Source organism: Pontibacter sp. HSC-36F09 (assembly GCF_024171605.1).
GTDB lineage: Bacteria > Bacteroidota > Bacteroidia > Cytophagales > Hymenobacteraceae > Pontibacter.
On record NZ_JALKAA010000002.1, the window covers coordinates 1 to 115343 of the forward strand.

Sequence of the window (115343 nt, forward strand, 5' to 3'; positions counted from 1 at the left end):
AGCACCTCTTCCCATCCCGAACAGAGAAGTTAAGCCCGGCTGCGCCGATGGTACTGGGGTCACACCCGGGAGAGTAGGTGGCCGCCAACCCCAACAACAGACAGCCCCTGCCTCTGCAAAGAGGCAGGGGCTGTCGCCGTTTACACCAATACAGCACGAGGGGACAAGGAGCAAAGACCAGTAGGCGCTAGGGCAACAAAAGCAGCAGGCCGGCATAGTCAACCACGTAGCGATGGGAGCAGAAGGAAGACCCAGCCGTGGCGTGCGGCGTTATTTCCCATGGGTATATATCAATTTTCCTTTTCAGGTGTCTGTACAAGTTCTACTGTTCACACCGTGGAGAAGCTTCGGAATATGGATTTATAAGCCTTTGTACTTCTTATATAGCCGAAGTACTAGATCAGCGAAGGGTATCTCTCGCCCACCCAAACTCTTAATCTAAGAAGTCAATCCTAGTATGCTGTAATTATTATTATAAGTTGTAATGCTACTGTCACAGACTCATCTCTTACTTAAGGATATCCTCATGACCAAAACAAGAGCAGTATCTTCTATGCTGATGTGGATTCGAAATTAAAGCACGTTTATTATATAACGACTTCTGTCAATATACCTGAACAAAGAAGGCTGCCTAAAATGGGCAGCCTTCTTTGTTTGGATAGCATACATTGAAAATGATTAGGTCAGCATCAGTCTGGCCTTTTACCCGCAATGGCAGTCTTTAAGCTCTCCAGCCCTAGGTACTGCTTTGCGAGATCCCGTAGTTCTTCAGCCGTAACACCCCGAATGGTACTGATGTAATTGTTATAGTGTTCATAAGGTAGTTTATGTAACACAATGCGTTTATACCTGTCACCCTGTTCGAAGATAGTTGCTATGTCATTTAGAAATTTGCCCAGCATGTAACTCTTTACAGTTTGCAATTCTTCTTCCGGGACCAACTCTTCCTGTAACTGCTTTATCTCTTTCTGGATCTCTGCGATCGTTTTATCAGTCACTTGGTAGTTTACATCCGTACCGATGAAAAAAAGACTATCCTGCTCTTTCGGCGATATGGCCGAATAGATGCCATAGGTATAGCCTTTGTCCTCCCGGATATTGCGCATTAGCCTGGAACCAAAGTATCCGCCCAGTAGCTCATTTAACACGACCAGTTTATGGTAGTCCTCGTGTCCAATCAATGGGAACTGCCGGCCCAGCCGTATGGAGGATTGCAGGCTTTCTGGCATCAGCACAAAATCTTCTTGTCTGGCGATATTGCCACTCGGAACTGAAGGCTCACTTGGCGCTCCTGTTAATTGTAGCGTCGCAATTTCTTTTTCCAGAAATTTTTCCAATTCTTCGTCAATGGCGCCACAAGCAAAAACCTCCAGCTGGTCTGTGCTATACCTGCTCTTGTAGAAGTTTGCCAGTTCATCCTTTGCTATAGTATCCAGCGCATTCTCATCGAGACCGAATACATAAGGATGGGTTTCGCCATAAACAAGTTTTGTGAAGCTGTGTGTGGCCAGGTAATTATTCTTTTGGCGCTGTACCTTCAGGTTTTGCTTATTGCGTTTGCGTAGAAGCTCAAATTCCTCTGCCGGGAAAACCGGGTTCTGCAATACATCAAGCACCAAAGGTAATAGCTCTGGTACGTATTTGCTGAGGCAGTAGAGTGTAAACTCCGAGCGATCATAGCCATGGTTGTTCTCAAAGGAAGCCCCGTAGTATGCTACTTTTTCAGCGATTTGCTTAGCTGTGTAATTCTTGCTGCCTTCAAATAGCATCTTACCGGTCAGGTCAGCCAGGCCGGCACGGTCTTCATACCACTTGCCCGCCTTAAAAACAAAATCCAGCCTGATCACAGGCTGGGTTTCGCTTTTTATAAAATGCAGTCTGGCTCCGTTGCTTAAGTGACTTACTTCAGCTATTTGTAGCGTGACTGCTTCTATTTCATGTATTTCTGGTGCTTTTGTTCTATCAAGCATTCTGTAATTAGTTTTTAATCTAAGTTTAGCGACAAACTGAAACGGATGGTTTCAGCCAGGGGGTTACCCCTTTCGCTCGGAATCAGGTAGGCCGCGTCTATTCCAAATTTCTGGTAGCGCAATCCTACACCTGTTGAGATATACTTTCTGTTTCCTTTCTCCGGATTTTCATAAAAATAACCAAGGCGCGCAGCGAACAGGTTGTTGTACCAGTACTCTATACCTCCGGAGAAATTGATCTCCTGCATCTCTTCACTAAAGCCGCCCGGTGCATCACCGAAGGAGGTAAAGATACCACTGATAACTGTCTGTGAGCTGTCAGCACCTGGCGATGGTACCAGCAGTTTGTTAGCATCCAGCACCAGGGTAAGGGAGTTGTACTGATCAAGGTTATACGTAATCGCTGTACCTAATTTCAGGTTAGTAGGCAGAAAATCTTTCTGGTCACCATTGGTATAGGCAATCTTGCCACCGATGTTAGAGATGTTCGCACCCAAACCCAAGTTCAGCGTCTGGGTAATATCGCGGTTGTAGTACACACCCACGTCCACAGCAGCTGTGTTGCCTGGCTTCGATTCGAAAGGAGAGGCACCGCCACCTATGGTCACGTTACCGGCCAGGTTGGAGCGGATAAAGCGGGCGCCTATACCTAAGCTGAAATACTCGCTCAAGGCTTGTCCGTAGGCAACCGACAGGGCATACTCCTTAGGAGAAAACTCCGTGATGTCATTGCCATTGGCGTCGATGAATTGTATATCACCAAGGTCAAAGTATAGTAGCGAAGCGGAAATAGCTGACGTCTCAGAAAGCTTTTTGTATCCTGAGAGGTAGCTGAGCGACATATCGTCTACAATGTTGCGCAACCAGGGAGAATAAGAAAAACTTACGCTCATGTCATTCTGCACAAAGCCTAATTTGGCTGGGTTCCAGTGTGGTGCGTTCGCATCCGGGCTAAGGGCAACACCTGCATCACCCAAACCGGCAGACCGTGCATCAGGCGCTACTGTCAGGATCGGAACGGCAGTGGTTACAGTGCGTGAATCCTGTCCAATGGTAGATGTTTGTGCTGATGCAAAGTGCACTGAGAAGAATGCAGCCACAAATGCAGTGGCTTTTACAAGTAAATTTTTCTTATACATATAGAGGGTGTTGATGCAAAATCAAATATAGAAATATTATAGGATTTTACTAATTCAAGAGCACAAGTTTCTCAAAACTTGTAGCCGTTGCTCCATCATACTGAGAACGTACAATGATTCGGTAAACGTATACGCCGCGGGCTAATGTACTGTTAAATTCGTCTTTTCCGTTCCAGGTTATCTCAGACAAGTGCGACTTACTGGTATTGCTTGTGCCTTGCAGCGTCTTCACCAATTGTCCTGATACGGTAAATATCTGTATATGGATATCTAAGTTTTCGCCTGCTCTGTTATGGTCGAAATGAAACGTCGTGTTTGTTGAAAAGGGGTTCGGGTAATTCAGCAGCTGCGTGATGGTCAGCTTTTCGTTGTTGGACACGATAAACTCCAGCCGCTCTTCAGCTGAATTGTTGTGCGTGTCCCAAGCCTTGAGCGACAAAGTATGCCGACCTTCCGGTAGATCTTTAAACGGATAACGAATAGTGCCGGACTGGTAACTGTCGCGGTCTGAGGTATAGTAATCGTTCAGCACTATGGCGTGTTCAGTGCCTTTATCCAGTATAGTGAGCATCTCGTGGCCTGATCCTATACCTGCTGTGTTCAGCCCGCTTACGTCGAATAGCCTGGCCAGCAATAACGGATTCTGGCTTGTGGTACTACCAGATACAAATGACTCGTCATCCATGAACAGCTTGACCACAGGAGGCATGTTGTCCATGGCTATACCTGTGGCAGTGCCTCCTAGCACAATGGTTGTGTCGGCTCCCATGGCGTCGTGTGCCGCACTGCTGGCGTACAGGCTGATCTTGCCAGCCCCGTAGCGATGATCGATGTCTTTGGGAACAACAAAGCTTAGCTCAAAAGCGCCGGATTTTACGGAGGCTTGCCCATTATACACCATGTTCTCGCGCAGCTGGACAGGTATAGGTTGCTTGCCGCCGGGTATAGCCGGCTCGCCTGTGCGCTCTGGGGTATTGTCGCCGAGGGTACGGCGGGTAGCTGGTTTCTCGAAAATGGTGATGTGCAAAGTGCCTTCAAAATCTGTGGCAGTGCTTCCGTCTGCATTGGTTACCACACCCTTCATATTTACCCTGCCCAGCGCTCCGAGGGTATCGGAGGAAGCTTGTCGGCCATTAATTTGGGTGATGCGGGTTTGTAAATGCGGATAGGCCAGTTGCTGTGAGGGATCAGCCAGGAGCGTAAAATTCCGGTTATTCACACCTCTTGAGCCACCTGTCTCTGTCAGGCTACTGTTTTTGGTGAGTCGCACGACATCTCCCAGTCGGGGCATCCGACCGTTAATCGGGTGGAGGGCTGCTTTGAAGAAATTGCGGTTGAGCACCCGGTTATCGTTTGAGAAAGCGGGACGTGTAGTGGTTAGCAGGCCTATGGCCCCGGCCTGCGGATTCAACAGCGCGAGTTCAGCGCCAGAAGCACGTCTTGGGTCGTCGTAGCGGCCAAATTCGCAAGTAGCGGTCAGCAGAAAGGTCAACCGGTCTTTGTTACGCCAATTGTTTATCTGAGGTGCTGTCAGAATCTGTTCCCAGGCCCAACTGACTTCGTTGCCATGCCCGGTGTAGTTGACGATCAGTGATCCCTGCTCCACCGCTTTGTCAACTGCAGCGACGGCTGCAGGAGCCTGTTGCCTGTTGCCAACGGTTTGTTGCGGGTGTAGGTCCAGGTATACCTTGTTGGGGTTGTAGTTGATGTGCTCACGCTCCAGGTAGCTGCTCAGGAACTCGGCGTCGTTCAGGTGCTCGTTATAGTCACCGTCGTCGGCCACAAAAGTCACCTGGCTGCGCCACTTCCCGAAGTGCCCCGGGCTATCGTAAGCGATGATCTTGTCGACCATGGTAGCGGCTTCTGCTGGTGTCTTGACAGGCAACCGGCCTATGCCAATGTCGAGCAGGTGGTCGCCTGTGCTGTTCTCGGCCCATTCGCCTTCCTCCGCATCCAGAAAGCCGTAGTAGTCTTCAGAAGAATAGCTGCTGATGGGGTGCAGCGATTGCCGGGACTGGTACACGGACACAAAATTCGTGTTGCTAGGCAGTCGGTTTTTGTAATCATAAGACGCATCGCCAAAGAGCAATAGGTAGATCACATCGTCGCCCTGCTTGCTGCTGCGGTTGTAGACCATGCGCATGTAGTCACGTATGGCCGTCACATCCTGAGCGCCTGAAGAAAACTCGTTGTATACCTGCGTGGTGGTGACGACTGCTACCTGCAGGTGGCTGTGCTGCTGACGGTGCGCTGCCAGTCGGGCGGCCTCCTGCAGAAAACGGGGATGGGTCAGGATAACCAGGTCGAGGCGGCCGTCGAGGTTGTGGCTGTGCAGATCCTGGTTGGCTACCTTGCCAAAGGCTTTGGGTTTGAGGCCGGTGTTGTTCTTAAAAGCCACAAACTCCCGTAGCACTTCAGTTGGAGCACTAAAAAGCAGATCTGCGCCTGAGGTGGTGGTTTGCTGCACAATAGGTCGCAGCGGGTCCGTCACGTCCCATACCTGTGTGGTGGCAGCCGTGCCTGCTAAACGAAAAGTACTCACCGGATTGGCCATACTGGCGATAGACCGAAAGCTTGTCTGGTCGCCGTAGAGCCTGAGCTGACGTTCGTAGTTGACTGTCAGGTAATTCAGGAAACCAAGGGCTGTGGCGTTGCTGCCTGTGCTGAAGCTGATGCCTACCTTTAATTCTTTCGGTTGCCCAAGTTGCTGCTGGTTTAAGGTATAGGTGCTGATGCTGTTGATTCCTTCCGGATGATAAGGAAAAGTGCCACGCCCGCTAATCGTTTGTGTGCCCAGTGTTTGGTCATTGAGGCGCAAGGTATAGGAACTCTCCGCCGAGGAGTTGGCCATCAGGAAAGCCGTGAGTTGAACTTCTGAGCCCGGCACCAGGTCCGATACAGGCAGGCTAATTTCGCGGGAGGTCGTAAAAGCGCTGAAATCTTCGCCATACCATTCCCGGCCGGAGTACACCATGTTCTTCAGGTCACGCTCATGGTAGAGCCGCTCATTGTAGCTGTTGATAGTTTGGCCTGAACCGCTTGCCTGGCCGCTATCGCTTACCCGCAGGCCTTTGCCTGCCCCGACGCGAATAAAGTAATAAGCGGTATCCGAGTAGATGTTGTGGCTGTGCCGAAAAGCTGGGTTATCTCCCGTGTGCTGCCAGGTATGAGGCCCCTGCGCATAAAACAACGCATAATCTGCCTCGTCGAAGCGCCCGTCGGTTTCACCTGCCACCAAGATGGCATTTTCCGCGAGATCTTCAGGGCGAGGTACATTGTTTGGTTGCGGGAGCATGCCACCTCCGTTCCCGAACAGCTGTAGCGTGCGCGGATCAAGCTGTTGGGTATTGATGCCTAGCGACTGCAGTAGCGCCTTGTCGATGCGGTGTATACCTGACCCGGTTACACCGATCTTATACCAGTTGCCTGTGCTGAGCACCGACGAAGTGGCAAATTTGCTTTGAGTATTTTCTGTGCTCTGGGTAGAGTGAGATGCTTGCGCTGCACTTTGCCTTTGCTGTGTGGCTGTTATACCTCCCTGTGCCCTTGCATGAGGGGCTAGCAGGTTGCAGCCAATTAGCAGATAGGTATACAGCAGAGGAAAAATCCGCATGGCAGGCGCAGGTAAATGAAAGGATAACACGCTTTCTAAATTTACAGAAGATTATCCTTTCAGCTAAATAATTCGGCGATAATTGCAGTTACGGAGCGGGCGGGGATTTGGCTGTCAGTTGTTGCAAGGCGTATACCTTAGCCCTGCTATACCTGCTTTTGCTTTAAGTTAATCCTGCAGTATACCCTCTACTCCAGCGGAGAATTTGAAGGGACAGGCGTTTTTTTGAAGATCGACAAGACAACGTAAAGCACGATGATCAGCGGTATGGCGGCGAATTTTGCGAGCGCTAACAAAATAACGGAGATACCCAGGAAAATGAAGCGGATAGAGTTGTCTTTCCAGGTCAGGTTCTTGAATTTGAGCGCAAACAAGGGCAGTTCCGCCACCAGCAGGTATGAGAAAATGACCGTTACCGCCAGCAGAAAATAAGGGTTCAGGATGATGTTGTCGTACAGATTGCCGGAGGTGGCCAGTATAAGCGGCAGCGAACCGATGAACATGGAGCAGGCCGGCGTCGGCACACCGATAAAGGACTCAGCTTGGCGCGTATCAATGTTGAATTTGGCCAGGCGCAGTGCCGAGAAGATCGTGATCAGGAAACCAAAGAAAGGTAAAATATCAGCTGGTATACCTAGCACAGAAGCTTCGGCCTGCGATAACAGCCCAAACATAATAGCGCCCGGTGCGGCTCCAAACGAAACCATGTCTGCCAGCGAGTCGAGTTGCTTTCCAATCTCGGAGTAAGCATTCAGCACACGGGCTATCATACCGTCCATAAAATCGAAAATAGCTGCTATACCTATAAGGTAGGCGGCATATTCAAGCCGGAAGTTAAAGGCAAAATATAGCGCCAGGCAACCGCAAAACAAATTGATGCACGTGATGGCGTTAGGTATGTGTTTTTTCATCCGGAGGGCTAGCGCAGAAATGGGTTATACTTTTTTTCGTACGCAATGGTGGTTTCAGGTCCGTGACCCGGGTATACCACGGTGTCATCCGGCAGCGTAAATAATTTGGTTCTGATGCTGTTGATCAGAGTGTCGAAGTCGCCGCCAGGCAAGTCGGTGCGGCCAATGCTGCCCTTAAAGAGCACATCGCCTCCGATGCATACCTTGTCAGCCGCGCTGTAGAACACCACATGGCCGGGTGCGTGTCCGGGGGCAAATAGAATCTGAAGCTCGGAGTTGCCAAACGTAATGGTGTCGCCTTCCTTCAGGTAATTGGTAGAGGCTTCTATCCCGCTGTACATTTGAAAGCCATAATTCGGGGCGTATACCGGTACTGAGCGCAGCGTCTGCAGTTCATCTTCGTGTATCTCCAGCTCCACCTTGTAGGTATCAGCCACAAACCTGTTGCCCAGCACATGGTCGATGTGGCAATGGGTGTTGAGCAGGCGTACTACTTTCAGATCGTTTGCTTCGATGTAGCGCTTTAGTTCTTGCTGTTCGGTTAGCTCATAGCAACCAGGGTCTACCACCACGCACTCCTTGGTGTCGTCGTGCAGCAGGTATGTGTTTTCCTGGAAGGGGTTAAATGTAAGGCAGGTAACGTTCATGTTCTTCTCGTTCACAGGGCGCGGGCCCACAAATTCGGCTTCTAAGTTACGAACTTCAGGCGTAAGTCGTAAATTGCCTGTATGAATTATGACTTCGTAGTCGTGGGGCATGGCATTGCCGGCGCCACACTGGCCTATACCTTACGCAAACAGGGCCAGCAGGTGCTGGTGATCGACGAACCCAAAGCCAACTCCGCCTCCCGTGTAGCGGCCGGACTCGTAAACCCGGTGGCGGGCAAGCGTTTCGCCAAGTCCTGGCTCGTGGATACGCTGCTTCCTTATGCCGACAGCTTTTACGACGAACTGGAGGCTCGATTCGAACAGCAGCTTTTCATACATAAACCGATCTACAAAGTATTCTCTACCATAGAGGAGCAGAACAACTGGATGGCCAAAAGCGCCGAAGGCAACTGGAGCGAGTACATCGGCGCCACCTATACCCAAAGCACCGGACAGGATGCTTCTATACAGGACCCATTCGGCGGCATCATGATCAGGAAAGGCGGTTACCTGCGCATTGCCGATACACTGGACCTGTTGCTGCAAGCCTTGGAACAGGATAATGCGCTGCTACCGGAGCGTTTTGAGATAGAACAATTGCAACTGACGGAGCAAGGTATAGCTTACAAAAACATAACAGCAAGGCATCTGGTTTTCTGTGAAGGCTGGCAGGCTGTCAACAATCCGTACTTTAGCTGGTTGCCGCTGCAGCCTACCAAAGGCGAGGTGCTGAAAGTGCAAACACAGGATTTTAACCCGGAGTGCATCTATAATAAAGCCGTTTACGTTGTTCCGGTAGGAGAGGGCCGCTTTAAGATTGGGGCCACCTACAACTGGCGCCAACCCGACGAGCTTCCAACCTCCGAAGGCAAGGATGAGTTAAGCGAGCGCTTTGAGCAGATTACCACACAAACTTACCAGGTGAGCAAGCACTGGGCCGGTATAAGGCCTGCCGTGCGCGACCGCCGTCCGCTTGTTGGGCGGCATCCGGAGTATACACAACTGAGCGTGTTCAACGGGATGGGGTCTAAAGGCGTGCTGATGGCGCCATACCTGGCTGATGTGTTTGCCAAAGCATTGATTGGAGGGGGAGAAATACTGCCGGACGTACACATTTCGAGATATTATTCGTTATATTACGACTACATAAAACACCATAACCCTGAACTCTAAGCGCATGCGTTTTCCTATAAGGTTATTGTTACTGTTCCTGTGCTGCGCTGCGGTAGGCGAAGTGGCTATGGCCCAGCCTAATGTGCAGACTTTTGGCAGGAGCCGAATTCAGTATAAGAACTTCGATTGGAAGCTTTACAGCACCCAGAACTTTAACATATACTTCTACGAAGGCGGTGACCAGTCAGCCCGTAACGCAGCCGAGCATGCCGAGCGCGAACTCAAGCGCATCACCAGTTTTATTGGCTATTATCCTTACTCCAAGATCACGCTCATCGTCTACAACTCGATGACGGACCTGAAGCAAAGCAACATCGGTATGCAGCGCGATCAGTTCCAGACCGGTGGCGAAACGCTCTTCCTCAAAAACAAGCTGGAACTGGCCTACGACGGTACCCAAACCGACTTCAAGCGTGACCTGAGCTATCAGCTTACCGAGCTTCTGTTGAACGATATGATGTATGGCGGCAGCCTGAAAGAAGCTCTGCAGAGCAGCTACCTGCTGCGCCTGCCCGATTGGTTTATCAGCGGCGTGGCAGCCTATACCGCCGAGGGCTGGAGCCTGCGCATGGACAATTATGTGCGCGATATGCTGATGGTGAACAGCAAGGCCCGCATGGAAGACGTGCTGGCCCGTGACCAGCAACTGGGCGGTCAGGCCATCTGGAACTATATTGCGGAGCGCTACGGCTATACCTCCATCCAGAACATCCTGAACCTGACCCGCATCACCCGCGATACGGAGGTGGGCATCACGAGTAGCCTCAACATTCCCTACAAGCGTTTTCTGCAGGATTGCCACAACTACTACATGCAGATCAACACCCGCGGCGAGAATCCGCTGGTAAGTCTGCCTGCCGAGAACAAAGTTTTCAAGAAGAACAAAAAAGACATCCATTATACCCAGCCTGTGCTGAACCCGGCCGGTACGCTGATGGCCTATGCCGAGAACGAAAACGGGAGCTACCAGATCATCGTGAAAGAAGTAGGCAGCAACCGCAGCCGCGTGGTATGGAAGAGCGGCTATAGAACTGTAGACCAGCGCATCGACTACAAACTGCCGGTTCTGGCATGGCGTACCAATACCCAGCTTGGTTTTGTGGAGGCAAGACGTGGCCAGATGGTGCTGCGGCAAATCAACTCGACACGTCGCCGTTCCCGCTTTCCAATTTTTGACGACATCCGCACGACGGCTGTTACCCTCAGCCAGTTCTCGCAGGTACGCGATATCAGTTATTCTGAAGACGGCAATACCCTGCTGATAAGCGCCGTGCGCGATGGGCAGACGGACCTATACCTGCTCTCCAGCGGAGGTCGTATGCAACAGCAACTCACCAATGATATTTACGACGACATTCAACCGGTTTTCCTGAAAGGAGGCAGTAACAACATCGCTTTCAGTTCCAACCGCTTTGTCGACACGACAGGCCAAACGGCTACCGGCACTTTCTCGGGTGTGGTGAACAACTACGACATCTTCCTGATGCCACGTGACGGTGGCAGTGCCCGCCAGATCACTTTTTCGATTGCTAGCGAGTTACGCCCGCGTGCCACAGCAGACGGCAACCTGGTATACCTGAGCGAAGAGACCGGGGTGCGCAGTCTGTACCAGTACAACATCGCCACAGGCTCCCGCCGTCCCTTAACCAACTTCCTGCAGGACATCGAAAGCTACGACCTTGGGGGCGATGCAAATGCCCTGGTGCTGACGGCCACTGACGATGCCCGCAGCTTTGTGTACGCTTTCCCGACATTCAGCCCAACCACCCAGGAGGCACTGCCAAAAACATCCCGCCAGATTATACTGGAAACCCGTGCCCGGACCTCTGCCTCCACCGCCGCCACCACTCGTAAGATCGTGGAAGGGGCCACACCAAGGAAAGCTCAGCGACAGGGAGAGGTGGACATTGAGAATTATAAGTTTGAGAGTGACGCCAAAGAACAGGAGCAAGCCGAAACACAGGCCAAAACCCAAGCCGCAGCGCCACAGCGTGCCCGCACAACCGATGGCGGTGTGCCCATTGCTGGCCCTGTCGACTATGACTTGCGCTTCAGTGTGCAGGAGGTGATCACGTCGGTATACGCTGATCCGCAATTGGGCTTCGGTATAGTGGGTGGTGTCAACATGAGCGATCTGTTCGAGAATCACCATATCCGGGGGAACGCCTTTGTGCGCACCGACCTGGAAACCAGCCGCATGTTCGCTGAGTACATGAACCTGAAAAACCGCTTCGATATCGGATTGCAGTACCGACGCGATGTGATCGTGGGCCAGGCACCGGAGTTTCCGGGCTCTGTGGTGCGCTTCGGTAAACACGAGTTCTCCCCAACACTGGTATACCCGCTTAGCTACAGTACCAGCATCCGCATGCAGCCCCGGTTCGTGAACACACGCTTCACCTATATCAATAGCTTCGTTACACCAGACAGGGTTGATTACTTCGGTGGCGGCAGTGTGGAATTGGTGTACGACAACTCCGTGGTGCGCGGCGTCAACATGCTGGAAGGCACCCGCATGAAAGCAGGCATCATGAGCCTGAAAAACTTTGAGCACAGCTCGGAGAACTTCAGCAAGTTTTACTTGGATGTACGCCGCTACCAGAAAATACACCGCCAGATCATATTGGCGGGCCGCATCAACTATGGCGCCTTCTTCGGCAACGCACCCAAAAACTTCCTGATCGGAGGTATGGACAACTGGCTTTTTGCATCGGAGGACGACGGTACAGCGACCCGTGAGGATGTGGTGGTAAGCACACCTGCCGACCTCTTTTACCTCGATTACACCACCCCGCTGCGCGGCTTCAATTTCAACGCACGTCGTGGGTCTAAGGTGCTGCTGGCCAATCTGGAGCTGCGTGTGCCTATTGTGCAGTACCTCTACGATGGGCCAATCCCGTCGGGCTTTTTCCGCAACCTGCAGTTTACAGCCTTCGGTGACGCCGGATCGGCCTACAACGGTACCAACCCCTTCACAGGTAACAACTCCATCAACACCCGCGTGATCGGCGGCCGCATTGACCAGACAAACACCAGTCCGTTCGAGATCACGGTGATCAACTACCGCAACCCATTCCTGTTGGGCTATGGTGTGGGAGCCCGCACCACTTTGTTCGGCGTTTATGGCAAGGTCGACATGGCCTGGAGTGAGGAAGATGATTCGCGGCGAGGGCCTAAATTTTACATCACCTTAGGATACGACTTCTAGGTAGGGGCATGAACCGGAAAACCAAACGATTTGGTATTGGCTTTATTCTGGTGCTCGGGCTGGCGGCCGCCTGGCTGCACATGGCTGACAAAAACTATGTGTACAAGGCGCTATACCATAACTTCGCTGATATTGACGACAACCTGATTTTTCATCAGCGTAAGATAGAGGCAGCCGAAACGCCACAGCCCTGGCCGCTTGCCACCAACTATAATCAGCTTTCCCCTCCAAAAGAGCTACAGCAGCTCCACGAACAATTGGAGTCTGTCGCCTTCGTGGTCGTGCAACGCGACTCGCTGCTGTATGAGCAGTACTGGGATGGCTATTCGGAAGAGTCGCTGAGCAATTCCTTCTCGGTGGCGAAGAGCATTGTGAGCATCCTGGTAGGTATAGCTCTGCAGGAAGGGGCGATCCAAAGTATAGACCAGCCGGTAGGGTACTTTTTGCCCGAGTTCAAAGAAGGAGCCAAGGCAAAAGTCACAATCCGGCACTTGCTCTGGATGAGCTCCGGCTTGAACTGGGATGAATCGTATGCTAACCCGCTTTCCGTTACCACAGAAGCCTACTATGGATCTGACCTGAAGAAAGTAGTCCGAAGGCTGGAAGCGGTGGAGGAGCCGGGGCGGAAGTTCTCTTATAAAAGCGGGGATACCCAGGTACTGGGATTCGTGCTGGAAGCAGCCACCGGGCAGAACCTGGCGGACTATGCCGAGGAAAAACTGTGGCGTCCGCTGGGAGCCGAGCAAAAAGCCGAGTGGAGCATCGACCACCCGCTTGGCAACGAGAAAGCCTACTGCTGCTTCTTCTCCAATGCCCGCGATTTCGCCCGTATCGGCCAGCTATACCTGCAAAATGGCGTCTGGCAGGGCGATACCCTGGTTTCGCCGGAGTACGTGCAAGCCTCCATTACCCCAAGCGGCCTGACCGATGCCAACACCGGAAAACCGACTACGCACTATGGCTACCAGTGGTGGCTGTTGCCGGATTACAAAGGTCAATTTGTATTTTACGCGCGCGGCATATTGGGCCAGTATATTATTGTCATACCTGAGAAAGAACTCGTGATCGTGCGGCTCGGCAAAAAGCGGGGTGAGCGCCAGGACAGCCATCCTTCGGAGGTCATGGCCATGATTGATGCTGTAAACCAGATGGTGCCCTAGCTAAAATGACTTGCTCTAAGCAAGGTCCTTCAACTAATATTTTCCCTACAGTAGTGGAGGCGCCATTACGTTGCCAGTTTTAAGCTTTTGGCTTTCCGGCTGCGTATAAGTGAGGAATTATACCTAATTTGCCGGAACATCATACTTAAAAGTGCTTATGTTGCAGTCCATGACAGGCTATGGCAGTGCCCGCCTCGATACTGACCAGTATTCCCTCCACGTCGAAATCAGATCGCTCAATTCTAAGAGTATGGACCTGACCGTGCGTCTGCCACGCTTCCTCTCGGAGCATGAGTACGAGATACGCACCATGCTAACAAAAGCGCTTGTGCGCGGCAAAGTGAGCATCTGTGTTGACTATACCAAAAACAAAGCGCAGCGAGCCAAGAGCAATATCAACAAAGACCTGCTGAAGGCTTATTACGAAGAGCTGAATACTGCCGCTGACATGGTGGGAGGCTCTAAAAACGATCTTTTCCGGTTGGCCCTGCACATGCCGGATGTGCTGCAGCAGGACCAGGGCGAAGATGAGGATGGCGAAGCTGATTGGGATACCGTACAGCCACTGGTAGAGCAGGCGATCGAGAGCATCAACGTATTTCGGGCGGACGAAGGGAAGGCCCTTACCACTGAGATCATGTCCTACATCGATCGCATCCGGATACTGCTGTCTGAGGTGGAGAAGCAGGACCCGGTGCGCATGGAGCATATCCGCAACCGCATCAAAAATCACATCATTGAAGTGTCAACCTCCGAGCATTACGATCAGAACCGTTATGAGCAGGAGATGATCTACTATATGGAGAAGCTCGACATTGCGGAGGAAAAGGTTCGCCTGATCAATCACTTGCACTACTTCACCGAAACGGTATACCTGCCAGAGCCAACGGGCAAGAAGCTGGGATTCATTTCGCAGGAAATTGGCCGAGAAATAAACACGATCGGCTCTAAAGCCAACGATTCGGCCATACAGCATCATGTGGTGGAAATGAAAGAGGAACTGGAGAAGATAAAAGAACAGGTCAACAACATTCTGTAGCAACACCAGCTACAGCGCTTACCTAAAGCAGCTACCCACAGGTAGCTGCTTTTTTTTGTGACCATACGTTGGAATGTAGCCTTTTGGGATCGATGTTTTAACACATATGGAAGAAGAGAAAAGTGCATGAATTTTTTTTAATTTTTTTAATTTTTTTTCAGCTGCGGGTGCTCGATGTTATTGCAACCCAGTTTCATAAGCATACTTAAATTCTTATATAAATTATATTTAATGTTTGTTATGTTCGAAACCTTTTTTCGAGCTCATAAACACTGTTAAAACGCTGGTTTTCAGTAATTTCTGGGTGTTGTTTAGTGGGTTTCTTTCTTATATATTTCGTCCATGTTTAACTATAAAAATATATTTTAATGAAAACAACACGTTTACTTTCGCTCCTGGCCCTCGCGGTCATGTTTGGTTTCTCCTCTTGCCAGAAAGAAGAAGCCGATGTAACAGCCAACGAGATTTCACCCCTTGCTATGGCTAAAATTTCAGAGATGGGTTTCAACACAGACAATGTGCAGCGCACTGAAGGTGGCTACATTGTGGAAGGTGACATCTTCTTCTCTGAGAGCGACCTGCAAACCTCTCCTGAAACCACTGCCCTGCGCGTGGGTGAGGAGGAGCAGTACCGCACCAACAACCTGGTAAGCGTGGGCACCAGCCGCACCATCAACGTGGCCATCACCACCAGCCTGCCTTCTTCCTATGTAACGGCGCTGGACGAGGCCATCCGCCGCTTCAACGCCGAGAACCTGCGTCTCAAGTTCCGCCGCGTGTCATCAGGGTACAACATCCTGGTTTCGAAGGCACCGACTGGCTCTTCTTACCTGGCCTCTGCCGGCTTCCCGTCTGGTGGTAACCCGTACAACTCTGTGAAGGTAAACTCAGCCTATCTTGGCACGAATCCGGGCACGAACTACCTGGCCACCATTCTGGCGCACGAAATCGGTCACACCATCGGCTTCCGCCATACCGACTACATGAACAGAGCCTACAGCTGCGGTGGTTCGTACTACAACGAGGGTGCCTCTAGTGTAGGTGCTGTGCACATCCCGGGCACGCCAACAGGTGCTGATCCTAACTCCTGGATGCTGGCCTGCATCGGCACGGGCGTGAACCGCTACTTTAACTCAAACGACAGAACAGCCTTAAGATACCTGTACCAGTAGTCGGGTTCTAAATGCTAACAGAAAGGCATAGTCCCTCGAGAGGGGCTGTGCCTTTTTTTGTGCTCCTGATTGAGCAGGTATAGGTATATCTGCTACGCCTGCTATAGTGGCAGATAGGTATAGGTATAGGTATAGGTATAGGTATAGGTATGCGGCTCGGGAAGAAGAGACAGGTGGTCCTATACTTGACATAGAATGGGTAGATGTGGCTTTACTGCACCAGCATTTTACTCGACAGGACCGTGCCTTTTTCAGTAGTCAACCGGAGGATATAAAGCCCGGGCTGGAGCCTTGTGGTCTGCAGTTCCTTGAGCATGCCTGTTTCCTGCGATTCCCGCACAAGCCGGCCTAGGTGGTCTATTACCTGCACTTGTACAGTCTCGCTTTCTACAGCTACAAATACAGTTTCGCCAGCCGCTACCGGGTTAGGGTATACCTGCACAAAATTTTGCGGGGTATGAATTACGATCTCTTCCTGGCTGTAGATCGTTTTACCATCCACAGTGGTCGCGCTCGCACGGTATACATTTCGACCAGGTGTGGGTTTTTCGTCCAGAAGTTTGTATTGCAAGTTGGTCGAAGGAATGCTGGTTTGCACTGCCTTAAAGTTACCTTTCTCCAGGCGCTCAAGTCGGATGTTTGCCAACAAGTACGTGGTGCTGAGGCCCAGAGAAAATTGGGCTTTGTCAGGGGTAACCAACTGGTGCGCCTGGAAGCTGCTTATGTAGCAGGGGGATGATTCAGAAGCTGTAGCGATGCTTCGACTGTAGGCTGCCTGGGTGCCCTGAATGAAAGGAGCCACTGCCAGGTAACTGCCTTGCAGCATGCTTCTATTGATAATGGCAAGTGTATCAGATGTCTTCAAAAGTGGCTCCAAGTGAGTCGCACCTAGCTGGAATAATTGGTACTCCTGCGCATTGGGCTGTCTGGACCAGTGCACCATCACCTGCTCCCCGCAGTTGAAACCGATTCGCAGATCCAAAGGTCGGGCCAGGATAAAGTCTTCTGTTTGCAAAGCTATACCTTCACGAAGCAGGCGCAGTTGCGCCCGAGCCGCCGTATCAGGCGTTTGCCAAGTATAGCTGCCCTGACTCATGTCTATACCTTCAGCGATGGAATACCAGGTATCGGATCCGTGCAGGCGGTACTGCAGGTCGGCAGCTCCAGCAACTGTGGCAGGTTGCCAAGCAAGCCGGTTGGGCTGGCCAGCTATGAGTGTAGAGGCAGCGACAGGGTATAGCCACTCTGTGCCCTGCTCCAGTTCATACACCAGACTAAAATCTTGTACCCCCTGCGGTACATGGAAACCGGATATCTGCAAGGTATAGGTGCCGGCTGCCGGCGCTTTAACTGTGATCTGTTCTACGTTGTTCAGGCGGTCCACGCTGCGGCGGGCGGGCTGTTGCAGGGAATCGGGGTGTGGGTATGTGCTCAGCACCCAAGGCTGCCAACTCTTATCGGAAGTTGTATGGTGTAATACCAAATCCAGGTCGTTAACAAGCGCTTTTTCTGTGTTGGGTTCCGCTTCCGGGTCATGCCACACTAGCGTCGCCTTCAGACGCCGTACTCCTTTGGGCACAGTCAGTTGAAAAGTGCGCGTTTGGCCTACTGCCACCGCATCCAGTTTGAAACGCTGCGTTTGTATGCTTTGAAGTGCCCCGAGGGCATCGGCGTTGCCAAAGCCTGAGGCGAAATCAGGACCAGGGTTCCCCGCATCCTCTGCACTGTTGATCAAGGCGGCTTTTACCAGCGAAGCCGGCGGCAGACTGCCATGCTGTGCTTTGTAAAGCTGCTGTACCAGCAAGGCTATACCTGAAACCACTGCCGCTGACTCCGAAGTGCCTGCTGCGCCATGCGCTACCAATTCGGGCTTGATACGGCCGTCATAAGCGGGGCCTCTCGAGCTGCGTATACCTACCTGCCCATCCGGATCCAGTGCCCCAACGGTCAGTGTGTTCTTGGAAGTCTTGAATTGGCCTGTCAGGTTGGCTATACCTGGCAGGTTGGCATAAGTACCGCTTGTCTCGGCTTGGTCGCCACTGTTGCCAGACGAAAACACATGAAGCAGTTCCGGATGCTGGTAGCTTTGCTGGTCGTAGGCCTGTGCTTCCAGCCCGTAATAGTTCTCCACACCCACGCCATACGAGTGGTTCTGCACGCTTATACCCTGGCTCAAAAGGGTTTCGCTGTCGTCAGGGAACAGTTCTTCAAAGCTGGAATGAGCGATATGGGAATGCTGCGTCACACCTTTGCCGTTTGGGCCCGTATTGCCAGCGCCTGCTATCAGGGTGGCCATGGTGGTAGCGTGCGAACTGTGGTTTCCCGCCATGGACTGCGGATCCACAACGCGGCCCTGCAGGTCGATATCGGTTGGGTCAAAGGCAGCTTCTTTCACTGACACCGCCATACCTTGTCCGGCTATATCCCGAAAGGCCCCATGTGCCGCATAAATATTGTTCACCACGAAATCAGTGTCTTTCAGCTCCAGTTCCTCCACGGCACGGCGGTTAGGCTTGTCCACATAAAGCACTTCAGGCGAAGCGGCCAGTTGTAACAGTTGCGCTGGTTTAATGCCGGTTATCAGCAGGGTATTGCCTTGTGCGCCGGACTCTTTTACAGTGGCATGTAGTTGCTGCTGTTGCAGCCAAGTATAGAACGCTTTTTTGCTGGATACCTGTATTCGGTACGAGGCAGCAGGAGCGGCCTGATGGAGTTGCTGCAGGTGAGGTGCGAGCTTGTGGGCTATTTGCCTCGGAAGCAGGGCTTGTTGTGCCTGCAACTGGAGCGGGAGCAGCGCCAGCAGGTAAAGTACAGGTATGCAAAGTGTTTGTTTCAGTTGGTAGCGTGGTGGCATAGAGCGGACGTAAGTGTAAAGCTCAGTTTCTAACTTAATAGAATAGCACTAAAGCTACTCAATCGCTACCATATAGGCAATAGCTAATAAAGCCTGATCTGCTGAAAATCAAGCCTATACCTGTGTTTGAACAAGAAGATTTATTGGAGAGATAGCCTGCTTGCGCTACAATTGGTAGATCCACTTAAAGAGCAGGATGCCAATTATACAGCCGATCGTGTTGCTTAGCACATCTACAATATCGCCCTGGCGGCCAGGTACAAAAAAGTGCTGCAACAGTTCGATCGCGATGCCAAACATAGAGCTCACGAAAAAAGCCGTGCGTATAGCAAAGAGTTGCACACGCATGTAGGTATACTGCTTTTTGAGGCCCACCACCATCAGGTACGTAAGCACGGCAAACATAAAAGCGTGGGCAAACGAATCAAAAGAGAAAATCTCCCAGATGGAGAGGGAGGGCATAGAAGAGGAGGGCAGCAGCGTCAAAACCATGATCACTGCTGCCCAAATGATGGTAAAGAAATTATACCGAAGGATCAAACCTGCTTCTATACTTGCAAAATTACTGACCTATTACTTCGCGGTAGCCTTCAGCCGTCAACAGGCCTTCGATTTCGCTTTTGTCGCCGATAGACATTTTGATGATCCAGCCGTCTCCGTAAGGATCAGAGTTTACCAGTTCTGGGCTGCCGTCCAACTTCTCGTTGAACTCCTGCACGGTGCCGCTCAGTGGGCTGAACAGGTCAGACACAGTCTTCACTGCCTCTACCGTACCAAACACATCGTTCTGGCTGATTTCTTTGTCCACCGTGTCGATGTCAACATACACGATGTCACCCAGCTCGCTCTGAGCGAAGTCGGTGATGCCAATGTAGGCTACGTCGCCTTCTACGCGAACCCACTCGTGGTCTTTGGTATACTTTAGGTTGTCAGGTAAATTCATATCTATTGCTTTGGGTTAAATGATGTCCAAAAATACGCTCTTTTTCGCAATGCTAAAAATTATTGCAGACTAACTCGTAGCTGTACTCCACCTTCCGACACACTGTTACGGAACGAAGTGGATATTTTAGGGTCGGATACGGTGCGCAGCAGGTAGAACTGTATGTTCACGCGCTGGCTCAGCACATAGTCCACGGTTGGGCGCAGCTGCAACTGGCGGGTACCGTTGGTGATCTGGTTCTGGCTAATCTCGTTCCCCTGCTCGTCCTGCGTAATGGCCCGCTGCACGGTCTGGTTGTCACGCACCGACATGTCCATCCGCACGGTCAGCTCGTTCTCCAGCGTGCGCCGCTCCCCGCCTATCTTGAAAGGTATACGGAAGTTGGTAGTGGCATATCCGAAGCCGAAGGTATAATCCTTCACGTTGGTTTCAGTTACCTGAGCATTGGTCAGGTTGAGCGACAGGTTACGTTCTATTCTATACCCTATGCGGCCGGTCAGGTTGGTATTCGTCCGGAAGTTCACACCCAGCAGTTCGAGTCGCTCCTGTACCGTGAGTTGGTTCAGGATGTAGTATGGAATCAGCTGCCCAAACTCGTTGGTGCGCGTCGGGTAGTCGCCCGGGTTATTCTCATAGGCCAGCGAGGTCGTGAAGCTCGTCACGTTGTAGGTCGAGTTATAGGAGTGCGTGAGGTTTACCTGGCTGAACCAGCGTTTAAAGAATTCGAGCTGCGACAGGCCATTGTAGTCGATGCGCCAGTTAGGTATAGGCATCCGCTTGACCGGGTTACCGCCCTTGGCCTTGAAGCCACTGGCATCGCGCCCTTGGTAGGCGTACAGGAACGACTGCAGGAGCACGTCCTGCGAGTTCAAGGTATAGCCTGAGTCGCTGGCTGCCGCATTGGCGTTGGTGAGGCGGTCACGTATCTCGTAACGGTTGCGGATAAAGTTATCGAACGCGGCAGAGGTTCCGTCTGCTGTAGGCTCGAAAATAGTGCCCAGCGCAAAGAAGGACGTGCTGAACGAACCGGTGTTGATCGGGTTCTGTCGCTCATTAACGGTGCCGATATTTCCGAAGTCATCAAACTGCTTGCGGTAGAATACCTCTTCGATCTCCGACATGTTGCGGCGCGCATCAAGCTGCAGGTTGAAATTACGGAACGGCTCCATGTTAGCTCTGGCCGTGAAAGTCTCGGTATTGATACCACTAAATGGCGTGTTCAGGTACTGGCTGCTGTCGGTATACCAACCGTTGGTGAAGGCGCGGTTATAGAGCTCGTCCAGGTCGTACTGGCGGCCCAGTACAAACGGAAGTCCCGGGGCATCGAAGCCATCATCGAAGCCAAACATGTGGGTGCGCGGCAGGTAGCCCGGCATCATGGTGCCCTGGTTCTGGAGGTATGTGAAGTTCACAGAGCGGGTCATCATCAGGAAGCGGGCCAATCCCTTGGCAAGTTTCATCTCAGAACGCTTCTGTACCACGCTATCGCTTGGCGCTGGCACCGGTGGCCCTGCTTGCGGCTGCGTCGGGCTGTTCACCTCTTTCAGGAACTTCACCTTGTTGTAAAGCTTCACCATGTCAAAGCGGCCATTCACGCTAAACTCGGTGTTGTTCTCAGCGGTGTTACCCAATTGGAAAGCCGCATCCTGGTTCAGGGCAGTAGAACCCGCCGTCCAGATGTAGGTAACAGCATAGCGTGTTTCGGCGCCTAGCCAGTCGGTGAGCGGGAATTTATCAAACGGCACCTTGTAATTGGCGGCTACCAGCTGATTGAAGTGCGTGTTACGCCCCAGATTGCGCAGGTTGTTCCAGATCACTTTGTTCTTATACCTGAGAGAGTCCACGTCGCGGTTGATGCGGTAATCCGGTTCGTCCACCACGGCGCGGTTGGTGGCCGTGTAGTCCAGCGAGAGGCTTTTGCTGATGTCCCACTTGAGGTCGTAGATGCGGTTGAAGAAGAAGTACTTCTGGAACGTAGGTTCTATACCTCGGGAAGTGATCAGACCGGAACCCGGATCACGGCGCTGCAGGAAAGTTTCGTTATACCTGCGGTCGAGGTCGGCGCGGAAAGCAAAACGGCTTGGCAGCGGCGTAAAGTTCAGGTCTTTGATCAGGCGCATGTACGGCGACTTGAATTTTTCGCTTTTGGCAAAGAACTCGTAGTTGCGCGGCGTGTTTGTATAGGTATAGGCCACTGCCCCGGTATAGGTGCGGGTAAAGTCGCGGTCGGTTTCGATGTTGGTGAACAGGCGCTCGGCATAGGAGTACGAAAACGACAGGTTTTCCACGTCGTACGGGCGCACCTTGGCCTCCGGATTGGTCCTTTCTTTTCGCACGTTCAGCAGGCTCACACTCTTTCGGGTCTCGCGGGTACTCACTTCCTGCCTGTACTCCCGTTGCGCTTCGTTGGTCTCATACCTTGTCAGCGACTGCTCTAGGGGCACGTCCTTGTCGAGTGGGTCAAACTGCGGGGCGCTGTTCATGGTGCCGTACTGCACCGATACCGGCACTTTTATACCTAGCTTTTCGGGTAGGAACTTATCGGCTACAATGTTGGCGCTTACATCAAATATGGCTGTGTTTTCGCGGGCACGCTGGGCGATCTTCTGCTGCAGGGCACCGAAACCGATGGTGGTGTAGCTGCCTGTTGCCGTGATGTTGGCAAAGTCGGCCAGTTTGGTGTTGAGGCGGGCATTGGCGGCCCAGCCGGAGTTGTTTCTGAAGTCTGTCACGCGCAGTTCGTTCACCCAAACGCAAACCGATTGCGGACGGGCATCTTCGCCGGGCACGGTAGGGTTGCGCAAACCGATCATTACACTTTGAACCTCACTGAAATCCGGGTTACCCACCACGCGGATCATCTTGCCACCCTCGAGCATTACTTCCCACGGACGGCGGTTGTCCCAGCCTCCTGCGGTTCGGTTTCGCTCCACTTTGGCGTTCACAAAATCCTCCAGGGCAACGTCCACTTCATTCTCGGCCAGCCAGATACCTTCGCGGCTAGTCGTTCCGGCAGGTGTCAGTTTAAGCGGCACCACGTATTCGTAGTAGTTTTGGGTATAGTCCGTACCAATACGCACAAAGGCCTGCACATCATTATCGCGGGTGTTCGGGTCGCGGGTCTGGGCATGCAGAAACAGCTTAAGGCGCTTGTAGATCAGCATGTCGATGGACAGGTTCTTATAAACTGCCTTGGAGAAAGAATCTTTCAGATCCTCGACACACAACTGCATCGCCTGCTCGTTCTGGCGGCGGTTGTTGGTGGCAGCGTAGTCGCGCAGGCGCTCTATACCTGGAGGCATTACGTAAGGGATGATCGTTTCGTCCTGTACTGTTTCGCTGTTCTCTTCTATGTTCACGGTGGAAACGGTAAACGAGCGGGCATCATCGGTACAGTTCAGGCAAGGGTTGCCATCCGTGATTGGCTGCAGGAAAGTACGCCACTGGTTGGCCACAAACTGGAACTGCACAAAACGGAGCACCACCGGATCGGCAAACTCAGTCATGTACATACGCATGAATCGGATCGACTTGAAGCCGCTTATGCCGCCCACATTGCCCGTTGGCTGGCGCACCGGCACCCGGAACTGGTACCAGGTAACGTTTTCGCCGGTTTTGGTATCCACGATCTTGTCTACGATGTAGTTCTCGCCTACGCTCATACCGCCCGGCTGCAGTTTGATCTTGTACTCGTAGTACTGCTCCAGATCGCTGATCACGTTGTCGCGGTTCAGGTCTTCTTTGTCAGGGAAGGCGTAGTTAGAAAAGCGACTCTGCTCCGGCGAGTTGCCTTCCATACCGTTGAAGCGCTTGTAGCGCTCCAGGATGCCGGCATTCTGCTGGTCATAGGCCTCATCGAGGTGGTGCAGAAAGTTGTCAGCCGAAGGGTCGGAGAGGACGGTCTGAGGTGCTCCGCCAGGTATACGGCTCAGGAAATCGCGCTGGAAAAACTCACGCTCAGCGTTGTCGCCTAAACCATCCAGACCGATGTCCTGAAAACCGCGGGCGCCCGGTACGGCCGAGAAGGCATCGGTCAGGAACTGCTGCGTGGTCACGCGGCCCCATTCGGTGGTTTGCATGTTTTGGTTATCGGTAGCGGAGGTCGGCAAGCCGTTTTCAAAAGAGTAGCGGTTGTCTTTCAGGATATCCTCCGACACGTTACCCAGGTTGATCACCAGTTCACCACCATCGTTGCTCGCTATCGGGTTGCCGTTCGCGTCTTTGCGTCCATTTGGTCCGGTCAGGAAAGGGTCCATCAGCCAGAACTCCACATACTCAACGTTGGCATTGTCAAAGTCCGTGTCGAAAGTAATCTCCCGGCTGATACCGCCCCAGTTCTTGCGCGGATCGTTCTGTAGTCTGCCCTGTCCATCCAACTCTGGGTTGTAGTTGTACTGTCCGCGCTCCTGTGGGTAGTAGGCCACATCGAAGGTATACTCGTAGGCGTTGGCTATCTCACGATCGCGGCCCGGGAACACCTCATACCGTTGCACAGGGCGTACATAGTGGTTCTTGAGTTCCTCGTCGCCGATGTTGCTAGGGCGCAGGCCTTCACTGTCGCGGTAGAAGATCTGGTCGATGGTATACCAGGCTACGCGGGCGCGGTTGTAGGCATACCCCAGGCCTTGTCCCTGCGCCAGTGGGGCAGGAGTGGCCGCCAACCGCCAGGTGGTGTTGTTAAAACCACCCAGACTGAATGGCGTTTCGGCACCTTCAAAGTCATCCAGGTATGAGGTACCGTCCTCGTTTACCGGTGACTCAGTGGCAGATGGCACCAGATGTGCAAACTCACCGCTGAACGTTACGCTCGACGGTACTTTGGTCTGAATGAACGGAATCATGTCCGTCATCTTCGTCAGGAAGCGCGACTCCCGGTTGAAGTTCACGTCCAGACCGTATACTGTGTTGTTGGTCGGTTCGTCACCTATGCTCACGCGGTTAATGTAAGGCCTTTCGTTGAGGTGCAATACTGTGCCGCCCAGGTTCAGGTCGTTGTTCACACGGTAGTCGAAGCGGGCGCCCAGCAGGGTGCGGGGCTGAATGTTGAGCAATTCGGCCTTTTCGTAGGTAACGCGCAGGTCGCTGGCTGAAGCGATATAACTCGGGTTCAGAATCTTGATGCGGCCCAAGTCATAGAATACCTGGTAGTCGGTGCCTTCCTCAAGGCGTGTGCCACCGGAGTATACCGCCACAGAGCCCTCGGCGATGCGGAAGCCCGGGAGCATGATCTCGTCCGTGGAGCTGGCCTGGAAGCGTCCTTTAAGGTAGAACTTCGCCTTTAGTGTGTTCTGCTGCGCGTCCGTCTGGGTTTGTTCGTAGAGTTCCTGGAACACATAGCGCTCAACCAAGTCCTGCCGTCCTTCAAACTTGCTTGCCAGGTATGAGCCGAACGGTTCTACTACCGGGAAGAAGATGCGCCCTGTTTCAGGATCAATCGTTATACCTTCCAGAAAGTCGAAGTTGCCGTCGCGGGGTTTGTCGTTGTTCGTGTTGACATTGTCGAGGTTGAGCACCTCAATCAGGGGGATGTTCTGGATCGGGCTCGGCTCTTTTAAGCTGGTGATATCTACGCCCGTTTCGTCGTCTTTGTAAACGATCTGCAGCTGGAAGTTCTGACGGTTTACCTGCGTCGCGTCCAGGCTGTAGACGTTCTTCATCATCAGGTCCCAGGTCGGGTACTCCAGCGCCGGGTTCGTCGCCTTCAACAGCTTCATGTGGATCACCTGGTCGTCGCGCAGGTTCTGGTAGTCCTCCATCAACTCGCCCACTTTGTAGGTTTGGCCGTTGTAGGTATACTCAAAAGCGACGCCCAGCACCTGGTCAGGCAGCAGGGCGGTGGTGAGGGAGATGTAACCTAACTGCGGGTTGAACTTATACTCGCGTGGGTCCAGGCGTCGGGCGCGCACATGCTCAAAGTCAATGGCTTTCTGCAAACCAAGGCTGTTCAGGTATGAGTCCACCTGGTCGTTGTTGCGGGCCTGCGGGTTGGTGTTGATCAGGCTATACAGCGCGTTGGCGTTGTTGGCGGCCGGAGCCAGCGGATTGCGCTCAAACTGGTTTCTAAATGGATCGGATTCGCCTAAGTCCATGTAAGCGACCATGTTGCGCAGGTTCTCAGTGCTGCGGTTGTTGTTGGTTACGTATAGCTCCAGTCGGCGGATTACGATGCCAGAGTTCACCAGCGGCAGGTTCTGCAGGGTTTTGTCGTAGCGGCCCCGGAAGAACTGCGACAGGAAGAAGTGGCGGTCGCGGTCATAGCTGTCAGCTCGTATCTCAAAAGGCTTGTTCTGTGCACCATTCTGAATTACTACTTCATCATTACGGCCACGCACGTTGGCTGCAATCGTAGTAACGCCCAGGCGGCCGAACTGCAACTGCGTTTTTAAACCGAACAGGTTCTGCGCGCCCGTAATCAAAGAGTTGTTAAGCGGCAAACTCACATTACCAGCCTCTATCTTGCGGATAATCTCCTCCTCAAAACCAGTATAGTCCAGCTTCATGTTGTTCTCGAACTCGAAGTTGGCGTTGTTGTCCCAGTTGAAGTTAAGGCGCATTTTCTCGCCGATCTTACCCACCAGGTTGAGCGAAATGTTCTGATCGAAATCAAAGTCGCCGGTGCGCTGCTGACGGAGCGGTATAGAAGGGTTTTCGTTGCGGTTAAAGCGGGCTCCGAACTTCAGGTTGACGTTACCGTTTGGCTGAATGTCCACGAAATTGCCGCCGAACACGCGGTCAAACACCGGGCTGATATAGATTTTCGGTACCAGGCGACGGCCACTCACTACGCTCTCACCGTCCAGGCCGGCTGACTTGGTGCGCCAGTAGTCGCGGATGGCCTGTTGGCGCTGGTAGCGGGAGTATTCCTCCCACGACATGGTAGAGGGCAGGCGGTAGTCCAGCTCACCCATGCGCTCGTTTATGTTGTACTGCCGCAGGCTGTCGTCCAGCTGTATTTCGAGCTCAATGTTAGAAGGCTGACCAAGCAACAGGGGAGAAGAACTAGGGCGGGTGCCGAGCGGGCTTCCGAGGCGGTCGCTCGGCGTAAAGGTCGGGCGGCGGCTCGGGATGTAGGGTTGCAGGCGGGCGGAGTCCTGCGGAATGGTATCCTGGACGTAAAAATCTGAAAAAATAAGGGTGCTATACCTGTTGTGAGAGCGCAATGCCGCAGCCTGCGACCACCATGCCAACATAGTGATAGCAGCAACCGTTGCAAACAGCAGGCTGTTTTTTTTACTTTTCCAGATCAAGTTGGGCTCTACCGATTAAGAAGACTTCAAGGCAAATTTTATTAGTTCCTCTACGCTCAGGCTTCTGTCTTCCCGCTTAATGATTGCATCAAGCGTTTTCTCTGCCACGTTCTTAGCAAAGCCTAGTGTAACTAATGCTGATAACGCTTCTGCACGTGACGTATTGTGTGCAGAAACGGGAACTGCTGTGCTACCAGCCAGCATGGTTTCTTTCTTTATTTTATCTTTTAATTCCAATATAATACGCTGCGCGGTTTTAGCCCCGATTCCCTTCACATGCTGTATGGTACGCACGTCTTCCCGCACAATGGCCTGCTGCACCTCATCCACCGAAAGCGACGACAAAATCATCAGCCCCGTATTCGGTCCCACACCTGAAATCGAGATCAGGAGCAGGAAAGTCTCCTTCTCAGCGGCTGTCGTAAACCCATACAAGGTATGGGCATCTTCTTTGATGTGCAGGTAGGTGTGCAGCTTGCAGCGCTCCCCCTCAGGCAGTGACGAGTACGTGTTCAGGGAAATTTTGATCTGATAACCTATGCCATTGACATCGACAATGACATAGGTTGGATCTTTCAGAGCTAGCTTACCGTCAATGTATGCGATCATCTATATATGTTTATTATTATAGTTTTGAGCATCTACGACAGCAATGGACACCATGTTAACAATCTCACGGATAGAACTGCCCAATTGCAGAATGTGCACCGGTTTGCGCATACCCATCAGTACCGGTCCAATTGCCTCAGCACCACCTATTTCCTGCAACAATTTGTAGGCGATGTTACCCGATGTAAGGGTCGGGAAAATAAGTGTGTTCGCGCCTTTTTCAGCCAACTGGCTGAAAGGATAGTGCTCACGCAGCAGGTTTTTGTTCATGGCCGTGTTCGCCTGCAACTCGCCATCTATCAGCAGGTCCGGATAGCGCTGCTTCGCCTTACGCACCGCCTCAGCGCCCTTGTTAGGTATATCGCCCTGCACGGAGCCAAAGTTAGAATACGACAGCACAGCCATACGCGGTTCCGTATCGAAGAAACGAACGGCACGGGCAGTCAGGCCAATGATGTCCACCAGTTCGTCGGCGGTTGGGTTGACGTTCACAGTGGTATCGGCGAAGAAGTACGGCTCCTTTTTGTTGAGGATGATGTACATACCTGCCACTTTGTTGATGCCATCTTCCACCCCAATGATCTGCAAGGACGGTAAAATGGTTTTGGAATAGTCGCGGGTAAGGCCTGAGATAAGCGCATCTGCTTCGCCTGTCTCGAGCATCATAGCACCGAAGTAGTTGCGGTCACGCATCTGGCGGCGGCTGTCGAATAGGGTAAGGCCTTTGCGCTGTCGTTTCTTATAAAGCAGTTGGGCAAACTCTTCCCGCTTGGCATCTTCCTCGTACGGGTCGATGATCACACAATCGTGCAGGTCGAGGTTGGTTTCCTCTATGATCGCGGCAATTCGGGCTCTGTTACCCAGCAGGATCGGGTTCGCGATGAGCTGCTCTTTCACGATTTGGGCCGCTTTCAGAATCTTATAGTGGTCCGCTTCTGCGAAGACTACCGTTTTAGGATCTTTCTTGGCCTGGTTGGTGATACGGGTCATCAGTTTCTGGTCGATGCCGATGCGCTCCTGCAGTTCAATCTCGTATGCCTCCCAGTTGGTGATAGGGTGCTTGGCCACGCCGCTGTCCATGGCTGCTCTGGCTACTGCCGGCGATACTGTGGTGATCAGGCGCGGATCAAGTGGCTTTGGTATCAGGTAGGTACGGCCGAATGAGATAGTGTTGTCTCCGTAGGCTTTGTGCACCAGTTCCGGAACGGGCTCTTTCGCCAGATCAGCCAGGGCGCGCACAGCAGCCAGCTTCATGGCTTCGTTGATTTCAGTGGCGCGTACATCCAAGGCGCCTCTGAAAATGTAAGGGAAACCCAGTACGTTGTTCACCTGGTTCGGATGGTCAGAACGACCGGTTGCCATGATCAGGTCATCCCGGGTATCCATGGCTAAATCATAGTCAATCTCCGGGTCTGGGTTGGCCAGCGCGAAAATGATCGGGTTAGGAGCCATCAGTTTCACCAGCTCTGGTGCCAGTACGTTACCAGCTGAAAGTCCGATGAACACGTCAGCGCCTTCCATGGCCTCCCGCAGTGTGTTGATCTTACGGAGGGTTACGAACTGCGCTCTGTAGATGTCGAGGTCGTTGCGCTCCGGACGGATGATGCCATCCTTGTCGAACATGACGATGTTATCCAGCTTGGCGCCCAGAGCTACGTATAGCTTAGTACAAGCAATGGCAGCTGCGCCCGCGCCATTTATCACAATCTGGATTTCTCCTATTTTTTTCCCCGCCAGTTCCAGTGCGTTGAGTAGGGCAGCTGAAGAGATAATGGCCGTGCCGTGCTGGTCGTCGTGCATGAGCGGAATGTTCATCTGCTCCTTCAGGGCGTTCTCTATCTTGAAGCTCTCAGGAGCTTTGATGTCTTCCAGGTTGATGCCGCCGAAGGTAGGCTCCAGCGACTTCACAATGCGGATAAACTCTTCGGGGTCGGTGCAGTCGATTTCAATATCGAACACGTCTATACCTGCGAACTTCTTGAAAAGAACGCCTTTGCCTTCCATTACTGGTTTTGATGCATCCGGCCCAATGTTGCCAAGTCCAAGTACGGCAGTTCCGTTAGATATTACCCCTACCAGGTTTCCCTTGGCGGTATATTTATAAACATTCTCTTTGTCAGCAGCTATTTCTTTGCAGGGCTCAGCTACTCCAGGAGAGTAAGCCAGGGCCAGGTCATGCTGTGTACTCAGCATTTTAGTCGGCACTACTTCTATTTTGCCGGGTTGCCCCTGCATGTGGTAGTTGAGTGCGTCCTCTTTGTTTACTTTGATCATGGTATGCGTTATTGGTGTTGTCTCGTGTTAGTTGTTCCCTTGCGTTGTGTGGCTCCTGCGCCGGGCAGAAGCTTAAAGCCAAGTTGATAAGATTTTATGGTTTATCAAAGCCGTAATCGACAAAGATACACCCTGAACAATCTTCATCTAGCAGAATATTGTTTTTTTATCAGGCTGCTCAGGTTATGCTGTTATCTAATGGCTCGTATGGCAATAAGCTGATAAAACAGGAAGGGTATAAACGACGAAACACCCTTCCGTGAGAAGAGTGTTTCGTTCGATCTATACCTGTTAACCTAGCTAAGGATGAGTTGCTGTCCCGGTTTAATGGCGCTGTTTTTGAGTTTGTTCAGCTTCTTTATTTTTTCGACCGTTACGCCTTCGTGACGTTGAGAGATCGTCCAGAGCGTGTCGCCTGGTTGCACATGGTAAACGCGCTCGGGTTGGGTTTTGCCTGGAGCAGGCTTAGCTTTGGCCGGCGTGCTGGCTGCCTTCTGAGTGCTGTTTCCTGCAGATGCTAGCAAAACCGGAGCTGCTTCCGGAGCGGGCTGCCATACCAGTAGTTTATCCTGCACTCTGATAGAGGAACCGTCCAGCTTATTCCATTCCTTCAGATTCTCTAGCGTGACGCCGTGCTTGCGGGCAATCGTATACAAGTTATCTCCGCGCTGCACAATGTAGGTTTTTTGCACCAGGCTGTCTTTAGGAGTTTCCTTGGCAGAGGCAGCGGCTAGCATAACGGGTGCTTCGGCTGGTACAGTGTGTTTTGCAGGAGGAGGTGTTGGTGCAGCGGCGAGCAGAATGCAGCTCTGCTCAGCAGCCAGCAGTTTGGCAGCTTGGGCCGGGATGCGCAATTTATAATTACGGGTCGTAGCAGGAAGCTTCGGTTTTTTAATCTCCGGGTTCAGGGCCAACAGCGCCAGCGTATCCACGTGTAACTCAGTTGCCAGTTTCTCCAGATCCAGTGCCTGGTTCACAGTCAGGTGGGTGTAGTCAGCTGCGTAAAGGATAGAGTCAGAGAAAATGTTGTGCTCCGGGGCATACTTCATAGCATAGATCACTGCCGTCATAGATGGTATATAGTTGCGGGTTTCTCTTGGAAGGTATGGGTAAATTTCCCAGAACGTCTTTTTGCCACCGCCCGCTCTTCTGATCGCTTTGTTCACGTTGCCCTGACCACAGTTGTAGGCAGCCATGGCCAACTCCCAGTCGCCGTACGTGCGGTATAGTCGGCTCAGGAAGCGCATCGCCGCATCCGTAGATTTCTCTATGTCCATCCGCTCGTCGATGTACTGGTCCTGAGTCAGACCATACTCTTTGCCAGTAGACTTGATAAACTGCCAGGGACCAACCGCGCCTGCCCAGGAGGCCGCTTTCGGGTTCAGGCCAGACTCTACAATGGAAAGGTATTTGATGTCCTGCGGCATGTTATACTTCTTCAGGTACTTCTCGTAGATCGGGAAATACACATTTTCGCGGGAGATCATGGTGCGCGTATACTTTCTGTTACGGACAGTAAAGTAGTCGATGTGATTGCGCACAAATTTATTGAATACCAAAGGGATATCAGCCTCAATACAGCTCAGCCTGTCCTGGATCACCTCGTCGGGCTCATAGGGGATATACTCCACGAGCAGCGCCAGTTCCTCATCTGAAAGGAAGGTAGTGTCTGCCTGTGGTTTCTTTAAGGAATCTTCCTCTATGAGTCTTTCGAACCTGATCGTATAGTCAGAAGCCTGGGCATGGATCGCCCACATACTTCCAACCAGTGCTGCAAGTACTGTAAAGAGTCTAAACTGTGTCATTATAATTTATGCTTCAACGGTTAGCTTGTCCAGTATGTAATTTGAGAAAGCCAGCAGTTGCGGCTCCTCAAATGAGCGGGTCATTAACTGCAACCCGATGGAAAGGCCGTTCGCATCGCGACCTGCCGGAATAGAAATGGCAGGAACACCAGCAAGCGAGGCCTGAACCGTAAAGATGTCAGCTAAATACATAGCCAACGGATTCGCCGTATTCTCCTCTAACCTGAAGGCCGTAGTAGGAGCAGTAGGCAATATAAGAAAATCATAATGTTGCAGCAACTCATCCGTCTTATCTTTTATGAGACGGCGTACGCGTTGCGCCTTGGTATAGTAGGCGTCGTAGTAGTCGGCGCTCAGCACAAAAGTGCCCAGCATAATGCGGCGCTGCACCTCCGGACCAAAGCCCTCGGCTCGCGTTTTTTTGTAAAGGGAGGTAAGGTCGGTGGCATTCTCGCTGCGATAGCCATACTTCACCCCGTCAAAGCGACCCAGGTTAGAGCTGGCCTCCGCTGTGGTGAGGATGTAGTAAGTCGGCACCATGAAGTCCAGGTATGGAAACTCCACGGCTTCTACCTGGTGGCCTGCCTCCTGTAACATGTCTTTTACACCCAGAAGGGTTTCTTTCACCTCGGCATCCAGACCCTCACTTTCGAAGCAGTCGCGGATATAACCAATCTTGTATTTCTTGTCTGTCTGCAGCATCTGGCTGTAAGCAGGCACTGGGCGGTGGCTTACCGTGCTGTCATACTCGTCGCTGCCAGCCATTACTTCCAGCAGTAGGGCCGCGTCTTCCACACTTTTTGAAATAATGCCGATCTGGTCAAAAGAAGAAGCATAGGCGATCAGGCCGTAGCGGGAAATGCGCGAATAAGTAGGCTTAAGACCCACCACACCACAAAAAGAAGCGGGCTGGCGAACAGAGCCTCCGGTGTCAGACCCAATAGAAGCCAGGCAAAGGTCTGCCTGCACGGCCACGGCGGATCCTCCGGACGAGCCACCTGGTACGCGGGTCGTATCGTCGGCGTTGAGCACGGGACCGAAGGAAGAGTTTTCGTTAGAAGCTCCCATCGCAAACTCGTCACAGTTCTGGCGACCGATGATAATCGCATCTTCAGCAAGCAGGCGCTGCACTGCCGTAGCGGTATAAAGCGACTTAAAACCGTCCAGGATCTGACTGGATGCCTGCAGGCTATGGCCTTCGTAAGCCAGCACGTCTTTAAGGCCGATCACCATACCTGCGAGTTTGCCGGCATGGCCTGAGGCGAGCTTCTTGTCTACGGCGTCGGCCTGGACAAATGCTTCTTCCTCGAATATCTCCAGGAAGGCGTTTAGCTCAGGCTTCTGCTTTATATTATGAAGGTAGTGCTCTACCAGCTGTCTGCACGACAGTTGCCCGTTGGCAATATCGCTGCGAATGTCACGAAGTGAGTGGTATGATTTCAAACTAGTCAGGCTTTTTTATGTCCTTAATGGAGCGTTCAAGCTCGTCCTGGATTTCTTTTTTTGCATCGTTAAAGCTACGCAGACCGCGACCAGCAGAACGTGCCAGGCCTGGGAGCTTGTCTGTGCCAAAAAGGAGAAGTACTGCGGTTAGTACAACAAGTAATTCTCCTCCCCCTATGTCTCCCAGGAAGAGGAGGATTGTACTAAGAATCATAAAATATTATTCTGAAAAGATTACTTCGTAGTGTTGGGATCGTCTTTAACAGAGCTTTCGATATCAGACTTGATCTCTTTGGTGGCGTCTTTGAACTCACGGATGCCGCGACCCAGTCCTTTGGCGAGCTCAGGTATACGCTTGGCGCCGAACAGTAAGAGAATAGCGAACAAGATCAGGACTACCTCTGTGCCTCCTAAACCTCCGATAAATGCAAAAATGTTGGTAATTACCATGGTCTTAAAGTTTTAAGAATGAATAGCTGCAAAAATAAAGCTTATATTTTAATTTAACCCACATTTGGAAACATTAGTTTAGCCCCAGCTAATTATCTAGGGAAATCACCTTGAGGCAGCTGTAGGGCATGGTACGTGAATGTCTTTTCAAGATACGATGCAAGCAAGGTGCAACCTCATATGTCAATAGGCGTATAGAGGGTCAAATAAATTTGATATCTTGCTGCGGGCGAGATATTCTAGCTATTATTTGTGCCTGTCTTTTTCCCAAAATGAAAAAAACATTTCCGGCAGAGGGAAATTCTATACAATAGGCGTAAAAATTTCTGCTGATAATCAAATAGTTAATGGTGTTGGTGTTTTTGGCAAGCTACTTGTAATAGGCCATATACAACGGAATTACACTACATCGCCTGACAGAGGGATAGAACTAAGAATAAAAATAAATATTAAGTTTTTTTAATCTTCTGTTTGCAAGTGTAATTTAAAGGTTGTAAATTAATCCATAGAAATTTAACACAGCCCCTTTGGTGGGGAGAAAGTGTCTAAATATAATTTTAAGTTTGTTTTCATAGCTTGGAAAGGCACCCTGCTTTGTAGGGTGTTTTTTCTTTTATAGAGGTATAGAAAACCAAACTCTTATCGAAATACAAGCTAAAAAGGCACGGCCGGGCATCTTCAAAGATGCCCGGCCGTGCCTTTTATTTACCAGGTATAACAGGAGGTCTACTTTGGCCTGATCCAGCTTTCCGGGTTTAGGTTGGTATTGTTTTTCCAGAGCTGGAACTGCAGTTCGGTCGTGCCGTTGGCGTCGGTGTACACTGTCCCGATCACATCTTTATGCTTTACGTCCTGTCCCTCTTTCACATTAACAGTGCGCAGCTTTGCATATACTGCAAAGTATTCGCCATGCTGCACCATTACAATATTATTCATGCCCGGTACGCTGGCCACCGTGAGTACCTTGCCTTCGAATATGGCGCGCGCAGGCTCTCCCTGACCGGTCTGAATATCAATTCCTCTGTTTTCTACTACCACACCTTTTAGTACCGGGTGATTGTGGCGGCCAAACTTCTGCGAGATAAACCCACGGTCCACGGGCCAGGCCAGTCGTCCGCGGTTGCCTGCAAATGAGGAGGAGATAAGGGCGGCTTCCGGAGTGAGCGTGATCTTGCTGGAGCTTCCGCTGGTGGCGCGTCCTTCTTCTCGAGCGGCACGGGCGGCACGGGCGATCTCCTCTTTCACAATATCGGCAATCAGATTATCCAGCTTTCTAACGGCCTGCTGGCGTTGTGCCACTTCTTTTTTGAGTTGCTCTTCCTGCTTGCTGAGCTTTTGGATCATGCCATCCTGCTGGGTGCGCAGCGACAATAGGTTTTTGTTCTCCACCACCTGTTTGTTAAGCAGACCGCGCTTCTCTTCCCGCTGTGACTCCAGCGTGCGCAGCTGTCCTGTGAGGGCCACCTGTACCTTGTTGATTTGTTCGACCTGTTTCTTGCGGGCCTCGGAGTACTGTTGCAGGTAACGCAGGCGGCGCACCATCTGGTTGAAAGAGTCAGCGGCAAACACGAACATGAGCTTGTTGTAGCTGTTAGCAGTCTTGGAGGCAGCGTATACCATGGTGGCGTACTCGGCTTTCAGGCTTTCCAGGTCGGATTGCAGTTCACCTACTATACCTTCAGTTTCCTTCAGGCCTGTCTCCAGCAATTTTATTTCGCGTGATATGGTGCTGATAACGCCTTTCTGTACCGTAATTTTTTCCTGAATGGCGTTGAGCTGGCCAATAGAAGCTTCTTTCTGCACCTTGGTCTGCTGCAGAATGCGGTTTGCTTCTTTAATACGGTTTAGGTTTTCCTTTTTCTCTTTCTCGAGCTGCGCCTTCGATTTTTGTTTCTGGGCTTGGGTAGCCAACGGCAACAACAGGATAATCAGGAAAAAGGCTGATTTGTAAAGGGCCTTCATCAGAAATAGGGGTATACTACACTTAGCCTACAAATATGGCAAAACTATATTGCCCGTACCAGAACCCCGCCTATTTTATTAGGCTAAAGGCGCTTGTAACCAGAAGGAACACTGAAGGGAAACTCCAGGACATCCTCGGAAACGGTAACTTTGGTGTGGCTTAAGTTAAAGTCGGAAACCTGGCCTGATTGCAGAATCTGAGCCAGCATGTTGTAGGCAAAGGGCACTTCGCCCAATGGTTGGAAACTCTCATACTGCACCACAATGCTATTGCCCGATTGCTGGTCTTTGACGTTGAGCTGTTGCAGTTTCAGGTTTTCGGAGCTAATGAAATAGTCAAAAAGCAGGTTTTCGCGCAGCTGCTGCACGTGCTGCATCTGGCCCTGGGTAGTCGCTTTTTCAGAACCGTTGGCCTGGTAGTTGCCCAGCAGAATGGCCTGTACTACCTGAAAGTCAAGCGCTACGTTAAAGCGCTTGCTCACAAAGGCGTAGTCGGTGGCGGCGTACTCGCGCTGAATGCGGTTCATCATGTACACCGAGTCGGGCGTGAGCTTGATGCGGGCTGCCTCTATACCTAAGCCTGGCAGCACAGAGATCCAGATCACGCTGTCCTTCTGCATGCGTAGCGCATAGCCCGACGAGGTGCTCTGGCCTTTGTCATCAAACTTAAGCTGGCCGCGGGCGTTCAGGTAGGTGAATTCCAGGTTTTGGACAGTGACGTTGCCCACCGTTTCGGTGGCGGCAGAGGCGGCAGAAGGAATCGTTTCTTTTTTGCAGGCGGAAAACAGGAGTATACCCAGCAGGTATAGCAGGAGCTGTTTATTCATAGAGTTTCTTTTCTTTTATCTTTCTGTCAAGGAAGGCGGATGCCTCTCCTTTGAGTTTGGCTTTTTCCCACTGCCTCACCGCCTCGTCTTTTTTGCCTAGCTTGAACAGCACATCGCCGTAATGCTCTACAATAGTCGCATCCTCAGAAACAGCAATAGCCTGCTCCAGGTATTTCAGCGCGCCCTCGTAATCTTCCATCTTGTACAGCACCCAGGCATAGGTATCCAGGTAGGTGGGGTTGGCAGGATGTTGCTCTACCAGCCGGCCGGCCATGGCTTTGGCTTTGGGTAGTTGCTCGCCTCTCAGCGATAAAAAGTAACTGTAGTTGTTGAGTACGTGCTCATTGTTAGGGTCCTGCGTAAGCACGGCCTCGTATGCCTCGTCTGATTTTTTATACTCTTTGATGGAGTTGTAGGCATCTCCTAACTGGGCGTTGAACTGGGTGACTAACTCAGGCTCGCTCGCCGAAAGGCGCTTGCCATGCTCCAGCGACTTGGCAGCCTTGGCAAAGTTCTTTTCGATCAAATGCCCGGTGCCATTGTAGAACCAGAAAACGGCCTGGTTCGGGAACAGCTCCAACGCCTGCTCAGAGTGCTTCACCAAATCGCCCGATTCGCCCAGTTCCGCGTCGAGCAGCACGATCTGCTGCCAGATCTTAAAATGCGAGTCGTCGAGTTTGACAGCCTTGATGTAGTTGCCCCGTGCTGCCTCTTTTTTACCAGTGATGGTTTGCAGGTCGCCGGCTACCGCGTAGGCTTTCGCCTCCTCGGGGTGCGATGCGATCGTGAGGTCGGCCAGCTCAAGGGCTATACCTTCTATGGCCGGGTTGGGCAGCTGCCGGATGAAGTCAACCAGGATGCGCACTTTGGTGTCAATGTCGAGGTCGGTGCTAGCGAATGCAATTTTCACCTGGTTTTCAGATTCCTTCAGGTTGCCTTTCTGGCGGTGCAGGTCCGAGAGCATCAGGTGCGCAAACGGGTTGTTCGGCTCGATGCGCAGGGCGCGGTTGATCGTTTCGATGGCAATGTCCGGCTTTTGGCTGGCATTGTAGAGCTCGGCCTGGGCCAACAGGTAGCGAATCTCCGTAGGGTTAGCCGCAATCAGCTTTTCGCCTTCCGCAAGGGCCTTTCCGATGTTCTTCTGGCGCAGGTATATCTGCTGGCGGTTCATGGAAAGCTGCTCCAGGGCACCGTATTTTTTCTCGATGCGGTCATAGGTCTTCAGCGCATCGTCATACTTGGACTGTGCCAGGTATAGCTCCGCCAGATTGAACAGGTACTGCTCCTGGTCAGGCACGTTGCGCATCAGGTCGTTGTAGGCCTGAGCCGCCTCGGTGTACTGCTTCTGTTCGGCGTGCAGCTGCGCAAGCAGCAGGTAATAGTAGGGGTTTTTGGAGTCGTTGGCGACGGCGGCCTGTGCAAATGTTACACCCGCTTTTGGGTTTTCCATCAGCATGTAGGTCTCGGCCAGCTTGTAGTTGAGCGCCGCATTAGTGGGGGTAACGGCGTATGCTTTCTGGAACTGGCTAAGCGCCTGCTTATAGTCCTCTAGCATAAAGTATTTCATGCCCTCCAGAAACAATGCCTCGCTCAGCAGCTTTTCCTGCTCGCTGGGTTCGGGCTGCGGCACAGGTATGGCTACCTGCTCCGTCTCGGCCTTCTCCTTGCCCTTTCTCTTTTTTTTCTTAGACTGGGCCTGGCTTTCGCCGGTCGCGACCAGTGCAAGGCAGCAAGTAGCGAGCACAATGTTTCTGAATCGGGTCATAAAATAGGTATGCTAATCTTTGAGCGTGTTGTAGTCGCCAAGGCTCAGGTCTGACTGGCGGCCTTCATAGGAAACAAAATTACCTACCATTGAGTTTGCTATGTTCCCGTTTTTGATGGTCGACTCCTTCTGAACGATGGAATTGTTCAAAATAGACGCCAGTACGCTGGTGTTGTCTCCAATAGAAACGTGCGGCCCTACCACTGAATTGTGGATCACGGCATTCTCTCCGATATACACGGGCGGGATGATGACAGAGTTCTGGATATCGGCCGACGCCGCTACCAGGTCCTTCTCATCCTTGATATATTCTAAATAGCGTTGATTTGTGTAAACGGTTGCGTCTTTATTGCCACAATCGAGCCATTCTGAGATAACGGCAGGAATAAATTTCGTGCCTTTGTTTTTCATGTTCTCCAGCGCATTCGTCAGCTGGTACTCGCCCTTGTCTTTGATGTCGTTGTCGAGCAGGTACTGCAACTCATTGCGCAGGTACACACCGTCCTTAAAGTAGTAGATACCGATGATGGCCATGTCTGACACGAACTCCTGCGGCTTCTCCACAAAGTCAGTGATCTCGCCGTTGTCGCCCAGCTTCACCACGCCAAACGGACGTGGGTCTTCCACGCGCTGCACCCAGATGGTGCCGTCGGCGTTGGTATCGAGCTTGAAGTCGGCTTTGAAAAGCGTGTCGGCAAAGGCTACGACTACCTTACCCTCCAGTGAATCCTGCGCACACATGATGGCGTGTGCCGTGCCCAGGGCTTCTTCCTGGTAAAAAATGCGGCCCCTGGCACCAACCGACTCAGCGATTGCTTTCAGGTCGCGCTCTACAGCCTCACCGAAGTGGCCGATAATGAAAGCCACTTCCTCAATGGGCTCATGGCATACTTTTGCAATGTCTTCTACCAGGCGCTGCACGATCGGCTTGCCTGCAATAGGTATAAGTGGTTTAGGAACTGTAAGAGTGTGCGGGCGCATACGCTTGCCCATACCTGCCATAGGTACAATAATCCTCATAGCTGTTAGTTTATGGATTGAAAAATGTAGCCGGACGTGCTGCCCGGCCACTATTGGTTTTGATTAATACTGTATTTTGAATGTTTGGTTTTAGCCCTCACCAAAAAGCAGGAAAAGGCTGGTTATACCTTGTGTTGATGGCTACGCTGCTGACCTACTTCGTACCCGTGCTGCCGTAACCGCCAGCGCCGCGCTCGGTGTCTGTCAGCACTTCGGCTTCCGCCCACGCTACACGCTTGTAGCGCGCTACCACCATTTGGGCCACACGTTCGCCGTCCTCTACCACAAAGTCCTGATCAGACAAATTCACAAGCAGTACCTTGATCTCGCCACGGTAGTCGGCGTCGATGGTGCCGGGGCTGTTCACGATAGAGATGCCATGCTTGTAGGCCAGTCCGGAGCGGGGTCTGATCTGCGCCTCGTGCCCTTCAGGCAGTTCAATGAAAAGGCCGGTAGGTATAAGGGCGCGCTGCAGCGGCTTAAGGGTAACGGGTGCTTCCAGGTTAGCGCGCAGGTCCATACCTGCCGAGTGCTCCGTCTGGTAAGCCGGCAGCGCATGCTTGGATTGGTTAATGACTTTAACCGGTAAGTTCGTTGTGTTCATCTATTAAAGATAAAGATTATTTTTTAGATAGAAAGTAGGACCGCTCCCTGAACCAAACCACTGCCAGAAAAACGCCGCATATTGCCAAATGGTATGCGTGGCGCAGCCAGAAATCTTCGATAGGCACCAGGAAGGCAGCCGCCACCAGTCCCGTAGCGAGTACGATATACCCTAAAATGGTTTTGACAGGGTAGGGGATCGGGTAGTGCACATTGCCCAGCAGGTAAGTGGCCAGCGCCATACCGATGTAGCAAAGGAGCGTGGCTATGGCCGAGCCCATGTAGCCCAGTACAGGTATAAGCAGCAGGTTGAAAGCAATCGTAACCGCTGCTCCCCCGAAAGCGATGTAGGTGCCAAAATGCGTTTTATCTGTCAGCTTGAACCAAACAGTGAGGTTGTAGTAAATGCCCAGGAACAGGTTGGCGAGCAGCAGTACCGGCACTACCATCAAACCGTCATGGTATTCCGGTCCGATCAGTAGAGCGAAATCTTCGAGGTTAGTCGAGATAAACAGGTAGATGAAAGCACAGGCGATCACAAACCATTTCATGACCAGAGCGAAGGCCTGCGGCGATTCTTTCTCCTGTGCCTGCGAGAAAAAGAACGGCTCGGCGGCATAGCGGAAAGCCTGTATGGTGAGCGTCATGAAAATGGCGAGTTTGTAGCAGGCGCTGTATATACCTACGGCCGCCATGTTGCTGGTGCCCGGATAGAAACCTTCGGGCAGATAACGCTCCAAAAGTATCCGGTCTATCACTTCGTTGACCATGCCGGCCAGCCCCATGAACAGGAGCGGCCATGCGTATTGCAGCATCGGCTTGAGTTGCTCCACATCCAGCCTGAAGCGGAAAATGCGCAGCTCCTTCCACAGCATGGGCAGCAGCAGTGCATTGGCCACCAGGTTAATCAAAAAAATATAACCAACTCCAAAATCTGGATTGTACAGGTATGCGGCTAGCGGTTGCAGACTCGTGAGGTACTGTCCTTCGTAAATGTGCCGCAGCAGGACCAGGAAAAAAAGATTGGCCCCCACTGTCAGCAGGATGTTGGCCAGCTTAATGGAGGCGAATTTGATGGCTTTGTTCTGATGCCGAAGCCAGGCAAATGGTATAGCCACCAGCGCATCGATTGCCAGCACAAGCGCCAGCCAGACGATGTACTCCCGGTGTTCAGGGTAGCCGATGTAGTCTGCAATTTGCTGCGAAAAGAGCAGCAGTATACCTGTGAGAATCGTGCTGCTAACCAGAATGGCGCTCAGCACCCGGTTGTAAACCGTTTTCGGTTCTTGCTCAGGTTTGTTGGCAAAGCGGAAAAAAGCCGTCTCCATTCCGTAGGTATACACGACGTTGAAGAAAGCCACAAAAGCATATAGGTAGGAGACCACCCCATACTCCTCTGGCAGAAACACACGGGTATAGACCGGCACGAGCAGGTAGTTGAGGGCGCGGCCCACGATGCTGCTCAGTCCGTAGGCAGCTGTTTGCCCGACCAGTTTTTTGGCGATGCTCATGCGTTTGTTTTAGGGCAGGGAGGTATAGGTATCAGCTGAAAAAGACAGAACGCGCTATACCTGCCATTTATTGATAGGTATAGCGCGTTGCTGCAGGTATAAGATTAAGCGCCTTTGAATACAGGCTTGCGCTTCTCCAGGAATGCATTGGTGCCCTCAATAAAGTCTTGCGAGGAGCAGCAGCGGGCAAACGAGTTGGCCTCTGTCTGGTAGCCATTCTCGTCTTTGTCGTACACGGCGTTCACACAGTCGATTACCAGGCCAATGGCAAGTGGGGCCTTAGACACGATCTTGTTCATAATCTCCATACACTTTGGCATCAGTTCTACAGCAGGCACTACGTGGTTTACCAAACCAAGTGCCTTGGCTTCGTTCGCGCCAATCATGTCGGCGGTCATCATCAGTTCCATCGCTTTGCCCTTACCGATCAGCTGTGTCAGGCGCTGCGTGCCACCGTAGCCCGGTATAAGGCCCAGGTTTACTTCCGGCTGACCAAAACGGGCACCTTCGCTGGCAACGCGCATGTGGCAGGCCATAGCTAGTTCGCAGCCTCCGCCTAGGGCAAAGCCATTCACGGCAGCGATCACGGGCTTGGTGCAACGTTCGATCATGCTGAAAACCTCCTGACCGCGCTCCGCAAAACTGCGGGCGTTTACGTCGCTAAGTTCTGAGATCTCCGAAATGTCAGCACCTGCTACAAAAGCTTTTTCTCCGGCACCGGTAAAGATGGCTCCCTTCACAGCAGAATCGTCATAGACTTGCTGGATGGCAGCCTTGATCTCCCTGATGGTTTCGATGTTGAGGGCATTTAGCTTATCTGCACGATTAATGGTGATGATAAGAACGCCATTCTCGAGGTTGAGCAGCAGGTTTTCGTATAGAGACATAGTTTAATACGGTATGGTATTTAGATAACAGCAGCAAATATAGTAGTGATTTAGCTAAATCCCTAAAGTGCAATCCGGTAATGGCTCAGTTCTAATGGCCCTTCCCTAAAGATTCACATCAGCATCGTCCCTCTGGTCTGGATTTGTTATATTTGTGCAATTTGTAAATACAGTACGCTCACCTTATACCTTATTCTCATGCTTAAGGCTTTATTGCGCTTTCTTTTCCTGTTTCTTATCTCTTCATATTTTAGCTTAGCCACTGCCTCTGCCCAGGACATCCCGGCCCCTGTCCAAAACCCTCCGGCCGATACGGCGGCAGTGCCGAACATCTGGGACTTCGGCGGTACCGGCACGATCAACTTCAGTCAGGTGAGCCTGAGCAATTGGGCAGCCGGGGGGGAGAGTTCGCTCTCAGCCCTGGGTATATTGAATATCTACGGCAACTACAAAAAGGGCAAAAACACCTGGAACAATACCCTGGATCTAACCTATGGCACTGTGAAACTGCAGGAGCAGCGCCTCCGCAAAAGCGACGATCGCCTGGAGCTGAACCTGAAGTATGGGCGCCAGGCTTCGAGCAAATGGTTTTATACGGCGCAGCTCAATACCCGCACCCAGATCAGCCCGACCTATACCCCCGAGCGCGACTCGGTGGTCTCTAACTTCATGGCGCCCGCTTTTGTGTTGGCCTCCATCGGTATGGACTACAAACCCAATCCCAAGCTGTCGGTTTTCATTTCACCTTTTACCGGCAAATTCACGGCTGTGCTCAACCAGCGCATGGCGGACTACGGGGCTTTTGGGGTGGAGCCCGCTCGGAGTGACCTGGAAGGCAATCTTATACCTGGCACCGGGGAGCGACTGCGCGAAGAGTTCGGGGGCTTTGTGAATGTGCGCTTCCGGAATGAGATATTCAAAAATGTGACCCTCCAATCCAAAGCCGATCTGTTTTCCAATTACCTGCACAATGCCAAGAACATTGATGTGAGTTGGGAGAACCTGGTAAACTTTAAGGTGAATAAGTTTTTGTCGGCCAGTCTCTTTGTGCACATGATCTATGATGATGATATTTTGATCGATATTGACCGCAGCGGTGATGGTACAATGGATGGGAAAGGACCTCGTTTGCAGCTGAAAGAAACCATGGGAATAGGGTTATCTTACAAATTCGAATAGTAAACTTTTAATTACCACTTCTTGTTATTCACTAAAAATGTATACTTTAGCGCATAATGTACGTTGTATAGATACATTATCAAAAGTGGATTTATGAAAAAAATCATATCGTTACTATTCTCTCTGTCTTTCCTCCTGTTTGTGTCCGATGCGATGGCACAAACTTCCAGTTCTTCGAGCACTTCGCTGAACTCCGGGAAAGACGAATACTGGGGTACTGCCCGGGTGCAGGAAAAGGGTACTACCGCTGATGCCGTCGGCGCACGCGCTTCAGGTATGGACGCACGTTGGAATGCTTATGAAAATTCGAACCGTACCCGCTTTACCAAAGACCGCATCAAAGGCAGCAAGCGCATGGAAGCCATTCTGAAAAAAGAGAAAGAAATGCACCGCAAGCACAAGCGCGACAAGCGTCGTCTTGCCCGGTATTCATTGTAATAGAACACCCCGAATGCATTTAAAAGCCCCGCCTGATTATTCAGGCGGGGCTTTTTTTTGATCCTGTATAGTATAAGCGAGGCGCGCAACATATATGGCTTGTTTTTGCTATACATTAAGACAGGATTTGAGGTATAGCCTTACCACTAAAGAAGGGTAAAGGTGAGACTTGATTTAGAAGCTGGCAAAGCTCTTTCAAAGTATAGCTACACTATTTCAGCAGGTATACCTTGCGATTGGTCAGTGCGTTTTATTTTCCTATGCCTGATTCGGATTGATCAATCTGATTCGGTATAGGGTCTCCAGACCCGCGTAATCTATATTTTGATTTATGGGTATGTGGACAATCTCGTAGAGCGTTTCCTTAAGTTTATAGGATTTGGATAAGGGCCTCGACAAAGCTTCGGGGCATGGATGTACCGAAGAGCATCTACTTATGTTGACAGAATTAGTAGATGGGGTTTCATTACCTCAAACGTGCTCTTAATTAAGTAGGATAGCTCTGCTGTATTCAGATATAGCCTTTCTCAGGTAAAGCAAGTGGTCAGGTATAGTTATCCTTTTTCAGGTATAGCCAGTGCCCGCTACTTCAAGATGGTTTTGCTGACTGCCCAAAAACAGAAGGCTCCCGCTTTCGCAGGAGCCTTCTTTATGATTCATGATGCAGCTGTATTACAGCGTACGCTTCACTTCTTTTTCTACGTAAGCTTCGATTACGTCACCGATCTCGATCTCGTTGTATCCTTTCAGGCTGATACCGCATTCGTAACCCTGGCGTACTTCAGACACATCGTCCTTAAAGCGCTTGAGTGCCAGAATCTCGCCGTCGTGTACCACAATACCGTCACGTACCAGACGTACTCTGGAGTTACGCTGAATAGAGCCGTCTGTGATCATACAACCTGCAATCGTACCAACCTTCGTGATGCGGAATACATCGCGAACTTCGGCGTTGCCCGTAATCTCCTCTTTCATGGTAGGAGCAAGCATGCCTTCCATCGCGTCTTTCACTTCGTTGATCGCATCGTAGATGATAGAGTACAGACGAACGTCAATCTGTTCCTGCTCTGCCAGTCTGCGGGCGTTCTGTGAAGGACGTACCTGGAAACCGATGATGATCGCATCAGAAGCGGAAGCCAATAACACGTCAGATTCTGAGATAGCGCCTACGCCTTTGCTGATGATGTTCACCTGCACCTCGGCAGTAGACAGTTTCAACAGGGAGTCAGCAAGTGCCTCTACGGAACCGTCCACGTCACCCTTCACAATTACGTTAAGCTCCTTGAACGTACCAATGGCCAGACGACGACCGATTTCATCCAGGGTGATGTGCTTGCGGGTACGCAGGCTTTGCTCACGCTGCACCTGTGCCCGGTTGGTAGCGATTTCACGTGCCTCGCGCTCCGATTCCATCACCTGGAACTTGTCACCGGCCTGTGGTGCACCGTCCAGACCCAGCAGCTGTACCGGGGTGGATGGGCCTGCCTCTTTCATCTTGCGGCCGCGGTGGTCGGTCATAGCTTTCACTCTACCGTAGTGGGAGCCTGCCAGTACCACATCACCTACTTTCAGCGTACCAGTCTGCACCAGCACCGTTGCTACGTAGCCACGGCCTTTGTCAAGCGATGCTTCGATAACCGTACCCACGGCATTTCTGTCTGGGTTAGCTTTAAGCTCCAGGAGCTCAGCCTCCAGCAATACTTTCTCCAGCAGGTCAGGTATACCCTGTCCTGTTTTCGCTGAGATTTCCTGCGACTGGTATTTGCCGCCCCATTCCTCTACCAGGATGTTCATCTGAGCGAGCTCTTCACGAACCTTATCTGGGTTAGCGGCTGGTTTGTCTATCTTGTTAAGTGCAATGATGATAGGAGAACCGGCTGCCTGTGCGTGATTGATGGCCTCCTTTGTCTGTGGCATCACCGAGTCATCGGCCGCCACCACGATAATAACAACGTCCGTTATTTTGGCACCACGGGCACGCATGGCCGTAAAGGCTTCGTGACCCGGCGTATCCAGGAAGGTAACGGTACGTCCGCTCTCTGTCTGCACCTTGTAGGCGCCGATGTGCTGCGTGATACCGCCGGCCTCGCCAGCTGTTACGTTGGCATTACGGATATAGTCAAGGAGGGAAGTTTTACCGTGGTCAACGTGACCCATAATGGTCACAATCGGGGCACGATCCAACAGATCCTCTTCGTTTTCTTCTAGCGCTTCTTCCAGCGCCTGCTCATCTTCTGATGTGATGAACTCCACTGCATAACCAAACTCGTCTGCAATGATGGTGATGGCTTCGGCGTCAAGGCGTTGGTTGATGGATACGAACATACCCAGCTGCATACATACCTTGATGACATCGTTCACGCTCACGTTCATCAGCGCTGCCAGGTCATTAGCTGACACGAATTCTGTTACACGCAGGGTCTTCGACTCTGCCTGCTCCATCAGGCGACGCTCTTCTGTCGCATCCGCAATAGCAGAGCGCTTCTCACGACGGTATTTGGCGCGGTTACCACCGCCTCCTTTGCCGCCGCTCAGCTTCGCAAGCGTCGCTTTGATCTGCTCCTGGATTTCCTTATCCGTTACTTCTGCTTTTTCTACACGTGGTCCCGGAGCATTGCGTGGTCCACGGCCGCCTGGGCCTCCAGGTCCGCCACCGCCAGGACGTTGTCCCGGACGATTGCCCTGATAGCCTCCGCCGCCGCCACCCGTATGCTGGATAGGGCGAGCCTGTGGATTGGAAACACTTTGTCCCTGGTTCTGGTTGCCACCCTGTTCCGGGCCGGCCACAATAATGCGCTTGCGCTTTTTCTTCTTACCGGCCTTCTTGTCATCAGAAGACGCTACCGGCTTAGTACCTTTTCTACGGGAGCTGTCTGGCAATTCAATCTTGCCCAGCACCGTAAGGCCTTTCAGCTGGTCGGCTTTTGCTGTAATTGTTTCTATTTGTTCTGGTCCTTTTTCTTCAGGAGTAGCAGGTGCCGGCTTTTCCGGTGCCTGTGGTGCCGCCGCTTGCGCAGGAGCTGGTGTTCTTTCAACTGGTTTTTCAGCTGGTTTCTGTTCCGCAGCAGGGGCAGGAGGCATTGCCGGTTGCTGTGGAGTTTCAACTTTTGGAGCTTCCACCTTAGGAGTTTCAGCTTTAGGCACTTCCGCGGCAGGTGTTTCCTGCACAGGCGCTGCCGGTTTCTCCACAGGCTTCTCTACCTGAGGTGCAGGGGCTGGGGCTGCCTGTTCCGGCGCTTTCGCTTCCGGGGCTTTCGGCTGTTCAACTGCAGGTGCCTTCGGCTCTTCCGCTTTAGGGGTGGCTGGCTTAGGTATAGGACGGCCTTTAGCGTCAAGCTCTATTTTGCCAAGCACTTTTATACCTGGAAGCTTTGCTTCAACAGGCGCCGGTGCTGGCTCCGCTTTTGGCTTCGCCTCCGGGGCTTCGTTTTTCGGCTGCTGCGCGTTCTTGATCAGGATCTCCTGCTCAGGCTCCGATGTTTTCTTTGGCTCGTGATGAGGCTCCGATTCCACTATCTGGTTGCTTTGTGGTTTCTTGCCAATGTTCAGTTCTTCCGCTTCAATCTTGTCTTGCATGGAAGAGGCGAACTCTTTAGCCAGCATACCGAACTGCTCTGCCGTGATTTTGGTGGTGGGTTTGTTTTCCACGTCAAAGCCTTTAGCAGAGAGGTAATCCACAATGGTAGCTGTACCAATGTTTAAAGTAGTTGCAACCTGTTTGAGCCTCCTGATTTTGTCTTCTGCCATGTTCTGATATGCTGTCTTTATTATTCTGTTAATATACTATAGTTGCCTTGCAAGGTATAGAACTACGCCCCGTCCCGAATATTTTTCAAAATTACAGTAACGGAGCGCAACTCACAACTATTGATTGTCTTCTTCTTCCAACTCTTCGCGTAGGATGGAGAGCACGCTGTCGATCGTCTCTTCTTCCAGTTCTGTTCTGCGAAGCAGGTCTTCCTTCGAAATGGCCAGTACGCTCTTGGCCGTGTCCAGGCCGATGCGACGCAGTTCTGCAATCACCCAGTCCTCGATCTCGTCCGTGAATTCCTCCAGGCTGATGTCCTCTTCGTACACTTCCGACTCACGGAACACGTCGATCTCCATGTCTACCAGCTTGCTGGCCAGCTTGATGTTCTGGCCGCCTTTACCGATCGCAAGCGATACCTGGTCCGGCTTCAGAAACACGGATACACGACCGTTCTCGTTGTCTATCTTCATGCTGGTGATCTTAGCAGGGCTAAGCGCGCGCTGAATGTAGAGTTCCAGGTTATCGGTGTAGTTGATCACGTCGATGTTCTCGTTCTCCAGCTCGCGCACGATGCTGTGGATACGGGAACCCTTCATGCCCACGCAGGCACCTACCGGGTCAATACGGTCGTCAAACGATTCTACGGCTACTTTGGCTCGCTCGCCGGGCTCACGCACAATTTTTTTGATGGCGATCAGTCCGTCGTAAATCTCCGGCACCTCGTTCTCGAACAGACGCTCCAGGAATGCAGGAGATGTACGGGAAAGAATGATCTTCGGATTACCGTTCACGATCTCAACGCGCTGTACCACGGCACGCACTACATCACCTTTGCGGTAACGGTCTTTCGGGATCTGCTCGCCTTTCGGGATCAGCAGTTCGTTTTCTTCCTGGTCGAGCAGCAGTACTTCGCGGTTCCATACCTGGTATACCTCACCAGAGATAATCTCGCCAACAAGATCTTTATACTTCTGGAACAGGAGTTCTTTCTCCATGTCCTTGATGCGCTGGATGAGCGTCTGGCGGGCGGTCAGTACGGCACGGCGACCGAAGTCCTCGAGCTGTATTTCTTCCGACACTTCCTCTCCCACTTCAAAGTCAGGCTCTATTTTCTGCGCCTCCGATAAGGCGATCTTATCATGATCCCAGATGTCCTCCGAGTTGTCGTCCACGATTTCGCGGTTGCGCCAGATCTCCAGGTCACCCTTCTCCACGTTCAGGATGATGTCAAAGTTCTCGTCGGTGCCCCACTTCTTGCGGATCATGGTACGGAATACATCCTCCAGGATGCGCATCATCGTCGGGCGGTCTATGTTCTTGAATTTCGCGAATTCAGCGAACGACTCGATCAGGACTGAACTGTTCATTATCTTATCATTTAAATGAGATTACAACATTTGCTTTTACAATTTCCCCGAAGGGTATTTGCACAGGCTCATACGTTGCCTTTTTGCCTTTTTGTTTGATTTCTTCTGTCAGGTTTATACCTGTTTCTGTTACTTCTTCCAGCTTGCCGGTTTTTTCGGTGCCATCCTGCATTTTCAGCTTCAGGTTGCGGCCGATGTTTCGCTTATACTGCTGCGGCTGCGTGAGCGGAAAATCCACCCCCGGTGAGCTTACCTCCAACACATAAGACACCTCCTCGCCATACTCCTCTGCGATCTTCGCATTAACGCGGCGGCTGATGCTGGCGCACTGGTCTATCGTGATGCCCTGCTCGCCGTCAGCCAGCACGGTTATCTTGGGGCGCACCGCCGAATCAGACACCGCCACATCTACGATGAACAGGTCGTTTTCCGGTAGGCTGGCTTCCACCATTGCGCGAATACTTTGTGCCGTTATTGCCATATTAAATTAAAGAAAATAAAGAAGGGGACCTTGCGTCCCCTCATCTCCTTGGAAATAATGTCACAAATTTACTATAAAAACATTATATAAACAACAATATGTGTGGAAGTGCGCTGTAAATTATCTGGTTTCTGGAGATTTCGGACGGTATTTGAGCCCCTATAGCAGACTACCGAATGGGCTTCGGGTCAGTAACATGAACCGGCGCGAGAGAAGTTCTGCTTTTTAAAAACGGTACTGCCGCCGCATCTGAATATATTCTGAAGCGAGGCTTGATATTCCTACATGCATAATTTGTAAGTTTGCCACCGTGGCAGGTACATTCAAACGCATACGCCGGAAAATCTGGCTGATCCTTAACATTCTGGTAGTGCTCTGGCTGCTGCTCGGGGTGCTGAGCATGCGCGTGCCTCCCTACGAATTCTGGCCTGCGGGCTTCATGGCTTTCTCGCTTCCCGGTGCGCTGGTACTCAACTTCCTGTTTTTCATTTACTGGCTGCTGAAGCGCTCATGGTATGTGTTTCTACCGCTCGCTGTGATCGGCCTTGGTTGGAACCACTATGGCCGGCTGGTGTCTATATCATGGGACAAAGAGGTGCCTGCTGACGCTAAAACCCTCGAAGTACTTAGTTTCAACGTGCATATCTTTAACGCTTACGAACAGATTGTGGAAGGCGTACCGCGTGTGTCGGAAGAGATGGTGGATTGGGTAGCAACGCACCCTGCCGATGTGTTCTGTTTGCAGGAGTTTTACAGCCGGGTGAACTCTACTGAGTTTAACAACTTTAACCGGATCGGGAAAAGGTATAACCGGTATGTGTTTGCTTCTACTTACCAAGGCGATCGCGTGAAAGCCGATCTAGGTATAGCCATCTTCTCGAAGTATCCGATCATCAGAGGGAACACCATTCGTTTCCCGAATACGCCTGAGCGCAGCGCCAACCGGGCCGCCTGGGTAGATATCAATGTGAAAGGAGATACTGTCCGGATCTACGCAGTTCACCTGCAGTCGATGAGCATCAGAGCAGCAGATATCGAGAATACTTACTCGGCAATAGGTGACGAAGTGAGCTTCAAGAAAGAAAGTCGCAATCTGGCCCGTCGTTTGCGCATGGGTTTCCGGGCAAGGGCGCTGCAGGTACAGCAACTTTTGGATCATGTGAAAACCTCGCCCTATCCGGTTATCGTTTCGGGCGACTTCAACGACATTCCGTTTAGCTATACCTACAGCCAGTTGGTAAGCGAGTTGAACAACTCGTTTGAGAAAGCCGGCAATGGAGTGGGGGCCACTTACAACGGTCCGCTGCCCTTTCTGCGTATTGATAATCAGTTCTACAGCGACGGCCTGGAGGCCTACGATTTTAAAACGCATTACGAAATGCCGCTTTCTGACCACTTCCCGATCTCGGCCACCTATGTCATCAAGCCGAAGGAGGAGTAAGGCACTGACGGTATATTTTCTTAATTTTGAACTTTGGTTTGCCAGCGAGGTTAACCGGAAAGATCAAGTATAAACAGAAGGCATGCCCTGTTCGCATGCACTTCCTATACCGATACCATGCAACACAAACTCAACCTGTATAACACGCTCACGCGCAAAAAAGAACTGTTCGAACCGCTGCACGCGCCCTTCGTGGGAATGTATGTCTGCGGGCCGACAGTGTACGGCGAACCCCATCTGGGCCATGCCCGCAGTGCCGTTACCTTCGACGTGCTGTACCGCTACCTCAAATACCTGGGCTACAAAGTACGCTACGTGCGCAACATCACCGACGTAGGTCACCTGGAGAACGACGCCGACGAAGGCGAAGACAAGATCCAGAAAAGAGCCAAACTGGAGCACCTCGAGCCGATGGAAGTGGTGCAGCATTATACCAACGTGTACCAGCAGGACATGGCGACGCTCAACGCGAAGTCGCCGGATATTGAGCCGCGTGCCTCGGGCCACATCATTGAGCAGATCCAGATGATACAGGAGATACTGGAGAACGGCATGGCCTATGAGGTTAACGGATCGGTCTATTTTGACGTGCCAGCCTACCACAAAGATCACAATTACGGCAAGCTTTCCGGTCGCATCATCGAAGACCTGCTGAGCAATACCCGCGACACCGAGGGGCAGGGCGAAAAGCGCTCGCCGCTGGACTTTGCGCTTTGGAAAAAAGCATCGCCGCAGCACATCATGCGCTGGCCTTCGCCCTGGAGCGACGGCTTTCCGGGCTGGCACCTCGAGTGCTCGGCCATGAGCCGCAAGTACCTGGGCGAAACCTTCGATATACATGGTGGTGGACTAGACCTGATGTTCCCGCACCACGAATGCGAGATTGCGCAGAGCCAGGCCAGCCACAGCCACTCCGACGCGGCCCGCTACTGGGTGCACAACAACATGATCACGGTGAACGGCCAGAAAATGGGCAAGTCGCTGGGCAACTTCATCAATCTGAGCGAGCTCTTCAGCGGCAACCACCAGATGCTGGAGCAGGCCTACAGCCCGATGACCATCCGCTTCTTTATTCTGCAGGCGCACTACCGCAGCACCCTCGACTTTAGCAATGAGGCACTACAGGCCGCCCAGAAAGGGTACAGAAAGCTGATGAACGGTATGCGTGTACTTGAAAAGTTAAGTTATCCGGAAGAAGGTGTAGGCACACCGGATGAGAAGCTGAACGATGAGCTGCTGAAACTGACCGAAGATTGCTTCCGTGGACTGAACGACGACCTGAACACGGCCCGCGCGATCGCCTCGCTATTCAACCTCCTCAAAAAGATCAACAGCCTATACCTGGGTCAGCTGCAGATCGGGGCACTGACGCGCGGCACTTTCGATACCATTCGCACGACCTATACCGAACTGGTAACCGATGTGCTGGGTCTGAAGGATGAACCGACTGCTGACATGGAAGAAATGCTGGAGCTGGTGCTTGGCTTTTACAAAGAAGCGAAAGAGAACAAGGCGTATGACAAGGTAGATGCCATCCGTGCTGAACTGAAAAAGCAGGGCATCGTGATCAAAGACCTGAAAACCGGAATTGACTGGGCTTATGAAGAATAATATGAAGCTACTGGCCATGCTGCTGTTTGGAGCGATGGGGCTTAACGGCTGCGACTCTTCCGAAAACGGAAACAGTAGCGAGCGTGTGGCAACCACCGAAGTGGAGGAGGCTGCCGCTGTGCAAGCGCCTGAATTTAATGCGGACTCTGCTTATTTCTTTGTGGATCGGCAGGTGGCTTTCGGGCCGCGAGTACCGAACACGGCCGAGCACTACAAAACAGGAGAGTGGCTTATCGAGACGCTGCGTGGCTACGGTGCTGAGGTACAGGTGCAGGCTTTTCAGGCAAAGGCTTTTGATGGCACTATGCTGAACCTGCGCAACATCATCGGCACCATCAACCCGAATGCAACCAAACGGGTACTGCTGGCCGCTCACTGGGACACACGTCCCTTTGCCGACAAAGACGACAAGGACCAGAACAAACCCATTGACGGCGCCAACGACGGTGCCAGCGGTGTTGGTGTGCTGCTTGAGATTGCCCGTACCATTCAGGCTGCAGAGCAAAAACCAGGTATAGGCGTCGATATCATTTTCTTTGATGGGGAAGATTACGGACGCCCGGATAACAGCGATCATCCTTACATGCAGGACGACTGGTGTCTGGGTTCGCAGTACTGGAGCAAGAACAAGCATACGCCGAATTACAAAGCGAACTACGGCATCCTGCTCGACATGGTAGGCGCCGAGAATGCCAAGTTTGCCCGCGAAGGCACCTCCATGCAGTACGCCCGCAACATCGTGGACAAGGTATGGCGCGCCGGCAATCGCATTGGTTACTCCGACTATTTTAAGTATGTGAATGCTCCGGCCATTACCGACGATCACTATTACGTGAACACAGTGGGCGGTATACGCATGATCGACATCATCGAGTACAACATGGCGAACCAGGACGACTACTTCGGCCATTACCATCACCGCCATGCCGATACGATGGACATTATCAGCAAAAACACCTTAAAGGCAGTGGGCCAGACCGTGCTGCACGTGCTGTACAACGAGTAAGGCTATACCTGACTGACAAATAAAAAGGCGCTCCATGGAGCGCCTTTTTATTTTTTGATAACAGAGGGCAGCACGTTGTCTTCCGTCATCTTCTGCACAGTGAGTTCAGCAAACTTGCTTGCTGCCTTGCGCAAGCTGGTAGGGCTGTGTGACTTGGACTGGGCTGACCAAACCAGCCGGTCAGTATTGGCATCGTAGAGGTTAGTTTCGAGGTAGTATACCTTGTCTTCGGTGTAGTATCCGGGGTCGTAGAGTGTAGGGTACCAGTAGGTATAATAGCCCCTGAAACTGCCATACCACATAAACCGCGTCATGGGGCGGTACCCCATGTTTCCAGGCACGTAACGGGTTTCAGTTTGCTCGTCTACCAGGGCAGCGGTGAGGATGGCGTCATGGCCGTTTTCTTTAATGCGCTCGATGAGCAGGTTGACATCGGGTTGGGTTTTAGCTGTGGCTGAGGGCGGAAACAGGTCCATGCTGCGGGTCGCCTGAATGCCACGCATCTGCAATTGGTCTACCAGGTCATTCTCTACTTCCTGCCGGGCCAGCACATTATCGGTGAGGGCTGCCACAACTACCCGCCGGTAATTCTGGGCTTCGATCTCCGGGCTTTTCCAGGAGCCCAGAATCTTTGTGGAAGAAGAGCAGGCGGCTATACCTGCCAATAGCAACAGAAGCCAGGCGTATGTAAGACGTTTATGTATCATGTCATGGCGCTAACGTTCTTATAGCTAATGCTTTGTATAACGAGTATAGGGTTGTTTTAGATTTAAGATAACAAGGTATAACCCTGCCCTATACAAGCAGATGGCGAGATGATGTTATTTAGTGCCAGGTATAGAGCAACATTTTAGCGAGGTATGCGGTATGTTGGGGCAGTATACCCGTGCTGGTCATCAGAAGGCATGATAATTTCTGAAGTATACAAAAGCGTTATATATTTGTCCTGCAATTCAATACGTCCTTTTATTAAAACCATTAAAAAAATGTCGTACGATAACATCGTTTCCTTACTAGGCTCTGAAGCGGAGAGCCTGCTTCAGTATGAAAGCAAAACAATTTCCAAGGACCTGATCCATGCACCGGGACCTGACTTTGTAGACCGTGTGTTCTCACTGTCTAACCGTAACCCGCAGGTTTTGCGCAGCCTGCAACAGCTCTTCAACACAGGTCGTCTGGCGGGTACCGGTTACCTTTCCATCCTGCCCGTGGACCAGGGCATCGAGCACACAGCGGGTGCTTCTTTTGCTCCAAACCCGATTTATTTCGATCCGGAGAACATCATCAGGCTGGCGATCGAAGGTGGCTGCAACGCCGTGGCAACTACCTTTGGTAACCTGGCGATGATGTCCAGAAAGTACGCGCACAAGATTCCGTTTGTGGTAAAGATCAATCACAATGAGCTGATGACCTACCCGAACAAATATGACCAGATCATGTTCGGCTCCGTGGACGAGGCCTGGAGCCTGGGCGCTACGGCCGTAGGCGCTACCATTTACTTCGGTTCTGAGGAGTCTTCCCGCCAGATCATTGAGGTGGCAGAGGCGTTTGAGAGAGCCCACCAGCTAGGTATGGCCACCATTCTGTGGTGCTATACCCGCAACAATGCCTTCAAGAAAGACGGCGTAGACTACCACGTAGCAGCTGACCTTACTGCACAGGCCAACCACTTGGGTGTGACAATCCAGGCGGACATCATCAAACAGAAACTGCCTGAGAACAACGGTGGCTTCAAGGCGATCGGTTTTGGCAAGACGCACGAGAAAATGTACTCTGAGCTTTCTTCTGACAACCCGATTGACCTGGCCCGCTACCAGGTGGCCAACTGCTACATGGGCCGCGCCGGTCTGATCAACTCCGGTGGTGAGTCGAAGGGCGAGTCGGATCTGGCGGATGCCGTACGCACAGCCGTTATTAACAAGCGTGCAGGCGGTATGGGCTTGATCTCTGGTCGCAAGGCGTTCCAGAAAGACATGAAAGTTGGTGTGGAGTTGCTGAACGCGATTCAGGACGTATACCTGGCCAACGACATTACACTTGCGTAATCTGTAGCAGAACTGCTGATTATTAACTAATTTTACAGCCTGCTTTGGAAAAGCTCCTTTGTGAGTATTCCGGAGCAGGCTATATTTGTGCCCGAATCTGCCCGATTTGGAAAGAGGAGTGTGGCGGAACAACCATTTAATGTGCAGCATGCACGCCCGATACGATTATGATGCCTTGGTTTAAACGAGTAGAAAAAGGAATTAACACGCCGACAGAGGAGAAGAAGGAAACCCCGGACGGTTTGTGGTATAAGTGCCCGGAATGCAAAACGGTGACCAGCATGACCGAGCACCGCAAAAACCTGAAGACCTGCGTGAAGTGCAACTACCACGACCGTATTGGCTCCAAGGAGTATTTTGCCATCCTGTTCGACGACAACAAGTTCACGGAGATGGACGAGGACATGAGTTCGGGTGACCCTCTGAATTTCGTAGACTCCAAGCCATACCCGCAGCGTACAGTTGAAACCGAGCGCAAGACCGGTTTGAAAGACGCCGTGCGCACTGCCTATGGCAAGTCCGGAGGCCGGGATATTACCATCGCCTGCATGGACTTTGCTTATATCGGTGGCTCTATGGGCTCTGTGGTAGGGGAAAAGATTGCCCGCGCCATCGACCATGCCCGCAAAACGCGCACGCCTTTCATGATGATCTCAAAATCAGGTGGCGCCCGCATGATGGAGGCCGGATTCTCGCTGATGCAAATGGCCAAAACCTCTGCCAAGCTAGCGCTTCTCTCAGAAGAAAAACTGCCTTATATCTCTTTACTCACCGATCCGACCACAGGTGGTGTGACCGCATCATACGCCATGCTTGGTGATTTCAACATTGCCGAACCGGGCTCTCTGATCGGTTTTGCCGGACCGCGTGTGATCAAAGAAACGATAGGCAAGGACCTGCCGAAGGGCTTCCAGAGTGCAGAGTTTGTGCTGGAGCACGGCTTCCTGGACTTTATCGTGGACCGCAAAGAACTGAAGCAGCGCCTCGTTGACCTGTTGGGTATGATCATGCCAGCCGCAGAAGAAAGCAACGGCACTGCTAAGATCCAAAAAGCTGCCAAGTCATCATAAGCAGATTGTATTAATATCTCAGACTAAAAGAGCCTGTTAGTGTCGCTGACAGGCTCTTCTGCTAGCACTCAAACATGACAAAATATAAGCTGGAGAAGGGGAAACAAACCTTTTTGGCTCATGAAAGTAATAGTTTGGGTAAAGCACAATATTGTGCCTAAGTTTGGCATTAGTATTGCGAAAGCACGAAAGCGATGCAATGCGCAAATGTATTAACCAATACGACTATCAATCAAAAACCATTTTTTCAAATTTATCAAAAGACTATGAAATTAGTAAAACTATCGTTGACATCGATGCTGGCTGTTACCATGCTGTTCACTTCGTGCCAGACTACAGCTCCTACCACTTCTGGAACAGGCGATACGTCAACCACAACGGGTAACAGAACTGATACCAGCACGACTGGCCAGGAAAAGACAGGTATGAATAAAACCACCAAAGGCGGTATCATCGGAGCGGGCTCCGGCGCTGTAGTAGGTGGTATCATCGGTAACCGCATGGGTAACACAGCAGCAGGCGCTATTATTGGTGCAGCAGTGGGTGGTGCTACAGGTGCTGTGATCGGTCGCCGTATGGACAAGCAGGCTGAAGAACTGGAGAAGAGCATGGAAAATGCCAAGATCGAACGTGTAGGCGAGGCTATCCGCATCAACTTCGACTCAGGTATCCTGTTTGCCGTGAACTCTGCTGAACTGAGCGCCAAAGCCAAAAAAGACATTGACGGCCTGGTAGCGACACTGCAGAAATACGAAGGCACGAATATCATCATCGAAGGCCACACTGACAACACCGGTAGCCGTGAGCTGAACCAAGGGCTGTCAGAGCGTCGTGCGCAGTCTGTTGCCAACTATGCCCGCACCCAAGGTGTAGATGCATCGCGCATGCAGGCAAAAGGCTATGCGTTTGACCAGCCAATTGCTGATAACACAACAGCCGAAGGCCGTTCGCAGAACCGCCGTGTGGAGGTTATTATCATTGCAAGCGAGGAGCTGAAGAAGGCTGCTGAAAACGGTGAGATAAAGTAAGGAATCAGGTATAGCACCTGTACTTGAGCGCCTGTCAGCTATACCTGACAGGCGCTTTTTTGTGCAGCAGATAACTCCTTTAGCAGGCTCCTAAAGCCATTTATATAGTGTTTTTGAATATTCTTCTGTTGGTTTACGTATATACTTTGCCTAATGCAAGTTACCAATAGTGTGCTGCTAACATATTAACTAGTAGGAGGTTAGTCGCATTGGGTAGTATAACTGCTATATGTAAATACAACATTTTAATGCATTTGGAGTATTAAGGGCGTAATCTGACAACTATAATTGAAAATTAAAAAACGAAGACAATGAAACATATCAGAATTTATTTGGCAGTACTTGCCGTATTCGGTTTATTATTTACTTCCTGTAATGCCAGCCGCACGGCCAAAGGCGGTGCCATTGGTGCCGGTAGTGGTGCCGTAGTGGGTGGTGTAATCGGTAAAGTGGCTGGTAACACAGCAGCAGGTGCCATTATTGGTGCGGCAGTGGGTGGTACGGCCGGCGCCCTGATCGGCCGCCACATGGACAAGCAGGCAGAAGAGCTGCGCCGTGACCTTGAAAACGCAAAAGTAGAGCGTGTAGGGGAGGGTATCAAAATTACCTTTGACTCAGGCATCCTGTTCGACGTGAACTCTGCTGAACTGCGTTCGAATGCGCAAACGGACATCCAGCAACTGGCCACTACGCTGAAAAAGTACGAAGACACGAACATCATCATCGAAGGCCACACCGACAACACGGGTAGCCGCGATCTTAACCAGCGTCTGTCGGAGCGCCGCGCTGAGTCGGTGGCGAGCTATACTACCCAGCAGGGCGTTTCGCGTAGCCGTATCACAACGCAGGGTTGGGCTTTTGACCACCCGGTAGGCGATAACTCCACAGCAGCTGGCCGTCAGGCTAACCGTCGTGTTGAGATCGCGATTTTTGCAAACGAAAAAATGAAGAAAGCCGCAGAGCGCGGTGATTTATAAGCATTAATCAGACTAATGAAAAGCCAGCTATACCGCTACAGGTATAGCTGGCTTTTTTTGTAGCGCTAACTTTTAGAAGTAGCAGGTTGCTTGCGGAGACGCAGTACGATGGCAAGCCCGATGGCGATGACGGCTCCCAGGAAAGCGAGCGCCATGTCTTTCTGCGCGTCCCAGATATCACCTTGCATGCCCAGGTAGGCCATGCCTTGCTCATCGCCATCATACACAAGGTCGGCCACTACCCATTCTACGATTTCGTACACCGCGCTCAGCGACAGTACAAGTGATAGTGTGAGCACAATGCTCAAAAACACGCTCAAACTGAAGCCACGCCTCGCCACCTCATACAGCGGGTAGGTGAGCATGAGTCCGAAACCGAAGTGCACCAGGCGGTCGTAGTTGTTGCGCTGAAAATTGAATGGCTCTTTCATCCACTCGCCAAAGGGGTTGTCGGCATACTGGTAGTGGCTACCGTACACGTGCAGCATCATGAACAGGAAAATTAGGGTATAGCTGGTGTCGGTGAAGCGGAAGATGTTGTAAAAAGCTGCCAGTATGATCAGCACAGAGAGCGAGAGCGAGTTTTCGAGCAGCCAGTTGAGCAGATCGGGTGTGGTGAAACCCGTGTATGCCAGGAAACTCACAAAAATGGCAGTATAGGCAATGTGCAGCGGCCTGCGCAGGAAAGGCAACTTATTCTCGGAGCGGAAAGTCATTGTAAACGTCATGTGCCAACGGGTTTAATGCGGAACTGCAACATTAACCTTCATTTGATACACATGTTTTGACTAATTGGATACAAGCCCTCAGAAAATCCTCAGGCCATCAGGTCTTTTTGATAGAACACCAGTCTGATCGGGTTGTCCTCCGGGTTCTGGGTCGGGTCGCAGTGGTAGCCGAACATCTCTACGCCATTCATGTAGGGGAGCAGCTTTTTGTAGAAGGTATGGCCTGTGTTTTCGGGGTTGAAGGTGATGTCGTGGTACACGCAGGTCGGCAGCGAAGGCATGCGGCTCAGCCTGTCGAATAGGACGTCGGGCTTGCCCAGATCGCCGGAGTATACAATGCGGTTATCCTCTTCTTCGAAAATGTAGGCATACGTCTGCAGCCCCTCTGAGTGCATGCCGTAGGTGTCGACGGCCTTTATACCTTCAAAATGCTCGAGCGGCATGAACTCTACGTACTTGTCCGGGTCCTTCACCTGTATTTTCAGGAATTCGTATACCTGCGCTTTAAACTGATCGGTTGGGTATAGGATAATGGGCTTTGGGGCCTTGTCTACCACATGCTTGTGCAGCAGCAGATTGGCCAGGCTACCGCAATGGTCGTTATGCAAATGTGTGAGCAGGATATGGTCTACCCGATGCAACAGGTTTTTGTGTACCAGCGTCTGGTAGACCGTAAAACCGCAATCGAGCAGGACACACTTTCCCCGTACCGTCACCAAAGCGGCAGAGTTCATGTAATCGATGTCAAAGGCCCCTCCTGTTCCTAGGAATTTGATTTGCATAGAATGAAAGTTAGTGCCGTTTTTGGCTGGGACTAAAGGTATAGCGGGAGTTGAAATAAATTGTTGTAGTATAATACAATTTTTCCAGATAAATGTTCGAACATGCACGCTGGCCCTTTACAGCTGATTTTGACGGTAACGCCATCAGCACAAAGCCGTTAATTAAGAACTGGCTAACCCACGAGTGCTATGGAAGGATATGAACTACCCGCTGAGGAGAAAATAATGATTACTCACGAGCTGCTGAATCAGGAGTACAAGCCCCTGACGCTTGATCCACGCCGCAGTCACATGCACGAGCTTATCTCGACGATGCTCTCACACCGCACTAATCACAAAGACGAAGAGAAGGCTTTCTATACCATGATGGAGCGCTTCGGAGACTGGGAAGGGGTGATGAATGCCCCTTTTGACGATTTGGCCGATGCCATCAGCACGACGCGCTACCCGGGGCAAAAGGTACCGCAGATTCAGGAGACCTTGCGCATCATCAAAGAGGAGCGGGGAGAGTTTAGCATCGATTTCCTGGAGGAAATGCCGGTGGAGGAGGCGCTGGCCTGGCTGACGCGACTGCCGGGAGTAGGGCTCAAAACGGCCACGCTTGTGTTACTGTTCAACTTCAAAAAGCCGGTGCTACCCGTCGACACGCACGTGTTCCGGGTGAGCCAGCGGGTGGGGCTGATCGGAGCCAAGGTCACAGCCAATAAAGCCCACGACATCCTGCTCGACATGCTGCCCAAAGATGCCCAGGTGCTTTTCAACTTCCACAAGCACCTGCTCAAGCACGGACAGCAGATCTGTACCTGGTCCTACCCGAGGTGTGAGAAGTGCGTGCTGAACGGAATCTGCAATTACTACAACCAGGTCCGGGCGAAGGGGATTGATAAGGCCGCCTGAGGAAACCCATGCCTTGTAACGAGTCTTTAACAAGAGGCAGGTATAGGTATAGGTATAGGTATAGGTATAGGTATAGCGGCAATACCTTTCAGCTTTAGTTATCCACCTCACTCAGCGCAGGCCGGGTATCGTGTTCGTCACGTTTTTCATACTGTACCTGAAACGCAGACAGGTTGGGTTTGAACTTGCGTTCCCTCTTCAGTTCGTGCTGGTAAATGATCTGCCCCAAGTGGAAGAGGAAAGGGTAGCCAACGGTGTCGTAGTCGTACTTCCCGTCATTCAGCACGTCGTCGCTGTTCACATACACCGTAGCTGTGAGCATGTACTCCACTTGGTTTTCAAAATCAGCCACGTACGACACATCCGTCAGGAATCCATAGGACCAACCCACTTTGTTGAACACCCGCACATGCTCCGGCATGCGGTGCGTTTTGTCCCGGAAGAAGAACTTTACATAGCTGTCATAAAAAAGCGAGGTGTCATACTTGGGGTAAGAAGTCTCGGATGGGTACTGCGACAGGTAGCGGTAAAGGAAATTATAATCATCTTTGGTGAGGTTGAAGCGTTGCTTCTTGGGTACTGAGGCCGGAAACATCACCGACTGCAGTAGCTGCTGCAGATCCTCCAGGGGCAGCTTGTTGTGCTCCGTAAAATCAAAAGGTCCCTGTACCAGGGTGTCGCGGCTGTCGTAATGGGCCTTTCCAAGTTTTATGACCTGGCTGAAGTCAATGGAATCGGTGTTGTACAGCGGCGGTTGGGAGTACCTGGTGCTGCCATCTTCATTCAGAAAGCGGACGGGGTTTGAGTGGCGGTTTTGCTCTGTCGTAAAGCCCATGAACTGCCGCACGATGCGGGAATCTTTGTAGCCTTTACTTTGTAGGCTTCGGTTGATCTCCTGTTGCCCTACCAGCTGGTACAAGCGGTTATAAGGGTCGTTCTCGCTGATCAGCAGGGCCCGCTTGATGAAATGCGCGACGGAGGGCAGGCCAGTTGCCGAAGTAGCGTCTGTGTAAAGCGATGTCTGCCCCGCCTGGCTGCTGTCAAACACAACAGGCGTGTGTTTGTCTATACCTTTCTTCCGGAGCGTGTTGAGCTTCTCCAAGGCCATAAAAGCCAGGGGTAGCTTGACTGTAGAGGCCGGGTTGAAGTAAAGATCCGGGTCGTGATTAAAATAGTAGTTTTTGAAAGAAGGCTTATTATTCTTATCGCGGTTGATCTTGGTATAGATGATCTGCACGCGGTATTTCTCAGGGTCGCGGAGCAGCACATTTACACTGTCGTTGCCAGCTTTTATCAAAAGCTCCCGCAGAAATTCATCAGTTCTTTTTTGAGCCATGGAAGGTTGGAAGATGCAGAGCATCAAAGCTAAAAGAAGTATACGTTTGGTCATATAATGCCTGGATGTTTCTCAAATTGTGTGATAGGTTCTCTCCCCGAACAGGTAAGGTCGTTTCATTCTAAGAAAACACGCTCAAATTTACTGTCATTCTGTTAAGGAACCTGGTTAAAATAGAGGGCTCCTTCCCCCGGGAGGCTAAGCCCATACTATTTGCTACCAGGATCCTTCCAGGATGACAAAAAAAGTAGAACGAAACGTCCCTGCCCGAACAGGGGCAATGTTTTACAGGTTTAAAGAACAGCGCTAAACTAGCTATCAGCTGGTTTCAAGCCAAAGTTTTTCAACAGCCAGGTATAGAATTCAGCACGCCTTTTGAGAGATCTCATACCGTTACAAGTGAAGTTTCATCATGATATCGGTCTGCTCGTCATCTCCTAGCATGAAAACGTGCTTGTCAAACTCGACAAAGCCATTTTTCTTATAAAAATTGATCGCTCTTGGGTTTTCCTCCCAAACGCCCAGCCAGACGTACTCAGCCTTCATTTGACGCGCCATTTGAATCGCATGATCATAAAGCAATTGACCCACACGTTTCCCGTGATATTCTTTTAGCACATAGATACGCTCTATTTCAAGGCCTTTGTCGTCTTTCAGTTCCGTCTGTGCCGGGCCGGAATTCACTTTCAGGTAACCAATTACTTTAGCATCCATTGTCGCGAAATAGAATGCGGAGTTTGGGTCACTGAGTTCGGCCGTCAGTTTCTCAACAGCTAACTCTTCTTCCAGGTACTTTTTCATATCCTCCGCCGTATTCTTGGCTGAGAAGGTCTCAGAAAAAGTCTGCCTGCTGATTTGTTGCAGTGGAGCAATGTCGCTGAGGGTGACTGTTTTTATTTCACAATTCATCACTTCTTGTTTGAGACATAGGAAGTTGGAAACGAGTAATGCCAATAGAGGGAAATAGCTGATCGGGTAGCGAATGGGGCGGTGCTGTAAAATTTGTTCCTACAGGTATAGCCGCGTGCTCCTCAACTTCTCGGGGCATAATAAATAATGCAGACGCCTAACAGGGCGATCAAGGCGCCGATAATGTCATATTTGTCGGGTGAGTAGTCGTCGAATTTCATTGACCACAGCAAGGACATAACAATGAAAACTCCGCCGTAGGTAGCGTATACCCGAGCGAAGTTCTGCGTCTGCAAAGTAGCCACTACGCCGTATAGCGCAAGGATTATACCGCCTGCTACACCATACCAAACGGGTTTGTCTTCTTTCAGCCAGAGCCAGATCAGGTAACCGCCGCCTATCTCGCAGAGACCTGCCAAAATAAAAATCGGAATTGATTTTAGAAAAGTCATCTCAAGTTGGGTTATGCTTAAAAACTACTGCTTGTGTTTCTTGTCGTTTCCGGAGCCAGGCTAGCTATTGCGGCCAACTGGTTTTACCCCAAAGTATTTCCACAGGTATACCTCGTACTCAGTTGCGTCTTTAAACGCAGTTTCCCTGGTAAGGTCACCTTCTTTTATCTTGAGTTTGTTCTCGGTGAGGGTGATGCGGCCTTGTTCGGTGGGCAGCGTGATCATGCTGCGCTGCCTGAAGTGGGATCCGGGATCGGTCTGGTGAAAGTGGCACATGCCGGTAAACTCATCGAACGCCCTTGCGGCTGTCCGGAAGATGTATTCGGGCCGGATCTCGCCGTCCTCCACGCGGCTTATCCGGTAATAATCCTCATCATACCTGTCGAAGATGTAATTGCCCCGCGCATCGGCCTGTACCTGGTTCAACGCCATCTTCAGTGGCGCGAAACTAAACTCCCCAAACCCGACATCGGTCAGATAATCTTCTCCCGCTATCGTCACCAGCAAGGCCAGATGATCATACTCCGGCGTGTAGGTGCCTTCGCTGCTGGAATAGACTTTTGCAGAAATCCGTCTCACATCAAAACCAATCGCAGTGAGTAATTCAAAGTATAAACCGTTCAGCTCATAGCAGAACCCGCCCCGCTTCTGAAGCACCACCTTATTAAAGATCCTTTCAACATCCAGTTCGATCGGAACACCGTGGTGAATGTCAAGATTTTCGAAAGGAACAGATAACAAGTGGCGCTTCTGCAGTTGCCGCAGCACTTCAAGGGTCGGCTGCAGTTCCCCGGTGTATCCGATGCGCTCCAGGTATGCTGTGTAGTTCATGTGCTTTGATGGTATGCTCTTTTCTTACAACAGGTATAAGCTTTTTTGCTCAGTAAGATATACGAAGTCCCATACCTTGGTGCCTACCCATCCGCTTTTGTAAGTCTTGATCAACTAATTTGTGCATATGTCAGCTGTGTACCCTGATCGGTTACTTCCAGCCTCGCTTTTCTACCGCAAACCAGCGCCAGGTTATCCGGTTCGTGGCCGGTCGGGAAGCCGTAGCAAACGGGGTAGTTGTACTTGCCGCTGTGCTCGGCGATGATCTCGTAGGCGTCTTTGCCGAATGGGATGGCGTTGTCTTTCATGTCGCTGAAGTGGCCGACGATCAGGCCGGCCAGGTCTTGTAACTTGCCAGCGCGGTCGAGGTGCACCATCATGCGGTCGATGCTGTAGAGGTACTCGTCCACGTCTTCCAGAAACAGGATCTTACCTTTGGTTGTGAAGTCGGAGCGGGTGCCGGAGACGTTGTGCAGGAGCGCCAGGTTGCCGCCGATCAGCTGGCCTTCGGCTATACCTGTGCGGTTGAAGGCGTGGGGAGCGGCGCTGTAGCTGAGCTCCTCGCCAAAGAGCACGCGGCGCAGGCTGTCCAGCGCTTCTTCCGTGCCTTTCGGGAAAAGCAAAGGCATGATGCCGTGTACGCTCTCTATACCTAAACTGTGGATGTGGCAAAGGAGGGAGGTGATGTCACTGAAGCCGACGATCCATTTCGGGTGCTTTTGGAACTGACTGAAATCCACCTGGTCGAGGATGCGGGTGGTGCCGTAGCCGCCGCGGGCACAGATGATGGCCTTGATGTCGGGGCGGTCGAGGGCCTGTTGCAGGTCCTGCAGGCGCAGCGCATCGTCGCCGGCAAACACACCGTACTGCGCCCCCACCGTCGGGCCGACTTCCACTTCCAGTCCCCAGCCTTGCAGTATGCCGATGGCGGCGGCTATGTCTTCGTGGCTGATAAGGCGGGCGGTGGCGATGATGGCGATTTTGTCGCCGGGCTGCAGGGGTGTGATCATGGGGAAAGCTTTTTTGATGAGAAACGAAGGTATGGCTTTTTGCTAAAATTTGCGAGGTTGCAAAATTTTGGGCAATTTCGGAAGCTCATTATAGCTGACTTCAGCTGCACGTCCGATACCTATACCTAAACAATTGGCATACGGGCGGAAACCTAAAAACCTTTTTATGACCCAAATCAAGACAAAAAAGTCGGGGATTGACAAATTCCTGTCGGTGGTGGAACGCATTGGTAACGCCCTGCCGCACCCCGCTACGCTATTTGCCGGCTTCGCCCTGCTCGTTATCATCCTGTCATGGGTAGCAAGTATGTTCGATATGGCCGTGGTGCACCCGGGCACGGGCCAGACCATCACACCGGTCAACCTGCTTTCGACAGAGGGCCTGCACATGATCCTGACCCGCATGGTGACCAACTTTACCGATTTTGCGCCGTTGGGCACCGTGCTTGTTTCCCTGCTAGGTATAGGTATAGCCGAAGGCACCGGCTTGATTGGTGCGGTGCTGCGCCTGGTGGTGCTCTCATCGCCGAAGCGTTTGCTTACCTTCGTGATTGTGTTTGCCGGCGTATTGTCTAACACAGCTTCTGAAGTGGGCTACGTGCTGCTGGTGCCATTGGCGGCGGTTATCTTTTTGGCGGCTGGTCGCCATCCACTGGCCGGTCTGGCAGCTGCTTTTGCCGGTGTGTCGGGTGGTTACAGCGCTAACCTGCTGCTGGGTACCATCGACCCACTGCTGGCCGGTCTGTCTACAGAAGCGGCCCGTATCATTGACCCGAACTATATCGTTAACCCGGCGGCCAACTACTATTTCATGTTCGTGTCCACCTTCATTGTGGCAGGCCTGGGTACCTGGGTGACGGAAAAAATCGTGATTCCGAGGCTGGGAGAGTACACGGGTGACGAAAAGCCGCAAAGCATCGATCGCCTGAACAGTCAGGAGAAGCGTGGTTTGTTGTACGCTACTATTGCTATTCTCATGTCCACGGCTTTTGTGTTGGGCGGCCTGCTGCCGGAAGACGGCTACCTGCGCAACCCTGAAACGGGCGAAATCCTCAACTCGCCGTTCATGTCAGGCATCGTGGCCTTTATTTTCCTGCTTTCCGCCATCGGTGGTATCGCGTACGGTATAGGCGCTAAATCCATCAAAAATGACAGCGACGTGATGCGCGGGATGTCCAAGTCGATGGAGACGCTGGGTTCTTACATCGTGCTGGTGTTTTTTGCGGCGCAGTTCGTGGCCTATTTCAACTGGACCAACCTGGGGCTGATTCTGGCCATTAACGGGGCCGATGTGCTGAAGACACTGGGCCTGAGCGGTATTCCATTGATGATCATGTTCATCTTGGTGTCCGCTTCCATCAACATGATCATGGGCTCGGCCTCGGCCAAGTGGGCGATTATGGCACCGGTGTTCATCCCGATGTTCATGTTGCTGGGCTATACGCCGGAATTCACACAAACCGCCTACCGCATCGGCGACAGCGTAACGAACATTATCTCGCCGATGATGTCATACTTCGCCCTGATTGTGGCCTTCATTCAACGCTACGACAAAAAAGCAGGTATAGGCACTGTTATCTCCACCATGTTGCCATACTCCATCGCGTTCCTGATTGGCTGGACCATCCTGTTCATCATCTGGATACTACTGGACCTGCCGATTGGCCCGGGAGCAGAGTTGTACATGCCGCAGCCGTAACAGGCATAATTGGAATAAAAACAGCCGATGCAGGTATAGAACTGCATCGGCTGTTTTTTTATAGAGGGCAAGCTCGAAGTTACAGGTTATACCTAGAACAACTTCAGACCTACACTCACCAGAATCTGTTTATTGGCCAGGTCATAGTTGCTCTGATTGGTCGGGTCATCGTAGCTGCGGTTAATGTGCTCGTAACGTACATCAAGGGTCAGACGCTGTATGTCGAGGCCTACACCTGCTTGGTAGCCCCAATCGGAGTTCTCCATAAAGCTCTTGATATTCTGGCCATCCTGTCGCGCACTCAACAGGGTAGAGGCCACCGGGCCTGCCTGTAAACGCACCACATTGCCAAGGCTTATACCTGCCATAATGGGTACGTCGAGGCGGTTAAACTTGATGTCAGCCACACGGGAGGCAAGCGTTGCATTGGGGTTAGACTCCAGGCGGCCGCCTGTCTGCGTAAATACAACTTCGGGTTGAACAAATAGACCCAGTATGTTGACGCGGGCAAAAGCACCGGCATGGTAACTGGTCACGGATTCTTTTTTGGCATACTCGGCAGGGTTGCTGGTCACGTCGTGTACGCTCACACTCGACGAGCCCACACCTGCTTTAAGTCCACCCGTTAGGGCCTGCGCCTGCGCTGCCGTACTAAGGGCGAACAACGCGAATATAGTTAGCACTAAATTTTTCATAGCTATCAGATTAAGTTCTACATGGTTAAGCCTTGGCCAATGTGGCACAGGTATAACGAGTAGTCAATAGCCTTTTAGTACGTAACCTTGTAAATATAGGGTATACTGGATTGGATTATGGTATTATTCTAATTATTTACTGTTTAAGGAGCTGCGTGTTATTTTACAAGCCAGGCACCTCTACCAACTTTACATTTTCCCCAAACTTCTCCCGAATCGTTTTCTCAGCTGCGAAACTGTGGTTGGCTCCAAGCACGAAAACCAGTTTCTTTCCGGGGTTATGCTCAATCAATGAGATGATGTTGCTACCGATGTGCTCATCACGACTTCGGTTAAAATTTGCATAAGCAGCATAAGGTGTTCCCTGAAGCAGGATATCCAGTTGCTTATAGTATAGTTCGGCTACCAGGTCGTAATGGCCAGAATTGTTGAACTCAGCCGGGGTGCTCGTGCTCGCAAGTTCTATCATCTTCTGTGGGAAAACAGCAATCATCTTCATCCTGGAACGCAGCGTAGTATCGGAGTTCAGGTTACGTTCCAGCTGCTTGATCTCGGTTAGTTGTTTATTCCCTCCTTTAAAAGCATCAGGAGGAAGGAGCTGACCGGCCGCTTCTTCTCCATACCAATCCACGCCGTATACCTTGTCCCTTGGGAAAAGAACCGTGATCTGGCGCATCTCCAGTGGGTATAGCTGTTTCAGGTATGAGGTGTCCTGGTCAATATCTTCGGGGCGAATCTCTACGCCTATTATATCGGGATTATACCTCCTGATAAGCTCATACACATGATCGTAGGTATAGTTGGGGTTGCTCTTGTGGAGGCCGTGCAGCGTGGCTAGCAGCATGACCTGGGTGGGAACAACCTTATTCCCGGATGCGTTTTGTGCTGGCTGAAAAGCGCTGGTGCAGCCGACCAAAAGCAAGAAGAGCAGGGCAAGCAGGCCATTATACTTCATCATAAGGTATAGCGTTGGGGTTAATCAGATTTTCATCTGCTTCGATTATTGCCGTAGCCTCTATTTCCACCAGTTGCTCCGGTTTGATGAGGGCACTTACCTGCACCATGGTCGAAGCGGGTTTTATGTCCCCGAAAAACTCTCCATGGGCCCGGCCCACAGCTTCCCACTGGCTGATATCGGTTACATAGATGCGGGTTCGCACCACCTGCTGCATGGTAGCGCCAGCTTCCTGCAGGGCCTTTTCAATCTTTTGCAGGATAAACCGGGTCTGTTCGTAGGCATCGCCTATACCTAACACCTGGTCGCCCTCCATGGCCGTGGTGCCTGCCACTTCTACCACACTGCCCACGCGCACCGCACGGCTATATCCAATCGTGTCTTCCCATACAGCACCTGATGAAATATTCTGTCTTGTCATAGTTTAGGAGTTTGAGAATTTAGGAGTTAGAAAGTTCAGCAGGTATACCTGTAGGGACAGGTCGCGACCTATCCGAATCATGCACCGGTATACCTTCCCGAATCGTGCAGAAAATTCACCTGTTCCTCGGAGGGACAGAGGTTGGTTAATCCTGCACCCAACAATTTAACAATTCAGCCATTTAACCACTCAATATACAGATTCTCAGAAGCAATATCGCCTATTTCAGTTTCCTGATTACTTCTATACCTGATACTCGGGCAGAATCCTTAATTTTGGGTAAACAACTGCTTCCGGATGCGTCTGAGATCGAAACCTGTGCTTTGCAACTACTACGTTACCTACCGCTGTAACGCAAAGTGCTCGTTCTGTGATATCTGGGAGAAGCCATCGCCTTACATTACGCTGGAAGACGTGGCCCAAAACCTGCGAGACCTGAAAAAGCTGGGCGTGCAGGTAATTGACTTTACAGGCGGAGAGCCCCTCCTGCACCGGCAAATCGACCAGATGCTGGGTATGGCGCACGAGATGGGCTTCATCACCACGCTCACCACCAACGGAATGCTCTACCCCAAACTGGCAGAACGACTAAAAGGCAAGGTAGACATGCTGCACTTTTCGCTGGACTCGGCGCACAAAGAGGAGCACGATACCGGCCGGGGTGTGGCCTGTTACGACTTTGTGATGGAGTCGATAGAAGTAGCCAAAAAACTGGGTGAGCGACCGGATATTCTCTTCACCGTGTTCCGTCACAATCTAGATCAACTTAAAGAGGTATACCGCACCATCACACAGCCCAACAAATTGATGCTGATCATCAACCCGGCCTTCGAGTACAACGAAGTTGCGGTAGGGGATCTGCTCACAGAAGAGGAACTAAACTACTTGACGGCTTTCGGAAAGCGCAAAGGCGTATACCTGAACGAGGGCTTCGTTCAACTGCGCCGCGACGGTGGCAACAAGGTGGCAGATCCGGTTTGCAAAGCAGCCAGCACCACGCTGGTCATCTCGCCTGAAAACGAACTGGTGCTGCCCTGCTACCATTTGGGTACGAAAAGCTTCCCGATACAGGGCAGACTTCGCGAGTTATACCTGAGTCAGGAGGTGGAGGAACTAAAGCAACTCGAGGGACGGTTGCCGGCCTGCGAAGGCTGTACCATCAACTGCTACATGCAACCCAGTTTCGCCGTAGAAATGAACAAATACTTCTGGAAAGCCCTGCCCAGCACGCTGAAATATAACCTGAGCAAGGGGACGTGGAAGCGGTTATTGAATTGATAAATTGCTGAATTGTTAAATTGTTGATGGTTGTTCGTGCACGATTCAGACAGGAATTGCCGGCGCACGATTCGGACAAGTCGCGACTTGTCCCTACAAACCGATCTTAACTCGAGACTCACAAAATCTCTAACTCTCAAACTCAAAATATGCCAGTTATACTACCTGTAAAAGGAATAAGCCCGCAACTGGGTGCCGATTGTTTTGTGGCCGAAAACGCTACGATTGTGGGCGATGTGGTGATGGGCCGCAAATGCTCTGTGTGGTTCAACGCCGTGATCCGGGGCGATGTGAACGCCATCCGGATCGGTGATAAGAGCAACATACAGGACGGCGCCGTAATTCACTGCACTTACCAGAAAGCCGCTACCACCATCGGCAGCAACGTATCTGTGGGCCATAATGCGATCGTGCACGGCTGTACGGTAGAGGACAATGTACTGATTGGGATGGGAGCCATCGTGATGGACAATGCGCTGGTGCAAAGGAACTGCATTGTGGCGGCAGGTGCTATCGTTCTCGAAAATACGGTGTGCGAGTCGGGCTACATCTACGCCGGTATACCTGCTAAAAAAGTAAAGCAGCTGAGCCAGGAGCAAATTGACGGGCTGGACAAAGTAGCCAACAACTATGTGATGTACAGCAGTTGGTTTACAAATCCTGAGGTATAGCTATACCTACACCTGAAAAACAAAGAAGGCTATACCTGACAGGTATAGCCTTCTTTGTTTTAATGATCCGTCTCTTCTGTTTGCGGTTCTATCTGGGAATGATAGTCTTCCTTCACCGTAAAGAGCACCCATTCCACGCGGCGATCCGATTTATCCAGCACCCGTATCTTGTACTCGTTAAAATCGGCTGCCTCGTTCAAATCGTCCGGTATGTGGCCGTAGATCATGGTCACAAAACCGCCTATCGTTTCATAGTCTTCGCCTTCGGGTATCGGGAAGGGCAGGTAGTCATTCACATCCGAAACCGGGGCACCGCCGTTCACGCGGTATTCAAAGTCGCCCAGGCGCTCCACAATCGGCACCTCCTCATCGTATTCATCCTGAATTTCGCCCACCAGCTCTTCAATAATGTCCTCTATGGTAACGATGCCTGACACACCGCCGAACTCGTCCGTAACGATGGCCATGTGCATGTGGCGGCGCTGGAACTGCTGCAGCAGGCGTGGGATCTTTTTCGTCTCCGGCACAAAATAAGCCGGGCGCATCAGCTTCTCTATAATGATCGGCTCATTCAGCCGCATCATGCTCAGGATGTCTTTCACATAAAGCACGCCGACTATATTGTCGATAGCGCCGTCGTATACCGGAAGCCTGGAGTAGCCTTCCTCGAATATAATCTCCATCAGCTCCGGTTCCGGTATGTTCACATCGATAGCCACCATGCGCGTACGGGGCACCATGATCTGCTTGACCATGCGCTCGTTGAACTCAAACACGTTTTCGAGGAGCTCATGCTGTGAGTCGACCAAAAGGCCACCTTCGGCGCTTTGCTCAAAAAGCAGGCGCAGTTCTTCAGGCGAGTGTACCTCGGAGCCATGCACGGGGCGTATACCCATGGAGCGCAACACCAGGTTGGCAAACCCGTTAAGGATCCAGATAAAAGGCCGGAAGAGGTAGTAGAAAAAGCGGAGCGGCAGCGTTATAGCCAGCGTAGTAGCCTCGGAGCGCTGAATAGCGAGCGACTTAGGAGCCAGTTCACCAAACACAATGTGCAGCACCGTAATAATGGCAAAGGAGATCGGCAGCGCTATTCTGTGGGCCAGTTCTACGCTTCCCTCGTAGCCAAAGAAATTCATCACGTTGATCACGATCTGCGACACCACACTTTCGCCTATCCAACCCAGTCCGAGTGAGGCCAGCGTAATGCCGAGCTGCGTGGCCGAGAGGTAGGCATCGAGGTGGGTGAGCATGTGCTGGGCCAGCCTGGCCATCGAGCTGCCCGCCTGTGCCCGCAGTTCAATTTGCGAGGCGCGCACCTTCACGATTGCAAACTCAGCCGCCACAAAGAAGCCGTTAAGCAAAACAAGAAATATAGTGAGTAAGATGTTTAGGACCATAGTGTGTTACGGGGCGGTTTGCTTCCGGCTGCGTAAAATTAAGCTAAAATACGTGTTTTTAATATATATGTATGTGCTATTAGCGAGAATCCGAATCTGAGGCACGGCGGAGGGCGGTAAAAAGGCCCAAACAAGAAAAGGTGCCACAGGGCACCTTTTCTTGTTGATACGTCTCCAGTTGGTTAGTGTTGAACCTGCATGGCGGGTGCCTGGGCGGTGTTAAACAACTCGCGGGCATTTTCCGGAGAAAGCAGCGGCATGAAAATAGCCCTGGCCTCTTCTTCGGAAATTATTCTATAATCATGCTCTGAAGAAGTATCGAGGAAGGGATTGCAGAAGGAGTAAATGAATTCATCTGAGAAAGTGCGGTAGACAATATGAAAGTTGTGCCTCCCATCGCGCGCCAGCTTGATTACCTTAAAGGTAGAACCTAGCTCTCTGCCGCAAGCCGTTTTGATGGAGGTGAATTCCCGTGGCTGAAAGTTTGTATTCATAGTTTCGGATGTTAGGGTTGCTGATAAACTGGTATAGAATAGACGTTCAGATGATGTGTAAGATTCCTTAGAAGTGCCCACTATACCTCTGATATCCGTGAACGGTAAAAAACAAAGGGTAAACGACAGTCTGTTGATTATCAGTAGCTTGATATGCTCACGTACAGACTTTGAAGAAAGGTATATAGTATAGCTGCCAGTCTGCTGACTTGTTCGGAAACATCCTGCCGTTGCTTTCTGTTATTCATGGCACTGGGAGCGGCATTGGCAGGTAATAGTGGGTCATCTGTCTTTGAGGAGGTAACGATGCCACCGGACAGATGGGGCTTTCGTCCAAAATTTGTACTTTTGTAGTGGCGCCTGCGGGCGCCTGTGATCTTAAGAATTAACTAGGTATACCCTTATGAGAAATAATTTGAGGCTAGCGCTTCGCCTGCCCTGGCTGCTGGTTGTCCTGCTGACCTTTGCAGCGCAAATGGTGCAGGCACAGGTGCTGAAACCTGCTTCCTGGAGCTACGATGTTTCCAAAAAGGAAGTCAAAGTAGGTGAGGAAGTTGAGCTCATTTTCAATGTGAAAATAGACAAGGACTGGTACCTCTACTCCTCTGATTTTGATCCGGACCTGGGACCGATGGTGACGGAGTTTAAGTTCGAAAAGCACCCGTCCTATCAACTGGTGGGCAAGATCAAGCCTGTAAATCCTAAAAAGAAATACGACGAGCTGTGGGAGGGAGAATATACCTACTTTGTAGGCACTGCCCAGTTCAGGCAAAAGGTAAAAGTACTGCAGCCTGATCTGGTTGTAAAAGGCTCATACGAATACCAGGTATGCACCGACATCGATGGCAAGTGTATCCCGTTTGATGATGAATTTGCCTTTACCAATGCGCAAATCAAAGTAGCAGCCGCCAGCGGTGCTGCAACACCAGCGACCACGCCTGCACAAACACCTGCCCAAAAAATAGAACAAGCGCCTGAACAGGCTACAACCCAGGCCGCTGCTCCCGATGGCCTTGACACAGCTGTGCCGCCTGCCTTATCGCAGGACTCGGTGCTGGCCGCTGATGAATCTCTGGAAGACGAGGAGTCTACAGCCGAAACTGTAACACCCGCGCTGATCGATTTTTCCAACGAAGATGCATCGTCTGACGGAAACATCTGGACCTTTATGCTGATCGCTTTTGGGTCGGGGTTAGTGGCTTTGCTCACGCCCTGCGTGTTCCCGATGGTGCCCATGACGGTGAGCTTTTTTACGGGCAGCAGCCAGAGCCGGGCGCAGGCCATTGGCAAGGCGTTGCTGTACGGTATCTCCATCATTGCGATCTATACCGTAGCGGGTACGGTGGTAGCCAAGCTGTTTGGTGCCGATGGGGCTAACTTCCTGAGTACGCACTGGCTACCCAACGTGCTCTTTTTCGCTGTTTTCGTGATTTTCGGTATGTCCTTCCTGGGCCTGTTCGAGATTACGCTGCCAAGCTCGTGGCTGAACAAAGCAGATGCACAGGCAGATAAAGGAGGTATACTGGGCGTGTTTTTCATGGCCTTTACCTTGGTGCTGGTGTCGTTTTCGTGCACGGGTCCTATTGTGGGCAGTATCCTGGTTGCCTCTGCTGGCGGCGAAACGCTTCGTCCGGTCATGGGTATGTTTGGCTTCTCGCTGGCTTTTGCCTTGCCGTTCACCTTGTTCGCCATTTTCCCGTCGTGGCTGAGCAGCCTGCCGAAGTCCGGTGGCTGGCTCAACTCCGTGAAAGTGGTGCTGGGCTTCCTTGAACTGGCTCTGGCGCTTAAGTTCCTGAGTATCGCCGATCAGGTATACCATTGGGGTATCCTCGATCGTGAGGTATACCTGGCCCTCTGGATCGTGATCTTTACGTTGATGGGTTTCTACCTGCTGGGCAAGCTCAAGTTTGCGCACGACTCGGATCTGCCTTACATCAGTGTGCCGCGTATCTTCATGGCCATTGCAACCTTTGGCTTTGTGGTATACCTGATCCCGGGTATGTTCGGAGCGCCACTCAAAGCCCTATCAGGTTACCTGCCGCCGCAGTCTACACACGACTTTGATATTAACGCGTTGGTGCGCCAGAGCGGAGGAGGAAGCACGGCACAGTTTACTTCGAACCAACTATGCGAACCTCCTAAGTATGCCGACTTCCTGCACCTGCCGCACGGTCTGCAGGGTTACTTTGACCTGGAGCAAGCCAAGCGCTGTGCTGCCGAACAGGGCAAACCGATCTTCATCGACTTTACGGGCCACGGCTGCGTGAACTGCCGTGAGATGGAGGCCAACGTGTGGTCGCACCCGGAAGTGCTGCGCCGCCTGCAGGAAGATTACGTGATAGCTGCCCTGTATGTGGATGATAAGAGCGAACTGCCGGAAAGCGAATGGTATGTGAGCGAGTACGACGGCAAAGAGAAGAAGACCCTCGGCAAGAAATACGCGGATTACCAAATCACAAAGTTCAATGTAAATGCCCAGCCTTACTATGTGCTGATGGATGAGAACGAGAACGTGCTGGTAAAACCGATCGCCTACGACCTGAGTGTGGAGAACTTTGTGAAGTTCCTGGATGCTGGCGTAGCAGCGTATAAGAACAATCAACAGGTTGCGAAGAAATAACAAGCTATACCTGTTAAGTAAATAAACAAGAGAGCCCCACCTTTTCAGGAGGGGCTCTCTTGTTTTAAAGGAAATCCGACAGCTTGTGTCTGTCTCCCTCTGTTAATTACTTCGCCTCGTTGTAGCGACGGGTTACTTCTTCCCAGTTCACCACATTCCAGAAAGCGTTCACGTAGTCCGGACGACGGTTCTGGTAGTTGAGGTAATATGCGTGCTCCCATACGTCAATGCCAAGGATCGGCGTGCCGCCGCAACCTTCTGCAAATGGCATGAGTGTGTTGTCCTGGTTTGGTGTAGAGCAGATTTCCAGCGTGTTGCCTTTTACGCACAGCCAGGCCCAGCCAGAGCCGAAGCGGGTCGCCGCCGCAGCGTTGAACTTCTCTTTCATCTGGTCGAAAGAACCAAAAGTGGAGTTGATCGCGTCTGCCAGTTCACCGGAAGGCTGACCGCCACCGTTCGGCGACAGGATAGTCCAGAACAGGTTGTGGTTGTAGTAGCCACCGCCGTTGTTACGAACCGCTTTGTTGTCCTCCTTTACATTTTGCATGATCTCCTCGATGCTCATGTTTTCCATTTCAGTACCCGCGATTGCCTTGTTCAGGTTGTCGGTATAGGCCTGGTGGTGTTTTGTATGGTGGATTTCCATAGTGCGCGCATCAATATGTGGTTCCAGCGCGTCGTAGGCGTAAGGTAGTTTCGGTAATTCGAAAGCCATAGTTTTATGTGGTTTTATATGTGAATAATAGCATGCGTACAAATTTATGGGTGTACGTATGCGTTTGAAATGCGAGTTTCAAAGATAGCTATTTTCTTTTGGCTGCAAAGAAAGAGGCCATCAGCTCGGCACACTCCTGCGCCATTACGCCGCTTACCATCTCGGTTTTGGGGTGCAGCAGGTTGCCTACTCTTCTATACCCACGCTTCGGCTCAGATGTTCCGTACACCACCCGTTTAAGCTGCGCCCAGTAACTGGCGCCCGCACACATCACGCAGGGCTCCACTGTTACAAACAGCGTGCAGTCGTTCAGGTACTTGTTGCCCAGGTACTCGGCCGCCGCCGTGAGCGCCAGCATTTCGGCATGAGCCGTTACGTCGTTCAGCTTCTCGGTCTGGTTATAGGCTTTGGCAATGATGCGGTTGTTGCTCACCACCACAGCCCCGATCGGGATTTCCCCTTCCTCAAAGGCGTACGTTGCCTGCCGGTAGGCCTCTTGCATATAGTGGTCGTCGCTGTGTATCGATAGTAAGTCCACAGGTATAGGTATTAGTGTTCGCTTTTCACAAGATACAAAAAAAAAGCCCCTCCGGCAAGGGAGAGGCCTTTATGATCAGGTATAGAGCGCAGTCTATTTTATTTTTAATTTCAGGGAGCCCATCACCTCACGGGCTGTGTCCTGCCAGTCGTTCTTCATCATGAAGGGCATGTGTAGCGAGAATACCATTAGCTGATTGCCCTGCACCGTGTAGAGCATGATGCTGTACTTCTGCACAGGAGCCAGGTGGCTGCCGCTACGCTCGTCGGCCATTACCGACACAAACTCAAACAATATGTAGTCGCGGCCATTGATGTTGGCCACCTCGTCTCTTATAAAATCCACTTTCGTGAAGCGCTCCAGGAGGTTGGCTTTGTACACTTCGCGAAGCATCTTCAGATCGCGCGCGCGAAACTGGGAGCGCTTCTGGGTCATACTGAAGTCAACCTGACCATTCGGGCTTGAGTACACAGCAACCGGTCGGTTGGCAGCCGGGTATTTACTGGCAATGCCCTCATCATGGAGCGGGGTGAAATCGCGGGGCAACATGATGCTGACCTCCTTGGTGATCTGGGTCTTTTTTAGTTTAGTGTCGGCAAGAGTGGCGCCGGCAATAAGAATGATAGCTAAGAAGGCTAAGTAGCGCATGTTCATAGGGTTGTTGGAGCAAAGGTATCAAATAATAAGGACTGTGGGGAGTGGAGCAATTATTTTGCCAAAGTCGAAACAGTGCCTGACCAATGTATACCTTGCGGGTTTATATCTTCTGTAGGTGGATGACGTTAGAAAAGTAACAGCTGGACACAACCGTATAATTCCAGCTGCCTGAAATTAAGTATCATCTCAACGTAAAAGCTATGTTAGGAAACATCATCAACAGTGTAAAAGGGCAGCTGACTGGCGAGCTGCAAGACCAATTCAAGCTAGACCCGCAGCAGGCCAATCAGTCGGTAGACCTGGCTCAGAACCATGTGGAGGAGGGACTGAAAAAAGAAGCCTCGGGTGGAGATGCCGGGGGCATCATGAATATGCTCAAAGGGCAGAAGTCGCCAAAGGACAGCCCGGCCATGAACGGTATGATTCAGAAGTACCTGGGTGAACTGACCTCCAAAGTGGGCATACCGGAGTCGGTGGCACAGCAGGTAGCTCCCTTCGTGGTGTCATTTCTGATGAATAAGATCGGCAGCAACGTCAACAGCCAATCCGATATCATGGGTATGTTGGGCGGTGGCCTGACAGATAAGTTGCCAAAAGGGATGGGAGACAAACTCGGCGGACTCTTTAAATAATTAACCCATAGCCTGTAAATAAGAGAAGCCATACCTAGCAGGTATGGCTTCTCTTTGGTTGTGTTGTTGTGCTTTTTGGTTGCAAGTTGGCAACTTACTTACATCTCACCTTAAACAAGTATGCCTATAATTGCCGGAGCGGGGAGCTCCTGGCAATGCCTTTAAATTGATATTCAGAGTTATAGCGCATGGAATCGCATGGTTAATTTCCTAACCAAACCTTGCGCTAAAAAGTTTACAGTAGCTTAAAGAAAAGCGGTAGCGCCTTTAGCAGACTACCGGATAGGTAACAGTTGCACTGTTATCGTGATGGTAGCGCAAAGATAGCATCATAATTTCATTGGGGGCCTGATCTGTTACCAGGGGATCGGTTTTCCCGACCGGGGTGATGTAGAGATTCACCCATGCCCTACGAAATAAGGAATTGTAACTGATATATCAAAATATACTATACAAATAGCCGCTTTTACTCGACCAACCCAGCAGTCTTCTCAACAGAATAGATTTGTCACTATCTGCTAAAGTGCTTAATTTTGTATGCTATTTTGCAAGTTAAATCAGTTGTAGATTCCAACTGCCGGCATGTCCGAAGGTATAAGCGCGCTCTTTCTTAAATTCCTGAAGTTTGGTCTGGTAGGCTTTACAGGGCTCATCATTGATTTTGGTGTTACTTTTCTAGCCAAGGAAAGACTGCGCTGGAACAAATATGTAGCCAACAGCCTGGGCTTTGTACTGGCCAGCATCAACAACTACATCCTCAACCGCCTCTGGACCTTCCACAGTCACGACCCTGAAATAGGCTGGCAGTTTTCCAAGTTCCTGCTGGTGGCCGTGGCCGGCCTGATCATCAACAACCTGATCATATACCTGCTCACCGAAAAAGTGAAACTCAACTTCTACGTTTCCAAATTCATCGCCATCGTGCTGGTCTTCATCTGGAACTTCCTGCTCAACTACCTCTATACCTTCACCCGCTAGTTAGGTTAATTGGCAAGTATTGAAAGTGAATATTAAACTATACTGATAGCAGCTATTTAAAGAATGCAAGAATAACTTTTTAGCATTTTCAATTAAAACAGATTTCAAGAAATATCTACGGACTATAATAAAAGGTATGTCAAAAGAAAGCCAGTCTGATAATTCAACTACAGACTTTGATAAAAGTGTCTGGGTTTTTAACGCTCCAAACAAAGGACTACCTGGGGGTATTTTTGAAAATCTGAACCTTGCAGAGAAATGGATAACAAAAAATAGGTTGACGGGAACCCTTACCAGATATCCAGTAAATCAAGGAACCCTTGACTGGGCAATTCAGAATAATATGGTAAACATGAAACCCGAAAAGTTAAAAGCAAAGGTTGAGGACCCTAACTTTATAGGGGACTTCACAACTGCTTCGATGGAACATTACCATTATGAAAATGGGTGCAAAGACTAAAAACAAATCAGCCTAGCCCCACACAGGCTTCCTACTCAACTACCTCTATACCTTTACCCGCTAGTTATTGCTCCTGAATGCGGTAGATGCGCACATGCTCGTCTTTGTGTACGCGTGGGTTGAGGAAGTGCAGCACCCGGTCATAGAGCGAAGGGGTGATGGTCGTTTCCAGCTCCAGCTCAGGGTATAGGCTGTTGATGCGCTGCATGCGCTCTTCCATGTCTTTCTGGCCCACCACCACTACATAGTCCGGTTGGTAAGGGTATAGGCTGAGCTCCGTTTGCAGGCTGTCCAGCGACTTTTCTCTGTTTAGGCTGTAGGTCATCGCAAAATCCTTTGGAAGCGGCTTGCCAGCTTTATACTCGTCCCAGTCGCGCTTTTCGTTGAAGTGGTACTCATGGAACTCCGCAGCCAGGCGGTTCAGGTAATAAAGTGGCGGCTGTTTCATGGATGAGTTGCCAAACTCGAGCAATACGGCGTCCATGTCCTGCTTCTCCGACAGGTATACGAGCGGCGCAATACGGCTCTTTTTGGTATAAGTGAAAGACATCGCCACGGCCACCACGATGTTGATAATCCAGAAGAAGGCCCAACTGGCGGCTAGTAGCTTCTTGCGACCCTGCCAGAAACGGGCGGTGCGCACAAAGTTCTGCCAACCGATGACGCCCAAAATCATGATGAGCGGAAAGAGCGGCAGAATGAAGCGCTCCTGCTTGTTCGGGAAAAGGGAATGTACCACAAAGAATAGCAGCCCGCCCCAAAAGAGCATTGGTGCCAACCTGGCAGTGCGGCTGTAGCCCAGCAGCAGGTATACGCTGATGGGGGGAACCATAAAGCCAAGGATGGTTAGCAGGAAACGGTATACCGGTCCGGTGCTGTAGTTGTAAGCATTGTCAGCGTTGTAGAAGAAATAAGTAATGACTGAATGGAAAGGGTAGTCGAAGAAGATCAGGTCGATCGTTCCCTGAACGAGCGTTGCCATTAACAGGAAGCCTAGCGCCAGCCAGGCGAGTTCTTTCCACTGGCGGCGGTATAACAACACAAAGCCAGCGCCCACCGCAAAAAGGACCGCGTGGTAACGCAGCACAAAGGCCAGCGCAAACAGCGCCCCCGCCCACAGGAAGTACAGGTTCTTTTTACGGTCATCCTGCTTCAGCATGAAATAGAAGGCTGCCAGGTATGGCGGAATGCACACCATCTCGACCAGGTTGCGCACACTCATAAAAGGCATAAACCACATCAGCGCCAGCATCAGCCCCACAATACGGGCATTGGCTTGGTTCGAAAGGCGCTCCGTGATCTTGTAGCCATAGTACACGATCAGCAGGGAGTACAGCCCGTGCAACACCCGCACGATGGTCATCTTGGTATCCGGATCCGTGATGCCCACACTCTCCATCAGGTAAAACAGACCATAGTGTATACCTGCATAAAACATGCTGTGGCGCGGCGGCAAAGGCTCGTGCAACCACGAAGGCAAGCCATAGAGCCAGTGCTGCGCAATCGTGATCACGTCGAAGTGATCGTCGTGAAAAGCAAAGCCCTTCGAAAAGAAAGCGGCCACCATGCGGATGATAAAAGCGATCAGCATGATGAGCGACAGCGGCACCATCAGCCGGTTATGGACGCCGACCTGATCAGCCGTCGTGAGCTTGTCAGGGGCAGTTTGAGGAGAGAATGACATAAGGCAATATTATGGAATAGGGATTGGCCTATGATTTTTTAAGAAAATCCGTTCCAAAGTTACAGGATATACACTTAAGTTTGTGTATGAATTTGACTGAGCCGAAACAGAAAGCATCTTTCCTGACCCGTAGAAGTACCTCCTTATTGGTTCTGGTGTTAGGTATAGCAGCGCTCTCGTTGGGACTATACAATATTCTGCAGCCCGAGTCAGGCATTTATTCCCGCAACATTCTGGTGATAGGCCATGCCGGTTCCGGCTTTTTCTCACCTATTAACCCTTACAATCCCCTACCTGCCAACAGCATGGCGTCAATTACCCAAGCCATGGAAGAGGACGGTGCCGATGGGGTAGAGGTGGATGTGCATGTGAGCCAGGACGGCGTGCCGATTCTCTACCATGACAACACGCTGGAAACGATGAGCGAAGGCTCCGGCATCATTGCAGAGCTGCCAGCTAGTGAGGTGGTAGGTATAAGGTATAGGGGAGGGATGCTGTACGACCTTTTTCATAGCGAAAATATCATTACAATGGAAACGATGCTGCAAAGTTTTCAGACCTATCCGGAGTTACCATACCTGCACATCGACATCCGGAACCACGACCCGAACCGGAATAACTTTTATGCTCAATCGGTCTTGGAACTGCTCCGTAAATATGAATACCCTATAGAGAAACTGGCCTTTATTTTTAACGATCCGGGTATACTACATACAGTGCGGGAACTGGAACCGGAAGCTATGCTGATGCTGGACGCCGGCGAGGATTTCGACCTGACGACAAAGCAGGCGCTGGACAATAAACTGCACGGCGTGACCGCTAATGGCAAGCACGTGAGCCGGGAGCAACTGCTGCGGGCGAGGGCGCAGGGCCTGCAGGTGGTGCTGTTTGGAGGTAAATCGAAAGGCAGTATTGCCGATATGCTGGAGCTGGAGCCCGACGCCATACAAGTGAATAACGTGAAGCGCATGCGTTCGCTATTGGGCAGCGAATAGGGCTAAATTTAGCCTACCAACATCATCAGCAGTGCAAGCAGTATTACTGCCAGGGCGATGTTTCGGAAGGTGAACAAATTGCGGTTCATGATGAGGATTCTTGTTACAGGCGATTTCAGCTACAGGTATAATAACGTAATCAGGTAAAACTGAGATTAGCCTTGCAAGATTATACCTCCTCTGGCCTTGTTTTCGAGGCATGGCAGTGAAACAATTATTACTTTTGCACTATATCATAACAAAACGACATCTATGCTCCGGACACATACTTGCGGCGAACTAAGAATAGACAATGTAGGCGAAGAGGTTATACTGACAGGCTGGGTACAGCGTCTGCGCGACAAGGGCGGTATGCTCTGGATTGACCTGCGCGACCGCTACGGCATCACGCAGCTCACCTTCGAAGACGGTGTAACATCGGCGCACCTTTTTGAGGCGGCCCGTGGGCTCGGCCGTGAGTACGTGATCAGGGTGGTGGGCAAAGTGATCGAGCGCTACTCCAAGAACGACAAGATCCCGACCGGCGACATCGAGATTCATGCTACTAAAATAGAGGTACTCAACGCTGCTAAGTTGCCTCCGTTCATGATTGAGGACGAGACGGACGGTGGCGACGACCTACGCATGAAGTACCGCTACCTTGACCTGCGTCGTACCCCAGTGCGCCGCAACCTCGAGCTGCGCCACCAGATGATGCGTGCCGTGCGCGCCTATCTCGACGAGCATTATTTCATTGAAGTAGAAACGCCGGTACTGATCAAGTCAACACCGGAAGGTGCCCGCGACTTTGTGGTGCCAAGCCGTATGAACCCAGGCGAGTTCTACGCACTGCCACAATCACCGCAGACCTTCAAGCAATTGCTGATGGTTTCTGGTTTCGATAAATACTACCAGATCGTAAAATGCTTCCGCGACGAAGACCTGCGTGCCGACCGTCAGCCGGAATTCACCCAGATCGACTGCGAGCTTTCCTTCGTGACGCAGGAAGACATCCTGAACACCTTCGAAGGTCTGATTTGTCACCTGTTCCTGAAAGTGAAAGGCGTGCACATCGAGAAACTGCCGCGCATGACGTATGCCGACGCGATGAAGTTCTACGGCTCCGACAAGCCGGATACCCGCTTCGAGATGCGTTTCGTGGAGCTGAATCCGTTGGTAAAGAACAAAGGCTTCAAAGTATTTGATGATGCCGAACTGGTGGTAGGTATAAACGCCAAAGGTGCCGCTAGCTATACCCGTAAGCAACTCGATGAACTAACTGATTTCGTAAAGCGTCCGCAGATCGGGGCTACAGGTATGGTATATGCCCGTGTGCAGGAAGACGGCACCGTAAAGTCATCGGTTGATAAATTCTATACCTCAGAAGACCTGCAGGAATGGGCAACAGCCCTCAATGCCGAGCCAGGTGACTTAATACTGGTACTGGCCGGCGGCAGAGACAAGACCCGCAAAGCCCTGAATGAACTTCGTCTGGAGATGGGTGAGCGCCTTGGTTTGCGCGACAAGAACGCATTCTCTCCGCTGTGGGTAGTAGACTTCCCGCTATTGGAGTGGGACGAAAACAGCAACCGCTACCATGCCATGCACCACCCGTTCACGTCGCCGAAGCCAGAGGATCTCGAATTGATCGACGACCGTCCGGGTGACATTCGCGCCAATGCTTACGACATGGTAATAAATGGGGTAGAAGTTGGTGGTGGTTCCATCCGTATCCACGACCGTCGTCTGCAGGAGCAGATGTTCCGTCTGTTGGGCTTCTCTAACGACGAGGCTAAGGCACAGTTCGGCTTCCTGATGGACGCTTTCGAGTACGGTGCTCCGCCACACGGTGGCATCGCCTTCGGCTTCGACCGCCTGTGCTCCCTTTTCGGTGGTTCTGACTCCATCCGTGACTACATCGCCTTCCCGAAAAATAATTCAGGCCGCGATGTAATGATCGACGCTCCGTCTCCGATTGCTGATGCGCAGCTGGATGAACTGCATATTAAAATGAAGCACCTACCGTCGTAAGGTATTATAGGTATACAGAATTAAGGAAAGGCTGCCCGTAAAGGCAGCCTTTTATTTTCAGAATCAGGATATAGGATTAGAAAGGATTTTCAGGATTGAGTTACCTTAAGCCATCCTTCCCTTGAACTGGGGAATCTTCGTGCACGATTAACATCCCCATGCCCCCCTTCGAAGGGGGACTTTTTGGCTTCTGCTTTCCATTGTGTCATCCTGAAGGGATCTTGGTAGAAGGGAGGTCAGGCAGTTGCTATAACATAACCCTGCCCCTCTCAAGAGGGGATTGTCAGCAGCTGCCATTTTAATGGTAGAAGCGTTGTAGAAATAACCACTGGCAGGTATAGCAAGACTAACTTGCCCCTGCAGCTATGAAACAGATCACTCTGGCCCGGTGCACCTTTTGACACTCCACTGTCCGAGCGTTCAGCGAGTTTGGAGGGTCTTGATTTTTTTGCTTACTTTTTTCATCAAGGAAGAAAGTGAGGCCCGCCCGGCCAGGGCAAGCTATAAAACAACATAGGTTCCTTTACCTGCAGCAGCCAGCAGCTACGGCAGCAAGGTATAGGTAGGTATAGGTATAAAAAAAGCAGCTGCCCTTCCCAGAGCAGCCGCTTCCATATCATCAGCTATACCTTACAACACACCACTTAACAAAGCAGGCGCTATACCTAGCAGAATCGTCAGGGCAGAGATGATAATCAGCATAACATTGATAAAGCTGGTGCTCTGGATTGGCGTATGATCTTCCGCAACCGGGTGCAGGTACATAGCGATTACCACGCGGAAATAGTAGTAGATACCCACAGCAGCCAGAATCACAGCTACTACAATCAGCCACATCATATCAGGATTTTCGATCAGGGCAGAGAAAACGAAGAACTTACCGAAGAAGCCAGCTGTGAGTGGTATACCTCCCAGAGACATCATGGCGACTGTTACCGCGAAGGCCATCAGTGGATTGGTTTTACCCAGACCGTTGAAAGCTTCATAGTTCTCGCTGCCACGCTGTTTCGCTACGAGGTGCAGCACACCAAAAGCGGCGATAGAAGCAGTGGAGTAGGCGAACGAGTAGAATAGGATAGCAGAAGTAGAGAAATTGTTAAAGGCAAGCAGCGTCATCAGCAGGTAGCCCGCGTGTGAGATACTGGAGTAAGCGAGCATACGCTTCATGCTTTGCTGTACTACCGCACCTACGTTACCGATCAGGAGCGACAGCACGATAATGGCTACCAGTGTTGGCATCCAGCCTGGGTAGGAAGCAGAGAAAGCGGCGTCCATCAGCTTGTAGAAAGCTGCTACACCAGCCGTTTTTACAACGGTTGACATATAGGCCGTCCATACCGTTGGCGTACCTTCGTACACATCAGGCGTCCAGAAGTGGAAAGGAGCGGCGGAAATTTTGAAAGAGATACCGATGATGATGATCAGCACACCCAGCATGAACATCACGTTGTTCGCACCGCCCGTGCCCATGGCTTCCGCTGATCCGGCAATTTCTGAAATGTTGAAGGTACCCGTCGCGCCGTATACCATTACAATACCGAACAGCATAACGCCCGTGAAGAAAGAGCCCATCAGGAAGTACTTCAGAGCAGCTTCCGCGGAGCGCATACTTCTCTTGTCACTACCGGCCAGCACGTACATCGCAATCGAGAGAATCTCTATACCTATGAACAGCATCAGCATGTTGTTGTAGCTCACCATCATGATGGCGCCTACTAGCGAGAACAGAATCAGGGCGTAAAGCTCACCGATATTTTCATCGTTGCGGGTTATGTAATGCTGCGTGAATGGGAGGATCAGGAGCGTTGAAAGTACCATGATTCCTGTGAAAGCCACCGCGTAATTGTCGATGGTAATCATGTTATCGAAGTAGCTCTTAGTATCGTTCCAGTCGAGTAGATTGATGCCGAACACGATCGCCAAAAACAGCAGCGACAGCGGCAACAGGATTCGTTTAGATTTCAGGAAACCTACGAAAAGGTTGATAATCCCAAATCCAGATAGAAGTATAATCGAAATCATGTCGTTTATTATCGTTTCTTTTTGCGGACTATCTATTGATAATGCTCAGCAGCTGTCCAACCGCAGGCTCTGAAATGCTCAGGAAAGTGTTCGGGAACAAACCAATCCAGAAGACCATGATCACCAAAGGAATCAAAACAGCTTTCTCGTGGAAGGTCAGGTCAGCGAAGCCCTCAGTAGCCTCTGACTTTGTGCCGAACATCACGCCCTGGAACATACGCAGCATGTATACCGCTGCCAGAATAATGGTCAGGCCAGCTACAGCGCCGAAGTAGTAGTTGTACTGGAACACGCTCGACAGCAACAGGAACTCCCCGATGAAGCCGTTAGTCAATGGCAGTGCCACAGAACCCATCAACAGAATCAGGAACATGATCGAAAGTGCTGGCGTGGTCTGGGTGATGCCGCCCAGGCTGGCAATCTCTCGTGTGTTCGTTCTGCGGAAGATGATGTCGATGATGAAGAACAGGCCTACCACGTTGATACCATGGCTCAGCATTTGAATCACACCGCCCTGCAAGCCTTGCTCGTTCAGGGTGAAGATACCCGCCGAAATCAGGCCCACGTGCGCGATTGATGAGTAAGCGATCAGGCGCTTGAGATCGTGCTGGCGAATGGCAATGATAGAACCGTAAATGATACCGATGATAGACAGTACCAGCACCGTGTCAGCCCACTCGCTCACGCCAAGTGGCACAACAGGCAGTAACCAGCGGAGCACACCATAGATACCCATTTTCAGCATGATACCGGCCAGCAACATCGTTGCCTGTGTAGGAGACTCGGTATACGTGTCCGGCTGCCAGGTATGGAATGGGAAAACCGGCATTTTGATGGCGAAAGCGAGGAACAGGAACCAGAAAATCCAGCTCTGCGTCGCGCTGTCCAGCGTTAGTTGGTAGAACGCGTTCACATTAGAAGAGTGCGCCGCCAGCTCTGTGCCAGCCGTCTGGAAGTACAGGTATACGAAAGCGGCCAGCATGAAGAGCGAACCGAAAATCGTGTATACAAAGAACTTGAACGTAACCGGAATTCTGCGTGCGCCGCCCCAGATGGCTGCAATGAAGTAAATTGGAATCAAGGCCACTTCCCAGAAGAAGTAGAACAGGAAAGCGTCCATCGCCACAAATACGCCAGTCAGCCCCGTCTGCATAAACAGTACCAGCGCATAGAACACGTGCGGGTTCTTGTAGTCGTGCTTGAAAGAGGAAAGGACGATCAACGGCACCAGGAAGGCAGTCAGGAGCACCATCAGGAGGCTGATGCCGTCCATGCCAATGCTGAAGCCTATACCTGCGCGCTCCACCCACGGTATATCGAGGGCGAATTGTGTGGTGGCATCCGGAACAAAGTTTACGGTTGCAAACAGGGCAATGGCAAACTCAACTAGCGTTGCTATAAAAGCCACTTTCTTGGCACCTTCGCCTTTTATAAGCAGCACCAGCAGTGCAGCTAGGGCAGGCCAGAAAAGTAATAGAGCTGTAATCATCTTCTTAGAACCTTAACCGATAAAGAAGTTTAAAAATAGAATCAGAACGATGCTGGCCACCATCACAAACACATAGAAGCCAGTTACGCCACTCTGTGTCAGGCGCAGCACGCGGCCGCTTACCATCACAAGTTTGCCGAAGCCATTTACAATACCGTCTACCACTACCACGTCCACGAAGCGGTGCAGGGCAGTAGACAGCGCCATGACAGGGCGCACAAACACAGTGTCGTAAATTTCGTCGATGTAGTATTTGTTGTAGATCAGGTTGTGGATAGGAGACAGGCCCGTTCCTTCCGGAGCCGGCACTGTTTCTTTCTTCACATACATGATGTAGGCAATGATAATCGCGATAACTGCCACTGCTACCGAAACTGCCATCAGGATGTATTCTGTAGCATGATCAATGTGCGGCGCTTCCATGGCGGCACCGTTAGCACGGCGTGCCAGGTCATAAATAGGAGCCAGGAAATTACCTAAGGTATGCGTGTCGCTGAACACGGCCGGCAGACCAATGAAACCACCTATAGTGGAAAGTATGGCCAGTACAATCAGCGGAATGGTCATGGACGAAGGCGACTCGTGCAGGTGCGAACGCTGCGCTTCTGTGCCACGGAACTTGCCGAAGAACGTCAGGAACAGAAGGCGGAACATGTAGAAAGCCGTCATGAACGAAGCTAACAGGCCTCCAACCCACATGAGCTTGTTGTGCTCAAACACATGCGCCAGCAATTCGTCTTTCGAGAAGAAACCAGCAAATGGCGGTATACCTGAAATAGCGAGTGTACCGATCAGGAATGTGATGAACGTGATCGGCAACCATTTGCGCAGGCCACCCATATTACGGATATCCTGTTCGTTGCTCACGGCGTGAATCACAGAACCAGCACCCAGGAACAGCAATGCTTTGAAGAAAGCGTGTGTGAGTACGTGGAAGATAGAAGAAGAAAAGGCCATCACACCCAGCGCCAGGAACATAAAGCCCAACTGCGAAACGGTAGAGTAAGCCAGCACTTTCTTGATGTCATTCTGTGCCAAGCCAATGGTAGCGGCCACCAGGGCAGTTATCAGACCAATGATGGCGATAAACTCCATGGTAGTCGGGGCTAGCACATACAGCACGTTCGAACGAATCACCATGTAGATACCTGCCGTCACCATGGTAGCGGCGTGAATCAGAGCAGAAACCGGCGTAGGACCCGCCATCGCATCCGGAAGCCACGTAAAGAGCGGCAACTGTGCACTTTTACCCATCGCGCCTACAAATAGCAGCATCGTAATGGCAATCATCACACCGCTGTCAGTCAGGCCCGACATCTGCGAAGCAGACAGGAACACCTCCGGGAAGCTCACACTACCGAAAGTGATGAAGATCAGGAAAATAGCCAACAGGAAGCCCAGGTCACCGATACGGTTCATGATGAAGGCCTTCTTGGCGGCATTGTTGTAGTTGTGGTTCTTGTTCCAGAAGCCGATCAGCAGGTATGAGCAAAGACCAACGCCTTCCCAGCCCACGAACATCATCACATAGTTAGATCCCATCACGAGTACCAACATCGAGAACATGAACAGGTTAAGGTAGGCGAAGAACTTGCCGTAACCTTCGTCGTGGCTCATGTAACCGGCCGAGTACACGTGAATCAGGAAACCTATACCTGTCACCATCAGCAACATCAGCAGCGTAAGCTGGTCAATCATGAACGAGAAACCAATCTCGAGGCTGCCTACTGTGAACCAGTTGTAGAGGTCGACGATGTAAGGGCGGCTGCCGTTGGAAGTGAAGTCGATGAACAGGTATACCGAGATCAGGAACGAGGCCAGCACCGTGCCAGAGCCCAGCAGACCTACAAGGGCCTTGGGCAATTTGCGGTTGCCAAGTCCGTTAATCAGAAAGCCGATGAACGGCAGGAGCGGAACAAGCAAACACAGCAGCGCCATTTCCTGGTTGTTGAAGGGCATTACTACTTCTTGCATTTAGCGTATGATTTAGTTAAGCTATTCAGATTAATTAGGTGTGCGGCTACCACTTCAGGTAGTTCATCAGTTGCACATCCGTCGAGCGGATATTGCGGTAAATCATCACGATGATGGCCAGACCAACCGTTACTTCTGCCGCTGCCACTGCCATAATGAAGAACACAAAGATCTGTCCGTTCGGGTCAGAGCGGTAAGACGACAGCGCGACCATCAGGATGTTCACAGCGTTGAGCATCAACTCCACACACATGAAAATGACAATAGCGTTTCGTCTGGTAAGAACCCCGATCACACCAATGGCGAACAGGGCCGTGCTGAAGTAGAGGTAAAATTCTAGCGGGATGGTTCTGATTACATCAGGCATTTGGTTCATCGTCTGAGTGGCTGAACGTATTACTGGTAAATTACAATTCTGGAATCAAGTCGCAAAGTTATCCCCATTTTTGTAAAATCCATAACATATTTCTAATCTTCTTAGGTGGATTTCGTCAAATGTAGTCTTCCCGAAAGATTTATATTTTTAAAGCCGTCTGGTGCCTGGTGTTATGGCTTGTTCTATACCTTGCGCAGGCTTTTGCGTAGGTATAAATTCACTGGCTAAATTGGTTTTTGTAAACTTGTATGGCTATGGATGGATGCTCTTCATGCGTTCGTTCTCAATAAAGCCACCGCTGCTATACCTTATTTTGTGTTCAATTTCTATGAATCGATATTTTGGTTTCTTATACCTCGCCTTGCTGTCTTTGCCGTTGCTCTCCTGCCAGCAGCCTTCCGCTCTCTTAAGCAGCGAGTCCGCTTTACCTGAACGCACTATGAAAGCTAACATTACACAAACTTTGCACTATGACAACGTGCCTTCTGCCTCGGGCCTCGAGATGTTGGGCGACCACTACTATGTTGTCGGAGATGATTCGCCCTACCTGTACCGCCTGGATAAAGACTTTCGGCTGGAAACGCAGGAGGCTATTTTTGACACGACGGGTTTTGGCAGTGGCCGGATTGCCAAAGATGAAAAAGTGGACCTGGAAGGTATAACGCTTCTGCAGCACCAGGGCAAGCCATACCTGTTGATGATGGGTTCGGGTTCCGCGCCCGCCCGCCGCAAAGCCTACCTCTACAACATTTGCGGCGATGACATCTGCCGGGAAGGAGCGGGGGTGCACAGCGCCAGAACAATCGATCTTGACAAACTCTATCAACAACTCGAGCAAGAAGCCGATACGCTGGGCGGAAGTTTACTCAACATTGAAGGTGTAGCGGCAGGGCATGGCAAGCTATACCTGCTGCAGCGCGCCATTGGCACGGGCCAGAACGTGCTGATTTCTTACCGCCTGTCGGAGTTTATACCTTTTCTGTTGGGAGAAGCCGGAACGCAACTGCCACAATCCGAGATCAGTTACTTCCGCCTTCCGGGCCTCAAAAATATGCAGGCTGGTTTCTCAGGCGCCTATGTCTATGACGACAAGTTGTTTTTCACCGCTTCCCTGGAAGACACCAACGACGCCTACGCGGACGGCGAAGTGCTCGGCAGTTACATCGGCTACATCCCGTTCACGTGGGTCGGCAAGCAAGACACGCTACAGATTCCCACAACCCCTATTCTGCAAGCCGATGGCACTCCCTATACCGGCAAAGCGGAATCCATGGTGGTGCAGAAGCGGGAAGGAAAGGGCAGGTATAGGTTGGTGGTAGTGTCGGATGATGATAGGGGCGGATCGGAGTTGTTGGAGGTGATGTTGAGTGTGGAGTAGTTTCTTGCTCTGGTAACTTTAATATCAGTTTATTACTTATACCTAGTGTAACTACTGCTGTAGGTATAGCAACTTATTCATTCTATAGCTTCGCCTGTGCGGCGGGCCCTCACTTTTTGTCTTGACACAAATCGAGGGCCCCTTCCCCCAAAGTAAGCAAAAAAGTCAAGACCCTCCAAACTCGCTGAACGCTCGAACAGTGGAGTGTCGTTTGGTGGATCTAGCTGAGGTGATCTGTTTCATAGTCCATGGGGCAAGTTACTCTTGCTATACCTGCCAAGGCTATGTGACGGTAACTACAGCGCCACATACTTATAAATCGGCAATGGCAGAAACTCCCCCTTTGAAGGGGGCAGGGGGATGTTAATCGTTCAAGATAATCCTAAAAATAGAAAAGCCAGCACTTCTCAGCGCTGGCTTTTTATATACTTGATTAGGTATACCTCAATTAGAAGTTCTGTTCTCCTGTCTCCCGCTTACCAATCATCACGGCACCTACCATAGATACCAAAAACAGCACGGCTACTAACTGGAACGGCAGCATGTATTTTGTGAAGAGCACTTTGCCCAGGTTTTCCACCATACCTACCTGCGAATTGTACGTCGCAGGGTCCGGGTGACCGAGCGTCACATCTTTCAGTGCAGCTACTACAACTGTGAACAGCAAACCGCCCGCCACTGTACCTGCTATTTTGGCCAGTACATTTCGTTTAATGGTTCCTTCTACATTTTTACCAGTGTTGATGAACATCAGTACGAACAGGAAGAGTACCATGATGGCACCTGCATAAACGATAATGTTCACTGCTGCCAGAAACTGGGCATTCAGCAGGATGTAGTGTGCTGAAATGGTAAAGAATGTTAGAATCAGGAAAATAACGCTGTACACGGGGTTCTTTGAAATCACAACCATGATGGCGCAAAGCAGCGTCAGCGAAGCAAAGAAGAAAAACAGACTTTCTGTCATCAGATTATTTGGTTTCAGTGGTTTTTAACGGTTCTACCAGACGGTCTTTGCCGTAAATAAATTCTTCGCGCTCGTAACGGGCTGGCGCAAGTTTGTCGTCCTGCAGGAAGATCGCCGCTTTTGGGCAAGCCTCTTCGCAAAGTCCGCAGAAAATGCAGCGCAACATGTTTACCTCGTAGGTCACTGCGTACTTTTCCTCGCGGTACAGGTGCTCTTCGCCTTTCTTACGCTCCCCAGCTGTCATCGTAATGGCTTCGGCAGGGCAGGCCACGGCGCAAAGACCACAGGCCGTGCAGCGCTCAGCACCGTTTTCGTCGCGCTTCAGTACGTGCAAACCGCGCCATACGTCGCTACGCTGACGTGTTTCCTCCGGGTAGTTTATCGTTGCTTTCTTCTTGAAGAAGTGCTTTATCGTAATGCCCAAACCCTGCGCGATTGCAGGCAGGTACATGCGCTCAGAGAGGGTCATCTCCTTCTGCGCTACGTTCTTACTTCTATTTGATAATAGTTCCATTGTATCTCGATTATGATTGCTGACTATACCGTCTGTCTATAACAGCGCCTGGCACGGCAGCATTCAAATGTCGTTATCCGTTTGTAAAATATTCGTAGAGTAGAATGCCACCGCCCGTAAGCAGTATATTCAGAATTGCCAGCGGGATCAGGATGTTCCAGCCCAGCTTCATCAACTGGTCGTAGCGGAAACGCGGCAATGTCCAGCGCACCCACATGAAGAAGAAGATGAAAGCAAAGATCTTCGCAAACATCACCGCAACACCTATGATCGTCACTACGTTGTTGCCCAGCACAGGATCATCAAACGCATTGCGCAGGTTCTCCATGAACGGGAAGTTATACGCACCGAAGTACAGCGTGGACATCACAGCAGATACTACAAAGATGTTGATATACTCCGCAAACAGGTACATACCCAGTTTCATGGAGCTGTACTCCGTGTGGTAACCGCCTATCAGTTCGGCCTCCGATTCTGGTAAGTCGAATGGTGTTCTGTTCGTCTCAGCAAAGGCGCAGATCAGGAAAATCAGGAAGCCCAGCGGCTGGTACCAAATATTCCAGTTAAAGCCGGTTTGCTGTTCTGCAATTACTTTTAGCGAAAGAGAGCCGCTCAGCATCAGCACCGCAATCAGCGACAGACCCATGGCCAGTTCGTAGGAAATGTTCTGCGACGCGGCACGGATAGCACCCAGCAACGAGAACTTGTTGTTTGAAGCCCAGCCACCAATCATCAGGCCGTACACACCCAGCGACACCACACCAAAAATGTAGAGTATACCGATGTTCACGTCAATGGCAATCAGGTCAAACGATGTCTCGCCTAAAATTAGCGTGTCACCGAACGGAATTACCGCACTTGACATAGCTGCCACCAGCATCGCTATACCTGGGCCAAGGATAAAGAGCATTTTGTTCGCTTTGGCAGGTATAAATTCTTCTTTGAAGAACAGTTTACCCGCATCGGCCAGCGGCTGCAGCAAACCCATCGGACCTGCTCTGTTCGGGCCCACACGGTCCTGAATGAAAGCGGCGATTTTACGCTCAAAGTAAGTCGAGTAGGTCGCAATCAGTAACGAAATACCGAAAATGACCAGAATGTAGATGCCTTTGTATATCAGAAGTACAGAATCCATGCTTTATTCCGTTGGCATTTTTTTAACAGTAGATTTAGGCAGGTTCGGTACAATCGGCACATTTACCACTGGCAGTTCGTAGTGGTTAGCCGAAATAACAGAACCCCTGTCGATGTTGCGCGGGCCTTCGATGGTCCAGTCGCTCACCTCTTTTTTGTCGAAACGGCAGGTGTTGCAGATGAACTCCTCCACCTCGGCGTATTCGTCCTTGCGGGCCGTTACGCGCAGCACCTGATCGCCACGAGACCACAGGGTTACTTTACCGCTGCAGGTAGGGCAGTCGCGGTGTGCGTTCAATGGTTTTGTGAACCACACACGGTTTTTAAAGCGCCATGTCTTGTCTGTCAGAGCTCCCACCGGGCACACATCAATTACGTTACCGGAGAAATCGTTGTCGATCACATTCTCGATGTAAGTACCGATCTCAGCAGCGTCGCCACGTCCTAGCACGCCATGCACGCGCTTGTCTGTGATCTGGTCGGCAGTATACACACAGCGGTAGCACAGGATGCAACGCGTCATGTGCAGCTGAATGTAAGGGCCCAGGTCTACTTTATCGAAAGTACGACGCGGCTCCTCGTACCGTGTCGCGCTCACACCGTGCTCGTAAGATAAGTTCTGCAAATCGCACTCACCAGCCTGGTCGCAAATAGGGCAATCCAGCGGGTGGTTGATCAGCAGCATCTCTACTATACCTTTGCGGGCATTCAGTACGTCTTCGTTGGTTGTGTTTTCCACCACCATACCATCCTGAACCGGCGTGATGCATGAAGCAACCAGTTTCGGCATAGGGCGCGGGTCGCGTGCAGAACCCTGTGTTACCTTTACCAGGCACACGCGGCACTTACCGCCGCTGCCTTTCAGCGGGGTATAAAAACACATAGCAGGAGGCACTACATCACCACCGATCTTACGGGCGGCCTGCAGGATGGTAGTTCCATCTTCAACCTCTACCTCGATGCCGTCAAATGTTATTTTAGCCATCTTAATTTTATTCAAAGCTCGCCAACTAAGGTATAGCGGGCAGTTATTTTAACTTTAAATTATACAGTAGCTGCTGCTAACTGTTCTCTGTACACCGCGCCAGGAGCTATTGCTTCTTGCGGGTGCTTGATGTGCCACTCGAACTCCTCACGGAAGTGACGAATCGCGCTGGCTACTGGCCAGGCTGCCGCGTCACCCAATGGGCAAATAGTGTTACCTTCAATCTGCTTGGCTACGCTTACTAACAGGTCAATGTCCTGCTGATGGCCGTGGCCATGCTCGATTCGGTGCAACACACGCTCCATCCAGCCTGTACCTTCACGGCAGGGGCTGCACTGTCCGCATGACTCGTGGTGATAGAATCGGGCATAGTTCCACGTGTTACGCACAATGCACTGGTCCTCGTCGAATACAATAAAGGCACCCGAACCCAGCATAGAGCCGCTCACAAAACCACCATCCGACAGTGATTCGTACGTCATCAGGCGATCTTCGCCAGCAGCTGTTTTCAGGATTAGCTCTTTTGGCAGAATCGGCACAGAAGAACCACCCGGTACCACGGCCTTCAGTTCTTTGCCTTTCCAGATACCACCGCAGTACTCGTCAGAGTAGATGAATTCTTCTACCGGAACGCCCAGGTCGATCTCGTAAACGCCCGGACGGTTGATGTTACCGCTGGCAGATATCAGTTTGGTACCCGTGCTACGGCCCACGCCTATTTTGGCGTACTCCGCACCGGTGTTGTTCACGATCCAGGGCACAGAAGCGATGGTCTCCACGTTGTTTACCACCGTTGGCGACTGGAACAGACCTTTCACCGCTGGGAATGGCGGCTTGTTGCGCGGATTGCCACGCTTGCCTTCCAGTGATTCTAACAAAGCTGTTTCCTCACCACAGATATAAGCACCACCACCTGGCGCCACATGCAGGTCCAGGTCATAGCCTGAGCCCAGAATGTTCTTGCCAAGCAAACCGGCTGCGTAAGCTTCCGCGATCGCTTTCTCCAGAATGCGGAGAATGAACATCATTTCCCCACGAATGTAGATATAGGATGTGTTCGCACCCAGCGCGTAGCTCGAGGTGATCATACCTTCAACCAGCGCGTGCGGGTTTTTCTCCATAAACACGCGGTCCTTGAAAGTGCCCGGCTCGGACTCGTCGGCGTTGCACACCAGGTAACGCGGAATACCTTCCGGCTTAGCCAAAAAGCTCCACTTCATACCGGCCGGGAAGCCAGCGCCACCACGACCGCGCAGGCCCGATGTCTTCACTTCTTCCACCACCTCGTCCGGAGTCATCGTTTTGATGGCTTTCTCTACCGAGCGGTAGCCACCATGCTTGCGATACACCTCCAGGGTTTCGATACCCGGTACGTTAATATGTTCGGTTAATATCTTGATTCCCATTGTTACAGGATATATAGCTCGGCAGTCGCTGTGTTAAGGCAAGCTGCCAGGTTTATCAATGAATTATTTCGCCCACTCAGGCGTTTCCACCTCTTTGTTGCGCATCATCTCCAGGAATTGGTCAACCGCTTCTTCGCTGTTGATATTCTCGTAGTAGGTTTCGCGCACCTGCAGCATCGGGCCTGTACCGCACGAAGCAAGGCATTCCACTGGCTTCAGGGTAAACATACCGTCAGCCGTTGTTTCGCCTTCTTCAATGTTGAGCTTCTGCTTGAGCGTGTCGATCATCTGGTCGGCACCACGCAGGCAGCAAGGTCCCGTGCGGCATACCTCGAGCACGTGCTTGCCAACAGGCTTCAGGTTGAACATGGTATAGAAGGTAGCCACCTCGTATACCTCAATTGGCTGTATGTTCAGGATTTCGGCAATCGCGTCCATCGCTTCAGGGCTCACCCAGCCGTTGTTTTCCGCCTGTGCAACGTGCAGGGCAGGTAACAGGGCAGACTTCTGGCGTCCTTCCGGGTAATGGCTGATATAGCGCTGAATCTCAGCAAGGGCCTTATCAGAAAACTTAAATGCGTTTATAGTCTCTGCCATCTTTGTAAATGTCACCGACCAGGAGCCGGTGTTAGATGATATATAAAATACTGTATTATGCGTCGAGTTCGCCGGCAATCACGTTCAGGCTACTCAGCGTCAGGATAGCGTCGGCCAGCTGACCGCCTACGATCATTTCGGTGTAAGCCTGGTAGTAAATGAAGCAAGGTCTTCTGAAGTGCAGACGGTACGGTGTGCGGCCGCCGTCGCTTACCAGGTAGAAACCAAGCTCGCCGTTGCCGCCTTCCACGCTGTGGTACACCTCGCCTTTCGGCGCGTCGATCTCACCCATCACAATTTTGAAGTGATAGATCAGCGCTTCCATGCTGGTGTATACCTCCTGCTTTGGAGGCAGGTAGTAGTGCGGTGCGTCGGCGTGGTAAGAACCTTCCGGCAGATTTTTGTAAGCCTGCTCGATGATCTTCAAACTCTGCCATACCTCTTCGTTGCGCACCAGGTAGCGGTCATAGGTATCGCCTTTGGCACCAACCGGAATTTCGAACTCGAAATCGCCGTAGGAAGAGTAAGGGTTCATCACGCGCACGTCGTAGTCCACACCGGTTGCACGCAGGTTAGGTCCTGTGAAGCCGTAGCTCAGGGCGCGCTCTGCCGTAATGGCACCCACACCTACCGTACGGTCGATGAAGATCCGGTTACGGGTCAGCATTTTCTCAAACTCGGCCCATACCTTCGGGAAGCGCTTCAGGAACTCACCGATCAGGTGCAAAGCTTTAGGAGAAAGGTCGCGCTCCATACCGCCAATTCGACCCATGTTGGTCGTCAGGCGGGCGCCGCATACCTCTTCGTAGATATCGTAAATGTGCTCGCGTTCCTGCATCACGTACAGGAAGCCGGTGAAGGCGCCGGAGTCCACACCCAGGATCGAGTTACAGATCAGGTGGTCGGAAATACGGGCCAGCTCCATCATGATCACGCGGATGTACTGCGCACGCTTCGGTATTTCTATACCCAAAAGCTTCTCTACCGTCATGTGGTACCCCATGTTGTTGATAGGGGACGAGCAGTAGTTCATGCGGTCGGTGAGCGGTGTGATCTGGTAGAACGGTCTGCGCTCGGCTATCTTCTCGAAAGCACGGTGAATGTACCCGATTGTCGGCACGGCGTCCATGATCACCTCCCCATCCATTTGCAGGATGTTCTGGAAGATACCGTGGGTGGCCGGGTGCGTCGGACCCAGGTTCAGGGTCGTCAGGTTCTCGTTCTTCTTGTCCTGCAGTTTCAGGTCGCGGTTGTCGCGGAATTCCTGTAACTGATCAGTATCAGCTGTTTTATTATCAGTAGCCATAGTGGTTTATCTGGCTTAGCGTCCGAAATAAGTATCGATTTTATCTTCCCTTGTCTGGTCTTCCAGCGGATACTGCTTGAGCATCGGGTGGTACTCCATCTCCTCGATGTTGAGGATGCGGATCAGGTTCGGGTGACCGGTAAAGATGAAACCGTAAAAGTCATAGGCCTCACGCTCCATCCAGTTGGCAGCCGCGTAGATGTTGGTCAGCGTCGGCAATACCGGGTCTTCTGCAGGCACAAACACCTTGATGCGCAGCCGGTAGTTGTGACGCAGGCTATGCAACTGGTACATCATGCACAACTCCCTGCCTTTGTGGTCAGGGAAGTGTATACCTGCCATGGTCGTCAGGAACTGCACCTGCAGGTCTTTGTCGTCATACAGGTACTGGATAAGCGCAATGATGTTCTCACGCGTGGTGGTGAGCGTCATGATTCCGTCCGGATCGTAGGCATCGAAGATGTTTTCTTCCCCAAACTGGGCTATCAGTTTACCGAGTACGTTTTCGTTCGTAAGCTCCATGCTGCTTATTTAATGTTGTAAGAGGCCAAAAGTGCCTGATATTCAGGTGAGTTGCGGCGGCGCAGCGATTCGTTCTTAGCCAGATCCTGCACACGCATCAGGCCGTCCAGAATCTGCTCCGGTCTTGGCGGGCAGCCCGGCACGTACACGTCAACCGGCACCACGCGGTCTATACCTTGCAGCACCGAGTAGGAGTCAAAAATACCGCCTGAGGTAGCGCAAGCACCCACGGCCACCACCCAGCGTGGCTCTGCCATCTGCTCGTATACCTGCTTCACAACAGGCCCCATCTTCTTGGCAATGGTACCCATTACCAACAGGATGTCGGCCTGACGTGGCGAAAAGCTTGGACGCTCCGAACCGAAGCGGGAGATATCGTAGGTGGCACCCATGGTCGCCATGAACTCAATACCGCAGCACGAAGTGGCAAAAGGCAATGGCCAAAGCGAGTTCGCACGGGCCAGACCAATCACTTTCTCAAAGGAAGTAGCAAAGAAACCAGCACCGCTGTGGCCTTCTGGTGCCTCTGCCATGTTTATATCTTTATTTAAATCGCTCATGTCTTCTAAATTCTAGGTTTTAATCTGCGTTTACCCTTGCAAAAACACCGTTTGCCCTATTAAAGTTTAATGGCGCCGAACTACTTGAGAATCCCTTTTTTGATTTCGTAGAAGAAGCCAGTTAGGATAACGCCCAGGAACAGCATCATCGGCAGGAAGCCTTCCAGACCGAATTCGCGGAAGTTCACTGCCCAAGGGTACATGAAGATAATTTCAATATCGAACAGCACGAACAGGATGGCCGTGAGGAAGTACTTGTAAGAGATCGGCGTACGCGCATCGCCCACCGACTCCACGCCGCTTTCCCAGGGATTGTCCTTTACCTCACTCTTTCGCTTAGGACCCAGTAAATGGGTCACTACTAATGCAAAAACGACAAAGCCGATCGCTGCCGCAAATTGTATCAAAATAGGGAGGTAGTCCGACGGTAGATACTGAGTACCAGTAGTTTCCATATTGCTGTTATGCTTCATTGAAATTTGGGAGCAAAATTAGGTATAAATAGCCAACAATCAAAAGACTATATCCAATGTAAATAGCGTTTAAAATTGTTCTAAAGTATTATCAGCCGGTATGAATGCAATTCCTGTGTTTTGTGCCATTTGTAAAGCTTATGACGCTCAAAATTGAATCGTTCGGTGAGAGGGCCTCAGGTATAGCAGGGTGTGTGTTTAAACATAGGTGGGGATATTTTAAGGTAGGAGCGGGCGCGCTCGCGTCATGTAAATGGAAAGCCTAAATACAAAAGCACCACGCCCTTTCGAGCGTGGTGCTTCCTGTTTCAGGTATATGCTATACCTTATTTATTCTCACCCAGGAACGGGTAGCGGTAGTCAGTTGGCGTTACGAACGTCTCTTTGATAGAGCGGGCAGACACCCAACGCAGCAGGTTCAGCATAGAGCCAGCTTTGTCGTTTGTACCGGAAGCGCGGGCGCCACCGAACGGCTGCTGTCCTACCACGGCGCCTGTTGGCTTGTCGTTGATGTAGAAGTTACCAGCCGCATTTACCAGCTTCTTCGTAGCAAACTCAGCTGCATAACGGTCGCGGCTGAAGATGGCTCCTGTCAGAGCGTATGGCGAAGTCGAGTTTACCAGTTCCAGCGTCTCCTCGAAATTGTTCTCGTCGTACACGTAGATCGAGATAACCGGACCGAAGATCTCTTCGCACATAGTGATGTACTGCGGGTTGTGCGACAACAACACCGTCGGCTCAATAAAATAGCCTTTCGACTTGTCGTAGTTACCACCAGCGATGATCTCTACCTCGTTGCTTTCCTTGGCGTTATCGATGTACTTGGCAATTTTGTCGAATGACTTCTCGTCGATCACCGCGTTGATGAAGTTGGAGAAATCCTCCGGAGGACCCATTTTGAAGGTCTTCAGGTCTTCCACCACGTAGTTTTTCACGTCTTCCCACAGGTTGCTTGGGATGTAGGCGCGCGAAGCGGCAGAGCATTTCTGGCCCTGGTATTCGAAAGCACCGCGTACTATACCTGTTGCTACCTGCTTGGCGTCGGCCGAGCTGTGCGCCACGATAAAGTCCTTGCCGCCTGTTTCGCCCACAATGCGTGGGTATGTTTTGTACCTGTGGATGTTCTGTCCGATGGTTTTCCAAATGTTCTGGAACACGCCGGTGCTGCCTGTAAAGTGGATACCTGCAAAATCAGCGTGGTTGAAAATTACTTCGCCAGCCGTCGGGCCGTCTACATACACCAGGTTGATCACACCATCCGGAAGACCCGCCTCACGGAACAGTTCCATGATCATCTGGGCGGCGTATACCTGCGTGTTGGCAGGCTTCCATACCACTACGTTGCCCATCATGGCCACAGAAGCTGGCAGGTTGCCGGCAATGGCCGTGAAGTTGAACGGCGTCAAAGCGAACACGAAGCCCTCCAGCGGACGGTGCTCCATGCGGTTCCAAACGCCCGGCGATGACTCCGGCTGCATCTGGTAGATCTCCGTGGCATACTGTGCGTTGAAGCGCAGGAAGTCGATCAGTTCGCAGGCTGCGTCAATTTCAGCCTGGTACGCGTTCTTCGACTGACCCAGCATGGTAGCGGCGTTCATGCGCGCTCTCCACGGGCCGGCCAGCAATTCGGCGGCTTTCAGGAAAATGCTCAGGCGGTGCTCCCAGCCCATGGCAGCCCACTCTTCGCGGGCGGCAATCGCTGCGTTGATGGCCTGTTCCACGTGTGACGCATCGCCTTCGCTGAAGTGACCCAGGATGTGCTTGTGGTCGTGCGGCTGAAGCATCGGCTTCTTTTTGTCCGTGTATACCTTGTCGCCACCGATGTACATCGGCACATCGAGCTCTTTTGACTTAAGTTCTTTATAAGTGCGCTGCAGTTCCTCGCGCTCCGGCGAGCCCGGTGCGTACGATTTTACAGGTTCGTTGACTGGTGTTGGTACTCTAAAAAATCCTGTTGCCATCTCTTTTGATATTTTACAGATTCAGAATAAGACATTCGACAGACTGCGCGGGGCAGTCTTCTATACAAAGGTAAGGCGAATTATTTTATTTTCCGGCGTGCTATAGGTATAGCTTTGCTATAACATAGCCTGTAATTCGCTCAGGCAGTGGATGTGGTAGGTAGGTTTAGGCGAGAGCTTGCTTTTGGTCTTCTCCGGGTTAAAGAAAACCTGGTCCATACCTGCAAGCCGGGCACCGTCGATGTCGCACTCCAGGTTGTCGCCGATCATCAAACAGTCTTCGGAGCGCACCTGAATGCGGTCCAGTGCGTGTTCAAAAATGCGCTTGTCAGGCTTCTTATACCCGCAGCACTCTGAAGTTACGATCTCCCCGAAATAATCTGTCAGCCTGGAGCCGTTCATTTTGATGTACTGCACATCCTTAAACCCGTTGGTGATGATGTGGAGGCCATATTTCGGTTTTAGGTAGTCGAGTACTTCGAAGGTATGAGGGAACACCGCCGTCTTCTGCGGGCACAGATCGGTGTAGGCTTCGGATATACCTGCCGGCACCTGGTGCGGCTCCAGCCCGAGTCCGGTCAGCGTCTTTATAAAGCGGGCTTCACGCAGTTCCTTCTGGTCGATTTTGCCTTTGTTGTAGAGGTCCCAGAGGAGGTGGTTCACGAACTTGTACTTCTTGTAAAAGGAGTCGCGGTCAAAGAGCTTTTCATATTCAGCCAGGCCAAACTCGTGGTATAAGGTATAGAGCGTCTCCTCGGAGTTTTTCTCAAAGTCCCACAGGGTGTGGTCGAGGTCAAAGAATATGTGTTTGTAAGGTTTCATAATCGGGTGTCAGGTTTATAGAAACGACTTGGCGGGCGGTATGTTTAAAAAAATATGTGCAGCAGCGACAGGTTAATTATACTAAAAGTTCTATACCGCTGTTTAAACCAATGAACTAAAGCCCTGTCTTATAAGCGTTAACTCTCCGTCCAGCGGCGGGTCTGCATGCGGTTAACGGCCAGTTCGCGGTTAGAGTACAGGATGCGGTAGGTTTCCTGATCTTTTTGCAGGAGGGCGTCGCGGTTTAGGTATGTGAAGATCTGTTGAACGAAATCGGAGGCTTCTTCCTTTAATGAGTAGTACACCCACTGGTCGAGCTTGCGGGGCGTTACCAGCCCGGCGTTGCGGAGGTAGGCCAGGTGACGCGACGTTTTAGTCTGGGTGAAGTCCAGTACATGCTCCAGGTCTGAGGTGCACATCTCCTTGTTGCGCAGAATCAGGTGCAGCATGCGTAGCCGCGAGTCGTCTGCCAGCGCCTTTAAAACCTGTTCGCCGAAGGTAAGACTGAAGTGTTTGAGCCTCATAATTGAAAGCGTATCGGAACAAAATTAGCCAAAAGCTGCTATAATAAAATTATATGAAGTATTATTGTACTACATGATGCCCGATTTACAAAAACTACTACTTACAAATAAAGGCGCCCTCGGCTTTCTGTTGCCCTTGGCTCTTTTTGCTTTCCTGATAATGGGAGCGCCCAACGAGGCGGCAGCCCAGGGCCACAAACGGGTGGTACAACTGACCGGCTTCGTTACCATCGGCGACAGCCTATATGGCGTGGCAGGCGTGAACGTGTTTGTGCCTAAGACCAGCCGCGGCACGCAGACCAACTCCTATGGCTTCTTCTCGGTACCCGTGCTCACTGGCGACAGCGTGGTGTTCAGTGCCATCGGCTACAAGAAGCAGTACCTGAAAATACCGCAGAACTACCAGAGCCAGAGCTACTCCATCATCATGCAGATGCAGGAAGACCCTACGCAACTGCCCGAGGTAACCGTATTCCCGTGGCCTACGGAGCGTGATTTCAAAGAGGCCGTGCTGGCTGTGAAGCTGCCGGACGACGGGATGGCCATTGCCATGCGCAACCTCGACCCAAAACGACTCGAAGAGCTCTTCAGCACAACGCCGATGGACGGCGGCGCCAATTTCCGGGCCTGGAATATGCAGAACGTGCAGCGGCAGGAGCAACGGAATATGTTCCCGACCGTCAGTCCCTTTGCGATCATCAAACTGCTCGACATGCTCCGAAACGGAGAGTTCAATAGCAAGAAGTAATCAATCAAAATTTACAGGAGCCCGTCCCAGGTATAGCTATACCTGGGACGGGCTTTTTTTAGGCTGGCAGTTTGGTTAAATTGCATCAGAAACAACCAACATCAGCAGGTTGCGTTACTCCTCCATATAGAAAAAAACGTATACTGAACTGACCTGCGGGTGCATGTTACATGTATTGACTTCTAACAGTTAAATCAGATCTCTTTATGCTTGATATAGATAAATTATCACTCAATATACCTGACACCACCAAGCCCCGCGTCGTGATCATCGGCGGTGGATTTGGGGGCATAAACGTGGCCCAGCGACTGAAAGGCAAAGATTTTCAGGTGGTCATGCTCGATCGCCAGAACTACCACGGTTTCTGGCCGCTCCTTTACCAGGTGGCCACGGCCGGTCTGGAGCCAGATTCTATCGCCGAGCCGCTCCGCAAGATGTTCGGCAGCGACAAGTTCGATGATTTCCACTTCAGGCTGGTGAAAGTAAATAGTGTCAACCCCATCGCCAAGACGGTCCATACGCTGGTGGGCGACCTGTCCTACGACTACCTGGTAATAGCCACCGGTACCAAAACAAACTACTTCGGCAACGAGGAGGTGAAGAAAAACGCTTTCCCGTTGAAACAGGTGCCCCACGCCCTGAACCTGCGCAGTCACCTGTTCCAGTGCTTTGAGCAGGCCAGCATGACCGCCGACCCCGAGTTGCAGCAGAGTCTGCTCAATTTCGTGATTGTGGGAGGCGGACCAACAGGTGTGGAGACTGCCGGCGCCCTGGCTGAAATGCGTAAGCACATCCTGCCCACTGACTACCCGGGCGTGGACTTCAGCAGGATGAACATCTTCCTGGTAGAAGGTATGGATCGGGTGCTGCCGCCCATGTCGCCGGAGTCGAGTAAGAAGACACTGAAATACCTGCAGGACATGGGCATCATTGTAAAGCTGAATGCGCTGGTAGAAGGCTACGATGGTTATGTGGCCACCATAAAAGGTGGGGAGAAGATACAAACGCAGACACTGGTATGGGCCGCTGGTGTGCAGGGCGCCCTGATTGAGGGATTGCCGGCAGAGGCTGTGGAGCGTGGGCGTATACACGTGAACCGCTACAACCAGGTGCTGGGCTTCGATAATATTTTCGCGATCGGAGACATCGCCTTTATGAAAACCGATAAGTGGCCGAAAGGGCACCCTGGCGTAGCACAGCCGGCTATACAGCAGGGCAAACTGCTGTCCAAGAACCTGAAACGCCTGATTAAAGGTGAGGAGATGGAGGAGTTTGAATACGTTGACAAGGGCTCGCTGGCGATCATCGGCCGTAACCAGGCGGTAGCGGACCTGCCCGGCAACATCCACCTCGGAGGCTTCTTCGCCTGGATGACCTGGCTGTTTGTGCACGTGATGGCACTGGTGGGTTTCCGAAATAAGCTGGTGGTGCTGAGCAATTGGGTATATCGGTTCTTTACCTATGAAAACGGTACACGACTGATCATCAGGCCTTTCGTTCGGAAGGGGGACAAAGCGAGGCGGGATTTCGTCAATAAATATGATATGGAGTAACAGCCCCTTGGCCAACATCGTGTCTTTCAAGGTAGACAAAACAACGGATCGTGTAGTGCCGGCCGGGCATGAAGTGGCAGTGGCGAAGCCTGTTTGCCTGCAAGTGGTATCAGAATTTAAGTAGGTTTCCTATACCCATGTTACGGCACATTGGACGGCGGCGCAATTTCAGGCATAATATCAAGTTGGCAGCACTGCTTTGCCTGATAGCAGGCTTTGTGAACATAGCCGGTCTGCTCGCCTTTGCCGTGCTGACTACGAATGTGACAGGGCATGCGGCCTATTTTGCCGAAAGCCTGGCGGCGGGCGATTTCCGGTTGGTCCGTATCATTGGTCTCTGGATGTTTCTCTTCCTGTTGGGCGCTTTCACTTCGAGCATTATTATCGGCCGGATCGGGCGCAACCAGGTGTTTGCCTACACCGTCCCGATCCTGGCCGAGATCATGATACTCATCCTGAATGCGGTCTATGGCAGCTACTACGATGGGAGCACCAAGATGCAGGAAGTGTTTGCCGGTAGCCTCCTCTTTGCCATGGGACTACAAAACAGCCTGGTTTCCATGGTCTCTGGCTCGGTCGTGCGCACCACCCACCTGACAGGTATATTCACCGATCTGGGGATAGACCTGGCCGCCGCTACCCACGCTACATCAGAGCAGAAGCAAGGGCTTCAGCAACGGATCACGCTCCGCCTGGTCATCATTTTTTTCTTTCTGGCAGGAGCTGTGGCGGGTGGTTACCTATACCCCATGCTGGAGCACCGCATCTTCTTTGTGCCGGCCGGTCTCCTGTTCGTCACCATGTTTTACGATATCTCCCGGGTACGCCTAAAGCGGGTGATCCGGCAAATCCGGTATCTGAGATGGCAGCGTAGGTTATAACTAGTTCAGGGCTTGCTGCTCAGCTGTTGCTTTCACCTTCTGGAAAAACAGCAGGTGGTACTCCAGCGCGTTGCCCCAGTAAGCCCAGGTATGCGCACCGGGACGCTCGATATACTCGTGCGGCACTTTTTCATATACCAGGCGGCGGTGCAATTCGCGGTTGTCTTCTACAAGCATATCCGACACACCGCAGTCGATGATCAGGTGCACGCCGCTTTGCTTGAGTTGTGGCACCATGTGCACGACAGAGTTTTGGCGGAACCGTTCCAAATTCTCCTCCTTCGGCCCCAACACGGCTTCTATGCTTTTGAGTAGTCTCTCCGATTCGCTTCGTGACACGTTTAGGGCACCGCTCATACTGCCGGCCGCCAGGTATAGCTCCGGGTGGCGTGCCGACAGGTATAGCGCCCCATGTCCGCCCATGCTCAGGCCGGAGATAAAACGGGCGCTGCGTTCAGGTATAGCCTTATACCTGCGCTCGATTTCCTGTCGCAATTCCTGCGTGATGAACGTTTCGTACTGGCTTGATTTGTCAACAGGGCTGTCGTAGTACCAACTGCTGAAGCCGCCGTCGGGTGTTACGATGATGAGCTGGTATTTGTCGGCCATGGTCTGGAGGAGGTCTTTTTGAGGCGGCACCTTGAGCCAGTTACTGAAGTTGCCGCTGTAGCCGTGCAACAGGTAAAGCACCGGGTAAGGTCCGTTCTTTTTCTTTTGGTAACCATCAGGCGTCACCACGCCGGCCTTTAGCGTTTTCTGCATCGAAGGACTCTGGATCACCAGCGTATCTACTTTAGCCTGGGCTGTAAACAAGTAAAGACAGAGGCACAGGGTGAAGGTATAGCGTAAGGATTTCATCATATTGATCAGGTAGCTTGAATCTGCAAAATAGGCATTTGGGAGTAAAAACCTCTAATATGCCTTTCTTTTCCTGTCGGTATACTTATACCAGGGGTACTTACAACCTGAATTCGGGGCAAAGCTTCGTATGAGTAGGGAGGACCAAAAAGCAGAACGATGCTCGAAATATTGCCTGAAACCCGCGATAATGTATTGGCCGTGCGGGTGCGCGACAAACTGACCATACCTGACTTCGACCAGTACCGCAACATGGTCCGCGACCTGATGCGCAAGCACAAGGAAACGCACATCTACTACGAAATGGTAGATGTGGACTGGATTCAGCCGGTGGCGGCGATCGAGAACGGGATGTTCGATATCATCCACGGGCTCGACTACGGCCGTGTAGTCATGGTGGGAGAGAAGAAGTGGCAGGAGTGGTCAGCTAAGCTCGCCAGCACCGTAAAAAAGCACGGCATCCGCTACTATGACCTGGCCAATAAAGAGAAGGCGATGAAATACGTGCTGGAAGGGGAGGAGTAGCTATACCTATACCTGGACAAAGGAGTTTTAGACGAAAGACTTTTAGACAGCTACAGGTATAGCTCGCCCGGAGCGGCTATACCTTGAAATTTCTTCGTCTCGTGACCTGCGCCTTGAGTCCCCTACTCGGAAAGTCGAGTGCCTTATATCCTTTTACTCCAGCTCCATTATATCCTCATTCCAGAGCTCAGGCTTTTCTTTTATAAAGTCCTCCATCATTTCGATGCACTCGGGGAGGTTTAGGTCCACCACCTCCACGCCGTGCGACTCCATAAACTTGCGGGCGCCATCAAAGGTCTTCGACTCTCCCACAATCACTTTCGGGATCTTGAACTGCACGATGGTGCCGGCGCACATGTAGCAGGGCATCAGGGTGGAGTAGATCACAGTGTTGCGGTAGGATCCGATGCGGCCGGCATTGTTGAGGCAGTCCATCTCGCCATGCAAGATGGGGTTGTTTTCCTGCACCCGCTTGTTGTGACCTGTTGCCACTACTTTTCCGTCTTTCACAAGCACCGAACCGATCGGTATACCGCCTTCGCTGCGGCCTTTCTTTGCCTCGTCAATTGCCAGTTGCATGAATTCGTCCATAGGTATAAGAGCTATATAAGGTGAGAAAAACGGATTGTGTTTAGGGTACGGCTACGCTATACCTGCGGTTCTCTAAAACAAAAGGCCTTCCCAAACGGGAAGGCCTTTTGTTCAACTAAACTTTACTCTTTATACACAATCAATTTACTTTTCGGTCGGTAATTCGATGTCTACATTGTTGAAACGAATCTGTCCGTTGCTTAGTACAGCCTCCACCACAGAATCTTTGTTGATTTGACCGGCCAATATTTCCTTCGACAGCTCGTTGAGAACCTGTCGCTGCAGCACACGCTTCAGCGGACGGGCACCGAACTGCGGATCGTAACCCTGCTCGCCCAGGTAATCCAGCACCTCGTCGGTGGCGATCAGGCGTATACCTGCTTCGTCCAGACGGTCTTGGATGTGCGCAAACTGGATGGTCACGATCTTGCGGATATCGCCACGGCTCAGCGGACGGAACATCACCAGTTCATCGATACGGTTCAGGAACTCCGGTCTCACCGACTTTTTCAGCAGCTCGAACACTTCATCTTTGGTACGCTCGATCACTTCGTCGTGGTTGATCTCATCCATCAGCTCAAAGTTGCTCTGGATGATGTGCGAGCCGATGTTGGAGGTCATGATGATGATCGTGTTCTTGAAGTTCACCACACGGCCTTTGCTGTCGGTCAGGCGACCATCGTCCAATACCTGCAAGAGGATGTTGAACACATCCGGATGCGCTTTCTCGATCTCGTCGAGCAGTACCACCGAGTAGGGCTTGCGGCGCACAGCCTCGGTCAGCTGACCGCCTTCGTCGTAGCCGACGTAGCCCGGAGGCGCACCGATCATGCGGCTCACGGCGTGGCGCTCCTGGTACTCACTCATGTCGATTCGCACCATCGCGTTCTCGTCATTGAACAGGTAGTCGGCCAGCGCCTTAGCAAGCTCGGTCTTACCTACGCCGGTTGTGCCCAGGAAGATGAACGAACCAATCGGACGTTTCGGGTCCTGCATACCGGCACGGCTGCGGCGCACGGCATCCGAAATGGCCTCAATTGCCTCTTCTTGGCCCGCTACGCGTTTGCCCAGTTCCTGCTCCAAATTCAGTAGTTTTTCACGGTCACTCTGCAGCATCTTGCTGACAGGTATACCGGTCCATTTGGCCACGATCTCGGCAATATCCTCCGAGTTCACCTCCTCTTTCAACATCGGGTTTTCGCCCTGCATCTGGTGTACCTGCTCCTGCAGTTCCTTCAGTTTGGCTTCTGCTTCCTGAATCTTGCCGTAGCGCAACTCCGCTACACGGCCATAGTCGCCGGAGCGCTCGGCCTGCTCGGCTTCGAGCTTATAATTCTCAATGTTCTCTTTCTCTTTCTGGATGCCTTCGATGATCTGCTTTTCGTTCTGCCACTTGGCTTTCATGTCATCGCGTTTGCCGCTCAGGTCCGCAATTTCGCGTGAGAGTACTGTTTCCTTGTCTTTATCGTTCTCACGGCGAATCGCTTCCCGCTCAATTTCCAACTGCATGATGCGGCGCTGAATCTCGTCCAGTTCCACGGGCAGCGAGTCGATCTCGATGCGCAGCTTGGCAGCCGCCTCGTCCATCAGGTCAATGGCCTTGTCGGGCAGGAAACGGTCGGTGATGTAACGGTTCGAAAGCTCCACCGCTGCGATGATCGCATCGTCCTTGATGCGCACGCCGTGGTGTACTTCATATTTGTCTTTGATACCGCGCAGAATCGAGATGGCGTCCTGCACGCTTGGCTCGTCCACCATCACCGCCTGAAAGCGGCGCTCCAATGCCTTGTCTTTCTCTATATACTTCTGGTATTCCTTCAGCGTGGTCGCGCCGATGGCATGTAACTCGCCACGGGCCAGCGCTGGTTTGAGCAGGTTGGCAGCATCCATGGCGCTCTCGCCACCCGCACCGGCGCCGATCAGGGTATGGATCTCGTCGATGAAGAGCACGATTTCGCCCTCGGCATCCACCACTTCCTTGATCACGGCTTTCAAGCGCTCCTCGAACTCACCCTTATACTTGGCACCTGCTACCAGCAGACCCATGTCGAGGCTCATAAGCGTTTTGTTCTTCAGGTTCTCGGGCACGTCGCCGGCCACAATTCTTTGCGCCAGACCTTCCACGATGGCGGTCTTACCCACACCAGGCTCACCCAGCAGTACCGGGTTGTTTTTGGTGCGGCGACTCAGGATCTGCAGCACGCGGCGAATCTCTTCGTCGCGGCCGATCACCGGGTCGATCTTGCCGTTGCGGGCCATTTCGTTGAGGTCGCGGGCGTAGCGCTTGAGCGAGTTGTACTTCGCCTCGGCATTCTGGTCGGTTACCTTGGTGCCGCCGCGCAATTCTTTTATCGCTTTTTTGAGGTCTTTTTCATTGAAGCCTACATCCTTCATGATGCCGGCCACCTTGTCGCGGCCCGCCAGCAGGCCCAGCAGCATGTGTTCGATGGCTACATACTCGTCGCCGAATTCTTTCAGGTATGAGGTAGCCTTTTGCAGAGCTGCTGCAGCTTCGTTTGCCAGGTATGGGCTGCCGCCGCTCACTTTGGGGTAAGCTGCGACTGTCTCGTCCAGCTTACTGTGCAGGATGTTGCCGTTGATGTTGAGTTTCTTGAGCAGAAAACTGGTGACGTTCTCGTCCGTCTCCAGTATCGCTTTTAAAATATGCCCGGTTTCAATAGCCTGCTGCTGAAAGCCGCCGGCTATCTCGGTGGCCTTTTGAATGGCCTCCTGGGCTTTAATGGTATAGTTATTAAAATTCATATCCTTTACTCGTCTTTCCCTAGTCTTTGTTCTACGAGCTAGCTAGCAAAGGGTGCACCAGTGGGATTTTAAGACGATTTTACTGAAATTATGGCAGGCAAAATACGTGTGATCCTATGTGATTCAGACAAATTGGCCGAGTGAATGAGGCGAAAGGGAGAGATATAAGTAGAATGGCCGCTTTGGGTTACAAACTATTTACTGAAGTGCAGTTTATACTGAGTAAACCATAGAACAAAGCACCGCTATGAGAGTACAAAAAAATAGAAATGCAGGTTGATGTTTAATGAATGATTTGAAAGATATGGGAAAGGCATTGACAGATGAGAAAGCTGAAGTGAAAGATTTCGGTTCTCCGGATGAAGTAAGAGACTTTCCGAAAGGAAAACTGGAACTGATCAAGGTAGGTGGCGCGATGGTAGGCAGAGCAACTTTAGAGCCCGGTTGGAAATGGTCGGAGTCTGTGAAGCCTATCGCAAAAACAGATAGCTGCCAGGCAGCTCACTTCCAGTATCACGTAACAGGTGTGTTGCGGGTACGGATGGATGACGGAACCGAGTTTGACTGTAGACCTGGTGATGTATCGACACTGCCACCAGGACATGATGCCTGGGTTGTTGGCGATGAACCAGTGGTTCTTGTCGATTTTCAGGGAATGGCGGACTATGCCAGATCGCATTAACCTGTCCTTTCGCTACAGGCTGAGTAGGCATAACAACAAAAGGCAACCTAATCGGCTGCCTTTTGATCTGGTTATTAGGGCTAATTTGCCTTACCCTGCTAGCTGCAATTCCACGGATACCTGTAGTTTATCTTCTACTTTAAACAAGCCGCCCATTTTCTTGGGGGTGGCCAGGCCTATTTCAGAGAAATTCAGGCAGATGTTGCCTCTCAGGTTCGTGACACCTGTGCCTGGGTAGACGGTAAAGGTCACGTCCCGGAGCGGGATGGTCTTGCCTGACACGATCAGGTTCAGATTGCCTTTGTAGCCTTTGCCCTCCTGCTTCAGGCAAACAACCTCAATCTTTGTGTAAGGGTGCTGACTGGCATTCAGCGCTTTCGCAAAATCCTTGTTCAGGAACACGTTGCCGCAGTTGAACTCTTTCACAGGTATAGCCAGTCTGAGCCTGTCGCTCTGGGGAATCTGCTTGTTAAGTACCAGTGTATCTTTCTGAGTGCTGCTGGTGTAGGCGCAGTTTATGTTGCCCAGCGAGGTGCCTGCCGCTACAGACACTCTATTGCCCGTAATCACGACAAACTCTTCTTTTTTGGCGGGTAACACTGTTGCGCTCAGCATAGAGACAGCAACCAGAAAGATACTTAAAGGTAACATGGTATTCGGGTGTTAGAAAGATATGGCGCCTTCGATCATGAAGCCATTGAACTCACCACCGTGGCGGATGTCCGCTGGAGCGAAGCCTTTGTACTGTTGCTTCACATATTCTGCTTTGGCAAGGATGTTCTTAGTCACAAACCAGCCACCGCCTACCTGGATTCTGTTCAGGTTCACGCTGTTGTTCTTCACATCAGGTGTAGCAGCCATTGGGGCCAGGCGTCCTTCCACTACATTGTAGCGGCCCGCTACATACAGGTTCTCGTTGCTTCCGAAGCGATATACCAGGTCGGTGCCCAACTGTCTCCAGGTACGGTCTGTCGGTTCATCGTTTGCGCCCAGTCTGCCTTTGCCTTTTGCCTGCTCAAAGTTGCCGAAGAACTCCAGACCGCGGAACTTCACGAAGGGGTTCACTACAAAGGCCGTGATGCTGTTGGTAAGGCCCGGGTTGATGTGACCTGACGTGAAGTGCGTAGCAGGTGTTACAGCTGCGCCGCTTGCCACTTTAGCAGGGTCCATTACCAGGAAGTAACGTGAGCCGGCACGGTCGCCACCGTAGAGCGTGTTTCGCACAGAGCCTGCAGTCGTATACACAGAGCCTGTCAATCTTACTCTCAGGTCGTCTTTCAGCTGGCTGTCGTAACCTAACTTACCGATGAAGGAAGGCTTGCGCTGGTCCGGATTCTGGATACCACCTTGTACTTCGCCACCTGTAACAGATCCTACTGCCAGGAAGCCTTTGTACTGGTAGATCACTTCTGCACCGATCTCTGTTGTGAAGGCATCCATGATGTAATTGCCAACAAAGGGGTTCTGCAGGGCATGGGCGTTATCCGTTCTGCGGAAGTGCGCGTCGCCGTAGTTGATCTCCATGTGGCCTACTTTCAGGGTAATGTTCTCCATCAGTTTATTCACCAGCGGGCTGTTCAGGAACTCCGCCTTATCCACCTGTATGAAACCGCCTTTTACCCAAGCCTCAGAGTGGTGTCTTGATGACAGGTAGGTAATCAGGTTCAGTCGGATACCGTCGGCAAGCACTACGTCCAGGTTCAGGTTGGCAGATGCCAGGTTAAAACCGTTCTCGATTGGCATCAGTTGGTTGAGGTTTACCTCGTTGTTACCTTGCTGCTGCATCAGCGCTGTGGCTGAGTTCTTGTGCTTCAGGCCCTGGAACTGCTGGGCAAAGCCGCCACCGAGTCTCACTTTAATGCCATCAAATCCGATGGTGTCCTGCTTTGGTGTTTCGAAGGTATTTAGTCCCCTTTTATCGTAAGGGCGGGCGTATGGCAGGTCCGATAAGGTAATCTGCGCAAAAGAGCTCAGGCTTAAGCCAAGCAACAGGCCCAGGGAAAGAGTAATTTTTTTCATGATGTTCGGTATTTAAGAGTTCGTTAGTTTTTTGAATAAGAAGAAACAGGCTGGAAATTTGCCTTGAAGCTCAGCTTCAGCTCGTTGCCGGTCTTTACTGTGCCTAAAAGTGCTGTGGGTGGTTTGATGCCAAAGTCCGTGAATTTGATGTTCGCTTCGCCCGTCAGCTGTACCAGGCCGGGTTTTGTGCTGGACGCCACGTTAAAAGTTACTGGCTTCGTGGTGCCTGCAATGGTCAGGTTACCGGTAGCCTGAGCGCGGTTGTTGTCCAGGGTGCGGAAGGAGGTCAGGGTAAACACGATATCAGTGTGCTTGCTTGCCTTGAGCGACTCATAAGCGATCTCATCCATTTTGGCTGTGCCGCTTTTGATGGACTGCGTCTTCATGGTCACGGAAGCAGCCTTCACATTTTTAAGCGTGGCACCTTCCAGTATCATTTCAGCTGTACCCTGGGCCTGCGCCGATGTCATTTCCCAGTCGTGGATGGTAGAGGTACCGTTTACCTTGAGTTCGGGCTTGCCGGCCAGTTTGTACTGGTCCTGGGCGAGCAGTGTATTGCCTAGGCTTAATCCTAAAAGGATGCTAAACAAATTTAGCAATTTTATGGGGTTCAAGATTTTCATGATACAGGCGGTTAAGTAGTTGCTATTTGTGTTATTTCTATGATGCAAAACTATAGTAGCCTGGCTCCGGAAAGTATGACATCGGACACTTCAATAGATGACTTTGGATAGCTTTTAAAATGACGAATGATGGTAATAGGAGGTAAAAGTCGGTTTATAGCCCGATTCGTTACATTTTCGGTACTTTGGCAGTAGCCAGCATAGGTCTGCTGCTACACTTTGTGCATAAAATGAGGGCTAAGAATTGAGAAAAAGAATGGCCTGGCTGAGGGAGCATCCAGGCCATTCTTTTTGAACGCTGGAGTTTGCGTTGCTTTTGTTGTTATAAATGATTGAGTATCTGTAGGCTACCGGGTAAGGCGCAGTCTGAAATTTGCTGGACCAGGAAAGTGCAAAAAGGGAACAGGTATATTCAATTACTTTACTTCACTCTTAAACACCGCCGCATAATGATCTGCCAGCCTTGTCGGCTCTGGTAGCTTGTGTTTCACTGCACAGGCCATGGCGATCTCCGTAGCCGCTGCCAGATCCATCAGGTGACCTGCGGAGACGAACACGGGCTTTACATTATCTTTAGTGCGCAGCACGTTTCCGATCAGTTCGCCTTTGTACTCCAACGG

99 protein-coding genes and 1 rRNA gene (1 of these 100 running past the window's edge) are annotated in these 115343 nt (G+C 51.4%); 32 read left to right on the forward strand and 68 right to left on the reverse strand.

Features of this window, described 5'->3' with window-relative positions:
• Nucleotides 1-90: ribosomal RNA gene (gene rrf / locus L1278_RS06100) — 5S ribosomal RNA — on the forward strand; the annotation flags it as partial.
• 599 nt (nucleotides 91-689) lie between these two features.
• Here the strand turns inward: rrf and L1278_RS06105 are convergent.
• The 5 genes from L1278_RS06105 to L1278_RS06125 form a co-directional block, all read right to left on the reverse strand.
• Nucleotides 690-1970 carry a pitrilysin family protein gene (locus L1278_RS06105; protein ID WP_253401970.1) on the reverse strand — a complete coding sequence of 427 codons (1281 nt, stop codon included), beginning with the start codon at nucleotides 1968-1970 and terminating at the stop codon, nucleotides 690-692.
• A 14-nt stretch (nucleotides 1971-1984) separates the two neighbouring features.
• The gene (gene porV, locus L1278_RS06110; protein ID WP_253401972.1) at nucleotides 1985-3109 is read right to left on the reverse strand and encodes a type IX secretion system outer membrane channel protein PorV; all 1125 of its coding nucleotides are present in this window, start codon (nucleotides 3107-3109) and stop codon (nucleotides 1985-1987) included.
• A gap of 49 nt (nucleotides 3110-3158) precedes the next feature.
• The gene (gene porU / locus L1278_RS06115; protein ID WP_253401974.1) at nucleotides 3159-6722 is read right to left on the reverse strand and encodes a type IX secretion system sortase PorU; all 3564 of its coding nucleotides are present in this window, start codon (nucleotides 6720-6722) and stop codon (nucleotides 3159-3161) included.
• Between the two features lie 188 nt (nucleotides 6723-6910).
• Nucleotides 6911-7633: a CDP-diacylglycerol--serine O-phosphatidyltransferase gene (pssA, locus tag L1278_RS06120; RefSeq protein ID WP_253401976.1), complete on the reverse strand. Its 723-nt coding sequence runs from the start codon at nucleotides 7631-7633 to the stop codon at nucleotides 6911-6913.
• An 8-nt stretch (nucleotides 7634-7641) separates the two neighbouring features.
• A complete protein-coding gene (locus L1278_RS06125) occupies nucleotides 7642-8280 on the reverse strand; it encodes an MBL fold metallo-hydrolase (protein ID WP_253403323.1) in 639 nt (212 codons plus the stop codon).
• A gap of 81 nt (nucleotides 8281-8361) precedes the next feature.
• Between L1278_RS06125 and L1278_RS06130 the strand changes: the two genes are divergently transcribed.
• From L1278_RS06130 to L1278_RS06150, 5 genes are all read left to right on the forward strand, one after another.
• Nucleotides 8362-9453, forward strand: a complete 1092-nt coding sequence (locus L1278_RS06130) for an FAD-binding oxidoreductase (protein WP_253401978.1) — start codon at nucleotides 8362-8364, stop codon at nucleotides 9451-9453.
• Between the two features lie 4 nt (nucleotides 9454-9457).
• Nucleotides 9458-12661: a hypothetical protein gene (locus L1278_RS06135; RefSeq protein ID WP_253401980.1), complete on the forward strand. Its 3204-nt coding sequence runs from the start codon at nucleotides 9458-9460 to the stop codon at nucleotides 12659-12661.
• Between the two features lie 8 nt (nucleotides 12662-12669).
• Nucleotides 12670-13821: a serine hydrolase gene (locus L1278_RS06140; RefSeq protein ID WP_253401982.1), complete on the forward strand. Its 1152-nt coding sequence runs from the start codon at nucleotides 12670-12672 to the stop codon at nucleotides 13819-13821.
• A gap of 157 nt (nucleotides 13822-13978) precedes the next feature.
• Nucleotides 13979-14860 carry a YicC/YloC family endoribonuclease gene (locus L1278_RS06145; protein ID WP_253401984.1) on the forward strand — a complete coding sequence of 294 codons (882 nt, stop codon included), beginning with the start codon at nucleotides 13979-13981 and terminating at the stop codon, nucleotides 14858-14860.
• A 368-nt stretch (nucleotides 14861-15228) separates the two neighbouring features.
• Nucleotides 15229-16032, forward strand: a complete 804-nt coding sequence (locus L1278_RS06150; protein WP_253401986.1) for a M57 family metalloprotease — start codon at nucleotides 15229-15231, stop codon at nucleotides 16030-16032.
• Here L1278_RS06150 and L1278_RS06155 read toward each other — a convergent pair.
• From L1278_RS06155 to L1278_RS06240, 18 genes are all read right to left on the reverse strand, one after another.
• The gene (locus L1278_RS06155) at nucleotides 16012-16224 is read right to left on the reverse strand and encodes a hypothetical protein (protein ID WP_253401988.1); all 213 of its coding nucleotides are present in this window, start codon (nucleotides 16222-16224) and stop codon (nucleotides 16012-16014) included. The two genes, L1278_RS06150 and L1278_RS06155, sit on opposite strands and share 21 nt — an antisense overlap.
• Nucleotides 16225-16243: 19 nt before the next feature.
• On the reverse strand, nucleotides 16244-18886 hold the full coding sequence (locus L1278_RS06160; protein WP_253401990.1) for a S8 family serine peptidase: 2643 nt from the start codon (nucleotides 18884-18886) through the stop codon (nucleotides 16244-16246).
• Between the two features lie 165 nt (nucleotides 18887-19051).
• The gene (locus L1278_RS06165) at nucleotides 19052-19384 is read right to left on the reverse strand and encodes a VanZ family protein (RefSeq protein WP_371927317.1); all 333 of its coding nucleotides are present in this window, start codon (nucleotides 19382-19384) and stop codon (nucleotides 19052-19054) included.
• A 64-nt stretch (nucleotides 19385-19448) separates the two neighbouring features.
• Nucleotides 19449-19829: a glycine cleavage system protein GcvH gene (gene gcvH, locus L1278_RS06170; RefSeq protein ID WP_253401992.1), complete on the reverse strand. Its 381-nt coding sequence runs from the start codon at nucleotides 19827-19829 to the stop codon at nucleotides 19449-19451.
• A 59-nt stretch (nucleotides 19830-19888) separates the two neighbouring features.
• Nucleotides 19889-27019, reverse strand: coding sequence for a cell surface protein SprA (gene sprA, locus L1278_RS06175; RefSeq protein WP_253401994.1), 7131 nt, complete (start codon nucleotides 27017-27019; stop codon nucleotides 19889-19891).
• A 72-nt stretch (nucleotides 27020-27091) separates the two neighbouring features.
• Complete coding sequence (gene ruvA / locus L1278_RS06180) at nucleotides 27092-27685, reverse strand: Holliday junction branch migration protein RuvA (RefSeq protein WP_220626625.1); 594 nt, start codon at nucleotides 27683-27685, stop codon at nucleotides 27092-27094.
• Nucleotides 27686-29959 (reverse strand): NADP-dependent malic enzyme, encoded by a 2274-nt coding sequence (locus L1278_RS06185; RefSeq protein WP_253401996.1) that lies wholly within the window; start codon nucleotides 29957-29959, stop codon nucleotides 27686-27688.
• 296 nt (nucleotides 29960-30255) lie between these two features.
• A complete protein-coding gene (locus L1278_RS06190; protein WP_253401998.1) occupies nucleotides 30256-31764 on the reverse strand; it encodes a lytic transglycosylase domain-containing protein in 1509 nt (502 codons plus the stop codon).
• Between the two features lie 6 nt (nucleotides 31765-31770).
• Entirely contained in the window at nucleotides 31771-33207 is a 1437-nt protein-coding gene (gene gatA / locus L1278_RS06195; RefSeq protein WP_253402000.1) for an Asp-tRNA(Asn)/Glu-tRNA(Gln) amidotransferase subunit GatA, read from the reverse strand.
• A 1-nt stretch (nucleotide 33208) separates the two neighbouring features.
• The gene (locus L1278_RS06200) at nucleotides 33209-33421 is read right to left on the reverse strand and encodes a twin-arginine translocase TatA/TatE family subunit (RefSeq protein WP_188502295.1); all 213 of its coding nucleotides are present in this window, start codon (nucleotides 33419-33421) and stop codon (nucleotides 33209-33211) included.
• Between the two features lie 20 nt (nucleotides 33422-33441).
• Nucleotides 33442-33657: a twin-arginine translocase TatA/TatE family subunit gene (locus tag L1278_RS06205; protein WP_253402002.1), complete on the reverse strand. Its 216-nt coding sequence runs from the start codon at nucleotides 33655-33657 to the stop codon at nucleotides 33442-33444.
• Nucleotides 33658-34383: 726 nt separating this feature from the next.
• Nucleotides 34384-35619 (reverse strand): murein hydrolase activator EnvC, encoded by a 1236-nt coding sequence (locus tag L1278_RS06210; RefSeq protein ID WP_253402004.1) that lies wholly within the window; start codon nucleotides 35617-35619, stop codon nucleotides 34384-34386.
• An 83-nt stretch (nucleotides 35620-35702) separates the two neighbouring features.
• The gene (locus tag L1278_RS06215; RefSeq protein WP_253402006.1) at nucleotides 35703-36446 is read right to left on the reverse strand and encodes a DUF4292 domain-containing protein; all 744 of its coding nucleotides are present in this window, start codon (nucleotides 36444-36446) and stop codon (nucleotides 35703-35705) included.
• Nucleotides 36439-38211, reverse strand: coding sequence for a tetratricopeptide repeat protein (locus tag L1278_RS06220; protein ID WP_253402007.1), 1773 nt, complete (start codon nucleotides 38209-38211; stop codon nucleotides 36439-36441). Before L1278_RS06220 ends, L1278_RS06215 begins: the two co-directional genes overlap by 8 nt.
• Nucleotides 38212-38223: 12 nt before the next feature.
• Nucleotides 38224-39231, reverse strand: a complete 1008-nt coding sequence (locus L1278_RS06225) for a sugar phosphate nucleotidyltransferase (protein ID WP_253402009.1) — start codon at nucleotides 39229-39231, stop codon at nucleotides 38224-38226.
• A gap of 154 nt (nucleotides 39232-39385) precedes the next feature.
• Entirely contained in the window at nucleotides 39386-39835 is a 450-nt protein-coding gene (gene dut / locus L1278_RS06230) for a dUTP diphosphatase (RefSeq protein WP_253402011.1), read from the reverse strand.
• Nucleotides 39836-39851: 16 nt separating this feature from the next.
• Entirely contained in the window at nucleotides 39852-41345 is a 1494-nt protein-coding gene (locus L1278_RS06235; protein WP_253402013.1) for a lipopolysaccharide biosynthesis protein, read from the reverse strand.
• 104 nt (nucleotides 41346-41449) lie between these two features.
• A complete protein-coding gene (locus tag L1278_RS06240; protein WP_253402015.1) occupies nucleotides 41450-42232 on the reverse strand; it encodes an enoyl-CoA hydratase/isomerase family protein in 783 nt (260 codons plus the stop codon).
• Nucleotides 42233-42430: 198 nt separating this feature from the next.
• On the opposite strand from L1278_RS06240, the gene L1278_RS06245 reads away from it, so the two are divergent.
• Together L1278_RS06245 and L1278_RS06250 are read left to right on the forward strand one after the other, a co-directional pair.
• The gene (locus tag L1278_RS06245; RefSeq protein WP_253402017.1) at nucleotides 42431-43411 is read left to right on the forward strand and encodes a DUF3078 domain-containing protein; all 981 of its coding nucleotides are present in this window, start codon (nucleotides 42431-42433) and stop codon (nucleotides 43409-43411) included.
• Nucleotides 43412-43504: 93 nt separating this feature from the next.
• Nucleotides 43505-43849, forward strand: coding sequence for a hypothetical protein (locus tag L1278_RS06250; RefSeq protein ID WP_253402019.1), 345 nt, complete (start codon nucleotides 43505-43507; stop codon nucleotides 43847-43849).
• A gap of 672 nt (nucleotides 43850-44521) precedes the next feature.
• On the opposite strand, the gene infB is transcribed toward L1278_RS06250, so the two are convergent.
• The 3 genes from infB to rimP all read right to left on the reverse strand — a co-directional run bounded on the left by infB (nucleotide 44522) and on the right by rimP (nucleotide 49448).
• Nucleotides 44522-47596 (reverse strand): translation initiation factor IF-2, encoded by a 3075-nt coding sequence (gene infB, locus L1278_RS06255; RefSeq protein ID WP_253402021.1) that lies wholly within the window; start codon nucleotides 47594-47596, stop codon nucleotides 44522-44524.
• A gap of 117 nt (nucleotides 47597-47713) precedes the next feature.
• The gene (gene nusA, locus L1278_RS06260; RefSeq protein WP_253402023.1) at nucleotides 47714-48967 is read right to left on the reverse strand and encodes a transcription termination factor NusA; all 1254 of its coding nucleotides are present in this window, start codon (nucleotides 48965-48967) and stop codon (nucleotides 47714-47716) included.
• Between the two features lie 7 nt (nucleotides 48968-48974).
• A complete protein-coding gene (gene rimP / locus L1278_RS06265; RefSeq protein WP_253402025.1) occupies nucleotides 48975-49448 on the reverse strand; it encodes a ribosome maturation factor RimP in 474 nt (157 codons plus the stop codon).
• 310 nt (nucleotides 49449-49758) lie between these two features.
• Between rimP and L1278_RS06270 the strand changes: the two genes are divergently transcribed.
• From L1278_RS06270 to L1278_RS06280, 3 genes are all read left to right on the forward strand, one after another.
• Nucleotides 49759-50889 (forward strand): endonuclease/exonuclease/phosphatase family protein, encoded by a 1131-nt coding sequence (locus tag L1278_RS06270; protein WP_253402027.1) that lies wholly within the window; start codon nucleotides 49759-49761, stop codon nucleotides 50887-50889.
• 117 nt (nucleotides 50890-51006) lie between these two features.
• Nucleotides 51007-52500 (forward strand): cysteine--tRNA ligase, encoded by a 1494-nt coding sequence (gene cysS / locus L1278_RS06275; RefSeq protein WP_253402029.1) that lies wholly within the window; start codon nucleotides 51007-51009, stop codon nucleotides 52498-52500.
• Nucleotides 52490-53506 carry a M28 family peptidase gene (locus tag L1278_RS06280; RefSeq protein ID WP_253402031.1) on the forward strand — a complete coding sequence of 339 codons (1017 nt, stop codon included), beginning with the start codon at nucleotides 52490-52492 and terminating at the stop codon, nucleotides 53504-53506. The genes cysS and L1278_RS06280 overlap by 11 nt, the downstream gene beginning before the upstream one ends.
• Before the next feature lie 47 nt (nucleotides 53507-53553).
• Here L1278_RS06280 and L1278_RS06285 read toward each other — a convergent pair whose 3' ends face one another.
• Nucleotides 53554-54213, reverse strand: a complete 660-nt coding sequence (locus L1278_RS06285; RefSeq protein WP_253402033.1) for a hypothetical protein — start codon at nucleotides 54211-54213, stop codon at nucleotides 53554-53556.
• 279 nt (nucleotides 54214-54492) lie between these two features.
• On the opposite strand from L1278_RS06285, the gene L1278_RS06290 reads away from it, so the two are divergent.
• From L1278_RS06290 to L1278_RS06305, 4 genes are all read left to right on the forward strand, one after another.
• The gene (locus tag L1278_RS06290) at nucleotides 54493-55551 is read left to right on the forward strand and encodes a class I fructose-bisphosphate aldolase (protein WP_253402035.1); all 1059 of its coding nucleotides are present in this window, start codon (nucleotides 54493-54495) and stop codon (nucleotides 55549-55551) included.
• A gap of 170 nt (nucleotides 55552-55721) precedes the next feature.
• Nucleotides 55722-56621 carry an acetyl-CoA carboxylase, carboxyltransferase subunit beta gene (gene accD / locus L1278_RS06295; RefSeq protein ID WP_253403327.1) on the forward strand — a complete coding sequence of 300 codons (900 nt, stop codon included), beginning with the start codon at nucleotides 55722-55724 and terminating at the stop codon, nucleotides 56619-56621.
• A gap of 266 nt (nucleotides 56622-56887) precedes the next feature.
• Nucleotides 56888-57649, forward strand: a complete 762-nt coding sequence (locus L1278_RS06300) for an OmpA family protein (protein WP_253402037.1) — start codon at nucleotides 56888-56890, stop codon at nucleotides 57647-57649.
• A 311-nt stretch (nucleotides 57650-57960) separates the two neighbouring features.
• Nucleotides 57961-58626 carry an OmpA family protein gene (locus tag L1278_RS06305; protein WP_253402039.1) on the forward strand — a complete coding sequence of 222 codons (666 nt, stop codon included), beginning with the start codon at nucleotides 57961-57963 and terminating at the stop codon, nucleotides 58624-58626.
• A 65-nt stretch (nucleotides 58627-58691) separates the two neighbouring features.
• Here L1278_RS06305 and L1278_RS06310 read toward each other — a convergent pair whose 3' ends face one another.
• Together L1278_RS06310 and L1278_RS06315 are read right to left on the reverse strand one after the other, a co-directional pair.
• Complete coding sequence (locus L1278_RS06310) at nucleotides 58692-59354, reverse strand: DUF2238 domain-containing protein (protein ID WP_253402041.1); 663 nt, start codon at nucleotides 59352-59354, stop codon at nucleotides 58692-58694.
• Between the two features lie 89 nt (nucleotides 59355-59443).
• Complete coding sequence (locus L1278_RS06315; protein ID WP_253402043.1) at nucleotides 59444-60136, reverse strand: MBL fold metallo-hydrolase; 693 nt, start codon at nucleotides 60134-60136, stop codon at nucleotides 59444-59446.
• A 189-nt stretch (nucleotides 60137-60325) separates the two neighbouring features.
• On the opposite strand from L1278_RS06315, the gene nth reads away from it, so the two are divergent.
• Complete coding sequence (nth, locus tag L1278_RS06320; RefSeq protein ID WP_253402045.1) at nucleotides 60326-61033, forward strand: endonuclease III; 708 nt, start codon at nucleotides 60326-60328, stop codon at nucleotides 61031-61033.
• A 94-nt stretch (nucleotides 61034-61127) separates the two neighbouring features.
• Here nth and L1278_RS06325 read toward each other — a convergent pair whose 3' ends face one another.
• The 5 genes from L1278_RS06325 to L1278_RS06345 all read right to left on the reverse strand — a co-directional run bounded on the left by L1278_RS06325 (nucleotide 61128) and on the right by L1278_RS06345 (nucleotide 65571).
• Nucleotides 61128-62369 carry a serine hydrolase gene (locus tag L1278_RS06325; RefSeq protein ID WP_253402047.1) on the reverse strand — a complete coding sequence of 414 codons (1242 nt, stop codon included), beginning with the start codon at nucleotides 62367-62369 and terminating at the stop codon, nucleotides 61128-61130.
• A gap of 393 nt (nucleotides 62370-62762) precedes the next feature.
• Nucleotides 62763-63323: a GNAT family N-acetyltransferase gene (locus L1278_RS06330; RefSeq protein ID WP_371927318.1), complete on the reverse strand. Its 561-nt coding sequence runs from the start codon at nucleotides 63321-63323 to the stop codon at nucleotides 62763-62765.
• A gap of 77 nt (nucleotides 63324-63400) precedes the next feature.
• Complete coding sequence (locus L1278_RS06335) at nucleotides 63401-63730, reverse strand: YnfA family protein (protein WP_253402049.1); 330 nt, start codon at nucleotides 63728-63730, stop codon at nucleotides 63401-63403.
• Nucleotides 63731-63790: 60 nt separating this feature from the next.
• Nucleotides 63791-64561 (reverse strand): arylamine N-acetyltransferase, encoded by a 771-nt coding sequence (locus L1278_RS06340; protein WP_253402051.1) that lies wholly within the window; start codon nucleotides 64559-64561, stop codon nucleotides 63791-63793.
• 110 nt (nucleotides 64562-64671) lie between these two features.
• Nucleotides 64672-65571, reverse strand: a complete 900-nt coding sequence (locus tag L1278_RS06345; RefSeq protein ID WP_253402053.1) for an LD-carboxypeptidase — start codon at nucleotides 65569-65571, stop codon at nucleotides 64672-64674.
• Between the two features lie 166 nt (nucleotides 65572-65737).
• Here L1278_RS06345 and L1278_RS06350 point away from each other — a divergent pair, with 166 nt between their 5' ends.
• A complete protein-coding gene (locus L1278_RS06350; protein ID WP_253402055.1) occupies nucleotides 65738-67270 on the forward strand; it encodes an AbgT family transporter in 1533 nt (510 codons plus the stop codon).
• A 92-nt stretch (nucleotides 67271-67362) separates the two neighbouring features.
• Here the strand turns inward: L1278_RS06350 and L1278_RS06355 are convergent, their stop codons facing one another.
• The 3 genes from L1278_RS06355 to L1278_RS06365 form a co-directional block, all read right to left on the reverse strand.
• Nucleotides 67363-67965 carry a porin family protein gene (locus tag L1278_RS06355; RefSeq protein ID WP_253402057.1) on the reverse strand — a complete coding sequence of 201 codons (603 nt, stop codon included), beginning with the start codon at nucleotides 67963-67965 and terminating at the stop codon, nucleotides 67363-67365.
• Nucleotides 67966-68128: 163 nt separating this feature from the next.
• Nucleotides 68129-68923 carry a hypothetical protein gene (locus tag L1278_RS06360; protein WP_253402059.1) on the reverse strand — a complete coding sequence of 265 codons (795 nt, stop codon included), beginning with the start codon at nucleotides 68921-68923 and terminating at the stop codon, nucleotides 68129-68131.
• Entirely contained in the window at nucleotides 68910-69341 is a 432-nt protein-coding gene (locus L1278_RS06365) for a RidA family protein (protein WP_253402061.1), read from the reverse strand. The genes L1278_RS06360 and L1278_RS06365 overlap by 14 nt, the downstream gene beginning before the upstream one ends.
• A gap of 297 nt (nucleotides 69342-69638) precedes the next feature.
• Here L1278_RS06365 and L1278_RS06370 point away from each other — a divergent pair, with 297 nt between their 5' ends.
• Entirely contained in the window at nucleotides 69639-70619 is a 981-nt protein-coding gene (locus tag L1278_RS06370) for a radical SAM protein (RefSeq protein WP_253402062.1), read from the forward strand.
• 149 nt (nucleotides 70620-70768) lie between these two features.
• The gene (locus tag L1278_RS06375) at nucleotides 70769-71290 is read left to right on the forward strand and encodes a gamma carbonic anhydrase family protein (protein ID WP_253402064.1); all 522 of its coding nucleotides are present in this window, start codon (nucleotides 70769-70771) and stop codon (nucleotides 71288-71290) included.
• 59 nt (nucleotides 71291-71349) lie between these two features.
• Here L1278_RS06375 and L1278_RS06380 read toward each other — a convergent pair whose 3' ends face one another.
• Together L1278_RS06380 and L1278_RS06385 are read right to left on the reverse strand one after the other, a co-directional pair.
• Nucleotides 71350-72687, reverse strand: coding sequence for a hemolysin family protein (locus L1278_RS06380; protein WP_253402066.1), 1338 nt, complete (start codon nucleotides 72685-72687; stop codon nucleotides 71350-71352).
• Nucleotides 72688-72869: 182 nt separating this feature from the next.
• Complete coding sequence (locus tag L1278_RS06385; protein WP_253402068.1) at nucleotides 72870-73181, reverse strand: hypothetical protein; 312 nt, start codon at nucleotides 73179-73181, stop codon at nucleotides 72870-72872.
• Nucleotides 73182-73584: 403 nt separating this feature from the next.
• Here L1278_RS06385 and L1278_RS06390 point away from each other — a divergent pair, with 403 nt between their 5' ends.
• Nucleotides 73585-75801, forward strand: coding sequence for a thioredoxin family protein (locus L1278_RS06390; protein WP_253402070.1), 2217 nt, complete (start codon nucleotides 73585-73587; stop codon nucleotides 75799-75801).
• Nucleotides 75802-75907: 106 nt separating this feature from the next.
• On the opposite strand, the gene L1278_RS06395 is transcribed toward L1278_RS06390, so the two are convergent.
• The 3 genes from L1278_RS06395 to L1278_RS06405 all read right to left on the reverse strand — a co-directional run bounded on the left by L1278_RS06395 (nucleotide 75908) and on the right by L1278_RS06405 (nucleotide 77702).
• A complete protein-coding gene (locus L1278_RS06395; protein WP_253402072.1) occupies nucleotides 75908-76516 on the reverse strand; it encodes a superoxide dismutase in 609 nt (202 codons plus the stop codon).
• Nucleotides 76517-76604: 88 nt separating this feature from the next.
• Nucleotides 76605-77054 carry a nucleoside deaminase gene (locus tag L1278_RS06400; protein ID WP_262890299.1) on the reverse strand — a complete coding sequence of 150 codons (450 nt, stop codon included), beginning with the start codon at nucleotides 77052-77054 and terminating at the stop codon, nucleotides 76605-76607.
• Between the two features lie 93 nt (nucleotides 77055-77147).
• Nucleotides 77148-77702 (reverse strand): hypothetical protein, encoded by a 555-nt coding sequence (locus L1278_RS06405; protein ID WP_253402074.1) that lies wholly within the window; start codon nucleotides 77700-77702, stop codon nucleotides 77148-77150.
• Nucleotides 77703-77911: 209 nt separating this feature from the next.
• Between L1278_RS06405 and L1278_RS06410 the strand changes: the two genes are divergently transcribed.
• The 3 genes from L1278_RS06410 (at nucleotide 77912) to L1278_RS06420 (ending at nucleotide 79781) form a co-directional block, all read left to right on the forward strand.
• Complete coding sequence (locus L1278_RS06410; RefSeq protein ID WP_253402077.1) at nucleotides 77912-78343, forward strand: hypothetical protein; 432 nt, start codon at nucleotides 77912-77914, stop codon at nucleotides 78341-78343.
• Nucleotides 78344-78925: 582 nt separating this feature from the next.
• Nucleotides 78926-79321, forward strand: a complete 396-nt coding sequence (locus tag L1278_RS06415) for a GtrA family protein (protein WP_253402078.1) — start codon at nucleotides 78926-78928, stop codon at nucleotides 79319-79321.
• Between the two features lie 136 nt (nucleotides 79322-79457).
• Nucleotides 79458-79781, forward strand: coding sequence for a hypothetical protein (locus tag L1278_RS06420; protein ID WP_253402081.1), 324 nt, complete (start codon nucleotides 79458-79460; stop codon nucleotides 79779-79781).
• Nucleotides 79782-79845: 64 nt separating this feature from the next.
• Here L1278_RS06420 and L1278_RS06425 read toward each other — a convergent pair whose 3' ends face one another.
• Nucleotides 79846-81465, reverse strand: coding sequence for a glycosyltransferase family 39 protein (locus tag L1278_RS06425; RefSeq protein ID WP_253402083.1), 1620 nt, complete (start codon nucleotides 81463-81465; stop codon nucleotides 79846-79848).
• 86 nt (nucleotides 81466-81551) lie between these two features.
• Between L1278_RS06425 and L1278_RS06430 the strand changes: the two genes are divergently transcribed.
• Nucleotides 81552-82460 carry a glycerophosphodiester phosphodiesterase family protein gene (locus tag L1278_RS06430; protein WP_253402085.1) on the forward strand — a complete coding sequence of 303 codons (909 nt, stop codon included), beginning with the start codon at nucleotides 81552-81554 and terminating at the stop codon, nucleotides 82458-82460.
• 252 nt (nucleotides 82461-82712) lie between these two features.
• A complete protein-coding gene (gene aspS, locus L1278_RS06435; RefSeq protein ID WP_253402087.1) occupies nucleotides 82713-84470 on the forward strand; it encodes an aspartate--tRNA ligase in 1758 nt (585 codons plus the stop codon).
• Nucleotides 84471-85100: 630 nt separating this feature from the next.
• Here the strand turns inward: aspS and L1278_RS06440 are convergent.
• The 5 genes from L1278_RS06440 to L1278_RS06460 form a co-directional block, all read right to left on the reverse strand.
• The gene (locus tag L1278_RS06440) at nucleotides 85101-86492 is read right to left on the reverse strand and encodes an NADH-quinone oxidoreductase subunit N (protein ID WP_253402089.1); all 1392 of its coding nucleotides are present in this window, start codon (nucleotides 86490-86492) and stop codon (nucleotides 85101-85103) included.
• A 28-nt stretch (nucleotides 86493-86520) separates the two neighbouring features.
• Nucleotides 86521-87981 (reverse strand): NuoM family protein, encoded by a 1461-nt coding sequence (locus L1278_RS06445; RefSeq protein WP_253402091.1) that lies wholly within the window; start codon nucleotides 87979-87981, stop codon nucleotides 86521-86523.
• A gap of 12 nt (nucleotides 87982-87993) precedes the next feature.
• Complete coding sequence (nuoL, locus tag L1278_RS06450; RefSeq protein WP_253402093.1) at nucleotides 87994-89955, reverse strand: NADH-quinone oxidoreductase subunit L; 1962 nt, start codon at nucleotides 89953-89955, stop codon at nucleotides 87994-87996.
• Between the two features lie 46 nt (nucleotides 89956-90001).
• Nucleotides 90002-90331 carry an NADH-quinone oxidoreductase subunit NuoK gene (gene nuoK / locus L1278_RS06455; RefSeq protein ID WP_253402095.1) on the reverse strand — a complete coding sequence of 110 codons (330 nt, stop codon included), beginning with the start codon at nucleotides 90329-90331 and terminating at the stop codon, nucleotides 90002-90004.
• 252 nt (nucleotides 90332-90583) lie between these two features.
• Nucleotides 90584-90784, reverse strand: a complete 201-nt coding sequence (locus tag L1278_RS06460) for a hypothetical protein (RefSeq protein ID WP_253402097.1) — start codon at nucleotides 90782-90784, stop codon at nucleotides 90584-90586.
• Between L1278_RS06460 and L1278_RS06465 the strand changes: the two genes are divergently transcribed.
• Complete coding sequence (locus L1278_RS06465) at nucleotides 90771-91709, forward strand: hypothetical protein (RefSeq protein ID WP_253402099.1); 939 nt, start codon at nucleotides 90771-90773, stop codon at nucleotides 91707-91709. The two genes, L1278_RS06460 and L1278_RS06465, sit on opposite strands and share 14 nt — an antisense overlap.
• Nucleotides 91710-92157: 448 nt before the next feature.
• On the opposite strand, the gene L1278_RS06470 is transcribed toward L1278_RS06465, so the two are convergent.
• The 13 genes from L1278_RS06470 to L1278_RS06530 form a co-directional block, all read right to left on the reverse strand.
• Entirely contained in the window at nucleotides 92158-92676 is a 519-nt protein-coding gene (locus L1278_RS06470; RefSeq protein WP_253402101.1) for an NADH-quinone oxidoreductase subunit J, read from the reverse strand.
• Nucleotides 92677-92680: 4 nt separating this feature from the next.
• The gene (locus L1278_RS06475) at nucleotides 92681-93190 is read right to left on the reverse strand and encodes an NADH-quinone oxidoreductase subunit I (protein WP_253402103.1); all 510 of its coding nucleotides are present in this window, start codon (nucleotides 93188-93190) and stop codon (nucleotides 92681-92683) included.
• A 73-nt stretch (nucleotides 93191-93263) separates the two neighbouring features.
• A complete protein-coding gene (gene nuoH / locus L1278_RS06480; RefSeq protein ID WP_253402105.1) occupies nucleotides 93264-94325 on the reverse strand; it encodes an NADH-quinone oxidoreductase subunit NuoH in 1062 nt (353 codons plus the stop codon).
• A gap of 3 nt (nucleotides 94326-94328) precedes the next feature.
• A complete protein-coding gene (locus tag L1278_RS06485) occupies nucleotides 94329-95309 on the reverse strand; it encodes a 2Fe-2S iron-sulfur cluster-binding protein (protein WP_253402107.1) in 981 nt (326 codons plus the stop codon).
• A gap of 59 nt (nucleotides 95310-95368) precedes the next feature.
• On the reverse strand, nucleotides 95369-96715 hold the full coding sequence (gene nuoF / locus L1278_RS06490; protein WP_253402109.1) for an NADH-quinone oxidoreductase subunit NuoF: 1347 nt from the start codon (nucleotides 96713-96715) through the stop codon (nucleotides 95369-95371).
• Nucleotides 96716-96778: 63 nt separating this feature from the next.
• Entirely contained in the window at nucleotides 96779-97312 is a 534-nt protein-coding gene (nuoE, locus tag L1278_RS06495) for an NADH-quinone oxidoreductase subunit NuoE (RefSeq protein ID WP_253402111.1), read from the reverse strand.
• Nucleotides 97313-97367: 55 nt separating this feature from the next.
• On the reverse strand, nucleotides 97368-98618 hold the full coding sequence (nuoD, locus tag L1278_RS06500; protein ID WP_253402113.1) for an NADH dehydrogenase (quinone) subunit D: 1251 nt from the start codon (nucleotides 98616-98618) through the stop codon (nucleotides 97368-97370).
• Nucleotides 98619-98633: 15 nt separating this feature from the next.
• On the reverse strand, nucleotides 98634-99140 hold the full coding sequence (locus L1278_RS06505; RefSeq protein WP_253402115.1) for an NADH-quinone oxidoreductase subunit C: 507 nt from the start codon (nucleotides 99138-99140) through the stop codon (nucleotides 98634-98636).
• Between the two features lie 5 nt (nucleotides 99141-99145).
• The gene (locus tag L1278_RS06510; RefSeq protein ID WP_116545117.1) at nucleotides 99146-99700 is read right to left on the reverse strand and encodes an NADH-quinone oxidoreductase subunit B; all 555 of its coding nucleotides are present in this window, start codon (nucleotides 99698-99700) and stop codon (nucleotides 99146-99148) included.
• A gap of 80 nt (nucleotides 99701-99780) precedes the next feature.
• Nucleotides 99781-100155: an NADH-quinone oxidoreductase subunit A gene (locus L1278_RS06515; protein ID WP_253402116.1), complete on the reverse strand. Its 375-nt coding sequence runs from the start codon at nucleotides 100153-100155 to the stop codon at nucleotides 99781-99783.
• A 344-nt stretch (nucleotides 100156-100499) separates the two neighbouring features.
• The gene (gene pruA, locus L1278_RS06520; protein WP_253402118.1) at nucleotides 100500-102134 is read right to left on the reverse strand and encodes an L-glutamate gamma-semialdehyde dehydrogenase; all 1635 of its coding nucleotides are present in this window, start codon (nucleotides 102132-102134) and stop codon (nucleotides 100500-100502) included.
• Nucleotides 102135-102251: 117 nt separating this feature from the next.
• Nucleotides 102252-102956, reverse strand: a complete 705-nt coding sequence (locus L1278_RS06525) for a YjjG family noncanonical pyrimidine nucleotidase (protein ID WP_253402120.1) — start codon at nucleotides 102954-102956, stop codon at nucleotides 102252-102254.
• A 137-nt stretch (nucleotides 102957-103093) separates the two neighbouring features.
• On the reverse strand, nucleotides 103094-103480 hold the full coding sequence (locus tag L1278_RS06530; RefSeq protein WP_253402123.1) for a metalloregulator ArsR/SmtB family transcription factor: 387 nt from the start codon (nucleotides 103478-103480) through the stop codon (nucleotides 103094-103096).
• Between the two features lie 73 nt (nucleotides 103481-103553).
• Between L1278_RS06530 and L1278_RS06535 the strand changes: the two genes are divergently transcribed.
• The 4 genes from L1278_RS06535 (at nucleotide 103554) to L1278_RS06550 (ending at nucleotide 106662) form a co-directional block, all read left to right on the forward strand.
• The gene (locus tag L1278_RS06535; protein ID WP_253402125.1) at nucleotides 103554-104228 is read left to right on the forward strand and encodes a carboxypeptidase-like regulatory domain-containing protein; all 675 of its coding nucleotides are present in this window, start codon (nucleotides 103554-103556) and stop codon (nucleotides 104226-104228) included.
• A gap of 206 nt (nucleotides 104229-104434) precedes the next feature.
• Nucleotides 104435-105781 carry an NAD(P)/FAD-dependent oxidoreductase gene (locus L1278_RS06540; protein ID WP_253402127.1) on the forward strand — a complete coding sequence of 449 codons (1347 nt, stop codon included), beginning with the start codon at nucleotides 104435-104437 and terminating at the stop codon, nucleotides 105779-105781.
• A complete protein-coding gene (locus L1278_RS06545; protein WP_253402129.1) occupies nucleotides 105768-105905 on the forward strand; it encodes a hypothetical protein in 138 nt (45 codons plus the stop codon). Before L1278_RS06540 ends, L1278_RS06545 begins: the two co-directional genes overlap by 14 nt.
• A gap of 13 nt (nucleotides 105906-105918) precedes the next feature.
• Complete coding sequence (locus L1278_RS06550; RefSeq protein ID WP_253402131.1) at nucleotides 105919-106662, forward strand: YoaK family protein; 744 nt, start codon at nucleotides 105919-105921, stop codon at nucleotides 106660-106662.
• Here L1278_RS06550 and L1278_RS06555 read toward each other — a convergent pair whose 3' ends face one another.
• A complete protein-coding gene (locus L1278_RS06555) occupies nucleotides 106663-107523 on the reverse strand; it encodes an alpha/beta hydrolase family protein (protein ID WP_253402133.1) in 861 nt (286 codons plus the stop codon).
• A 156-nt stretch (nucleotides 107524-107679) separates the two neighbouring features.
• On the opposite strand from L1278_RS06555, the gene L1278_RS06560 reads away from it, so the two are divergent.
• Complete coding sequence (locus L1278_RS06560; protein ID WP_253402134.1) at nucleotides 107680-108045, forward strand: STAS/SEC14 domain-containing protein; 366 nt, start codon at nucleotides 107680-107682, stop codon at nucleotides 108043-108045.
• Between the two features lie 153 nt (nucleotides 108046-108198).
• Here L1278_RS06560 and L1278_RS06565 read toward each other — a convergent pair whose 3' ends face one another.
• The gene (locus L1278_RS06565) at nucleotides 108199-108636 is read right to left on the reverse strand and encodes a nucleoside deaminase (protein WP_253402136.1); all 438 of its coding nucleotides are present in this window, start codon (nucleotides 108634-108636) and stop codon (nucleotides 108199-108201) included.
• 144 nt (nucleotides 108637-108780) lie between these two features.
• The gene (clpB, locus tag L1278_RS06570) at nucleotides 108781-111399 is read right to left on the reverse strand and encodes an ATP-dependent chaperone ClpB (protein ID WP_253402138.1); all 2619 of its coding nucleotides are present in this window, start codon (nucleotides 111397-111399) and stop codon (nucleotides 108781-108783) included.
• Nucleotides 111400-111685: 286 nt separating this feature from the next.
• Here clpB and L1278_RS06575 point away from each other — a divergent pair, with 286 nt between their 5' ends.
• Nucleotides 111686-112081 (forward strand): cupin domain-containing protein, encoded by a 396-nt coding sequence (locus L1278_RS06575; protein WP_253402140.1) that lies wholly within the window; start codon nucleotides 111686-111688, stop codon nucleotides 112079-112081.
• Nucleotides 112082-112171: 90 nt separating this feature from the next.
• Here the strand turns inward: L1278_RS06575 and L1278_RS06580 are convergent, their stop codons facing one another.
• From L1278_RS06580 to nfi, 4 genes are all read right to left on the reverse strand, one after another.
• Nucleotides 112172-112732 carry a hypothetical protein gene (locus L1278_RS06580; RefSeq protein ID WP_253402142.1) on the reverse strand — a complete coding sequence of 187 codons (561 nt, stop codon included), beginning with the start codon at nucleotides 112730-112732 and terminating at the stop codon, nucleotides 112172-112174.
• A 12-nt stretch (nucleotides 112733-112744) separates the two neighbouring features.
• Complete coding sequence (locus tag L1278_RS06585) at nucleotides 112745-114100, reverse strand: hypothetical protein (RefSeq protein ID WP_253402144.1); 1356 nt, start codon at nucleotides 114098-114100, stop codon at nucleotides 112745-112747.
• Between the two features lie 23 nt (nucleotides 114101-114123).
• Nucleotides 114124-114723, reverse strand: coding sequence for a YceI family protein (locus L1278_RS06590; RefSeq protein ID WP_253402145.1), 600 nt, complete (start codon nucleotides 114721-114723; stop codon nucleotides 114124-114126).
• 416 nt (nucleotides 114724-115139) lie between these two features.
• Nucleotides 115140-115343 carry the 3' end of a deoxyribonuclease V gene (gene nfi, locus L1278_RS06595; RefSeq protein ID WP_253402147.1) on the reverse strand. It continues 483 nt past the right edge of the window, so 204 of the gene's 687 nt are visible here — the last part of the coding sequence; its start codon lies beyond the right edge, outside the window; the stop codon is at nucleotides 115140-115142.

Excerpts from the sequence above, each read along its gene's own strand:
- L1278_RS06105 (WP_253401970.1), bottom strand. The coding sequence starts at position 1,970 with ATGCTTGATAGAACAAAAGCACCAGAAATACATGAAATAGAAGCAGTC.
- porV (WP_253401972.1), bottom strand. The coding sequence starts at position 3,109 with ATGTATAAGAAAAATTTACTTGTAAAAGCCACTGCATTTGTGGCTGCA.
- porU (WP_253401974.1), bottom strand. The coding sequence starts at position 6,722 with ATGCGGATTTTTCCTCTGCTGTATACCTATCTGCTAATTGGCTGCAAC.
- pssA (WP_253401976.1), bottom strand. The coding sequence starts at position 7,633 with ATGAAAAAACACATACCTAACGCCATCACGTGCATCAATTTGTTTTGC.
- L1278_RS06125 (WP_253403323.1), bottom strand. The coding sequence starts at position 8,280 with ATGAACGTTACCTGCCTTACATTTAACCCCTTCCAGGAAAACACATAC.
- L1278_RS06130 (WP_253401978.1), top strand. The coding sequence starts at position 8,362 with ATGAATTATGACTTCGTAGTCGTGGGGCATGGCATTGCCGGCGCCACA.
- L1278_RS06135 (WP_253401980.1), top strand. The coding sequence starts at position 9,458 with ATGCGTTTTCCTATAAGGTTATTGTTACTGTTCCTGTGCTGCGCTGCG.
- L1278_RS06140 (WP_253401982.1), top strand. The coding sequence starts at position 12,670 with ATGAACCGGAAAACCAAACGATTTGGTATTGGCTTTATTCTGGTGCTC.
- L1278_RS06145 (WP_253401984.1), top strand. The coding sequence starts at position 13,979 with ATGTTGCAGTCCATGACAGGCTATGGCAGTGCCCGCCTCGATACTGAC.
- L1278_RS06150 (WP_253401986.1), top strand. The coding sequence starts at position 15,229 with ATGAAAACAACACGTTTACTTTCGCTCCTGGCCCTCGCGGTCATGTTT.
- L1278_RS06155 (WP_253401988.1), bottom strand. The coding sequence starts at position 16,224 with ATGTCAAGTATAGGACCACCTGTCTCTTCTTCCCGAGCCGCATACCTA.
- L1278_RS06160 (WP_253401990.1), bottom strand. The coding sequence starts at position 18,886 with ATGCCACCACGCTACCAACTGAAACAAACACTTTGCATACCTGTACTT.
- gcvH (WP_253401992.1), bottom strand. The coding sequence starts at position 19,829 with ATGAATTTACCTGACAACCTAAAGTATACCAAAGACCACGAGTGGGTT.
- sprA (WP_253401994.1), bottom strand. The coding sequence starts at position 27,019 with ATGTTGGCATGGTGGTCGCAGGCTGCGGCATTGCGCTCTCACAACAGG.
- ruvA (WP_220626625.1), bottom strand. The coding sequence starts at position 27,685 with ATGATCGCATACATTGACGGTAAGCTAGCTCTGAAAGATCCAACCTAT.
- L1278_RS06185 (WP_253401996.1), bottom strand. The coding sequence starts at position 29,959 with ATGATCAAAGTAAACAAAGAGGACGCACTCAACTACCACATGCAGGGG.
- L1278_RS06190 (WP_253401998.1), bottom strand. The coding sequence starts at position 31,764 with ATGACACAGTTTAGACTCTTTACAGTACTTGCAGCACTGGTTGGAAGT.
- L1278_RS06200 (WP_188502295.1), bottom strand. The coding sequence starts at position 33,421 with ATGATTCTTAGTACAATCCTCCTCTTCCTGGGAGACATAGGGGGAGGA.
- L1278_RS06205 (WP_253402002.1), bottom strand. The coding sequence starts at position 33,657 with ATGGTAATTACCAACATTTTTGCATTTATCGGAGGTTTAGGAGGCACA.
- L1278_RS06210 (WP_253402004.1), bottom strand. The coding sequence starts at position 35,619 with ATGAAGGCCCTTTACAAATCAGCCTTTTTCCTGATTATCCTGTTGTTG.
- L1278_RS06215 (WP_253402006.1), bottom strand. The coding sequence starts at position 36,446 with ATGAATAAACAGCTCCTGCTATACCTGCTGGGTATACTCCTGTTTTCC.
- L1278_RS06220 (WP_253402007.1), bottom strand. The coding sequence starts at position 38,211 with ATGACCCGATTCAGAAACATTGTGCTCGCTACTTGCTGCCTTGCACTG.
- L1278_RS06225 (WP_253402009.1), bottom strand. The coding sequence starts at position 39,231 with ATGAGGATTATTGTACCTATGGCAGGTATGGGCAAGCGTATGCGCCCG.
- dut (WP_253402011.1), bottom strand. The coding sequence starts at position 39,835 with ATGAACACAACGAACTTACCGGTTAAAGTCATTAACCAATCCAAGCAT.
- L1278_RS06235 (WP_253402013.1), bottom strand. The coding sequence starts at position 41,345 with ATGAGCATCGCCAAAAAACTGGTCGGGCAAACAGCTGCCTACGGACTG.
- L1278_RS06240 (WP_253402015.1), bottom strand. The coding sequence starts at position 42,232 with ATGTCTCTATACGAAAACCTGCTGCTCAACCTCGAGAATGGCGTTCTT.
- L1278_RS06245 (WP_253402017.1), top strand. The coding sequence starts at position 42,431 with ATGCTTAAGGCTTTATTGCGCTTTCTTTTCCTGTTTCTTATCTCTTCA.
- L1278_RS06250 (WP_253402019.1), top strand. The coding sequence starts at position 43,505 with ATGAAAAAAATCATATCGTTACTATTCTCTCTGTCTTTCCTCCTGTTT.
- infB (WP_253402021.1), bottom strand. The coding sequence starts at position 47,596 with ATGGCAGAAGACAAAATCAGGAGGCTCAAACAGGTTGCAACTACTTTA.
- nusA (WP_253402023.1), bottom strand. The coding sequence starts at position 48,967 with ATGAACAGTTCAGTCCTGATCGAGTCGTTCGCTGAATTCGCGAAATTC.
- rimP (WP_253402025.1), bottom strand. The coding sequence starts at position 49,448 with ATGGCAATAACGGCACAAAGTATTCGCGCAATGGTGGAAGCCAGCCTA.
- cysS (WP_253402029.1), top strand. The coding sequence starts at position 51,007 with ATGCAACACAAACTCAACCTGTATAACACGCTCACGCGCAAAAAAGAA.
- L1278_RS06280 (WP_253402031.1), top strand. The coding sequence starts at position 52,490 with ATGAAGAATAATATGAAGCTACTGGCCATGCTGCTGTTTGGAGCGATG.
- L1278_RS06285 (WP_253402033.1), bottom strand. The coding sequence starts at position 54,213 with ATGATACATAAACGTCTTACATACGCCTGGCTTCTGTTGCTATTGGCA.
- L1278_RS06290 (WP_253402035.1), top strand. The coding sequence starts at position 54,493 with ATGTCGTACGATAACATCGTTTCCTTACTAGGCTCTGAAGCGGAGAGC.
- accD (WP_253403327.1), top strand. The coding sequence starts at position 55,722 with ATGCCTTGGTTTAAACGAGTAGAAAAAGGAATTAACACGCCGACAGAG.
- L1278_RS06300 (WP_253402037.1), top strand. The coding sequence starts at position 56,888 with ATGAAATTAGTAAAACTATCGTTGACATCGATGCTGGCTGTTACCATG.
- L1278_RS06305 (WP_253402039.1), top strand. The coding sequence starts at position 57,961 with ATGAAACATATCAGAATTTATTTGGCAGTACTTGCCGTATTCGGTTTA.
- L1278_RS06310 (WP_253402041.1), bottom strand. The coding sequence starts at position 59,354 with ATGACGTTTACAATGACTTTCCGCTCCGAGAATAAGTTGCCTTTCCTG.
- L1278_RS06315 (WP_253402043.1), bottom strand. The coding sequence starts at position 60,136 with ATGCAAATCAAATTCCTAGGAACAGGAGGGGCCTTTGACATCGATTAC.
- nth (WP_253402045.1), top strand. The coding sequence starts at position 60,326 with ATGGAAGGATATGAACTACCCGCTGAGGAGAAAATAATGATTACTCAC.
- L1278_RS06325 (WP_253402047.1), bottom strand. The coding sequence starts at position 62,369 with ATGGCTCAAAAAAGAACTGATGAATTTCTGCGGGAGCTTTTGATAAAA.
- L1278_RS06335 (WP_253402049.1), bottom strand. The coding sequence starts at position 63,730 with ATGACTTTTCTAAAATCAATTCCGATTTTTATTTTGGCAGGTCTCTGC.
- L1278_RS06340 (WP_253402051.1), bottom strand. The coding sequence starts at position 64,561 with ATGAACTACACAGCATACCTGGAGCGCATCGGATACACCGGGGAACTG.
- L1278_RS06345 (WP_253402053.1), bottom strand. The coding sequence starts at position 65,571 with ATGATCACACCCCTGCAGCCCGGCGACAAAATCGCCATCATCGCCACC.
- L1278_RS06350 (WP_253402055.1), top strand. The coding sequence starts at position 65,738 with ATGACCCAAATCAAGACAAAAAAGTCGGGGATTGACAAATTCCTGTCG.
- L1278_RS06355 (WP_253402057.1), bottom strand. The coding sequence starts at position 67,965 with ATGAAAAATTTAGTGCTAACTATATTCGCGTTGTTCGCCCTTAGTACG.
- L1278_RS06360 (WP_253402059.1), bottom strand. The coding sequence starts at position 68,923 with ATGATGAAGTATAATGGCCTGCTTGCCCTGCTCTTCTTGCTTTTGGTC.
- L1278_RS06365 (WP_253402061.1), bottom strand. The coding sequence starts at position 69,341 with ATGACAAGACAGAATATTTCATCAGGTGCTGTATGGGAAGACACGATT.
- L1278_RS06370 (WP_253402062.1), top strand. The coding sequence starts at position 69,639 with ATGCGTCTGAGATCGAAACCTGTGCTTTGCAACTACTACGTTACCTAC.
- L1278_RS06375 (WP_253402064.1), top strand. The coding sequence starts at position 70,769 with ATGCCAGTTATACTACCTGTAAAAGGAATAAGCCCGCAACTGGGTGCC.
- L1278_RS06380 (WP_253402066.1), bottom strand. The coding sequence starts at position 72,687 with ATGGTCCTAAACATCTTACTCACTATATTTCTTGTTTTGCTTAACGGC.
- L1278_RS06385 (WP_253402068.1), bottom strand. The coding sequence starts at position 73,181 with ATGAATACAAACTTTCAGCCACGGGAATTCACCTCCATCAAAACGGCT.
- L1278_RS06390 (WP_253402070.1), top strand. The coding sequence starts at position 73,585 with ATGAGAAATAATTTGAGGCTAGCGCTTCGCCTGCCCTGGCTGCTGGTT.
- L1278_RS06395 (WP_253402072.1), bottom strand. The coding sequence starts at position 76,516 with ATGGCTTTCGAATTACCGAAACTACCTTACGCCTACGACGCGCTGGAA.
- L1278_RS06405 (WP_253402074.1), bottom strand. The coding sequence starts at position 77,702 with ATGCGCTACTTAGCCTTCTTAGCTATCATTCTTATTGCCGGCGCCACT.
- L1278_RS06410 (WP_253402077.1), top strand. The coding sequence starts at position 77,912 with ATGTTAGGAAACATCATCAACAGTGTAAAAGGGCAGCTGACTGGCGAG.
- L1278_RS06415 (WP_253402078.1), top strand. The coding sequence starts at position 78,926 with ATGTCCGAAGGTATAAGCGCGCTCTTTCTTAAATTCCTGAAGTTTGGT.
- L1278_RS06420 (WP_253402081.1), top strand. The coding sequence starts at position 79,458 with ATGTCAAAAGAAAGCCAGTCTGATAATTCAACTACAGACTTTGATAAA.
- L1278_RS06425 (WP_253402083.1), bottom strand. The coding sequence starts at position 81,465 with ATGTCATTCTCTCCTCAAACTGCCCCTGACAAGCTCACGACGGCTGAT.
- L1278_RS06430 (WP_253402085.1), top strand. The coding sequence starts at position 81,552 with ATGAATTTGACTGAGCCGAAACAGAAAGCATCTTTCCTGACCCGTAGA.
- aspS (WP_253402087.1), top strand. The coding sequence starts at position 82,713 with ATGCTCCGGACACATACTTGCGGCGAACTAAGAATAGACAATGTAGGC.
- L1278_RS06440 (WP_253402089.1), bottom strand. The coding sequence starts at position 86,492 with ATGATTTCGATTATACTTCTATCTGGATTTGGGATTATCAACCTTTTC.
- L1278_RS06445 (WP_253402091.1), bottom strand. The coding sequence starts at position 87,981 with ATGATTACAGCTCTATTACTTTTCTGGCCTGCCCTAGCTGCACTGCTG.
- nuoL (WP_253402093.1), bottom strand. The coding sequence starts at position 89,955 with ATGCAAGAAGTAGTAATGCCCTTCAACAACCAGGAAATGGCGCTGCTG.
- nuoK (WP_253402095.1), bottom strand. The coding sequence starts at position 90,331 with ATGAACCAAATGCCTGATGTAATCAGAACCATCCCGCTAGAATTTTAC.
- L1278_RS06465 (WP_253402099.1), top strand. The coding sequence starts at position 90,771 with ATGAAAGCTAACATTACACAAACTTTGCACTATGACAACGTGCCTTCT.
- L1278_RS06460 (WP_253402097.1), bottom strand. The coding sequence starts at position 90,784 with ATGTTAGCTTTCATAGTGCGTTCAGGTAAAGCGGACTCGCTGCTTAAG.
- L1278_RS06470 (WP_253402101.1), bottom strand. The coding sequence starts at position 92,676 with ATGACAGAAAGTCTGTTTTTCTTCTTTGCTTCGCTGACGCTGCTTTGC.
- L1278_RS06475 (WP_253402103.1), bottom strand. The coding sequence starts at position 93,190 with ATGGAACTATTATCAAATAGAAGTAAGAACGTAGCGCAGAAGGAGATG.
- nuoH (WP_253402105.1), bottom strand. The coding sequence starts at position 94,325 with ATGGATTCTGTACTTCTGATATACAAAGGCATCTACATTCTGGTCATT.
- L1278_RS06485 (WP_253402107.1), bottom strand. The coding sequence starts at position 95,309 with ATGGCTAAAATAACATTTGACGGCATCGAGGTAGAGGTTGAAGATGGA.
- nuoF (WP_253402109.1), bottom strand. The coding sequence starts at position 96,715 with ATGGGAATCAAGATATTAACCGAACATATTAACGTACCGGGTATCGAA.
- nuoE (WP_253402111.1), bottom strand. The coding sequence starts at position 97,312 with ATGGCAGAGACTATAAACGCATTTAAGTTTTCTGATAAGGCCCTTGCT.
- nuoD (WP_253402113.1), bottom strand. The coding sequence starts at position 98,618 with ATGGCTACTGATAATAAAACAGCTGATACTGATCAGTTACAGGAATTC.
- L1278_RS06505 (WP_253402115.1), bottom strand. The coding sequence starts at position 99,140 with ATGGAGCTTACGAACGAAAACGTACTCGGTAAACTGATAGCCCAGTTT.
- L1278_RS06510 (WP_116545117.1), bottom strand. The coding sequence starts at position 99,700 with ATGAGCGATTTAAATAAAGATATAAACATGGCAGAGGCACCAGAAGGC.
- L1278_RS06515 (WP_253402116.1), bottom strand. The coding sequence starts at position 100,155 with ATGGAAACTACTGGTACTCAGTATCTACCGTCGGACTACCTCCCTATT.
- pruA (WP_253402118.1), bottom strand. The coding sequence starts at position 102,134 with ATGGCAACAGGATTTTTTAGAGTACCAACACCAGTCAACGAACCTGTA.
- L1278_RS06525 (WP_253402120.1), bottom strand. The coding sequence starts at position 102,956 with ATGAAACCTTACAAACACATATTCTTTGACCTCGACCACACCCTGTGG.
- L1278_RS06530 (WP_253402123.1), bottom strand. The coding sequence starts at position 103,480 with ATGAGGCTCAAACACTTCAGTCTTACCTTCGGCGAACAGGTTTTAAAG.
- L1278_RS06535 (WP_253402125.1), top strand. The coding sequence starts at position 103,554 with ATGATGCCCGATTTACAAAAACTACTACTTACAAATAAAGGCGCCCTC.
- L1278_RS06540 (WP_253402127.1), top strand. The coding sequence starts at position 104,435 with ATGCTTGATATAGATAAATTATCACTCAATATACCTGACACCACCAAG.
- L1278_RS06545 (WP_253402129.1), top strand. The coding sequence starts at position 105,768 with ATGATATGGAGTAACAGCCCCTTGGCCAACATCGTGTCTTTCAAGGTA.
- L1278_RS06550 (WP_253402131.1), top strand. The coding sequence starts at position 105,919 with ATGTTACGGCACATTGGACGGCGGCGCAATTTCAGGCATAATATCAAG.
- L1278_RS06555 (WP_253402133.1), bottom strand. The coding sequence starts at position 107,523 with ATGATGAAATCCTTACGCTATACCTTCACCCTGTGCCTCTGTCTTTAC.
- L1278_RS06560 (WP_253402134.1), top strand. The coding sequence starts at position 107,680 with ATGCTCGAAATATTGCCTGAAACCCGCGATAATGTATTGGCCGTGCGG.
- L1278_RS06565 (WP_253402136.1), bottom strand. The coding sequence starts at position 108,636 with ATGGACGAATTCATGCAACTGGCAATTGACGAGGCAAAGAAAGGCCGC.
- clpB (WP_253402138.1), bottom strand. The coding sequence starts at position 111,399 with ATGAATTTTAATAACTATACCATTAAAGCCCAGGAGGCCATTCAAAAG.
- L1278_RS06575 (WP_253402140.1), top strand. The coding sequence starts at position 111,686 with ATGAATGATTTGAAAGATATGGGAAAGGCATTGACAGATGAGAAAGCT.
- L1278_RS06580 (WP_253402142.1), bottom strand. The coding sequence starts at position 112,732 with ATGTTACCTTTAAGTATCTTTCTGGTTGCTGTCTCTATGCTGAGCGCA.
- L1278_RS06585 (WP_253402144.1), bottom strand. The coding sequence starts at position 114,100 with ATGAAAAAAATTACTCTTTCCCTGGGCCTGTTGCTTGGCTTAAGCCTG.
- L1278_RS06590 (WP_253402145.1), bottom strand. The coding sequence starts at position 114,723 with ATGAAAATCTTGAACCCCATAAAATTGCTAAATTTGTTTAGCATCCTT.